General features: G+C 65.9%; 120 protein-coding genes, 3 tRNA genes, 1 pseudogene and 1 riboswitch (2 of these 125 running past the window's edge). Of the genes and pseudogenes, 60 read left to right on the forward strand and 64 right to left on the reverse strand.

The window, feature by feature from the left end; translation table 11 throughout:
- From IEV67_RS13420 to nrdH, 8 genes are all read right to left on the reverse strand, one after another.
- Positions 1-1,054: the 5' portion of a glycoside hydrolase family 3 protein gene (locus IEV67_RS13420; RefSeq protein WP_188437080.1), read on the reverse strand. Its footprint begins 1,268 nt before the window's first position; the window shows 1,054 of its 2,322 coding nt (coding positions 1-1,054); it begins with the start codon at positions 1,052-1,054; its stop codon lies off the left edge, out of view.
- A 125-nt stretch (positions 1,055-1,179) separates the two neighbouring features.
- Entirely contained in the window at positions 1,180-1,389 is a 210-nt protein-coding gene (locus tag IEV67_RS13425) for a hypothetical protein (protein WP_188437081.1), read from the reverse strand.
- A gap of 76 nt (positions 1,390-1,465) precedes the next feature.
- Positions 1,466-2,395: an aldo/keto reductase gene (locus IEV67_RS13430; protein ID WP_188437082.1), complete on the reverse strand. Its 930-nt coding sequence runs from the start codon at positions 2,393-2,395 to the stop codon at positions 1,466-1,468.
- Positions 2,396-2,426: 31 nt separating this feature from the next.
- Positions 2,427-2,870: a DoxX-related protein gene (locus tag IEV67_RS13435; RefSeq protein WP_229703121.1), complete on the reverse strand. Its 444-nt coding sequence runs from the start codon at positions 2,868-2,870 to the stop codon at positions 2,427-2,429.
- A gap of 12 nt (positions 2,871-2,882) precedes the next feature.
- Positions 2,883-3,863: a class 1b ribonucleoside-diphosphate reductase subunit beta gene (gene nrdF / locus IEV67_RS13440; RefSeq protein ID WP_188437083.1), complete on the reverse strand. Its 981-nt coding sequence runs from the start codon at positions 3,861-3,863 to the stop codon at positions 2,883-2,885.
- Between the two features lie 41 nt (positions 3,864-3,904).
- Positions 3,905-6,082 (reverse strand): class 1b ribonucleoside-diphosphate reductase subunit alpha, encoded by a 2,178-nt coding sequence (gene nrdE / locus IEV67_RS13445; RefSeq protein ID WP_268238590.1) that lies wholly within the window; start codon positions 6,080-6,082, stop codon positions 3,905-3,907.
- Positions 6,046-6,498 carry a class Ib ribonucleoside-diphosphate reductase assembly flavoprotein NrdI gene (gene nrdI, locus IEV67_RS13450; RefSeq protein ID WP_188437084.1) on the reverse strand — a complete coding sequence of 151 codons (453 nt, stop codon included), beginning with the start codon at positions 6,496-6,498 and terminating at the stop codon, positions 6,046-6,048. The genes nrdE and nrdI overlap by 37 nt, the downstream gene beginning before the upstream one ends.
- Before the next feature lie 37 nt (positions 6,499-6,535).
- Entirely contained in the window at positions 6,536-6,769 is a 234-nt protein-coding gene (nrdH, locus tag IEV67_RS13455) for a glutaredoxin-like protein NrdH (RefSeq protein ID WP_033106720.1), read from the reverse strand.
- Positions 6,770-7,134: 365 nt separating this feature from the next.
- Here nrdH and IEV67_RS13460 point away from each other — a divergent pair, with 365 nt between their 5' ends.
- From IEV67_RS13460 to IEV67_RS13475, 4 genes are read left to right on the forward strand one after another with little or no spacing between them, the layout of a single operon-like run.
- Positions 7,135-8,346, forward strand: coding sequence for an MFS transporter (locus IEV67_RS13460; protein ID WP_188437085.1), 1,212 nt, complete (start codon positions 7,135-7,137; stop codon positions 8,344-8,346).
- Positions 8,343-9,269, forward strand: a complete 927-nt coding sequence (locus IEV67_RS13465; RefSeq protein ID WP_188437086.1) for a sugar kinase — start codon at positions 8,343-8,345, stop codon at positions 9,267-9,269. The genes IEV67_RS13460 and IEV67_RS13465 overlap by 4 nt, the downstream gene beginning before the upstream one ends.
- 19 nt (positions 9,270-9,288) lie before the next feature.
- A complete protein-coding gene (locus IEV67_RS13470; RefSeq protein WP_188437087.1) occupies positions 9,289-10,047 on the forward strand; it encodes an alpha/beta fold hydrolase in 759 nt (252 codons plus the stop codon).
- Positions 10,044-11,201 carry an acyl-CoA dehydrogenase family protein gene (locus tag IEV67_RS13475; protein ID WP_188437088.1) on the forward strand — a complete coding sequence of 386 codons (1,158 nt, stop codon included), beginning with the start codon at positions 10,044-10,046 and terminating at the stop codon, positions 11,199-11,201. Before IEV67_RS13470 ends, IEV67_RS13475 begins: the two co-directional genes overlap by 4 nt.
- An 8-nt stretch (positions 11,202-11,209) precedes the next feature.
- Here IEV67_RS13475 and IEV67_RS13480 read toward each other — a convergent pair whose 3' ends face one another.
- Complete coding sequence (locus IEV67_RS13480; RefSeq protein ID WP_188437089.1) at positions 11,210-11,482, reverse strand: metal-sensitive transcriptional regulator; 273 nt, start codon at positions 11,480-11,482, stop codon at positions 11,210-11,212.
- Positions 11,483-11,539: 57 nt separating this feature from the next.
- Between IEV67_RS13480 and IEV67_RS13485 the strand changes: the two genes are divergently transcribed.
- Positions 11,540-12,817 (forward strand): DUF445 domain-containing protein, encoded by a 1,278-nt coding sequence (locus IEV67_RS13485; RefSeq protein WP_188437090.1) that lies wholly within the window; start codon positions 11,540-11,542, stop codon positions 12,815-12,817.
- Between the two features lie 11 nt (positions 12,818-12,828).
- Here IEV67_RS13485 and IEV67_RS13490 read toward each other — a convergent pair whose 3' ends face one another.
- From IEV67_RS13490 to hutH, 4 genes are read right to left on the reverse strand one after another with little or no spacing between them, the layout of a single operon-like run.
- The gene (locus tag IEV67_RS13490) at positions 12,829-13,734 is read right to left on the reverse strand and encodes an arginase family protein (protein ID WP_188437091.1); all 906 of its coding nucleotides are present in this window, start codon (positions 13,732-13,734) and stop codon (positions 12,829-12,831) included.
- Entirely contained in the window at positions 13,715-14,881 is a 1,167-nt protein-coding gene (gene hutI, locus IEV67_RS13495) for an imidazolonepropionase (protein ID WP_188437092.1), read from the reverse strand. The genes IEV67_RS13490 and hutI overlap by 20 nt, the downstream gene beginning before the upstream one ends.
- Complete coding sequence (gene hutU / locus IEV67_RS13500; RefSeq protein ID WP_188437093.1) at positions 14,878-16,518, reverse strand: urocanate hydratase; 1,641 nt, start codon at positions 16,516-16,518, stop codon at positions 14,878-14,880. Before hutU ends, hutI begins: the two co-directional genes overlap by 4 nt.
- Positions 16,511-18,046: a histidine ammonia-lyase gene (gene hutH, locus IEV67_RS13505; RefSeq protein ID WP_188437094.1), complete on the reverse strand. Its 1,536-nt coding sequence runs from the start codon at positions 18,044-18,046 to the stop codon at positions 16,511-16,513. Before hutH ends, hutU begins: the two co-directional genes overlap by 8 nt.
- A 79-nt stretch (positions 18,047-18,125) precedes the next feature.
- On the opposite strand from hutH, the gene IEV67_RS13510 reads away from it, so the two are divergent.
- Positions 18,126-18,869 (forward strand): IclR family transcriptional regulator, encoded by a 744-nt coding sequence (locus tag IEV67_RS13510; protein ID WP_268238592.1) that lies wholly within the window; start codon positions 18,126-18,128, stop codon positions 18,867-18,869.
- A gap of 80 nt (positions 18,870-18,949) precedes the next feature.
- Here the strand turns inward: IEV67_RS13510 and IEV67_RS19100 are convergent, their stop codons facing one another.
- Complete coding sequence (locus tag IEV67_RS19100; RefSeq protein WP_268238591.1) at positions 18,950-19,084, reverse strand: hypothetical protein; 135 nt, start codon at positions 19,082-19,084, stop codon at positions 18,950-18,952.
- Between the two features lie 144 nt (positions 19,085-19,228).
- Here IEV67_RS19100 and IEV67_RS13515 point away from each other — a divergent pair, with 144 nt between their 5' ends.
- A complete protein-coding gene (locus IEV67_RS13515) occupies positions 19,229-20,149 on the forward strand; it encodes an AEC family transporter (protein WP_188437096.1) in 921 nt (306 codons plus the stop codon).
- A gap of 54 nt (positions 20,150-20,203) precedes the next feature.
- A complete protein-coding gene (locus tag IEV67_RS13520; RefSeq protein ID WP_188437097.1) occupies positions 20,204-21,088 on the forward strand; it encodes a metallophosphoesterase in 885 nt (294 codons plus the stop codon).
- 73 nt (positions 21,089-21,161) lie between these two features.
- Here the strand turns inward: IEV67_RS13520 and IEV67_RS13525 are convergent.
- From IEV67_RS13525 to galU, 4 genes are all read right to left on the reverse strand, one after another.
- Positions 21,162-21,234: transfer RNA gene (locus IEV67_RS13525), tRNA-Ala, on the reverse strand.
- 54 nt (positions 21,235-21,288) lie between these two features.
- Complete coding sequence (locus IEV67_RS13530; protein WP_188437098.1) at positions 21,289-22,149, reverse strand: hypothetical protein; 861 nt, start codon at positions 22,147-22,149, stop codon at positions 21,289-21,291.
- A 75-nt stretch (positions 22,150-22,224) separates the two neighbouring features.
- Positions 22,225-22,854, reverse strand: a complete 630-nt coding sequence (locus IEV67_RS13535) for a GNAT family N-acetyltransferase (protein WP_188437099.1) — start codon at positions 22,852-22,854, stop codon at positions 22,225-22,227.
- Between the two features lie 23 nt (positions 22,855-22,877).
- The gene (galU, locus tag IEV67_RS13540) at positions 22,878-23,765 is read right to left on the reverse strand and encodes a UTP--glucose-1-phosphate uridylyltransferase GalU (RefSeq protein WP_188437100.1); all 888 of its coding nucleotides are present in this window, start codon (positions 23,763-23,765) and stop codon (positions 22,878-22,880) included.
- A gap of 50 nt (positions 23,766-23,815) precedes the next feature.
- Between galU and IEV67_RS13545 the strand changes: the two genes are divergently transcribed.
- The 3 genes from IEV67_RS13545 to mscL are packed head-to-tail and all read left to right on the forward strand — an operon-like array spanning position 23,816 to position 25,135.
- Complete coding sequence (locus IEV67_RS13545; RefSeq protein WP_188437101.1) at positions 23,816-24,412, forward strand: 5-formyltetrahydrofolate cyclo-ligase; 597 nt, start codon at positions 23,816-23,818, stop codon at positions 24,410-24,412.
- 15 nt (positions 24,413-24,427) lie between these two features.
- Complete coding sequence (locus IEV67_RS13550; RefSeq protein ID WP_188437102.1) at positions 24,428-24,700, forward strand: FmdB family zinc ribbon protein; 273 nt, start codon at positions 24,428-24,430, stop codon at positions 24,698-24,700.
- Positions 24,701-24,727: 27 nt separating this feature from the next.
- On the forward strand, positions 24,728-25,135 hold the full coding sequence (mscL, locus tag IEV67_RS13555; RefSeq protein ID WP_188437259.1) for a large conductance mechanosensitive channel protein MscL: 408 nt from the start codon (positions 24,728-24,730) through the stop codon (positions 25,133-25,135).
- A 78-nt stretch (positions 25,136-25,213) separates the two neighbouring features.
- Here the strand turns inward: mscL and IEV67_RS13560 are convergent, their stop codons facing one another.
- Positions 25,214-25,414 (reverse strand): hypothetical protein, encoded by a 201-nt coding sequence (locus IEV67_RS13560; RefSeq protein WP_188437103.1) that lies wholly within the window; start codon positions 25,412-25,414, stop codon positions 25,214-25,216.
- The gene (locus IEV67_RS13565; protein ID WP_188437260.1) at positions 25,407-29,069 is read right to left on the reverse strand and encodes an AAA family ATPase; all 3,663 of its coding nucleotides are present in this window, start codon (positions 29,067-29,069) and stop codon (positions 25,407-25,409) included. Before IEV67_RS13565 ends, IEV67_RS13560 begins: the two co-directional genes overlap by 8 nt.
- Positions 29,070-29,277: 208 nt before the next feature.
- Here IEV67_RS13565 and IEV67_RS13570 point away from each other — a divergent pair, with 208 nt between their 5' ends.
- Positions 29,278-29,787, forward strand: coding sequence for a methylated-DNA--[protein]-cysteine S-methyltransferase (locus IEV67_RS13570; RefSeq protein WP_188437104.1), 510 nt, complete (start codon positions 29,278-29,280; stop codon positions 29,785-29,787).
- A gap of 58 nt (positions 29,788-29,845) precedes the next feature.
- Here IEV67_RS13570 and IEV67_RS13575 read toward each other — a convergent pair whose 3' ends face one another.
- Both IEV67_RS13575 and IEV67_RS13580 read right to left on the reverse strand, forming a co-directional pair.
- On the reverse strand, positions 29,846-31,480 hold the full coding sequence (locus IEV67_RS13575) for a monocarboxylic acid transporter (RefSeq protein WP_188437105.1): 1,635 nt from the start codon (positions 31,478-31,480) through the stop codon (positions 29,846-29,848).
- Entirely contained in the window at positions 31,477-31,824 is a 348-nt protein-coding gene (locus IEV67_RS13580) for a DUF485 domain-containing protein (RefSeq protein WP_188437106.1), read from the reverse strand. The genes IEV67_RS13575 and IEV67_RS13580 overlap by 4 nt, the downstream gene beginning before the upstream one ends.
- Positions 31,825-31,934: 110 nt before the next feature.
- On the opposite strand from IEV67_RS13580, the gene IEV67_RS13585 reads away from it, so the two are divergent.
- The 3 genes from IEV67_RS13585 to IEV67_RS13595 all read left to right on the forward strand — a co-directional run bounded on the left by IEV67_RS13585 (position 31,935) and on the right by IEV67_RS13595 (position 33,614).
- A complete protein-coding gene (locus tag IEV67_RS13585; RefSeq protein WP_188437107.1) occupies positions 31,935-32,792 on the forward strand; it encodes a LuxR C-terminal-related transcriptional regulator in 858 nt (285 codons plus the stop codon).
- Positions 32,793-32,820: 28 nt separating this feature from the next.
- Positions 32,821-32,888, forward strand: a riboswitch (guanidine-III (ykkC-III) riboswitch).
- An 11-nt stretch (positions 32,889-32,899) separates the two neighbouring features.
- Positions 32,900-33,226 (forward strand): DMT family transporter, encoded by a 327-nt coding sequence (locus IEV67_RS13590; protein WP_033106675.1) that lies wholly within the window; start codon positions 32,900-32,902, stop codon positions 33,224-33,226.
- 46 nt (positions 33,227-33,272) lie between these two features.
- Positions 33,273-33,614 (forward strand): histone-like nucleoid-structuring protein Lsr2, encoded by a 342-nt coding sequence (locus IEV67_RS13595; protein ID WP_188437108.1) that lies wholly within the window; start codon positions 33,273-33,275, stop codon positions 33,612-33,614.
- Positions 33,615-33,624: 10 nt separating this feature from the next.
- Here IEV67_RS13595 and IEV67_RS13600 read toward each other — a convergent pair whose 3' ends face one another.
- Positions 33,625-34,212, reverse strand: a complete 588-nt coding sequence (locus IEV67_RS13600) for a MarR family winged helix-turn-helix transcriptional regulator (protein ID WP_188437109.1) — start codon at positions 34,210-34,212, stop codon at positions 33,625-33,627.
- 75 nt (positions 34,213-34,287) lie between these two features.
- On the opposite strand from IEV67_RS13600, the gene IEV67_RS13605 reads away from it, so the two are divergent.
- Positions 34,288-36,462 (forward strand): MMPL family transporter, encoded by a 2,175-nt coding sequence (locus IEV67_RS13605; RefSeq protein ID WP_188437110.1) that lies wholly within the window; start codon positions 34,288-34,290, stop codon positions 36,460-36,462.
- Between the two features lie 74 nt (positions 36,463-36,536).
- A complete protein-coding gene (locus IEV67_RS13610; protein ID WP_229703123.1) occupies positions 36,537-37,274 on the forward strand; it encodes a gamma-glutamyl-gamma-aminobutyrate hydrolase family protein in 738 nt (245 codons plus the stop codon).
- A gap of 11 nt (positions 37,275-37,285) precedes the next feature.
- Here IEV67_RS13610 and IEV67_RS13615 read toward each other — a convergent pair whose 3' ends face one another.
- Positions 37,286-37,666, reverse strand: coding sequence for a hypothetical protein (locus IEV67_RS13615; RefSeq protein WP_188437111.1), 381 nt, complete (start codon positions 37,664-37,666; stop codon positions 37,286-37,288).
- 113 nt (positions 37,667-37,779) lie between these two features.
- Between IEV67_RS13615 and IEV67_RS13620 the strand changes: the two genes are divergently transcribed.
- On the forward strand, positions 37,780-38,040 hold the full coding sequence (locus tag IEV67_RS13620; RefSeq protein ID WP_188437269.1) for a hypothetical protein: 261 nt from the start codon (positions 37,780-37,782) through the stop codon (positions 38,038-38,040).
- Between the two features lie 28 nt (positions 38,041-38,068).
- Here IEV67_RS13620 and IEV67_RS13625 read toward each other — a convergent pair.
- From IEV67_RS13625 to IEV67_RS13640, 4 genes are all read right to left on the reverse strand, one after another.
- Positions 38,069-38,140: transfer RNA gene (locus tag IEV67_RS13625), tRNA-Arg, on the reverse strand.
- Positions 38,141-38,179: 39 nt separating this feature from the next.
- Positions 38,180-38,677, reverse strand: coding sequence for an HNH endonuclease (locus IEV67_RS13630; protein WP_188437112.1), 498 nt, complete (start codon positions 38,675-38,677; stop codon positions 38,180-38,182).
- A 326-nt stretch (positions 38,678-39,003) separates the two neighbouring features.
- A complete protein-coding gene (locus IEV67_RS13635; RefSeq protein WP_229703125.1) occupies positions 39,004-39,750 on the reverse strand; it encodes a M23 family metallopeptidase in 747 nt (248 codons plus the stop codon).
- Positions 39,751-40,111: 361 nt separating this feature from the next.
- Entirely contained in the window at positions 40,112-40,813 is a 702-nt protein-coding gene (locus IEV67_RS13640) for an iron-dependent transcriptional repressor DtxR (RefSeq protein WP_188437114.1), read from the reverse strand.
- A 101-nt stretch (positions 40,814-40,914) separates the two neighbouring features.
- Between IEV67_RS13640 and serC the strand changes: the two genes are divergently transcribed.
- Positions 40,915-42,027 carry a phosphoserine transaminase gene (gene serC, locus IEV67_RS13645; protein WP_188437115.1) on the forward strand — a complete coding sequence of 371 codons (1,113 nt, stop codon included), beginning with the start codon at positions 40,915-40,917 and terminating at the stop codon, positions 42,025-42,027.
- 82 nt (positions 42,028-42,109) lie between these two features.
- Here the strand turns inward: serC and IEV67_RS13650 are convergent, their stop codons facing one another.
- Both IEV67_RS13650 and IEV67_RS13655 read right to left on the reverse strand, forming a co-directional pair.
- Positions 42,110-42,673: a DUF3027 domain-containing protein gene (locus tag IEV67_RS13650; protein ID WP_188437116.1), complete on the reverse strand. Its 564-nt coding sequence runs from the start codon at positions 42,671-42,673 to the stop codon at positions 42,110-42,112.
- Positions 42,666-43,046, reverse strand: a complete 381-nt coding sequence (locus IEV67_RS13655; RefSeq protein WP_188437117.1) for a cold-shock protein — start codon at positions 43,044-43,046, stop codon at positions 42,666-42,668. The genes IEV67_RS13650 and IEV67_RS13655 overlap by 8 nt, the downstream gene beginning before the upstream one ends.
- A 94-nt stretch (positions 43,047-43,140) precedes the next feature.
- On the opposite strand from IEV67_RS13655, the gene IEV67_RS13660 reads away from it, so the two are divergent.
- The 6 genes from IEV67_RS13660 (at position 43,141) to IEV67_RS13685 (ending at position 49,739) form a co-directional block, all read left to right on the forward strand.
- Positions 43,141-43,416: a multidrug ABC transporter ATPase gene (locus IEV67_RS13660; protein WP_188437118.1), complete on the forward strand. Its 276-nt coding sequence runs from the start codon at positions 43,141-43,143 to the stop codon at positions 43,414-43,416.
- A 2-nt stretch (positions 43,417-43,418) separates the two neighbouring features.
- Entirely contained in the window at positions 43,419-45,179 is a 1,761-nt protein-coding gene (locus tag IEV67_RS13665; protein ID WP_188437119.1) for a helicase-associated domain-containing protein, read from the forward strand.
- Positions 45,180-45,206: 27 nt separating this feature from the next.
- Positions 45,207-46,850, forward strand: coding sequence for a DNA repair helicase XPB (locus IEV67_RS13670; protein WP_188437120.1), 1,644 nt, complete (start codon positions 45,207-45,209; stop codon positions 46,848-46,850).
- 72 nt (positions 46,851-46,922) lie between these two features.
- Entirely contained in the window at positions 46,923-47,609 is a 687-nt protein-coding gene (locus IEV67_RS13675) for a response regulator transcription factor (protein ID WP_033106665.1), read from the forward strand.
- A gap of 18 nt (positions 47,610-47,627) precedes the next feature.
- Positions 47,628-49,340, forward strand: coding sequence for a sensor histidine kinase (locus IEV67_RS13680; protein WP_188437121.1), 1,713 nt, complete (start codon positions 47,628-47,630; stop codon positions 49,338-49,340).
- 111 nt (positions 49,341-49,451) lie between these two features.
- Positions 49,452-49,739: a WXG100 family type VII secretion target gene (locus tag IEV67_RS13685; protein WP_033106664.1), complete on the forward strand. Its 288-nt coding sequence runs from the start codon at positions 49,452-49,454 to the stop codon at positions 49,737-49,739.
- 79 nt (positions 49,740-49,818) lie between these two features.
- On the opposite strand, the gene groL is transcribed toward IEV67_RS13685, so the two are convergent.
- From groL to IEV67_RS13705, 4 genes are all read right to left on the reverse strand, one after another.
- The gene (gene groL / locus IEV67_RS13690) at positions 49,819-51,438 is read right to left on the reverse strand and encodes a chaperonin GroEL (protein WP_188437122.1); all 1,620 of its coding nucleotides are present in this window, start codon (positions 51,436-51,438) and stop codon (positions 49,819-49,821) included.
- Positions 51,439-51,548: 110 nt separating this feature from the next.
- Positions 51,549-52,124, reverse strand: a complete 576-nt coding sequence (locus IEV67_RS13695) for a LytR C-terminal domain-containing protein (RefSeq protein WP_229703126.1) — start codon at positions 52,122-52,124, stop codon at positions 51,549-51,551.
- 59 nt (positions 52,125-52,183) lie between these two features.
- Positions 52,184-52,441 (reverse strand): DUF3263 domain-containing protein, encoded by a 258-nt coding sequence (locus IEV67_RS13700; RefSeq protein WP_188437123.1) that lies wholly within the window; start codon positions 52,439-52,441, stop codon positions 52,184-52,186.
- 9 nt (positions 52,442-52,450) lie between these two features.
- Positions 52,451-53,443, reverse strand: coding sequence for a DUF2332 domain-containing protein (locus tag IEV67_RS13705; RefSeq protein WP_188437124.1), 993 nt, complete (start codon positions 53,441-53,443; stop codon positions 52,451-52,453).
- Between the two features lie 85 nt (positions 53,444-53,528).
- Between IEV67_RS13705 and msrB the strand changes: the two genes are divergently transcribed.
- Positions 53,529-53,939: a peptide-methionine (R)-S-oxide reductase MsrB gene (gene msrB, locus IEV67_RS13710; protein ID WP_188437125.1), complete on the forward strand. Its 411-nt coding sequence runs from the start codon at positions 53,529-53,531 to the stop codon at positions 53,937-53,939.
- On the forward strand, positions 53,936-54,496 hold the full coding sequence (locus tag IEV67_RS13715; RefSeq protein ID WP_188437126.1) for a nitroreductase family protein: 561 nt from the start codon (positions 53,936-53,938) through the stop codon (positions 54,494-54,496). Before msrB ends, IEV67_RS13715 begins: the two co-directional genes overlap by 4 nt.
- Here IEV67_RS13715 and IEV67_RS13720 read toward each other — a convergent pair whose 3' ends face one another.
- Positions 54,497-55,441, reverse strand: coding sequence for a DMT family transporter (locus IEV67_RS13720; protein ID WP_188437127.1), 945 nt, complete (start codon positions 55,439-55,441; stop codon positions 54,497-54,499).
- A gap of 63 nt (positions 55,442-55,504) precedes the next feature.
- On the opposite strand from IEV67_RS13720, the gene IEV67_RS13725 reads away from it, so the two are divergent.
- The gene (locus tag IEV67_RS13725) at positions 55,505-56,131 is read left to right on the forward strand and encodes an SOS response-associated peptidase family protein (protein WP_188437128.1); all 627 of its coding nucleotides are present in this window, start codon (positions 55,505-55,507) and stop codon (positions 56,129-56,131) included.
- 9 nt (positions 56,132-56,140) lie between these two features.
- Positions 56,141-57,409 (forward strand): cation:proton antiporter domain-containing protein, encoded by a 1,269-nt coding sequence (locus IEV67_RS13730; RefSeq protein ID WP_188437129.1) that lies wholly within the window; start codon positions 56,141-56,143, stop codon positions 57,407-57,409.
- Between the two features lie 12 nt (positions 57,410-57,421).
- On the opposite strand, the gene IEV67_RS19180 is transcribed toward IEV67_RS13730, so the two are convergent.
- Both IEV67_RS19180 and IEV67_RS19185 read right to left on the reverse strand, forming a co-directional pair.
- Positions 57,422-57,628: a tyrosine-protein phosphatase gene (locus tag IEV67_RS19180; protein WP_373284487.1), complete on the reverse strand. Its 207-nt coding sequence runs from the start codon at positions 57,626-57,628 to the stop codon at positions 57,422-57,424.
- A gap of 22 nt (positions 57,629-57,650) precedes the next feature.
- Positions 57,651-58,142: pseudogene (locus IEV67_RS19185) on the reverse strand (tyrosine-protein phosphatase); the annotation flags it as partial.
- A gap of 67 nt (positions 58,143-58,209) precedes the next feature.
- On the opposite strand from IEV67_RS19185, the gene IEV67_RS13740 reads away from it, so the two are divergent.
- Positions 58,210-58,515 (forward strand): hypothetical protein, encoded by a 306-nt coding sequence (locus IEV67_RS13740; RefSeq protein ID WP_188437131.1) that lies wholly within the window; start codon positions 58,210-58,212, stop codon positions 58,513-58,515.
- A 19-nt stretch (positions 58,516-58,534) separates the two neighbouring features.
- Here the strand turns inward: IEV67_RS13740 and IEV67_RS13745 are convergent.
- The 3 genes from IEV67_RS13745 to IEV67_RS13755 all read right to left on the reverse strand — a co-directional run bounded on the left by IEV67_RS13745 (position 58,535) and on the right by IEV67_RS13755 (position 60,550).
- A tRNA-Thr gene (locus IEV67_RS13745) sits at positions 58,535-58,610 on the reverse strand.
- Positions 58,611-58,686: 76 nt separating this feature from the next.
- Positions 58,687-59,850, reverse strand: a complete 1,164-nt coding sequence (locus IEV67_RS13750; RefSeq protein WP_188437132.1) for a site-specific integrase — start codon at positions 59,848-59,850, stop codon at positions 58,687-58,689.
- Entirely contained in the window at positions 59,822-60,550 is a 729-nt protein-coding gene (locus tag IEV67_RS13755; RefSeq protein WP_188437133.1) for a helix-turn-helix domain-containing protein, read from the reverse strand. Before IEV67_RS13755 ends, IEV67_RS13750 begins: the two co-directional genes overlap by 29 nt.
- A gap of 124 nt (positions 60,551-60,674) precedes the next feature.
- On the opposite strand from IEV67_RS13755, the gene IEV67_RS13760 reads away from it, so the two are divergent.
- The 6 genes from IEV67_RS13760 to IEV67_RS13785 all read left to right on the forward strand — a co-directional run bounded on the left by IEV67_RS13760 (position 60,675) and on the right by IEV67_RS13785 (position 63,527).
- Entirely contained in the window at positions 60,675-60,872 is a 198-nt protein-coding gene (locus IEV67_RS13760) for a helix-turn-helix transcriptional regulator (protein ID WP_188437134.1), read from the forward strand.
- Positions 60,869-61,162: a hypothetical protein gene (locus tag IEV67_RS13765; protein WP_188437135.1), complete on the forward strand. Its 294-nt coding sequence runs from the start codon at positions 60,869-60,871 to the stop codon at positions 61,160-61,162. The genes IEV67_RS13760 and IEV67_RS13765 overlap by 4 nt, the downstream gene beginning before the upstream one ends.
- Before the next feature lie 25 nt (positions 61,163-61,187).
- Positions 61,188-61,397, forward strand: coding sequence for a hypothetical protein (locus tag IEV67_RS13770; protein WP_188437136.1), 210 nt, complete (start codon positions 61,188-61,190; stop codon positions 61,395-61,397).
- Positions 61,398-61,447: 50 nt separating this feature from the next.
- Positions 61,448-61,852 (forward strand): hypothetical protein, encoded by a 405-nt coding sequence (locus tag IEV67_RS13775; RefSeq protein ID WP_188437137.1) that lies wholly within the window; start codon positions 61,448-61,450, stop codon positions 61,850-61,852.
- 191 nt (positions 61,853-62,043) lie between these two features.
- The gene (locus tag IEV67_RS13780; RefSeq protein WP_188437138.1) at positions 62,044-62,274 is read left to right on the forward strand and encodes a hypothetical protein; all 231 of its coding nucleotides are present in this window, start codon (positions 62,044-62,046) and stop codon (positions 62,272-62,274) included.
- Positions 62,271-63,527 (forward strand): AAA family ATPase, encoded by a 1,257-nt coding sequence (locus IEV67_RS13785; RefSeq protein WP_188437139.1) that lies wholly within the window; start codon positions 62,271-62,273, stop codon positions 63,525-63,527. The genes IEV67_RS13780 and IEV67_RS13785 overlap by 4 nt, the downstream gene beginning before the upstream one ends.
- A gap of 599 nt (positions 63,528-64,126) precedes the next feature.
- On the opposite strand, the gene IEV67_RS13790 is transcribed toward IEV67_RS13785, so the two are convergent.
- The gene (locus IEV67_RS13790; RefSeq protein WP_188437140.1) at positions 64,127-64,696 is read right to left on the reverse strand and encodes a hypothetical protein; all 570 of its coding nucleotides are present in this window, start codon (positions 64,694-64,696) and stop codon (positions 64,127-64,129) included.
- Positions 64,697-64,736: 40 nt separating this feature from the next.
- Here IEV67_RS13790 and IEV67_RS13795 point away from each other — a divergent pair, with 40 nt between their 5' ends.
- From IEV67_RS13795 to IEV67_RS19005, 7 genes are all read left to right on the forward strand, one after another.
- Positions 64,737-65,123, forward strand: coding sequence for a helix-turn-helix domain-containing protein (locus IEV67_RS13795; protein WP_188437141.1), 387 nt, complete (start codon positions 64,737-64,739; stop codon positions 65,121-65,123).
- A gap of 13 nt (positions 65,124-65,136) precedes the next feature.
- On the forward strand, positions 65,137-65,757 hold the full coding sequence (locus IEV67_RS13800; protein ID WP_188437142.1) for a hypothetical protein: 621 nt from the start codon (positions 65,137-65,139) through the stop codon (positions 65,755-65,757).
- Positions 65,758-66,034: 277 nt separating this feature from the next.
- Positions 66,035-66,508, forward strand: coding sequence for a hypothetical protein (locus IEV67_RS13805; RefSeq protein WP_188437143.1), 474 nt, complete (start codon positions 66,035-66,037; stop codon positions 66,506-66,508).
- Positions 66,508-69,258, forward strand: coding sequence for a phage tail tape measure protein (locus IEV67_RS13810; RefSeq protein WP_188437144.1), 2,751 nt, complete (start codon positions 66,508-66,510; stop codon positions 69,256-69,258). Before IEV67_RS13805 ends, IEV67_RS13810 begins: the two co-directional genes overlap by 1 nt.
- Before the next feature lie 182 nt (positions 69,259-69,440).
- Positions 69,441-71,087, forward strand: coding sequence for a right-handed parallel beta-helix repeat-containing protein (locus IEV67_RS13815; RefSeq protein WP_188437145.1), 1,647 nt, complete (start codon positions 69,441-69,443; stop codon positions 71,085-71,087).
- A 622-nt stretch (positions 71,088-71,709) separates the two neighbouring features.
- Positions 71,710-71,934, forward strand: a complete 225-nt coding sequence (locus IEV67_RS19190) for a helix-turn-helix domain-containing protein (protein WP_188437147.1) — start codon at positions 71,710-71,712, stop codon at positions 71,932-71,934.
- 53 nt (positions 71,935-71,987) lie between these two features.
- Entirely contained in the window at positions 71,988-72,443 is a 456-nt protein-coding gene (locus IEV67_RS19005) for a hypothetical protein (RefSeq protein ID WP_229703128.1), read from the forward strand.
- On the opposite strand, the gene IEV67_RS13835 is transcribed toward IEV67_RS19005, so the two are convergent.
- From IEV67_RS13835 to IEV67_RS13845, 3 genes are all read right to left on the reverse strand, one after another.
- Positions 72,437-73,312, reverse strand: a complete 876-nt coding sequence (locus IEV67_RS13835) for a hypothetical protein (RefSeq protein WP_188437148.1) — start codon at positions 73,310-73,312, stop codon at positions 72,437-72,439. The genes IEV67_RS19005 and IEV67_RS13835 overlap by 7 nt on opposite strands.
- 304 nt (positions 73,313-73,616) lie before the next feature.
- Complete coding sequence (locus IEV67_RS13840) at positions 73,617-74,495, reverse strand: Abi family protein (RefSeq protein ID WP_188437149.1); 879 nt, start codon at positions 74,493-74,495, stop codon at positions 73,617-73,619.
- A gap of 363 nt (positions 74,496-74,858) precedes the next feature.
- Positions 74,859-75,812, reverse strand: a complete 954-nt coding sequence (locus IEV67_RS13845) for a DsbA family protein (protein ID WP_188437150.1) — start codon at positions 75,810-75,812, stop codon at positions 74,859-74,861.
- Positions 75,813-76,028: 216 nt separating this feature from the next.
- On the opposite strand from IEV67_RS13845, the gene IEV67_RS13850 reads away from it, so the two are divergent.
- Positions 76,029-77,135: an ABC transporter ATP-binding protein gene (locus IEV67_RS13850; RefSeq protein WP_188437151.1), complete on the forward strand. Its 1,107-nt coding sequence runs from the start codon at positions 76,029-76,031 to the stop codon at positions 77,133-77,135.
- A 67-nt stretch (positions 77,136-77,202) separates the two neighbouring features.
- Positions 77,203-78,507, forward strand: coding sequence for a DUF4032 domain-containing protein (locus IEV67_RS13855; protein ID WP_188437152.1), 1,305 nt, complete (start codon positions 77,203-77,205; stop codon positions 78,505-78,507).
- A 3-nt stretch (positions 78,508-78,510) separates the two neighbouring features.
- Here the strand turns inward: IEV67_RS13855 and IEV67_RS13860 are convergent, their stop codons facing one another.
- From IEV67_RS13860 to IEV67_RS13880, 5 genes are read right to left on the reverse strand one after another with little or no spacing between them, the layout of a single operon-like run.
- Positions 78,511-79,149 (reverse strand): NAD(P)-dependent oxidoreductase, encoded by a 639-nt coding sequence (locus IEV67_RS13860; RefSeq protein WP_188437153.1) that lies wholly within the window; start codon positions 79,147-79,149, stop codon positions 78,511-78,513.
- Positions 79,150-79,159: 10 nt separating this feature from the next.
- Positions 79,160-80,170 (reverse strand): 23S rRNA (guanosine(2251)-2'-O)-methyltransferase RlmB, encoded by a 1,011-nt coding sequence (rlmB, locus tag IEV67_RS13865; protein WP_188437154.1) that lies wholly within the window; start codon positions 80,168-80,170, stop codon positions 79,160-79,162.
- On the reverse strand, positions 80,163-81,602 hold the full coding sequence (gene cysS / locus IEV67_RS13870) for a cysteine--tRNA ligase (RefSeq protein ID WP_188437155.1): 1,440 nt from the start codon (positions 81,600-81,602) through the stop codon (positions 80,163-80,165). The genes rlmB and cysS overlap by 8 nt, the downstream gene beginning before the upstream one ends.
- 9 nt (positions 81,603-81,611) lie before the next feature.
- A complete protein-coding gene (gene ispD / locus IEV67_RS13875) occupies positions 81,612-82,802 on the reverse strand; it encodes a 2-C-methyl-D-erythritol 4-phosphate cytidylyltransferase (RefSeq protein ID WP_188437156.1) in 1,191 nt (396 codons plus the stop codon).
- A gap of 35 nt (positions 82,803-82,837) precedes the next feature.
- On the reverse strand, positions 82,838-83,320 hold the full coding sequence (locus IEV67_RS13880) for a CarD family transcriptional regulator (protein WP_033106646.1): 483 nt from the start codon (positions 83,318-83,320) through the stop codon (positions 82,838-82,840).
- A gap of 134 nt (positions 83,321-83,454) precedes the next feature.
- Here IEV67_RS13880 and IEV67_RS13885 point away from each other — a divergent pair, with 134 nt between their 5' ends.
- Positions 83,455-83,934, forward strand: a complete 480-nt coding sequence (locus IEV67_RS13885; RefSeq protein WP_188437157.1) for a DNA modification methylase — start codon at positions 83,455-83,457, stop codon at positions 83,932-83,934.
- A gap of 74 nt (positions 83,935-84,008) precedes the next feature.
- Here IEV67_RS13885 and IEV67_RS13890 read toward each other — a convergent pair whose 3' ends face one another.
- Both IEV67_RS13890 and IEV67_RS13895 read right to left on the reverse strand, forming a co-directional pair.
- Complete coding sequence (locus IEV67_RS13890) at positions 84,009-84,692, reverse strand: response regulator (RefSeq protein ID WP_188437158.1); 684 nt, start codon at positions 84,690-84,692, stop codon at positions 84,009-84,011.
- Positions 84,689-85,906, reverse strand: a complete 1,218-nt coding sequence (locus IEV67_RS13895) for a sensor histidine kinase (protein ID WP_188437159.1) — start codon at positions 85,904-85,906, stop codon at positions 84,689-84,691. Before IEV67_RS13895 ends, IEV67_RS13890 begins: the two co-directional genes overlap by 4 nt.
- Positions 85,907-86,102: 196 nt before the next feature.
- Here IEV67_RS13895 and phoU point away from each other — a divergent pair, with 196 nt between their 5' ends.
- Positions 86,103-86,825 (forward strand): phosphate signaling complex protein PhoU, encoded by a 723-nt coding sequence (gene phoU / locus IEV67_RS13900; RefSeq protein WP_188437160.1) that lies wholly within the window; start codon positions 86,103-86,105, stop codon positions 86,823-86,825.
- Positions 86,826-86,891: 66 nt separating this feature from the next.
- Here the strand turns inward: phoU and IEV67_RS13905 are convergent, their stop codons facing one another.
- A complete protein-coding gene (locus tag IEV67_RS13905; protein WP_188437161.1) occupies positions 86,892-87,641 on the reverse strand; it encodes a phosphoglyceromutase in 750 nt (249 codons plus the stop codon).
- A gap of 35 nt (positions 87,642-87,676) precedes the next feature.
- On the opposite strand from IEV67_RS13905, the gene IEV67_RS13910 reads away from it, so the two are divergent.
- Positions 87,677-88,516, forward strand: a complete 840-nt coding sequence (locus tag IEV67_RS13910) for a class I SAM-dependent methyltransferase (RefSeq protein WP_188437162.1) — start codon at positions 87,677-87,679, stop codon at positions 88,514-88,516.
- Here the strand turns inward: IEV67_RS13910 and ygfZ are convergent.
- The 3 genes from ygfZ to IEV67_RS13925 all read right to left on the reverse strand — a co-directional run bounded on the left by ygfZ (position 88,495) and on the right by IEV67_RS13925 (position 90,706).
- Positions 88,495-89,619, reverse strand: a complete 1,125-nt coding sequence (gene ygfZ, locus IEV67_RS13915; protein WP_188437163.1) for a CAF17-like 4Fe-4S cluster assembly/insertion protein YgfZ — start codon at positions 89,617-89,619, stop codon at positions 88,495-88,497. The genes IEV67_RS13910 and ygfZ overlap by 22 nt on opposite strands.
- A 2-nt stretch (positions 89,620-89,621) precedes the next feature.
- Positions 89,622-90,224, reverse strand: coding sequence for a heme-binding beta-barrel domain-containing protein (locus IEV67_RS13920; protein ID WP_188437164.1), 603 nt, complete (start codon positions 90,222-90,224; stop codon positions 89,622-89,624).
- 191 nt (positions 90,225-90,415) lie between these two features.
- The gene (locus IEV67_RS13925) at positions 90,416-90,706 is read right to left on the reverse strand and encodes a hypothetical protein (RefSeq protein WP_188437165.1); all 291 of its coding nucleotides are present in this window, start codon (positions 90,704-90,706) and stop codon (positions 90,416-90,418) included.
- Positions 90,707-90,844: 138 nt separating this feature from the next.
- On the opposite strand from IEV67_RS13925, the gene IEV67_RS13930 reads away from it, so the two are divergent.
- The 8 genes from IEV67_RS13930 to IEV67_RS13965 all read left to right on the forward strand — a co-directional run bounded on the left by IEV67_RS13930 (position 90,845) and on the right by IEV67_RS13965 (position 100,148).
- A complete protein-coding gene (locus tag IEV67_RS13930; RefSeq protein WP_188437166.1) occupies positions 90,845-91,528 on the forward strand; it encodes a winged helix-turn-helix transcriptional regulator in 684 nt (227 codons plus the stop codon).
- Positions 91,529-91,595: 67 nt separating this feature from the next.
- On the forward strand, positions 91,596-93,761 hold the full coding sequence (locus IEV67_RS13935; protein ID WP_188437167.1) for an RNA degradosome polyphosphate kinase: 2,166 nt from the start codon (positions 91,596-91,598) through the stop codon (positions 93,759-93,761).
- On the forward strand, positions 93,758-94,729 hold the full coding sequence (locus tag IEV67_RS13940) for an NUDIX hydrolase (RefSeq protein ID WP_188437168.1): 972 nt from the start codon (positions 93,758-93,760) through the stop codon (positions 94,727-94,729). Before IEV67_RS13935 ends, IEV67_RS13940 begins: the two co-directional genes overlap by 4 nt.
- Positions 94,730-94,863: 134 nt before the next feature.
- The gene (gene pstS, locus IEV67_RS13945) at positions 94,864-95,967 is read left to right on the forward strand and encodes a phosphate ABC transporter substrate-binding protein PstS (RefSeq protein ID WP_188437169.1); all 1,104 of its coding nucleotides are present in this window, start codon (positions 94,864-94,866) and stop codon (positions 95,965-95,967) included.
- Between the two features lie 137 nt (positions 95,968-96,104).
- Positions 96,105-97,073, forward strand: a complete 969-nt coding sequence (gene pstC / locus IEV67_RS13950; RefSeq protein ID WP_188437170.1) for a phosphate ABC transporter permease subunit PstC — start codon at positions 96,105-96,107, stop codon at positions 97,071-97,073.
- Between the two features lies 1 nt (position 97,074).
- Complete coding sequence (gene pstA / locus IEV67_RS13955; protein ID WP_188437171.1) at positions 97,075-98,160, forward strand: phosphate ABC transporter permease PstA; 1,086 nt, start codon at positions 97,075-97,077, stop codon at positions 98,158-98,160.
- Between the two features lie 49 nt (positions 98,161-98,209).
- On the forward strand, positions 98,210-98,989 hold the full coding sequence (pstB, locus tag IEV67_RS13960) for a phosphate ABC transporter ATP-binding protein PstB (protein ID WP_188437172.1): 780 nt from the start codon (positions 98,210-98,212) through the stop codon (positions 98,987-98,989).
- A 214-nt stretch (positions 98,990-99,203) separates the two neighbouring features.
- On the forward strand, positions 99,204-100,148 hold the full coding sequence (locus IEV67_RS13965) for a type IV toxin-antitoxin system AbiEi family antitoxin domain-containing protein (RefSeq protein ID WP_188437173.1): 945 nt from the start codon (positions 99,204-99,206) through the stop codon (positions 100,146-100,148).
- Between the two features lie 104 nt (positions 100,149-100,252).
- Here the strand turns inward: IEV67_RS13965 and IEV67_RS13970 are convergent, their stop codons facing one another.
- From IEV67_RS13970 to sigK, 4 genes are all read right to left on the reverse strand, one after another.
- Positions 100,253-101,137: an aminodeoxychorismate lyase gene (locus IEV67_RS13970; protein WP_188437174.1), complete on the reverse strand. Its 885-nt coding sequence runs from the start codon at positions 101,135-101,137 to the stop codon at positions 100,253-100,255.
- Between the two features lie 178 nt (positions 101,138-101,315).
- A complete protein-coding gene (locus IEV67_RS13975; protein WP_188437175.1) occupies positions 101,316-101,945 on the reverse strand; it encodes a DNA-directed RNA polymerase subunit beta in 630 nt (209 codons plus the stop codon).
- 19 nt (positions 101,946-101,964) lie between these two features.
- Positions 101,965-102,723 carry an anti-sigma factor gene (locus tag IEV67_RS13980; protein ID WP_188437176.1) on the reverse strand — a complete coding sequence of 253 codons (759 nt, stop codon included), beginning with the start codon at positions 102,721-102,723 and terminating at the stop codon, positions 101,965-101,967.
- Positions 102,720-103,319, reverse strand: coding sequence for an ECF RNA polymerase sigma factor SigK (sigK, locus tag IEV67_RS13985; protein ID WP_188437177.1), 600 nt, complete (start codon positions 103,317-103,319; stop codon positions 102,720-102,722). The genes IEV67_RS13980 and sigK overlap by 4 nt, the downstream gene beginning before the upstream one ends.
- Before the next feature lie 159 nt (positions 103,320-103,478).
- Between sigK and IEV67_RS13990 the strand changes: the two genes are divergently transcribed.
- From IEV67_RS13990 to IEV67_RS14000, 3 genes are all read left to right on the forward strand, one after another.
- Positions 103,479-104,135, forward strand: coding sequence for a fasciclin domain-containing protein (locus IEV67_RS13990; RefSeq protein ID WP_188437178.1), 657 nt, complete (start codon positions 103,479-103,481; stop codon positions 104,133-104,135).
- 670 nt (positions 104,136-104,805) lie between these two features.
- Positions 104,806-105,114, forward strand: a complete 309-nt coding sequence (locus IEV67_RS13995) for a hypothetical protein (RefSeq protein ID WP_188437179.1) — start codon at positions 104,806-104,808, stop codon at positions 105,112-105,114.
- A 104-nt stretch (positions 105,115-105,218) separates the two neighbouring features.
- Positions 105,219-105,767, forward strand: a complete 549-nt coding sequence (locus tag IEV67_RS14000) for a type 1 glutamine amidotransferase domain-containing protein (protein WP_188437180.1) — start codon at positions 105,219-105,221, stop codon at positions 105,765-105,767.
- 9 nt (positions 105,768-105,776) lie between these two features.
- On the opposite strand, the gene IEV67_RS14005 is transcribed toward IEV67_RS14000, so the two are convergent.
- The 3 genes from IEV67_RS14005 to IEV67_RS14015 all read right to left on the reverse strand — a co-directional run bounded on the left by IEV67_RS14005 (position 105,777) and on the right by IEV67_RS14015 (position 107,742).
- Positions 105,777-106,295: a CGNR zinc finger domain-containing protein gene (locus IEV67_RS14005; RefSeq protein ID WP_188437181.1), complete on the reverse strand. Its 519-nt coding sequence runs from the start codon at positions 106,293-106,295 to the stop codon at positions 105,777-105,779.
- 200 nt (positions 106,296-106,495) lie between these two features.
- Positions 106,496-107,176: an IMPACT family protein gene (locus IEV67_RS14010; protein WP_229703130.1), complete on the reverse strand. Its 681-nt coding sequence runs from the start codon at positions 107,174-107,176 to the stop codon at positions 106,496-106,498.
- Positions 107,158-107,742: a PadR family transcriptional regulator gene (locus IEV67_RS14015; protein ID WP_188437182.1), complete on the reverse strand. Its 585-nt coding sequence runs from the start codon at positions 107,740-107,742 to the stop codon at positions 107,158-107,160. The genes IEV67_RS14010 and IEV67_RS14015 overlap by 19 nt, the downstream gene beginning before the upstream one ends.
- 81 nt (positions 107,743-107,823) lie before the next feature.
- On the opposite strand from IEV67_RS14015, the gene IEV67_RS14020 reads away from it, so the two are divergent.
- Positions 107,824-108,258, forward strand: coding sequence for an SgcJ/EcaC family oxidoreductase (locus IEV67_RS14020; protein WP_188437183.1), 435 nt, complete (start codon positions 107,824-107,826; stop codon positions 108,256-108,258).
- Between the two features lie 12 nt (positions 108,259-108,270).
- Here IEV67_RS14020 and IEV67_RS14025 read toward each other — a convergent pair whose 3' ends face one another.
- Entirely contained in the window at positions 108,271-108,804 is a 534-nt protein-coding gene (locus tag IEV67_RS14025; RefSeq protein ID WP_188437184.1) for a DUF1697 domain-containing protein, read from the reverse strand.
- Positions 108,801-109,394, reverse strand: the 3' portion of a protein-coding gene (locus IEV67_RS14030; RefSeq protein ID WP_188437185.1) for an isochorismatase family protein. It continues 6 nt past the right edge of the window; the window shows 594 of its 600 coding nt (coding positions 7-600); its start codon lies beyond the right edge, outside the window; the stop codon is at positions 108,801-108,803. Before IEV67_RS14030 ends, IEV67_RS14025 begins: the two co-directional genes overlap by 4 nt.

Genomic DNA, 109,394 nt, shown 5'->3' on the forward strand with positions numbered 1-109,394 from the left:
CGGGGTAGATCTGCGCCTTGCCGAACGAGTAGTGCGGGTCCAGGCCCAGCTCCTGCGGACCGCCACCGGGGAAGTGCTTCATCGTCAGTGCGACGTCGCTCGTGGGGCTCAGCGAGTTGCCGTGCTTGTCGACCTCGCCCTGCAGCGATTCGACGAGCTGCGTGGCGATGTTGGCACCGAGGTCGGCATCCTCCGTGAAGGTCTCGTGCGTGCGGTACCAGCGCGGCTCGGTCGACAGGTCTGCCATGTATCCGTACATGCCGCGGAGCCCTATTGAGGACCACTCGTCGCCCATGACCGTGGCGAACTCGTCGACGACGGACATGTCGCCGTCCGTGGCCTCACCGGTCTCGAGCGCCTGCTCGCCCAGAGCGGCGGCAGCGATCCCGGCTTCCTTGGGGAACGGCGAGAATGCGCCGGCTGCTTCGTTGATGCCTGCGCGTGCCTGCGGGTCGATGTGATTGCGCGCGTTGGACTTGTACAGCACGGGGATGCCGAGACGAGTCGCCTCGCTCTGCTCCTGCACCGCGTTCATGAATTCCGCGGCCTCGGCGGGGGTGACGGTCACATTCGTGGCGAAGCCGCCCTCGCCTTCCTCGCACGCCGCCCGCTCGCCGGCGTCGACGACGTTGCGGAAGATGAAGCGGTGCATCTGCTGCGTGCCGATGTAGTCGGCGGCCGTCTCGGGCACTGTGCCGAATTCGCCGGTGGCGACATCGCACGACGCGTTGAGGGTGTCGATGAGCATGAGGCCCGCCTTCTCCTCGAGCGTCATCTGGTCGATGAGGTCGGCCACCCGCTTGTCGGTGGATTTGCGCCAGTCCTCGTAGACGTCCAGCGAGCCGTTGGCGTTCAGGTCCTTGAAATACCGGCCCTTGACCTTGATGGTGTCCTTCGCCCGCGCGTCGAGCACCGGGGGCTTGCCGTGGTTTCCTTCATCTGAACCGGAGGCTGGTGTGGCGGCGCATCCGACGCCTGCCACAAGGATCATCGGTACCGCGAGGACGAGAGCCGTAAGGCCGCGTCGGCGGATTCCACGTGAAAAAGGTCTCATGAAGCAGTTCTCCTTCGAACAGGGGGTTCTCGGAGTTACGTCCGAGTGCACCCAGCTTCGAAGAGCTGCTCACTGGCGGCAAGCGATTGCCGTCAGTTGCACGTGCTGACGAGCTACGCGCGAACTCAGCTGGCCGAAGGGCCGCCATCCCAGTTGTCCGAGCGGCGCGTGGCGCCACTGCGGCCCGCGCGCATGATCCATGCCATCGACAGGCAGAAGGCGGCGAGTCCGGCGCAGAAGACGAGCGCCTGGAAGTCCGGAAGGCCGTGCGAGATGCCCATCAGCACGATGCCGCCCACGAAGAGGACCAAGTAGACGATGAAGCTGATGATCACGGCTGCCTCCTGTTGTGAATGCCGTGTCCAGCCTACCGCGCCGAGGCGACGGCACCGGATGCTGTCGCGATGAGCCCTACGGAACGATGTGTCCTGCGGCCCGGAACAGTTCGTACCATTCGGGGCGGGTGAGCGCGACGTCGGATCCGGCTGCCGCCGCCGCCAGGCGCTCCGGCGTCGTGGTGCCCATGACGACCTGCATGTTCGCGGGATGCCGCGTGATCCATGCGACCGCGATTCCGGTCGGCGTGACGCCGTGCAGATCGGCGAGCCGGTCGAGGACCTCGTTCAGCTCGGCGTAGTCGGGGTTCCCGACGAACGTGCCGGCGCCTGCGGCCGCCTGCATCGGTGACCACGCCTGGACGGTGATGCCGTTGATGCGGCAGTACTCCAGGATGCCGCCGCCGTCGCGGGTGATGGCTTGGTCGGTTCCGCCCATGTTCGCGGCGATGCCCTGCGCGATGATCGGCGCCTGGGTCAGCGAGAGCTGGAGCTGGTTCGCCACGATCGGCTGCTTCACCGCGGTGCGCAGCAGGTCGATCTGACGAGGCGTGTGGTTGGAGACGCCGAAGGCGCGAACCTTCCCTGACGCCTCGAGTTCGTCGAAGGCGCGAGCCACTTCCTCCGGTTCGACGAGGGCGTCGGGGCGATGCAGCAGGAGCACGTCGATCCGGTCGGTGTCGAGCGCACGCAGTGATCCGTCGACCTGGCGCAGGATGTGCTCGTAGGAGAAGTCGAACGTGCCGTCCTGCGGGACGATCCCGCACTTCGTCTGGATCGTGATCTCGTCGCGTGCTGCCGGAGACAGCGACAGCGCGTCGGCGAAGCGCTCCTCGCACGCGTGCATTCGACCGCCGTAGATGTCGGCATGGTCGAAGAAGTCGATCCCCACTTCACGGGCAGAGTCGTAGAGTTCGCGGATCTGCGCATCGTCCTTGTCCTTGATGCGCATCATCCCGGCGACGACGGCGGGAGCGGTGGACGTTGCGAACGGCACAGTCTTCATGTCGCCACAGTATCGCGCGGGTCTTCCGAAGTCAGCGGCGACGTGATCGCGAGCCGGTGCTCCACAACGCCCAGAGCACGAGGAGCGGCTGGAGGAACAGCCGGATGAGCCGACGCCGGTCGGTGTCGAGCATCGGCGCCGATCGTCCGGTGCGCCACTGGTGCACGTTGCCCGGGAACACGGCGACGAAGAACGCAGCGACCGCCCAGCCGACGCGCGTGCGCTCCTTGGGAAGTGCCACGAGCGCGGCAGCGAGCGCGAGCTCCACGACGCCCGATGCGACGACGATCGCGTCCTTGTCCAGGCGCAGCAGCCGCGTCGCCCAGTCGGGAACGGTGATGCGGAAGCCGCGCCTGCCCCAGGTCAGGTGACCGACGCCCGTCGCCGTGAGGGCGGCGGCGAGAGCCCATCGAGCTGCCGGACGCGCGCCCGAAGCCTTTCCCTGCTGCTTCGGGCGCAGCATCCGCCTGCTCATCGCGATGATCTCCTAGAAGTCCCAGTCCTCGTCTTCGGTGGCCTCGGCCTTGCCGATGACGTACGAAGATCCGGAGCCCGAGAAGAAGTCGTGGTTCTCGTCGGCGTTCGGCGAGAGCGCGGACAGGATCGCCGGGTTCACGTTCGTCACGGTGGACGGGAACATCGGCTCGTAGCCGAGGTTCATCAGCGCCTTGTTGGCGTTGTAGTGCAGGAACTTCTTGACGTCCTCGGTCAGGCCGACGCCGTCGTAGAGGTCCTGCGTGTACTGCACCTCGTTGTCGTAGAGTTCGAAGAGCAGGTTGAAGGTGTAGTCCTTCAGCTCGTCGCGACGCTCCTGGGTCTCCTTCTCGAGCCCCTTCTGGAACTTGTAACCGATGTAGTACCCGTGCACGGCCTCGTCGCGGATGATGAGGCGGATGAGGTCGGCCGTGTTCGTGAGCTTCGCCTTGGACGACCAGTAGATCGGCAGGTAGAAGCCCGAGTAGAACAGGAACGACTCGAGCAGAGTGGAGGCGACCTTGCGCTTGAGCGGGTCATCTCCCTGGTAGTAGTCCATGATGATCTGAGCCTTCTTCTGAAGGTTCACATTCTCCGTGGACCACCGGAACGCCTCATCGATCTCCTTCGTCGACGCGAGCGTCGAGAAGATCGAGGAGTAGCTCTTGGCGTGTACCGACTCCATGAACGCGATGTTGGTGTACACCGCCTCCTCGTGCGGAGTGATCGCATCAGGGATCAGCGACACGGCGCCGACCGTGCCCTGGATGGTGTCGAGCAGGGTGAGTCCGGTGAAGACGCGCATCGTGAGCAGCTGCTCTTCAGGCGTCAGCGTGTTCCATGACTGCACATCGTTCGACAGCGGCACCTTCTCAGGCAGCCAGAAGTTGTTCACCAGACGGTTCCAGACCTCGAGGTCCTTGTCGTCCTGGATGCGGTTCCAGTTGATCGCCTGCACGTGCTCGACCAGCTTGAGCTTCTCTGGGGGGGTCATCACATTTCTCTCTGTTCTAAAAATCCCTGATCAGCAGGTAATTACAACATGCAGCTGACGCACTCACTCATGTCAGTCCCCTCGAGCGCCATCTGGCGGAGGCGGATGTAGTAGATCGTCTTGATGCCCTTGCGCCATGCGTAGATCTGCGCCTTGTTGATGTCGCGCGTGGATGCTGTGTCCTTGAAGAACAGCGTCAGCGACAGGCCCTGGTCGACGTGCTGCGTGGCCGCGGCGTACGTGTCGATGACCTTCTCGTAGCCGATCTCGTATGCGTCCTGGTAGTACTCCAGGTTGTCGTTCGTCATGAACGGCGCGGGGTAGTAGACGCGGCCGAGCTTGCCTTCCTTGCGGATCTCGATCTTCGACGCGATCGGGTGGATCGAGCTCGTCGAGTTGTTGATGTAGGAGATCGAGCCGGTCGGCGGCACCGCCTGCAGGTTCTGGTTGTAGATGCCGTGCTTCTGGATGGATGCCTTCAGCTCGGCCCAGTCGTCCTGCGTCGGGATGTGCTTGCCCGCGAAGAGCTCCTTGACCTTCTCGGTCTCGGGCACCCACGCGCGGTCGGTGTACTTGTCGAAGAACTCCCCCGACGCGTAAGTCGAGTCTTCGAAGCCGTCGAAGGCGACGCCACGCTCGATGGACAGCAGGTTCGATGCCCGCAGCGCGTGGAACAGCACCGTGTAGAAGTAGATGTTCGTGAAGTCGATGCCCTCTTCAGAGCCGTAGTGCACGTGCTCGCGAGCGAGGTAGCCGTGCAGGTTCATCTGGCCGAGGCCGATGGCGTGCGAACGGTCGTTGCCGTCTTCGATCGAGCGCACCGAGGAGATGTGGCTCTGGTTGCTCACAGCGGTCAGGCCGCGGATCGCCGTCTCCACCGTGATGCCCAGGTCATCGGCATCCATCGCCAGAGCGATGTTCATCGAGCCGAGGTTGCACGAGATGTCCTTGCCGATCTGGTCGTACGACAGGTCGTCGTTGTACGTGGTCGGCGTGTTCACCTGCAGGATCTCGCTGCAGAGGTTCGACATGTTGATGCGGCCGTTGATCGGGTTCGCCTTGTTCACCGTGTCCTCGAACATGATGTACGGGTAGCCAGACTCGAACTGGATCTCGGCGATGGTCTGGAAGAACTCGCGCGCATTGATCTTGGTCTTCTTGATGCGCGGGTCATCAACCATCTCGCGGTACTTCTCGGTGACCGAGATGTCGCCGAACGGCACTCCGTAGACCTTCTCGACGTCGTACGGCGAGAAGAGGTACATGTCTTCGCCGTTCTTGGCGAGCTCGAACGTGATGTCGGGCACGACGACGCCCAGCGACAGCGTCTTGATGCGGATCTTCTCGTCGGCGTTCTCACGCTTCGTGTCGAGGAAGCGCATGATGTCGGGGTGGTGCGCGTTGAGGTAGACCGCGCCCGCACCCTGACGGGCACCCAGCTGGTTCGCGTAGCTGAAGCTGTCTTCGAGCAGCTTCATGACGGGGATGATGCCGCTGGACTGGTTCTCGATCTGCTTGATCGGCGCACCCGCCTCACGGATGTTCGACAGCAGCAGGGCCACGCCACCGCCGCGCTTGCTCAGCTGTAGCGAGGAGTTGATGCCGCGTGAGATCGACTCCATGTTGTCTTCGATGCGCAGCAGGAAGCAGCTGACGAGCTCGCCGCGCTGCGCCTTGCCCGCGTTGAGGAACGTGGGGGTCGCCGGCTGGAAACGGCCGGAGATGATCTCCTCGACGAGGTTGATCGCCACCTGCTCGTCGCCGTCGGCAAGGCCCAGGGCGGTCATCACGACGCGGTCCTCGAAGCGCTCGAGGTAGCGCTTGCCGTCGAAGGTCTTCAGCGTGTAGCTGGTGTAGTACTTGAACGCGCCGAGGAACGTCTCGAAACGGAACTTCTTGCCGTAGGCGAGGTCGTTGAGCTTCTGGACGAACTCATGCGAGTACTTCTCCAGCAGAGCGCCGTCGTAGTACTCCTTCTCGACGAGGTAGTCGAGACGCTCCTTGAGGGAGTGGAAGAACACCGTGTTCTGGTTCACGTGCTGCAGGAAGTACTCCCGCGCGGCACGCTTGTCGGCGTCGAACTGGATCTTGCCGTCGGCGTCGTAGAGATTCAGCATCGCATTGAGGGCGTGATAATCGAGGCCCTCGTATGCAGTGTTCGCCTTGAATGCGGCCTGCTCTGTCACCGAGTCGTGCTCTTCAACTGCGATACCCACCATCGTTCCAATCCGTCGCTCACGCGATCTACGTCGTCCTGCGTGCCGAATACTTCGAAGCGGTACAAGTGCGGCACATGACACTTGCGGCTGATGATGTCGCCGGCTGCCCCGAAGGAGTCGCCGAAGTTGGTGTTGCCTGCGGATATCACTCCGCGGATGTTCCGCCGGTTTCGCTCGTCGTTGAGGAACCGGATGACCTGCTTGGGTACGGCGCCCTTCTCTTCGCCCCGCCCCTGCCCTCCGCCATAGGTCGGAGTGACGAGGACGAAAGGCTCATCGACCGCGAGGTCGCCGTCACCGCGGTGCAGCGGAATGCGCTGCGCCGGCAGGCCGAGCTTCTCGATGAATCTGGCCGTGTTGCCCGAGGTGCTGGAGAAATAGACCAGGAGCGGCGCGGTCGTCGCGACTGCTGTCATGACTCACCCCTTTCGCTCCGGCGATCGGTCGAAGGTCCTACGCCAGTCGAGAGGCGAGGGCGTCGATCTTGTCGGGACGGAAGCCCGACCAGTGGTCCTCATCGGTGACGACGACGGGCGCCTGCATGTAGCCGAGCGCCTTGACCTGCTCGAGCGCCGAGGCGTCTTCGGAGAGGTCGTGGATCTCGTATTCGATGCCCTTGGCATCCAGAGCGCGATACGTCGCGTTGCACTGCACGCACGAAGGCTTGGTGTAGACCGTGATCGACATTTGTTTCCCCTCAGATCTGGATTTTCCGGCAGACCCCCCGCCGGGAGTTCAATACTACATATAGGTACGGACATTGAGGGCGACCACAAGGGCTAGTAGTTACATCCGTGTAGTTTTCCACCGCTCTCCACTGATACAACACAGGTTGTCCACCGTTTCATCCACAGATCGCGAACTCGTTTCGGAGGTCGCGAAGCGCATGATCTCGCGGTTCTCAGGTCGCCTTGGGAGATCCATCCACAGGTCGCACGCTACGCGGGGGTTCGGACATCCGATTTCCTGTGGAGAGAGCTCTTCGGCGTGTCGCGGCGTGTCGTGAACGCGCCCCTGCACAGCACCTCCCGCGACCCGGGTAGCGTTGTGCCGTGGCGGGATATCGGGACCTTCTTCGCACTCCAGGCGTGGGGCGCATGATCGCCGCTCAGCTAACGGCGCGCTTCCCCAGCGGCATGGCATCCTTGGCGATCCTCCTGCACGTCGAACAGCAGACCGGATCGTATGGCTCCGCCGGTCTCGTGCTGGCCGCGACCTCCGTGGGCCAAGCCGTCTCCGGCCCTGTCACGAGCCGTTGGATGGGCGTGTGGGGCATGCGCAGAGTGCTCACTCTGACCGCTGCGGTCTGCACCCTCGCCGTGCTCGCCCTCGGCCTGCTGCCTCTGAACCTCGCCGGCTACATGGCGTTCGGGCTCATCGCCGGCCTGTCGACGCCGCCCATCCAGTCGGCTGTGCGCACCATCTACCCGAAGCTGGTCAACTCGTCCCAGCTGACGCCGTTGTTCTCGCTCGACGCCTCGCTGCAGGAGATCATCTGGATCCTCGCGCCGGTCGTGATCACGCTCGTGTCAACGCAGGTCGGCACGACCGAGGGCCTCATCCTCGTGGCGATCGTCCTGGTGCTCGGGTGCGGGTGGTTCATCCTCAGCCCCGAGGTCGGCCGTGTGCGCATCCCCCGCAGCCGCCGGGCTCTCGGGCGCGTGCTCCTCAAGCCGCCGGTGGCGCTCGCGACAGCGATCGGGTTCCTCGTGATCGGCGCGTGTTCGGCAGTGGAGGTCGGAGTCGTCGCCACCTTCGAGCACGGCAGTCTCCAGGCCGGCGTCGTGCTCGGAATCTTCGCCTGCGGCAGCCTCGTCGGAGGGCTGTCCTTCGGTCACATCCCGATCGGCCCGTGGGCGATGGCGCGACGCCTCATCATCGTCACCGTCGGCCTCGCGCTCACCATGGTCATGCTCAACGCCTACTGGCTGGGCGGCGCGCTCTTCCTCGCCGGGCTCGGTATCGCGCCGGCTCTCGCCGTGCTCTTCGCCATCACCACCGCGAGCGTGAAGTTCAGCGAGACCGCCGAAGCATTCGGCTGGGCCGGCACCGGCCAGCTGATCGGCGCCGCCGCCGGCTCCGCCATCGCCGGTTTCCTCGTCGACGGCACCGGCGGCCCGCAGGGCGCGTACCTGGCCGCCGTCCTGTTCGCTATCGTCGGTGTGATGGTCTCCGTGATCTTCGTGCGGGCTCTGCCCGATCTGCGCGATCGCGATCCCAGTCCCTTCCCTGACACCGAACCAGTGGCGGTCACCCCTTCATGAGCACCCCTTCTCTTCCCGAAACGCGCACGCCAGGCACCGCCCCAGAGGTCGTGTGCATCGGCGAGACGATGGCACTGATCACGCCGACGGATGCTGCGCTCTCCGACGCGCACGAGGCCTCACTCGGCCTCGCCGGCGCGGAATCGAACGTCACCGCTGGGCTCGCCGCGGCAGGGCACCGCGCGGCATGGGCGTCGCGCCTCGGCGATGACCCGCTCGGGGTGCGCATCTCATCCGAGTTGACGCGACGCGGAGTCGAGCTGTGGGTCGAGCTCGACCGGGACGCCCCCACCGGGGTCATGTTCAAGGATCCGGGCGCCGAGGGATCCTCCGTCCACTACTACCGCCGCGGTTCGGCGGCCTCTCGCTTGGCGCCAGGGTACCTGTCCGTCGAACAGCTCACCGGGGTGAAGATCGTCCACACCACCGGCATCACTCCCGCACTCTCCCCTTCCGCCCGCGACATGGTCGACCGACTGTTCCAGGATGCGCGCTCAGCCGGTGCGCTGGTGTCATTCGATGTGAACGACCGTCGCGCGCTGTGGACGATGGAGGATGCCGCGACCACTCTCGCCCGCCTGGCGAACGCCGCCGACATCACGCTGGTCGGCCGCGACGAAGCCGAACGCATCTGGGGCACCTCGACGGCCGAGGAGATCCGCGCCTTCCTGCCGGACTGCGGCCTGCTCGTCGTGAAGGACGGCGATGTGGGCGCCACGGCATTCGACGGCGACGCCGAGCCCGTGTTCGTGCCCGCTCCTGTGGTCGAAGTCGTCGAGCCTGTGGGCGCCGGCGACGCCTTCGCGAGCGGGTTCCTCGCGGCGACGCTCGAGGGCAAGCCGCTCGCAGAGCGCCTGACAGCGGGCCACGTCGCCGCGGAGCGCGTACTCACGATCGCCGCGGACATGCCACCGTTCGACTGATCGCTCGTAGGCTGAGGGCATGCCAGCTCCGGTCCAGCTCCCCCGACTCTCCTGGGGGAATCCCGACGCCCAGCACACCGCCCTGCTCGTGCACGGACTCGGCTCCTCCGGCGCCCTCATGTGGCGGCTGGGCGATGCGCTCGCGAATGCCGGCTGGCATGCCGTCGCGATCGATCTGCGTGGCCACGGCGACGCACCCCGTGCCCTGGACTACACCGTGGGCGCCTATGCGGCGGACCTCGCCGCGCTCTCCCCCACTCGCGGCGGCGCATGGGACGCCGTCATCGGTCACTCGCTCGGCGGTGCGGCGAGCACCGTGGCCGCGGCATCCGATCCTCGCTGGACGCGCAGACTCGTCCTCATCGACCCGGCCATCCTCGTCGATGGCAAAGACGCATCGATCGTGCGTCGCAGTCAGGAGCGCGCGTTCGCCGACAACCGTATCGAGGTCGTGCAGGAAGAGCATCCGCACTGGCATCCGCAGGATCTCGAGTTGAAGATCGACGCAGTGGTGCGGGCGAGCAGATGGGCCGTCGAGCAGACCAGCGCGCAGAACCAGCCGTGGGATGTGCGAGCGGATGCTGCGCGCCTTGCCGCGCCGACGCACATCATCGGCGCCGACCCGGCGGTGTACAGCCTGTTCACCGGCGAGACCGCACAGACGGTACTCGCATCGAACGAGAACATCTCGATGTCGATCGTCTCGGGCGCCGGTCACTCCCCGCACCGCGACAAACCCGATGACATGATCCGCCAGCTGCTGGAGGCACTCGCATGATTTTCGACCTCACCGCGTTCCTGCCCGACGACCTGCTCGACCGCATTCGAGAGCGCGCGCCGATCCATGATCGGGAGAACACCTTCCCGCAGCAGGATCTGGAAGAGCTTCGGGATGCCGGATACCTGAAGATCCTCGTTCCGGCCGAGCGCGGCGGTGCGGGCCTTGGCCTCGAGCAGGCCGCGATCCTGCAGCAGCGGCTCGCCACCGCCTCACCCGCCACTGCCCTCGCGATCAACATGCACCTGGTGTGGACCGGCGTCGCCAAGGTCTTCAGCGACCGCGGCGTGCCCGGCATGGAGTTCGTGCAGGATGGCGCCGCCCGCGGCGAGATCTTCGCATTCGGTATCAGCGAGGGCGGCAACGACCTCGTGCTCTTCGGCAGTGATACGGCCGCGGTCCCGGCGGGCGACGGCGGCTACGCGTTCACCGGCACGAAGATCTTCACCTCGCTCGCTCCGGTGTGGACGAAGCTCGGCCTGCACGGCCTCGACACCACGAGCCCCGATGCACCCAAGCTCGTGTTCGCGTTCATCGACCGCACCGATGCCGTCACCACGAGCGACGACTGGGACACCCTCGGCATGCGCGCGACGCAGAGCCGCACCACCCGATTGAACGGCGCGGTGGCCGCACCCGAGCACGTGGTGCGCCGCATCGACCCCGGCCCAAGCCCCGACCCGATCATCTTCGGCATCTTCAGCGTCTTCGAGCTGCTGCTCGCCTCGGTGTACACGGGCATCGCCCGTCGCGCGCTGGATCTCGCGGTGGAGACCGTGCAGAAGCGGACGTCGAAGAAGACCGGGCTGACGTACAGCCAGGACCCTGACATCCGCTGGCGCGTCGCCGACATGAGCCTCGCGTATGACGCCCTGCCCCCGCAGATCGCCGCGCTCGCGCGCGACGTCGACGAGCAGGCCGACAATGGCGCACGCTGGTTCACGCTGCTGTCCGGCACCAAGCATCGTGCCGTCGTGATGGCGAAGCACGTCGTCGACGAGGCGATCCTCACCGCGGGCGGCGGATCGTACTTCTCGTCCAACGAGCTCTCACGTCTCTATCGCGACGTGCTCGCGGGCATGTTCCACCCCTCTGACCCGGAGTCGGCGCATTCGACCGCGGCGAGCGCATTGCTCGGACCGCTGGAGGGCTGACCCGAGGCCTACTTCCGGTCGAAGTCGAACGCCTTCAGCAACTCGTCGACCGCCTGCTCTCGCTGTTCGCCGCCCTCTTCGAACATGTGGGTCACGTGGGTGCGCAGATGGTTCTCGAGCAGCAGGCGGTTGAGGGACTCCAACGACTTCTGGATCGCGCGGGACTGCGTGATGATGTCCATGCAGTACTCCTCGTTCTCGATCATCCTGGCGACGCCTCGCAGCTGACCTTCGAGGATGCTGGTGCGGTGCAGCGCACGCTTCTTGATGTCTTCGATCACGGTTCGAGGGTACCCCGCTGCCGCGGACGACAGGCTGTGCATGCGAGGATGGCACACATGCCGCGCACCCCGATGGCCCTGCTCTCCCCCGCTGATCAGGAGCGCCTGCGGGCCCTCCGTCGAATGAAGGCGATCGCGATCGGCGCCTTGGTGTTCATGGCGGTGTTGTTCGTCATCGCGTTCTGGCTGGAGAGTCGGCAGCCATGGCTCTCCTATGTGCGCGCGGCCGCCGAGGGCGGCATGGTCGGCGCTCTCGCCGACTGGTTCGCCGTCACCGCGCTGTTCCGCCACCCGCTCGGCCTGCCGATTCCGCACACGGCGATCATCCCCAATCGCAAGGACGAGATCGGCCGCACACTCGGCGAGTTCGTCGAGACGAACTTCCTCGCCGCTGACGTCGTCCGCACGAAGCTCGCCTCGACCGCGATCGCCCGTCGCGCCGGCGAGTGGCTGCAACAGCCACCGCACGCCGAACGCGTCGCCGCGGAGGGCGCGACGATCGCCACGGCCGTGCTGAACGCACTCAGCGACGACGACGTGCGCGATCTCATCACCGATCTCGCCCGCGAGCACCTGGTGCAGCCGGAGTGGGGCCCCCCTGCGGGCGTGTGGCTGGAGAAGATCGTCGACGCGGACGCCCACCACGGTGCCGTCGATCTCGCCGCCGACAGCATCGCGACCTGGCTGGATTCGAACGCGGAGTCCTTCACCGGCCTGGTCTCCCGCCGGCTTCCTTCGTGGGTGCCGAGGCTCGCGCACCGCTTCGTCGACGACACCGTCTATCACGAGGCGGTCAAGTTCGTACATGCTGTTCAGGACGATCCGCGGCATCCGGCGCGACTCGCGATCGACGGCTATCTCGCCCGTCTCGCCGACAACCTGCAGAACGATCCGGCCACCCGCGCGAAGCTCGAGAACGCGAAGGCGTCGCTGTTCGACAGTCCGCGGGTCGGCGCACTCGCCGCCGAGGCGTGGAACACCGCGAAGGCGGGCCTGCTGACGGCGCTGGCCGATCCAGCGAGCGGGCTGCGCGTACGCGCCGCGCGGGCTGTGCAGGAGGTCGGCGAGCGGCTGACGACGGATGCTGCGCTGCAGACCCGCGTGGACACCTGGGTGTCCGAAGCCGCCGTTTTCCTCGTCGATCGCTACCGACACGACATCGCGTCGATCATCACCGACACGGTCGAACGCTGGGATCCGGCCGAGACCACCGAGAAGATCGAACTCATGGTCGGGCGCGACCTGCAGTACATCCGCCTGAACGGCACCGTGGTCGGCGCACTCGCCGGGCTCGCGATCTTCTCGATCGCCCACGCTGTGATCCCGGGAGTCTGAGCACCCCGGTCTCAGCGCGCGGCGAGACCCGCCAGCAGCTCCAGCACGCACAGGGCCGCGAGTCGCACAGTGCGACCATCCGCCGAATCGGACGTGGCATCGACCTCGGCGATGTCGGCGCTGACGACGCGGGGGTCGCCCATGAGGGCGCGCACCAGCGCTCGCAGCTCGTACGCCGCGAGACCTCCCGGCACGCTGGCGGGGCACCCCGGCACGACCGATCGATCTGCCGCATCGACGTCGACGTCGAGATGGATGCGCGCCGCAGCGTCCACCCCCGCGATCTCATGCGCTTCGCTCACGACATCGGCGATGCCACGACGGCGCAGCCCGTCGAGCGTGATGACGCGGATGCCCCAGTCGGCCGCACGGCGCGCATACGCCGGGGAATTCGCGTAGTCGGCGATTCCGATCTGCACGATCCGCGTAGGCTCGATGCGCTCGCTCTCCGGAGCGTCCTCGACCAGGCGGCGCACCGGCGAGCCGTTCGAGACGCCGTCGCGCAGGTCGAAATGCGCATCGATCGTGATGAGCCCGTTCGCACGCGCGCCGCGCGCGACAGGGTAGGTGAGGGAGTTGTCGCCGCCGAGTGCGATGACGAGGTCTGTGACTGCCGACAGCTCCTGCACGCGGTCGACAGTGCTCGCGATTCCGGCCTCGCCGTCCGGCTCGACGATGTCGCCGGCATCCACGATGCGCAGCGCGGCGTCGAGGTCGACGACCGGCGGTCCCATCAGGGTCGCGCTGTACCGCGGCAGGGCCTCGCGGATCGCGGCGGGTGTCGAGTGGGCGCCCGTCGGCGAGAGCGAGGTGCGCCATGTCGGAACACCCAGGATCGCAGCATCGGCCCGCTCTCCCGCCGTGGCCGCCGGCCAGCCGCCGGCCCGCGGCCAGAGATCATCGTGCGTGAGAGCCATGGGATACTCCGTCCTTCCACACTCGAGTGACCAGCGGAACTCCGGGACGATACGACAGGTGCACATGGCTCGGAGCATCGAGCAGCACGAGATCGGCGCGGGCGCCCGGCGCGATCATGCCGATGTCATCGCGGCGCAGCGCGCGTGCTCCCCCGGCGGTCGCCGCCCATAACGCCTCGACCGGCGTCATGCCCATGTCGCGCACGGCGATCGCGATGCAGAACGGCATGGACGAGGTGAAGCTCGAGCCGGGATTGGTGTCGCACGCGAGCGCGACCGTGACGCCGGCGTCGATGAGCCGTCGCGCATCGGGATAGGGCTGGCGGGTCGAGAACTCCACACCGGGCAGCAGCGTCAGCACCGTCTCCGACGCCGCGAGTGCCGCGACATCGTCATCGGTCAGATATGTTCCGTGATCGACGGACGCCGCGTCGAGTTCGACGGCGAGCCGCACTCCCCCGCCCGGGCGCAACTGGCTGGCGTGCACGCGAGGCATGAGCCCCCTGGCGATACCTGCTTCCAGCACCCTGCGGGACTGCTCGACCGTGAAGGCTCCCGTCTCACAGAACACATCGATCCATCGCGAGTACGGCGCGCAGGCATCCAGCATCGGCCCCGTGACGAGATCGACGTACTCATCGGGGCGCTCCGCATACTCCGCCGGAACCACATGCGCACCCAGGAATGTGACCTCGGTGGTGATCTCGGCGGCAAGCCGCACCAGCCGCTCCTCGTCGGCGACCGTCAGACCGTAGCCGCTCTTGATCTCCACCGTGGTCGTGCCCTGGGCGAGCATCTCGTCCATGAATCCGCGCAGGCGCCTGCGCAGTTCTTCGTCGGTCGCCGCGCGCGTGGCCGCAACAGTGGATCGGATGCCGCCCGCGGCATACTTCTGACCGGCCATCCGCGCCTCGAACTCGGCTGCGCGATCACCGGCGAACACGAGATGACTGTGACTGTCCACGAATCCGGGGATCACGGCGCGGCCGACCGCATCGACCACCTCGGCGCCGGGCACCGACGGGGCATCCGCAGCCGCCCCCACCCAGGCGATCCTCCCGTCATCGATCAGCACTGCGGCATCGTCCAGGATGCCGGCGCCGGTGTTCGTCGTCAGTTCGCCGATGTTCGTGATGAGGGTGTTCACAGCATCGGGACCTTCAGTCCGCGCTCCCGGGCGATGTCGCGAGCGTGCTCGTAGCCGGCGTCGACGTGACGCATGACGCCCGTGCCGGGGTCGTTGGTGAGCACCCGCTCGAGCCTCTCGGCGGCAAGCGCCGTGCCGTCTGCGACGCACACCTGACCGGCATGGATGCTGCGCCCGATGCCGACGCCACCGCCATGGTGCAGCGAGACCCAGGACGCACCGGATGCGGTGTTGAGCAGGGCGTTGAGCAACGGCCAGTCCGCGATGGCGTCCGAACCATCCTTCATGGCCTCGGTCTCCCGGTACGGCGAGGCGACCGAGCCCGAGTCGAGATGGTCGCGGCCGATCACGATCGGCGCCTTCAGCTCCCCGGATGCCACCATCTCGTTGAACTTCAGCCCCGCGAGGTGCCGCTCCTGGTAGCCCAGCCAGCAGATGCGCGCCGGCAGCCCCTCGAAGTGCACCTTGTCGCCTGCCTGCTGCAGCCAGCGGTGCAGCGCAGCGTCTTCAGGGAACAGCTCTGCGATCGCACGGTCTGTCTTGTAGATGTCCTCCGGGTCGCCGGACAGCGCCACCCAGCGGAAGGGCCCCCGCCCCTCCTCGAACTGCGGGCGGATGTACGCCGGGACGAAGCCGGGGAACTCGAAGGCCCGCTCGAATCCGCCCAGCTCCGCCTCCCGGCGGATGGAGTTGCCGTAGTCGAAGACCGCGGCGCCGGCATCCTGGAATCCCACCATCGCCGCGACGTGCTGCGCCATCGACGTGCGCGACCGGCGGGTGAACTCCTCCGGATCCCGCTCCGCCTCCGCCTTCCAATGCTCGACGGAGATGCCGATCGGCAGGTAGGCGAGCGGATCGTGCGCGCTGGTCTGATCAGTCACGATGTCGATCGGGACTCCTCGGCGCAGCAGTTCAGGAAAGACCTCGGCCGCGTTGCCGACGACTCCGACGGAAAGCGCCTCGCCGGCGTCCTTGGCGGCGAGGACGCGCGCCACCGCAGCGTCAAGATCGGCGGTGTACTCGTCAAGGTATCCGTGCTCCACGCGTCGGGCAAGGCGCGTCTCGTCCACGTCGACGATGAGCACGACGCCGTCGTTCATGGTGACGGCCAGAGGCTGCGCTCCCCCCATGCCCCCCGCGCCGGCGGTGAGCGTGAGGGTGCCGGCGAGCGATTCGCGCTCGAGCGAGCGCGCCACCGCCGCGAAGGTCTCGTAGGTGCCCTGCAGGATGCCCTGCGTGCCGATGTAGATCCACGACCCGGCGGTCATCTGCCCGTACATGGTGAGCCCCAGGGCCTCGAGCCGACGGAACTCCGGCCACGTCGCCCAGTCGCCGACGAGGTTCGAGTTCGCGATCAGAACGCGCGGCGCCCACTCATGGGTGCGGAAGACACCGACCGGCTTGCCGGACTGCACGAGCAGCGTCTCATCCGGCTCGAGCTCGTCGAGCGTGCGGACGATCGCGTCGTACGCCTCCCACGAGCGCGCAGCCCTGCCGGTGCCCCCGTACACGACGAGATCTTCCGGATGCTCTGCGACCTCTGGGTCGAGGTTGTTCATCAGCATCCGCTTGGCCGCCTCAGCGCCCCAGCTCTTCGCGGTGCGCTCTGCGCCTCTGGCTGCGTGGATCTCAGGCATGTGCGTTCTCCTTGGCTGTCCGGACGACGGCGCCCGATCGGACGAGTTCGGTGACGGCTTCGATCTCGGGCGAGAGGAAGCGATCGGGTCCTGGCCCCTCGGCCACGGTGCGCACGAGGTCTCGCACGGCGCCGGTCGCGGGGCCGGCCGAAAGCGGCGCCCGCAGGTCGAGGGCGCGAGCGCCCGTGAGCACCTCGATCGCAAGCACACGGGTCAGACCGTCGATCGCGCGCCGGAGCTTGCGGGCGGCCGCCCATCCCATCGACACGTGATCCTCCTGCATCGCGGATGACGGGATGGAATCGACGGATGCCGGAACCGCGAGGCGCTTCAGCTCGGAGACGATCCCCGCCGCTGCGTACTGCGCGATCATGAGCCCGGAATCGACCCCGACCTCGTGGGCGAGGAACGGCGGCAGGCCGCGACTGCGCGCCGGGTCGAGCGCGCGATCGGTGCGGCGCTCGGAGACGCTCGCCACATCGGCGGCGCTGATCGCGAGGAAGTCGAGGACGGCGGCGACCGGCGCCCCATGGAAGTTGCCGTTCGATTCGATCCGCCCATCGACCGTGATGACCGGATTGTCGATGACGCTGGCGAGCTCGCGCGAGGCGATGGTCGCGGCGTGCTCCATCGTGTCGCGGGCGGCGCCGTGCACCTGCGGCGAACAGCGCAGCGAGTAGGCGTCCTGCACGCGCCCATCCTCCGGCCCAGCGTGGCTGGCCACAATCGGCGAATCGGCGAGGAACGACCGCAGGTTCGCTGCCGACAGCGCCTGCCCGGTCTGCGGACGCAGCGCCATGAGGTCGGCGGCGAACACCGCATCCGTTCCGAACTGGCTCTCGATCGACATCGCCGCGGCGAGGTCGGCGGTCGTGAGCAGCATCTCGAGGTCGTGCAGCGCGAGCAGCAGCATCCCCAGCATCCCGTCGGTGCCGTTGATGAGGGCGAGACCCTCCTTCTCGACCAGCACGAGAGGGTCGATGCCTGCGGCGGCGAGAGCGTCGGATGCCGGGACAAGGGCACCGGATTCATCACGCACGTCCCCTTCACCGAGAGCTGCGAGCGCGATGTGCGCGAGTGGCGCGAGATCGCCGGAGCATCCCAGTGAGCCGTACTCGCGCACCACCGCGGTGACGCCGGCGTTCAGCATCGCCGCATAGGTCTCCGCCACGACGGGCCTGACACCCGTGCGACCGGACGCAAGCGTCTGCAGACGCAGCAGCTGCAGGGCGCGCACCACCTCCACCTCGACCTCGGCGCCGGTCCCTGCCGCGTGGGAGCGGATGAGGCTCGCCTGCAGCTGGTGGCGGCGCTCTGGTGCGATGAAGGTCGTGGCGAGCGCGCCGAAGCCGGTGGACACTCCGTAGTGAGGATGCGGATCCGCGGCGAGCGCATCGACCACACCGCGCGTCTCGGCGATCCGGTCGAGGGCCCCTTCATCGAGCGAGACACGGGCACCGTGACGGGCGACGGCGACGACGTCTGCGGGTGACAACGGCGCAGCACCGACGAGAACGGGTTCAGTCATGCCTTGATTCCACACCGGGTCGATGGCGCCGGACAGTGGTCCGTGGCATCCTGTGTCTGTGATCCCAGACACAAGGCGAATCGTGCAGGTACCGGCCGCCGACCATACGCTGCGCATCCTGCGTTACATGGCCGGGCGTCCGGCGCCCGTCGCGGCATCCGCGATCGCCCGAGAGCTGCAGCTTCCACGATCGACGATCCACCATCTGCTGAACACGCTCAGCGCGCACGGATTCGTGCTGCACCTGCGTGAGGAGCGTCGCTGGGCACTGGGGACCACGGCATCCGAACTCGCCGGGGGCTTCGCCCGTCAGCAGCCGCTCGCGCGGCTCGGACGCCCTCTGGTCGCGGCCCTCGCCGATCGTCTGGGCGAGAGCACTCATCTGGCGGTGCTGAGCGGCGCCGATGTCGTGTACATCGTCGAGGAGCGTGCGCCGAGGAGACCCGCTCTCGTGACGGACGTCGGTGTGCGCCTGCCCGCCCATCTCACGGCGACCGGTCGGGCGATGCTCGCCGCTCTCCCCCGCGAGCAGGTGCGCGCCCTGTATCCGGACGCCGCGGCGTTCTCGACCCGCGCCGGGGTGCCGATGCGGCCGGCAGGTCTGCGGGAAGAGCTGCGCAGCGTGCGGGCGGCGGGCTTCGCTTCGGAGCACGGCGAGGTGACGGCAGGGATCCGATCGGCCGGAGCAGCAGTGCTCGACGCCTCCGGCTGGCCGCTCGCCGCGGTCGCCGTGACGTGGGCCGATGGGTCGGGCCCTGACGAGACGGATGCCGCCACCGCAGTGCGCGAGACGGCGGCAGAACTCCAGCGCCGACTGCGCTGATCCACCGGACTCAAAGGTGGAGGGAGCCGCCGGGCCACCCGCCCGACGACCCCCTCCACAGGAACCGGTTCCTTCTCCGATCAGCCGTTCGCGCCCTTGCGGGGCTTGAGGAATGTGGCCGGCTCCTGCTTCGCGCGCTTCGCCGCTCGCTTCTCCTTCAGCGATGACTGCGCAGTCTTCTTTCCTGCTTTTGCGTTGGGTGTCTTTCCAGACATCGGGACTCGCTTCCCCTCTCGTTCGGCTGGCGGGTGTAACCCATGACCATAGCCGGTTCCACAGGGAAGTCAAATTACCCGGTGAGAAGGAAAAAACCGAAACCGGATCGCATCCGCCGATCGAGATCGCACTACGCTCGAAGGGTGCTCGATACTCTCACCGGATTCGTGGTCGTGGGACTCGCGATCGCCGTCGGGTACATCGTCGGACGCATCGATCTGCTGGGCGAGCACGCACGCCACGTGCTCGGTCGTCTGACGTTCTTCGTGCTCTCGCCGTTCCTGCTGTTCACCGTGCTGGCGCAGGCCGACGCCAAGGTGCTGTTCTCCTCACTGCTGCCGGTATCGGCCATCGCGGCGGTGCTCGTGATCGCGGTCTACGCGCTGGTCGCCAGACTGATCTGGAAGCGCGACGTCGGCGAGACCGTGATCGGCGCGCTCTCTGCCGGACAGGTCAACTCCAACAACATCGGCATCCCGCTTTCGCTCTACCTCCTGGGCAGCGCCGCCTATCCTGCGCCGGTGATCCTGATGCAGCTGCTGGTCTTCACGCCGGTCTCGCTCACGATCCTCGACGCCGTCACCAGCGGAAGGACCTCGGCATGGCGCACCTTCGTGCGCACGGCGACGAATCCGATCATCTTGGGCTCCGCCCTGGGCACGCTCGTCTCGGTGCTCGACATCGATCTGCCGCCGATCGTGATGGAGCCAGCCGTCCTCCTGGCGAACGCCTGCGTGCCGGTGCTGCTGATCAGCTACGGCATCTCGCTGCACGGTCAGCGGGTTCTCGGCACGTCGGGACACCGCCGCGACGTGCTGCTCGCCAGCGTGCTGAAGCTGCTCGTCATGCCTCTGCTCGCCTGGGTCGTCGCCCAGTTCGTGTTCGGACTGTCCGACCACGAGGTGCTGATCGTCGTCGTGCTCGCGGCGCTGCCGACCGCGCAGAACGTCTTCAACTATTCGCAGCGCTACGACATCGGTGAGTCGATCTCGCGCGACACGGTGTTCATCACGACGATCGGGTGCGTTCCGGTGCTGCTGGCTGCGACGTTGCTGTTGGGTTAGACCTCCCGGGTCAGAACTCTTGGGCTGAGAGCGCGAGCCTGCAAGAGTGTCAGCATGAGCGCACTCCGCATCCTGCATCTCAGTGACACGCACTTCTCCGGCGACGGCGGCCGCCACTACGGCGTGGTCGACACCGCCGAGCACCTGCGCCGCGCGCTCTCGCACGTGGCGCATCTCACGTTCGACCTGGTCGTCGTATCGGGCGATGTGAGTCAGGACGGCTCGGAGGCGTCGTATCGGCAGGTCAAGGATGCTGTCACGCCCTGGGCCTTCGCCCGGGGCGCCCGCGCGGTGTTCGCGATGGGCAATCACGATCAGCGTGACGCCTTTCGCGCCGTGCTGGGTGAAGGACAGCCGGATGCCGTCGAGCTGTCCCTGCCCGGAATCGATCTCGACCGCCCGGTGGCGTCGCTCGTCGAGCGGGACGGCTGGCGGGTCGTGGTGCTCGACAGCTCGGTGCCCGGTGCCGGCTATGGCAGCCTGGAGCCCGAACAGCTGTCATTCCTTCGGGAGGCGATCTCAGAGCCTGCCGCCCACGGAACGGTCGTGGTCGTCCACCACCCGCCGCTGCGCGCGCAGACGGCGCTACTGCAGGCGCTCGCTCTGGACGAGCACGATGCACATGAGCTCCTCGACATCGTCCGCGGCACTGACGTGCGTGTCATCCTCGGCGGTCACTATCACCTGCCTATCACCGAGATCGTCGGGGGTGTGCCTGTGACCGTGGCCCCCGGCGTGACGAACCTCTCGCGTGCGTTCGCCGACCCGGCGGAGGAGTCGGCGATCGACGGCTTCGGCGGGTCGGTCGTGACCATCGACGGCGACCGTGTGCGCGTCGTCCCGTTCGTCGAGCGTCTGACTCCGGACGATGTGGTCTTCCACTACGACGCCGACGTGGTGGCGCAGATCATTCAGGATTCCGGACCGCCGGCTGAGTGACCGGCGCCGCAGCCCCGGACGCAGAACAGGCCCCGCCGAAGCGGAGCCTGTTCTCTACTGTCTCAACACAGTGTGGACCTAAGGGGATTCGAACCCCTGACCTCCTCGATGCGAACGAGGCGCGCTACCAACTGCGCCATAGGCCCGTGAACCTCAGTTAGATTATCACGCTCGACCGGTTGACCGCGCCGCGACGACGCTCAGCCCGCGGCACGTCGTTCGAGAAGCTGCCGCACATGCTGCTCGATCTCCGCGTCGTCCACGAAACCCATCCGCGCGTACGGCGAGGACGCTTCCTTGGCGGCGGGCAGCGACACCGGAGCCGGCGCCGCCATCTCCTCCGCACGCTCACGAAGCGCGGCCACGCGCACGGCACGGCGCAGTGCCTGCTGGGCGTCGATCTCGGCCCTCGCGATCTGGGTGGCCGACCCGGCGACCGCTACCAGCGGTGTCGGCAGGGGCCTCGGCGTCCACGATGCTCGGCCCTGATCGTGCAGCGGCGGAGAGACACGAGCTGCGGCCGTGCTCTCGGTGACGACAGAGACGGGGCGACGAGCCGCACGTCGCGCGACGGATGCCATCTTCTGCAGCATCACCGCGGCCACCGATGAGAGGGCACCGCCGATCCAGGCGAGCAGCTGCGTGCCTCCGGTCAACAACTGCCACACGCCGAGCCCTGCGACGATGAGTCCGGCGATCAGGAGCACCGTCGCGACCACGCGCACCCGTCGACGGGCGCGCGCCTGTCGCACGACCGGATCGGCACGGGTCGCCGCGAGCTCCTCACGGAGCCGCACGAGTTCGACCGACTCCTTCTCCGACTGCAGGCGCTTCGCGAGCTTCTGCTGGGCGTGCGCGGTGCGGGCATTGAGTTCGAGGTGCACTTCGGCCGGCGTCTCACTGGTCTCGGCGAGCACGCGCAGAGCCTGGTTCAGCCGCACCGCGTTGCGTTCGGAGGTGTTGTACTGGTAGCGACCGCGCCACGAGGGCAGCAGGTAGAGCATCCAGAGCAGCACGGCGACGAGGACGATCACGCCCCCACTCAGCACCGGCCCATCCATAGGGTCAACGGTATGCGACCCGGTCGCTCCTGCCCCTCACTCCGGGCGCGTGTCGCGACCGGGCGAGGATGAATCTCAGATCGAGAGCCGGTCCGAAGGCGGAACCATCGCCGCTTCCTGAGGAGCCCGGCCGTTGATCCAGCGGGTGAGCACGCCCTCAGGGGCATCCTCGCGCGTGAGCGCGAAGGCGTAGTGGTCGCGCCAGTCGCCGTCGATGTGGATGTAGCGACGCCGCAGTCCCTCGTAGCGGAACCCGAGCTTCTGAACCACGCGCAGACTCGCCTCGTTCTCGGGGCGGATGCAGACCTCCATCCGGTGCAGGCCGAACTCTCGGAACGACGCATCGGTGGCGAGCGCCACAGCCGTCGGGGTGATGCCCTTGCCCGCGAACCGCTCGCTGACCCAGTAGCCGATCGTCGCCGAGCACAGCGACCCTCGTGCGACGCCCCAGATGTTCAACTGGCCCGCGATCTCTCCGTCGTGCTCCATGACGAACGGGTATCCCCCGCCGTCACGGTACTGCTGGAGCAGACGACGGATGCTGAGGCGCATGTCGAACGACGCCGACCCGTTCGGGATCGTCGCCTCCCAGCGCTGCAGCCACGAACGATTGTTCAGCAGCTCGTGCTGCAGCACGCGGGCATCGCGAGGGCGGACGAGCCTCAGCTCGACCGGACCGTGACGGTGCCCCGGCAGCAGATCCATGCGCATCCCCGCCCTCGAAACGCCTAGAGGCGCTCGCTGAATTCCTTCAACCACGGCCGCAGTTCGGCGCCGAGGTCGTCTCGGTCGGTCGCGAGCTGCACGATCGCCTTGATGTAGTCGACGCGATCACCGGTGTCGTAGCGCCGTCCACGGAAGACGACTCCGATCACACCGGGGCCGTCCGAATCCGCGGCGAGCTCCTGCAGCGCGTCGGTGAGCTGGATCTCTCCGCCCTTGCCCGGCTCGGTGCGCTCCAGGATCGGGAACACAGCGGCCGGCAGGATGTAGCGGCCGATGATGGCGAGGTTGGAGGGGGCATCTTCCGGAGCAGGCTTCTCGACGAGCCCGGTGACGCGCACGATGTCGGTCTCGTCGGTCTGCTCGACGGCTGCGGCGCCGTAGAGGTGGATGCTCGACGGGTCGACCTCCATCAGCGCGACGACGGTCGCGCCGGTGCGCTCGTTGATGTCGATCATGGTGGTCAGCAGCTCATCGCGCTCGTCGATGAGATCGTCGCCGAGCAGCACAGCGAACGAGCTGTCGCCGACGTGCGCCTTCGCGCGCAGAACCGCGTGCCCGAGCCCCTTGGGCTCGCCCTGGCGCAGATAGTGGATGTCGGCGAGGTCGCTCGACTTCATGACGCGCTCGAGGCGGGCCATGTCACCCTTCTCGGTGAGCTTCACCTCGAGCTCCGGCACGGAGTCGAAGTGATTGGAGATCATGTTCTTGTTACGGCCGATGATCACGAGGATGTCATCGATACCGGCGGCAGCGGCCTCTTCGACCACGTACTGGATCGCCGGCTTGTCCACCACCGGAAGCATTTCCTTCGGCATCGCCTTGGTCGCGGGCAGGAACCGCGTGCCGAGGCCAGCTGCCGGAATGACTGCCTTCATTTTCTGGTGTCCCATCAGGCCAGCTTAGCGGTGGCTCCTCACTCACCGACACGTAGACTCGAGACATGTCCACCGATGTCGAGCAGGAGAAGCGCGCCCTGCGCGCCGAGCTGCGCGAGCGGCGGCAACTGCTCTCAGACGCGCAGCGCGAGACCGCAGCATCCGGCATCCATGAACAGCTCGACGCGCTGATCGAGGCGCATTCCGCCGAATCGATCTCCTGCTTCCTGTCGGCCACGACAGAACCCGGTACTCGGGAGTTCGTCGCCGCAGCCGTGCAGCGCGGCATCCGCGTCCTCCTGCCGGTCACGCGCGCCGACGGCCTGCTGGACTGGGCGGTCGCCGACGACTCCGACGAAATCTCCGAAGGGCTCTTCGGACTACCCGAGCCGACCGGCGAGGTTCTCGGCCCCATCGCCGTGAACGACGTCGATCTCATGATCATCCCCGCCGCTGCCGTCGATTCCACCGGCATGCGGCTCGGCTGGGGCCGCGGTTACTTCGACAAGACCATCGGATCCATGGAGAAATGCCCTCCTGTGTACGCCGTGATCTATGATTCCGAGGTACTCGAATCCCTCCCGCGGGAGGTGCACGACCAGCCCGTCACCGGCATCGTGACCCCCACCCGCACACTCACCCTGTCGCCATCGCGACCCTGATCCACCCGAGACGATATGCCCACCTATGCCTATGCCTGCACATCGTGCGGCCACAAGTTCGACGCCGTCCAGAGCTTCTCGGACGACGCGCTCGCGATCTGCCCCGAATGCGGCGGAGCGCTGCGCAAGCAGTACGGATCGATCGGCGTGACGTTCAACGGCTCCGGCTTCTATCGCACCGACTCCCGGAGTGGCGGTGGCGAGAAGACGAATTCTTCGTCATCATCGAAGTCGGAGACGTCGACGAGTTCCACCCCGGCGCCCGCGGCGGCTCCAGCCTCGACCTGAGGTCTGCATCGACAGATGGGGGTTCCCGTGTTCCAGGGATTCAAAGAGTTCATCACCAAGGGCAATGTCATCGACCTTGCTGTCGCCGTCGTCATCGGCGGTGCGTTCACCGCCATCGTGACGGCCGTGGTGGACAGCATCATCACACCGCTCGTCGCACTGTTCTACCAGCCGGACGAATCGGGCAACATCGGACCGACGCTCACAGGCATCTACGGACAGTCGGTCACGTTCCCTCTGGGCAACCTGATCACGGCCATCATCAGCTTCCTCGCCGTCGCGCTCGTCGTGTACTTCGTCTTCGTCGTGCCGATGAACAAGTACAAGGAGCGTCAGGCGGCACGCAACCCCGCCGTCGAAGAGGAGACCCTGCCGACCGAGCAGGAGCTGCTCATCGAGATCCGCGATGCGCTCCGCAAGGATGCCGTGAGCTGACGCGATTCGCTCATCGAGGCCCTCATCTCCGTCGGGAGGTGGGGGCCTTCGCTGTTGTCCGTCAGCGGTGCGCGGCCGTCAGTAGTGCGGGGGGACGTCGTCCCGCAGGCGCGCGTCGTTGGGTCCGCGGTCGTCCACGGTCCGCTTCTCGCGGGCGGGATTCGTCACGACGTCCGGCGACGGGTCAGTGTCCGGGGCCGGAGTGAGTCGGGCGCGCCGACTGCCGGGCACCCGCACGATGCGCTGACGGGCGGGTTCGGGCGACTTCTCGTCAGGCATCGCCGGGAAGGTCGATCGGCTGCGTGTCGGTGTCGGAGCGCACGGCATCCTCGGCGATGCCGAGCACCGCCGCGATACGCGACGCCGCCGTCACAGGGTCGCTGTAGAGGTCGAACGCATGCACGCGCACGTAGTGCCATCCGAGCCGGCGCAGCACATGCGGGCGGAGGCGCAGCGTCTCGCGCAGCGACTCTCCGCGCGACTCGGGATCGGACTCGATGACGACGGCCTTGCCACCGTGCTGCGCGACCAGTGGCAGCAGACCGCGGTAGTCGACGTCGACCGAGGCACCGAGCCTGCGCAGTTCACGCGCGAGCGCCAGGGTGAGAGGGTCGGCGAGATCCTCGAGACGCGAATCGCGCCCTCGTGCGGCAAGGCCGCCGAGGATCGACATGAGCGTGGATGCGCCGTGCTCCAGGCGTCCGTCGTCGAACGATGAGGGTCGGATCGACGATACGAGCACCATCGACCGGCGAGCCCTGGTCATTCCGACGGTCAGCAGCCGCTCGCCGTCGGGTGTGGACAGATCGCCGAAGTCGCTGAGCACGCGGCCGTGCTTGGTCAGGCCGTAGCCGAGCGAGAAGATGACGCGGTCGCGGCTCTCCGCCACCGACTCCTCGAGGGTGAGGACGGCGAACGGCTCCGCCGTGTCACGACCGACGAAGTCGGCGACATCCGACCGCCCGGCGAACGCGCTCGTCACCGCCGCGCGGACGCGCTCGGAATGACGGGCACTCGCGGTGATGACCATGAGCGACTCGGACGGGCGATGCACGGCGTGCTCGACCACGAGCGTGACCACGCGGGCCACCTCGGCGTCGGGGCTCTCGACAGCGCCGGAGACCGGATCGGGCGCGCCGACACCGCCCTCGACGTAGTCGACGGTGAGGCTGCCGCGTCCGAGGTAGGAGCCGGCCCAGGGCAGCGAGATGATCTCGCCGCCGTAAAAGGCGTCATTGATGAGTTCCGCCAGGTCTTCTCCCCCGGCGCGATAGCTGCGGGTGAGCGTCATCACGGGGAGGAGCTCGGCAAGGCGCTCGAACACCGAGACGTCGTCGAACGACACCTCGGCCTCCCATTCGCGATCGGCGTCGACGGCGACCTCGAACGGGGTCGGGCGCTGCGTGACCGGGTCTCCGAATGCGATGACCTGGCGCGCCCTGCGGATCGCGGGCGCGGCCTCGGCGAGGTTGATGGCCGCAGCATCCACCAGCATCACGGCGTCGAACTCGACCGAGTCGGGGATCTCCGGCACCTGATACGGCGACGATATCCACGCGGGTGCGAGCACGTTCATGAGCGTCGGCGCGGCGCTGATGATCTCGGCGGTCGAGGGCACACCCTGGGTGAGCGCGCGCCGCAGGTGCTGGGATTCGGTCGGTTCGTCGACGATCGCGATGCGCCACTGATTCGCCAGCTGCCACGCCAGAAGCGGACCGGCCATCGATGCGTGCGCCTCATCGACGAGGCGGAAGTCGCGCTCCAGCCGGTCGACCACCGCGGTGTTGGCGCCGAGCAGGGCACGGTCGTCCTGCAGCGCACGCTCGAGCAGGGACTGCCACCAGGCGAACTCCAGCTCCTCCGCGACCTGGTCCTCGGCGACGTGACGCACGGAGAGCTCCGCGAGCAGCGGCTCGAGCCCCAGCGTCGCGAGAGTGTCACGGATCGTCGCGCGCTCGACCAGGTTGTCGAACACATCCGAGCGCGCTGCGAGACCGGCGAGGGTGCGCACGAGCCGCTCGACCGGAAGCGTCGCCAGCGGCTCGCGCCGCCCGAGGGCGACATCGAGCTCGGCGAGCTCAGCGCTCACCCGCTGCCAGGATCCGTACACGTCGGAGAGGCCGAGCGGGATCTCCGGAGCGACACCCGCGTCGACGAAACGCTGCCACTGCGTGCGCTGCTGCTGGATGCGCAGCAGCGCCTCGTGCATCTCGGTGATGTGCACGCCTGGACGCACGTACTCCTTGGCGAGGCGGCGCAGTCGACGTCGGTTCGCGCCCGACATGCCCGGCGAGTCGCGACGTGAGCCGTGAGCCTGGATGAGTTCGCCAAGTGGGCGTTCGAACACGGTCGGGCTGAAGCGATCGAGCGAGTCGCGGATGCCCTCGATCAGCCGCAGGTACTCCCCCAGCTCGTCGATCGTCGCGAACGGGCGCATGCGCGTCTGGGAGATGAGCTCGTAGCCGCGCTCGAGCAGGGCGGGAACGCTCGAGGCGTGCAGCCTGCCGGCGAGTTCGTGCGCGGAGCGCGCAGCCTCGGTACTGGTGAAGCTCACCCCGTACCAGGGCGAGTCGTTCGGACCGAAGCGGAACTCACCGAGGCGCGCCGCCTGCACGAGGGCTGCAGCCGCCGCGGTGCGGTCTCCGGCGAGGCGACGCAGCGTCTCAGTGCTCAGTCGCGCCGTCGTCGAAGGCGGTGTCGGCAGCGAAGCGAGCCTGGCGAGGTGGCGTGTGGCATCCAGCACCGACACGTCGAATCCGGCCACTGGGGCCGTGAGCGCCTTGCGGTAGTCGCGCAGCACGGTGCGCAGGCGCACCAGAGCATCGTCGACGTCGCTGACCTTGGGGGCGGTCGCCTTCTCGTTGCGCCCGATCGCACGGACCAGATCGCGTCGGATGCTCGCCGGCGACACGGCGAGACTGTCCAGCGCGATGCCCGCGAGCCTGTGACGCACCCCGTCGAGCGTCGAGCGTCGAGCGGATACGACGAGAACGCGCTTGCCTGCGCGCACCAGTTCACCGAGTGCGTTGATGACGGTCTGCGTTCCGCCGGTTCCCGGAAGCGTGGCGACCACGAGTGAGTGCCCGGCGGTGATGCGGGCGAGCACGGATTCCTGTTCGGCGTCGGCATCGAGCAGGAGGGTGTCCGAGGCAGGTGCGCGATCGTCCGCACTCGTGATGTGCGGTTGGGGGCGGGCCGCCGTGACCTGCTCACGGTCGGCGACGTGGCCGGCGAGCGCGTTGAGGAGCGTGTGGTCGAGGGTTCTGCCGTCGCGGGTCATCGCGGCGCCGACGTCGGCGAATGTCGACACGACCAGGCGCGGCAGGACGGTGAAGGTGTCGATGGACTGGGTCGCCGCGCGCAACCGGTCGATCACCGGCTGCGGCTTGAAGATGCCGCTGTCGTACGCGAGGGATGCCAGCGCATCGGCATCGATCGTGATGCCGAAGTGCTCGCGGGTGACGCGCACGAGCTCGGGGTTCACGATGAAGGCGCCCTGCAGCTTCAACTCGAAGTCGGTGTGGTGCCGACGGATGGCGAGCGGGCGCAGCAGAACGGGGGCGGCGAAGTCCGCCCCGCCGATGCGCCACCCGGCGAGTCCGACGGCAAGATGCACGGCCTCGATGCCGCGCACTGTGCGCAGTTCGGTGTGCTTCGCCGTGATGCGCTCTGCGGCGAGACGTGCGGTGCGCAGTCCCACCTCGTCACGGAACAGGTTCGAGAGCAGAGTGGATTTGCCGGTGATGAACTGCGGCAGGCTCCCTGGGTGAGCTCGGGAGATGTCGATGCCGCCCTCAACCGTGTCGCGGTAGGTGACCAGCGGCGATGGCCCACCGAGATCGGCGGCCTCGGCACGGAGTCTGGTGCGTTCGGCGTCGGCGATGTGTGCGACCGCGATTGCCGTCTGGTCGCCCTGCTGGTCGCCGAGAGTCATCGCGGCTTCCGCTGCCGCATCCGCGGCCTTCTCTTCACGTCGCCACACACAGGACAGACTAGGCTCCGAGCCTGCGCACTCCCGGTATCCCGGGCGGGTTTCACCGGATTGACCCACTTTTCCTGCACATCCGGGTCTGAATCGGCGCTTCTCCCCCACCAGCGGTATCGAACGCACGGACGTCAGCCGCGCACGTCAGGATGGGGTCATGACCTTCCGCTACGACTTCGCCCCCACTCCGTTCGGCGACGCACTCGTGGTCTTCTCCGACGAGGGGATCGTGCGCTTCGACCTTTCCGAGTCCTCCGATCCCACCGTTCCCTGGCTTCTGGAAGGCATCTCATCCAGACTCCAGGAGGTGCCGGTGCCCGACCCGGGCGCGGCCGATGAACTCGCGCATCTGCTCGACGACTACTTCGCAGGCGACCCCGTGCGCTTCGACGAGCACGTACGGCTCGACTGGCGCCTGATCGACGGATTCCATCGCACGGCGCTGCAGACGATCACATCGATCGAGTGGGGTCAGACGATGAGCTACGGCGAGGTCGCCGTGGTCGCAGGAAGCCCCGGCGCGGCGCGCGCGGTCGGCACCGCGTGCCGGCTGACGCCGTTCTCGATCATCGTGCCGGTGCACCGCGTCGTGCGCTCCGACGGCAGTCCGGGTCAGTACGGCGCTCATCCGGAGCACAAACGCTATCTGCTCGACCTGGAGCGATAGACGACAGGAACCCCCGAGGTGTGGGCCTTCGGGGGTTCCTGCTTCGACTGATCGTCCGTCAGTGCTCGGTCGCCTTCTCGGCGCCGAACCCGGTGAGCGAGCGGACATCCATCTCGGCCGCGAGCTGCGGCGATTCCGGTGTGCGGCTCGTGATCGTGCCGAGCCAGCCCAGGATGAATCCGAGCGGTATCGACACGATGCCGGGGTTGTTGAGCGGCCACAGCACGATGTCGATGCTGGGGATCATCGCGGTCTCCGATCCGGAGAACACCGGTGAGAACACGATCAGCAGGATCGCCGATCCGAGACCGCCGTACATGCTCCACACCGCGCCGCGCGTGTTGAAGCGCCGCCAGAACAGCGAGTACAGGATGGTCGGAAGGTTGGCGGATGCCGCGACCGCGAACGCCAGTGCGACGAGGAACGCAATGTTCTGCCCCTGCGCCCCGATGCCGCCGAGGATCGCGAGGATGCCGATCACGACCACGGTGCGCCTGGCGACCTTCACCTCCCCGTTCGGATCCGGATCAGCGGCCGTTCCGTCGGAGTTCTTGCGGTTCTTCTGGATGATGTTCGCGTAGATGTCGTGTGCGAACGAGGCCGCAGCCGTGATGGTGAGCCCCGCGACCACCGCGAGGATCGTCGCGAACGCGACCGCGGAGATGAAGCCCAGCAGGAGCGGACCCCCGAGATGCTGCGCCAGCAGCGGGGCGGCAGAGTTCACACCACCAGGGGCTGCCATGATGACCTCTGCTCCGACGAGGGCGCCGGCGCCGTAGCCGAGCACGAGAGTGAGCAGATAGAACCCGCCGATGAGCCAGATCGCCCAGACCACCGAACGTCGCGCCTCCTTCGCCGTCGGCACGGTGTAGAAGCGCATCAGCACGTGCGGCAGGCCAGCGGTACCGAGCACGAGCGCCATGCCGAGCGACAGGAAGTCCCACGGGTTCGCGCCGTACTGGAGTCCTGGCGCGAGCACCGCGTCACCTGCGGGCGACTTGGCGACGGCCGATTCCAGGAGCGTGTTGAGGCTGAATCCGTTCAGTGCGAGAACCCAGATCGTCATGGCCACGGCGCCGGCGATGAGCAGCACGGCCTTGACGATCTGCACCCAGGTGGTGCCCTTCATTCCGCCGATGAGAACGTAGACGATCATCAGCACACCGACGACGCCGATCACGATCGACTGGCCGATCCGTCCGTCGATGCCGAGCAGGAGCGAGACGAGCCCGCCGGCGCCGGCCATCTGAGCCAGCAGATAGAAGAAGCACACCGCCAGCGTCGTGATGGCTGCGGCCATGCGGACCGGCCGCTGCTTCAGGCGGAAGGAGAGCACATCAGCCATCGTGAACTTGCCGGTGTTGCGCATCAGCTCGGCGACGAGGAGCAGTGCGACCAGCCAGGCGACGAGGAAGCCGATCGAGTACAGGAATCCGTCGTAACCGTTCACCGCGATCGCACCGCAGATCCCGAGGAAGGATGCTGCTGACAGATAGTCGCCTGCGATGGCGAAGCCGTTCTGCGGCCCGGTGAAGGAGCGACCTGCCGCGTAATAGTCAGCTGCAGTCTTGTTGTTGCGGCTGGCGCGGATGACGATGAACAGGGTCACCGCGACGAAAGCCGCGAAGATGGCGATGTTGAGAATGGGATTGTTGTCAGCCGTCGCAGTGGCGGCCATCGGGATGACGTTCATGCGTCCGCCTGCGCCTTCTCGAGTTCTTCACGGATCTCCTGTGCTTTCGGATCCAGTTTCCGATTCGCGAACGAGACGTATCCCATCGTGATGGCGAAAGTCGTCACGAACTGGCCGAGCCCCAAGAGCAGACCGATCGTGATATCGCCCCACACGCGCTGACCCATGAATTCTGGCGCGAATGCCGCGAGCAGGACATAGGCGAAATACCAGATGAGAAAGAATGCAGCCATCGGGAAGATGAACGAACGCTGCGTCTTCTTGAGTTGCCGGAATCGCGGTGATTCTTCGACAGCGATGTAGTCGATTCCACCTGCCGATTCAGAATCGATTCGGTCGGTCATGGGGCCTCCTTGCCACATGTCGGGAACTCGCATGGTGGCACCGTGCGAGTGGTAGGGTCGACGCTACGAAACGGGGCACGGCGTCGTCACCCCCGAAAGTAGGTACCTTGGTGAGCACCACGATCACACTGGATGCGGAAACAGATCTCGTCGCTCATGCAGTGCGCGAGCTGTCCCGCCGCACCCGCTTCCCCGTCGCCTTCGGTGGACTCATCGAAGACGGCGTCGTGTCGGTGACCAGCATCGTCGGCAACCGCACCCACAGCCTCGAGGGACTCCGCGTGCGCCCTGAGCGCGGCCTCGGCGGGCGTGCCATGACGGAGTTGCGTCCCCGCATGACCAGCGACTACGGCGCCTCCAGGCAGATCACGCACGATTATGACGGCTTCGTCCTCGGAGAGGGGCTGCGAACTCTGCTCGCCATCCCGATCGTCGTGGGCGGCCGCTCTCGCGGCGTGCTCTACGCCGGGGCATGGCATGAGACCCCAGTGGGCGGAGTCAGCACGGCACCGGCGATGACCGTCGCCGATTCCGTCGCATCCGAACTCCGCATCCGCGACGAGGTGGAGCGCCGCATGCGCTCGTTCACGCCGCGTCCCCAGGGCTTCTCCCCCGCTCGGCTCGAAGAACTGCGTGAGAGCTTCGCAGACCTGCGCAGCGTGTCAGCCGATGTCACGGATGCGACGTTGAGAGAGCGGCTCGCCAGGCTGGAGAGCCGGCTGCTCGACGTCGTCGGTGGCGAGCAGGATGTCATGACCGGTCCGATCTCATCCGTTCACCTCTCTCCCCGCGAGACCGACGTGCTCGCGTGCGTGGCGCTGGGAGCGACCAACTCGGAGATCGCATCCCAGCTCGGGCTGCGCGAGGGCACGGTCAAGGCGTATCTCGGCACGGCGATGTCGAAGCTGGATGCCTCGACCCGCCACGCAGCCGTCGCTCGTGCGCGGCGGGCGGGATTGCTGCCCTGACATTGCCCAGGCTCGCCCGGTATTCTTGACGATGTCGCCTTCTGCGGCACCGGACGAGGTGAACCAGTACCCGGAACGCGAAAAGACTGGCTCCTAAGGAGCAGACCATGTCGTGGATCATTCTCATCGTCTCCGGAGTTCTCGAAGCGGTCTGGGCGACCGCATTGGGAAAGTCCGACGGGCTTTCAAAACTCTGGCCGAGCGTCGTGTTCTTCGTCGGCCTCGCCCTGTCGATGTTCGGCCTCGCGTGGGCGATGAAGGACATCTCCACGGGCACCGCATATGCGGTGTGGGTGGGAATCGGCGCCTCATTGACGGTGATCTACGCCATGATCACCGGAGATACGGATATCTCGTGGGTGCGAATCCTTCTTCTGCTCGGACTTGTCGGCTGCATCGTCGGTCTGAAACTCATCGACCCCGGTCATGAATAGCATCTGAATTGTTGTCGGTGCATTCTTTCGCGCGTATGCTGACGAAATGGCCCGACGTATTGTGCATCAGCTCGTAGACGACATCGATGGAACGGTTCTGGGAATCGGAGAGGGCGAAACCGTCCATTTCTCTCTCAACAGCACGGCATATGAGATCGATCTGACTTCGGAGAACGCCGACGCATTCCGTGCGGCTCTGGAGCCATATGTCTCGGCTGCCCGTCGTGCGTCGGCCTCCGCTTCGCGCGCAGGGTCATCACGCAAGCGCGCCGCAGGCTCCCCCGAGACTGCGGCGATCCGCGAATGGGCGAATGAGAACGGCTACACCGTCTCCGAGCGCGGCCGCATCCCCGGCACCATCGTGGACGCATATCGCGCCGCGCACTGACCTGCTCTGATCACTCTTCTTCGGAGATCGCCCACGGCACATCGCCGAGGGCGATCTCCGTCGTCATGTCCACGAGAAACCTTCGTACGATCTCGCGCTCATCGGACGACAGCCGCGCCGCCGCGATGAACCGGCGGGCATGCTGCCGGCCGACTGTCTCGATGGCCGACCTGCGCGTCTGCGGTGTGATCGCGATCGCGAGCGCGCGTCGATCCGACGGATGCGGTGACCGGGTGATGTGACCGCCGCGTTCGAGCCGGTCGAGCAGTTTGGTCGTCGATGCCGTCGAGATGCCGAGATGCGCCGCGATCGCACCGGGCGTGGCCGTGGCGCCGCTGTTCTCGAGCGCGATGAGGAAATGCAGTGCCCGCATATCCGTCTGATTGAGCTTCATGTATCGAAGCGACGCTTCTGACAGTTTCTGCTCGGCGTCGCGAAGCCCACCGAGTGCCTGCATGAGATCGCTGATCTCGCGGACGTCTTCGTCGGACATGCCCCTGCGGTCGACGAGCTCGCCGTCTGGATCGCTGACGTCGACGTGATAGATCGACGGTCCGAACGCGAATGGGCGCGGGGCGGATCCGTCGGACGAAGGCATGAGCACGATGATATCTCCTCGAATATCTTCATGCTAAGCTTTCTTCTCGCCAGGCTAGCTAAATCGAGGACGTTCATGACTGACGACAGCACACCGCCGAAACGCGTACGCACCCGCCGCCGCTCGTGGGCCCGCGTACTCATCCCCGTCGTGCTGATCCTCGCCTGGCTCATCGGCGCGGGACTCGGCGGGCCGCTGTTCGGCAAGGTCGACGAAGTCTCCTCCAACGATCAGACGAGCTACCTCCCCTCCTCTGCGGACGCCACCAAGGTGCAGGCGCTGCTCGGCGAGTTCAACGACGGGGATGCGATCCCTGCCATCGCGGTGTTCGTGGGGGCGGATGAGCTCACCGAGGCCGAACTCGAGACGATAACGGATGCCGTGGCCGATGCGCCGTCGCTCGAAGGCATCAGCGATGAGGTCTCCCCTGCGATCGCATCGGATGACGGCATGGCCGCTCAGGCGTTCATCCCCATCGAGAGCGATGCCGAACTCGCCGACACTGTCGAGGCGCTCGGCGCACAACTGCGCGCGGATGCGCCGGACGGCGTCACTGTCCACATCACCGGGCCGGCCGGTTTCAGCGCTGATCTGGTGGCCGGGTTCTCTGGTATCGACGGCCTGCTGCTCGGCGTCGCCCTTCTCGCCGTGTTCGTGATCCTGATCCTGGTGTACCGCTCGCTGCTGCTGCCGATCGTGGTGCTGTCGACGAGCCTGTTCGCGCTCTGCGTCGCGCTGCTGACCGTGTGGTGGCTGGCGAAGGCCGGGGTGCTGCTGCTCAGCGGGCAGACGCAGGGCATCCTGTTCATCCTCGTGATCGGAGCCGCCACCGACTACGCGCTGCTGTTCGTCGCGCGGTTCCGGGAAGAGCTGCGCGTCTCACACGACAAGGGCGCCGCGGTACTGGCCGCATGGAAGGGCGCCTTCGAGCCGATCCTCGCCTCAGGCGGAACCGTGATCGCGGGGCTCCTCTGCCTGCTTCTGAGCGATCTGAAGTCGAACAGCACGCTCGGCCCCGTCGCCGCGATCGGCATCTTCTTCGCGATGCTCTCCGCGCTGACGTTGCTCCCGTCGATGCTCCTCCTGTTCGGCCGGGCGGTGTTCTGGCCACGTCGCCCCGCGTTCGAGCCGGACGTCGTGGCGGCAGAGAACGGCATGCCGACGAAGGGCCTCTGGGCGAAGCTGGCCGCGCTCATCAAGAGGCGCCCCCGTCTGATCTGGATCGCGACCACACTCGTGCTCCTGGCGGGAGCTGCCGGCGTCACACAGCTCGATGCCGTCGGCGTTCCGCAGTCCGACCTCGTGATCGGCGCGTCCGAGGCGCGCGACGGGCAGGTCGCGCTCGGCGAGCACTTCCCCGGCGGCTCCGGAAGTCCCGCCTATGTGGTCGTCGACGAGGATTCTCTGCAGGACGTCGCCGACGTGCTGCTGGAGCACGACGGCGTGGATGCTGTCAGCGTCACCGCATCCGACTCCCCCAGCGGCACCGCGACCGTGACGGCCAACGGCATCTCCGCCGTTGGCCCGCCTGGCACTCCTGCGCCGGATCCCACGGTAGTCGACGGTGACGTCATGCTGCAGGCCACGCTGACGGATGCCGCGGACTCCTCTGCCGCAGCATCCACGGTTCGAGACATCCGCACCCAGCTCGCCGACCACGACGCCCTCGTGGGCGGTGTCACGGCGACCGCGGTGGACACGAATGATGCCTCGATCCATGACCGCAACCTGATCATCCCGGTGATCCTCGTCGTGATCATGCTGATCCTGATGCTGCTGCTGCGCTCGATCCTCGCGCCGGTGCTGCTGATCCTCACCACCGTGCTCTCCTTCGGCACGGCGATGGGTGTCTCCGCGCTCGTCTTCAACGGGATCTTCCACTTCCCCGGCGCGGATCCTGCGGTGCCGCTCTACGGCTTCGTGTTCCTGGTCGCGCTCGGCATCGACTACAACATCTTCCTCATGACCCGTGTGCGCGAGGAGTCGATCGCGCACGGTACCAGGCAGGGCGTGCTCCGAGGACTCGCGATCACCGGCGGCGTGATCACATCGGCGGGTCTGGTTCTCGCAGCGACCTTCGCGGCGCTCTCTGTGATCCCCATCCTCTTCCTCGTGCAGCTGGCGTTCATCGTCGCCTTCGGAGTGCTGCTCGACACGTTCATCGTGCGCTCCCTGCTGGTGCCCGCGCTGAGCTACGACATCGGCCGCAGGATCTGGTGGCCCTCGAAGCTGGGGCGCGGCGAGGACTGACAGCACGTCCCGAGGAAACACTTCGGCAACACGACCGACGCGGCTGCGCAAAGAAGAGCGCCCAGGATGAGGGTGTGTCCTCGTCCGCCCGCCGCGTCGCCGTTCTCCATCTTCGAACCAGACGACCGAGCAACGTGCGGTATCAGCACGAGCTCGACATGCTGAACGCCGCCACTGTGAGCACGATCGAGTCGCTCGGCTGGAGAGCTCAGGTGGTGGCCAGCGCGGAGAGCTCCGGGATCGAGAGCCTCACCGCCGCCCGAGAGGCCGACGTCGTCGTGCTCATGGGTGGTGAGGATGTCGACCCGCGCCTGTATGGCGACAGCGCCGCCTATCCGGGTTCCGGACACCACGAACCACGCGCAGACAGCACGCAGATCGCCGTCGTCCTGGAGGCGATGCAGCAGGGTAGGCCGCTTCTGGGGATCTGCCGCGGCATTCAATTGATCAACGTCGCACTCGGCGGCACGCTCGTGCAGCACCTGTCGAACAGCGCCGCCCACCGGGGAGCCCCTCAATCCGGCAATGCCTTCGTCACGAACCTCGTCGCCATCGAACCTGTCTCCGATCTCGATCGCGACGTGGATGCTGCTGATCCCGTCATGTGCACTCATCACCAGGCCGTCGATGTACTCGGCAACGGCCTCATGGTCGCGGCGCGCGCCGCGGATGGCGTGATCGAGGCGGTCGTGCACGAATCGGCTCCGATCACCGGCGTGCAGTGGCATCCGGAGCATCCGGAGTCGGCAGCCCGGCAACTACGCGCACTGCTGCTGCGACTCGAGCGGCAACTCACTGCCAGCCGCGTCTGAGCCCGCTCGGTTCAGACGAGCGCAGGCAGGAACGAGACGACGAACCCCACGGTGCCGGCGATCGTGAAGATGATGCCGAGCGTGAGCAGGAGCCGTCGTCCCATCGGCGGATGGACCCTGGCGTTCTCCGGGTTCCTCGTGCTGACGTAGCCGTTGTGCCAGTCGTCCGCGGTCAACTCGGATTCGCGCAACGGCCGCTCATGGAAGTCGCCGCGAGCGAACCAGCGCCCGATCGCGACGCCGTCACGCTCCACGATGGCGATGTCGACGCGCTCCCAATGTCCTTCGGCGAGCGCGACCATGCCTGCGAGGACGAGCAGAGGGATGCCGATGCCGAGCCCGATCCATGACATCGCCTCGCCCACCGCAGCGAGGGTGTCGATGATCTGCACGTGCTCATCGTATTGCGTATAACGCGCGGCATCGCTCCGGTCAACCGGGTCGTGTCGTGCGCTTCCTGGTTCTAGGGTGACTGGTTCAGATCGATCGAGAGGATGGACGACTGATGAGCGGCATCGAGGATCAGGGCCTGCGCCCGGAGAAGGTCGAACCGGCACCCGCCGACGAATCCGAGACCCCTTCGGCGAGCGAGCAGGAGAACGCGGACGAGCCGTCGACGCAGGACCTGAAGGAACCGAGCACGGAGAAGGAACCGGGCGAAGAGCCGAAGGCGCCTGAAAGGTCGGAACCGGAGCCCAGCCATGAAGCTGTCGGAATCGGCATCGTCGGTCGACCTCAGACCGAGATGGAGGAGGAGACCGACTGATTCCGTCGGCGACGACCACGAGACAAGGTGCCCCTGGAGGGACTCGAACCCCCAACCGTTTGCTTAGGACGCAACTGCTCTTCCATTGAGCTACAGAGGCTGGCCGGTCCAGTCTATCCGCCCCGACGGCAGGACGATGTCACGCCGCCAGTGCGAGATACGGCTCCCAGCAGGGATCGCTGCGCTCCGTGCCGCGGACCGTCCACGCCGTGCCGTGTGGTGGACGCGGGGTGAAGCGCAGCTCCCACCGCATCTCCTGCGGCGTGCGGTCGCTCTTGACGTTGTTGCAGCGCAGGCAGCAGGCGACGAGGTTCTCCCACGAGTCCGCTCCCCCGCGCGATCGGGGCAGCACGTGATCGATCGTCGATGCGGACTTGCCGCAGTATCCGCAACGGTGGTTGTCGCGGCGCAGCACTCCACGCCGAGTGACAGGTACGCGTCTGCTCATCGGCAGCCGCACGTATCTGCGGAGGATGATGACGGCCGGACGGTCGTAGGGCCCGCGTGCGCCCCAGACGGGATCGTCTTCCACCCGTTCGATCACGGTCGCCTTCTGATTCATCACGAGCACCAGGGCTCGTTTGAAGGACACCACCGCGAGCGGCTCGTACCCGGCATTCAGAACAAGTGTGCGCATCGTCATCCTCTCGATCCGCCGGGACGGCTTCCCGGCACTCTCGAATCACACGACGTCACTCGGACAGCAGAATCTACGCAGGGACGAAAAAAGGCGCCGTCTCAGAGACAGCGCCTTTCGCACACGACAACATCGGTGCATCCCTGCGGGCGATGCCGAAGGACGTAACGACCGAGCGCATCCATGGTGCGGATGCTCGGTATTCGTTCCATCGGCTTCTCCCGTCCGTGCGACGACGGGTACAGATTAGCCCATCGCACCGACGGATGAGGAAACGGAGAGTGAACGCTCAGACGTGTGTCGCGTGCGTGCGACGATCAACCGTGTCAGCCGGCGTTCGCGGCGAGCCATGCGTACGGCTCGAGGATGCTGCCGTTGACGTGCACCTCGAAGTGAAGGTGGTTCGCCGTGGAGCTGCCGGTGCTGCCGACTGCGCCGATGAGCTGCCCTGCAGCCACCGTCTGGCCTGCCTGCACCTGGCGGGATCCATACGTCATGTGACCGTAGGTCGTCGAGACGCTCTGTCCGCCGATGACATGGTCGATCGTGATTCCGACGCCGTACCCGTAGTAGCTCTCCGTCGAAATGCGAACGACACCCGCCGCCGCGGCGTAGATGGGCGTGCCTGCCGGTGCCAGCATGTCTGCACCGTCGTGGCCGCCACTGTCCGCGCCGACAGTCGTGCGCCCCTGCGTGTAGGAGCCGGCCGGAAGCGGGTAGCGGACCTCGCCGGATCCGGGAGAGACCAGCGCGTAGCTGCCGATGTCGATGCCGCCGCCGGATGAGGACGCTGCGGATGCGGACGCGGCCGTCGCGGCGGCTGCTGCGGCTGCCGCAGCAGCTTCTTCGGCCTTCTTCTTGTCGATCTCGTCCTGCGTGGTCGCACTGTACGTGGATCGGTTGAGCGGAGAGGCGGTGGCTTCGGATGCCACCACGAGGGACTGAGCGTCACCTGCCGCGACCTGCTGAAGCGTGGCGGCGGCGTCGACCGGCGTCGACGAGGCTGCGTACGCAGGCAATGCGACAGCGGCGACGAGCGCGCCGACGGCGCCGAAGATGGCGATCGACCTCATGGGCTTGATCATCTTGCGCGCGACGTCGCGGGGCGCTGCACTGCTGCTTCGCTTCAGAGACTTTTCAGATGTGTTCGCGGTCGGTTCGATATCTGCGGCCAAAAGGGAATCCTCCAGTGCCTCGACGCTTCGGGTGCGCTGGCTCGTCTGCACTCTGCTACTCGTGCCACTTGTCGGGTGACATTCTGTGCGGATTGTCCGCGGAGAGGACGAGCCGGTGAGGCGATCTTCGCGGGAATGCCGCCAGCGGGCTTCTTCACTGACGACCTGACCGAGGTTACCGGAAGATAACGATTCTGTCACCCTGAGACACTGGCAATCTCCCGAACGCGTCGTCCGAGCGGTGCGGTGCGAGCAGAGATCAGGCCGGATCGCCCACCAGGAAGATGTGCGACGCGAGCTCGACGGGCAGCTCGAGCCCCTCCTCCACGCCGTCCATCTGGATCAGCACATATCCCTCGTTGAAACGGTAGTTGCCTCGTGCACCCGGCACGACGCCGGCATCGCGCAGCTGCTCGAGCAGCTCGGGATCGACCTGGGCAGGCTCCGCCAGTCGGCGCACAGTGCCCTCGATCGGCTCGTTAGCCGCGTTGAGCTTCTTCACGAGGCCGATCACGCCCTCATCGAAGGTGCGCGCGGGAATGTCGCCCAGCTGATCGAGGCCGGGGATCGGATTGCCGTACGGCGACTCCGTCGGATGGCCCAGCAGCTCGACGAGGCGACGCTCCACCTGCTCGCTCATCACGTGCTCCCAGCGGCAGGCCTCTTCGTGCACGAAGGCCCAGTCCAGGCCGATCACGTCCGAGAGCAGACGCTCGGCCAGACGGTGCTTGCGCATCACATCGACCGCCTTGCGGCGACCCGCGTCAGTGAGCTCGAGCGTCCTGTCCTCCGAGACGACGACGAGGCCGTCGCGCTCCATCCGCCCGACCGTCTGAGAGACCGTCGGCCCTGAGTGCCCGAGGCGTTCGGAGATGCGCGCGCGCAGCGGCACGATGTTCTCCTCCTCGAGTTCGAGGATGGTGCGGAGATACATCTCCGTGGTGTCGATCAAGTCCGTCATTAGGCCCTCCGGGTCTTCTTAGGCAAGCCTACATTCTCCCGGGAGTGCGGGTACGGGTCACACGGGGAAATCGCTGCGCTCCGCGGCCCTAGAATCGACGCATGGCGATCGAGATTCCCCGTGACCTCCTGCCCGTAGACGGCCGCTTCGGCTGCGGTCCCTCGAAGGTGCGCGCAGCGCAGCTCGAGGCGCTGGTCACCTCGGGGGCGAGCATCCTCGGCACCTCGCACCGCCAGGCGCCCGTGAAGAACCTCGTCGGCAGCGTCCGAGAGCAGTTCGCGAGCCTGTTCCGCCTTCCGGACGGATACGAGATCCTGCTCGGCAACGGCGGATCGACCGCATTCTGGGATGCCGCTGCCTTCGGCCTCATCGAACGTCGAAGCCAGAACCTCACCTTCGGAGAGTTCGGCGGCAAGTTCGCCAAGGCCGCAGGCGCGCCGTGGCTCGAAGCTCCCGACGTACGCACCGCCGAGCCGGGCTCGCTCGTGGCCGCCGAAGCGGCCGAGGGCATCGACGTCTATGCGTGGCCGCACAACGAGACCTCGACCGGCGTCGCAGCTCCCGTCGAGCGCGTCGCGGCGGACGGCGCCCTCACCGTCATCGACGCGACCAGCGCCGCCGGCGGCATCGACATCGATGTGAGTCAGGCGGATGTCTACTACTTCGCACCGCAGAAGAACCTCGGCTCCGACGGTGGACTGTGGTTCGCCGCGGTGTCGCCCGCTGCCATCGAGCGGATCGAGCGGATCGCGGCATCCGATCGGTACATCCCCGAGTTCCTGAGTCTGAAGAACGCCGTCGACAACTCGCGTCTGAATCAGACGCTGAACACTCCGGCGATCACGACGCTGCACCTGCTCGACACCCAGCTGAAGTGGATCAATGAGAGCGGCGGCCTGGCCTGGGCCGGCGCCCGCACAGCCGAGTCCTCGCAGGCGCTCTACGACTGGGCCGAGGCTTCCGAGGTCGCGACGCCGTTCGTCTCCGACCCGGCGCACCGCTCCCCCGTCGTCGTCACGATCGATTTCGACGAGAGCATCGACGCGGCGGGCATCGCGAAGACCCTGCGCGCCAACGGCATCGTCGACACAGAGCCCTACCGCAAGCTCGGCCGCAATCAGCTGCGCGTGGCGACGTTCGTGTCGATCGAGCCCGACGATGTGCGCCAGCTCATCCGCTCGATCGACCACGTACTGGCGAACACCGGCGCCTGACGCGGGCAGGCGCTATCTTACATTTCGGCAGTCGCCGCATCGATCGATGTAGCGACTGCCGAAGCGTGTAGCGCGAAAGAGACTATTCCTCTTCGTCGTCCTCAGCGGAGTCGTCGAGCTCGTCGATGTCGACGCCGTCGAGGTCGCCGGCGTGCAGGGTGCGCGGCTCGGACGGGTCATCGTCCTCGTCGTCTTCATCATCCAAGTCATCGTCATCGTCATCGTCGATGTCCGCATCGAAGTCGTCGCCGCCGTCAGCGTCGGACCCCGAAATCACGGCATCCGCCGCCTCGCCTGCCTCCGCCGCGAGAGCCGCGGCCTGCTCGGCGAGTTCGACCTGGTGCGCACGGTAGTCCGCGAGACGTTCTGCCCACGGCACCCATTCCGGTGCCAGGAGCGCGCCGTCGGTCGGCATCAATTCCACCTCGAGCACGGTCGGCTCGGCGTCCTCGACACGGGCGACCGTGACGGTCCAATACCACCCCGGGTATCCCGGCAGCCGGTTCTCGAAACGCAACGACACCGAACCGTCGTCCTCGACGAGGTAGCCCGCTGCGGGGCCGACCGTCGAGGCGGGGGTGATCTCGTGCAGCGCCGCGAGCGCGAGATCGTGCGCGCCGATCAGACGTGCGTCGGCATCAGGCATCGAGATCCTCGGCAACCTTTCGCAGCATCGCCGCGATCTTGCGCCCGTGACCGGAAGAGGGATAGCGTCCGCGGCGGAGGTCCCCGCCGATGCTGTCGAGCAGCTTCACGAGGTCTTCGACGATGATCGCCATGTCGTCTGCAGGCTTGCGCTTCGCCTTCGAGAGGCTGACGGGAGCCTCGAGGACCCGCACCGAGAGGGCCTGGAGTCCGCGCTTGCCGTCGGCCACGCCGAACTCCACGCGGGCACCTTGCTTGACTGCCGCGCCTGCAGGCAGAGCGGAGGCGTGCAGGAAGACGTCCTGGCCATCATCGCTGGCGATGAAGCCGAACCCCTTCTCGTCGTCGTAGAACCTGACCTTGCCGGTGGGCATGGAGAACCTCGCTGTGTGATGGTGCCGGTGTGAAGGCGCGCGCATGCGCGCCCACCCCCAGCCTACCGGTGTTCAAGGGACTAAGCTGAGACGGATGAGCACGCAGAATTCCGGACCGGACGTTCCCGTCCGCCGCCTGGATCGCATCCTCGCCTTTACGGCATTGACGCTCGCCGCACTCTCGGTGATCTGCTTCTTCGCGATCATCATCGGCAGCGCATCCGGCATGACGCAGAAGTCCTTCTCCGATGGCATCTGGCCGCTCGTCATCGCGATCCCCCCGTACGGTCTGCCGCTCGCGTTCGCGATGATCATCGCGCTGCTGGTGATGAGCTTCGTGAGGAAGGGACGCGCAGCCAAGCGCTCCTGACGATGAGCACGCATGCCCGCCCGCTCGCTGTATGGCTGGCTGCTGCGAGCGACTCGCAGCTGGCCGCCCTCTTCGAGGCGCACGGCGTGCGCACGGATTCGTCCTGGTCCGACTTCTTCGATGCTGCGGAAGCGCTCCTCGAGCCGGCATCCATCGAGCGGATGCTGCCGCGCCTGACCCTGTCGGAGGCGACGGCGCTGCGCCGCGCCGTGGACAGCGCGGCCGGCGGCATCGGCGACCCGACCGATGCATCGACCGACGGATCGTCGGCGCTGATCGCACTCGCACTGCTGCGCCCCGACGGCATCCCTTCACCCCCTGTCGTCGACGCCGTCATGACCCGCGCTGTTCTGCCCGGGGTCACCGCCGTAGCCGCAGCGCCCGCGTCGGAGATCGCCGAGGCGCACGCCGCAGAGCGCGCCTTCACGAGTGTCGCGGCCCTCGCCGATCTGCTCATGATGGCGAGGGAGACGCCGCTGGCGCTTCTGACCAGCGGGAATCTGGCTGCCGGGGAGAAGCGGCGACTGGCGGATGCTGGGCTCCCCGTCGACATCATGGACGCGCTCATCGCGCTTGCCGGCGATGCGTCGCTCGTCACCACCACCCATCGCCAGCTCCGCACCACTTCTCTCGGCGACACCTGGCTGCGCCTGACGGCGTCCGAGAGATGGACCCGGCTCGCGGAGGCCTTCCGCCGCGCGCTCCCCCGCGGGCTGCACACGGCGTCGGGCGGGTGGCTCCCGGTACCGCTGTGGGAGCACCAGCATCCGTGGGATCCGTCGTGGCCGGAGCGCTGCGCCGCCATCCGCGACCGCGCGCGAATTCTCGGCCTGATCGCCGAGGGCGACAGCGAGCCGGCCTGGGCGGTGCCGATCCGCGAAGGACATGCGCCCGACGTCTCCGCTCTTCAGCGGCTCCTTCCGGCAGAGGTGGATCGGATCTTCCTCCAGAACGACCTCTCCGCAATAGCTCCCGGCCCGCTCGCGCCGGCTCTGGACGTCCGCCTGCGGGCGATCGCGGCCCGCGAGTCCGCGGCCCAGGCCTCGTCGTACCGATTCACCGCCGAGTCCGTCTCGCATGCCCTCGCATCAGGAGAGACGGCGTCGTCGATCCTCGATTTCCTCGCGCAGCTCTCGCTGACGGGGATTCCGCAGCCGTTGGAGTACCTCGTCACCCAGACGGCGCAGCGCCACGGCCTGGTGCGCGTGTTCGCCGAGGCGGGTTCCGGGCGCACCCGAGTGAGCAGTGCAGATGACACGCTGCTCGACGCGATGGGCGTCGATCAGTCGCTGCGTCCGCTCGGTCTGTCGCGGGATGCTGCCGGACTCACCTCGCGCGTCGGCCGCGACACCGTGTATTGGGCGCTGACGGATGCGCGCTACCCCGCGACCATCGTCGGCGCCGACGGGCAGCCAGAGGTCGTGGATCGCAATCCAGCGCCCGCGGCTGCGGAGGCGAGCGCCGCGTCCTACGAGGCCCTCATCGCACGTCTGCGCGCTCACCAGGGTCCTGACGCCGATGCGGCGTGGCTCGACCGCGAACTCGAAGCCGCCGTGCGCGCCAAGGCGGTGCTGCTGGTCGAGGTGGGCATGCCGGACGGGTCGACGCGCGAACTGCTGCTGGAGGCGAGCGGCTTGGGCGGCGGCCGTCTGCGCGGCCGCGATCGCGCAGCGGATGTGGAACGCACGCTTCCGGTCAGGAGCATCCGCTCCGCCCGGGTGTTCGACCCTTCGCTTCCCCCGCCCACGACGGCGAGCCCGTGACACCCGAGGGCGGTAGACTGGTCAGCTATGTCTGATGGCCCACTGATCGTCCAGAGCGACCGCACCGTCCTGCTCGAAGTCGCGCACGCGGACGCCGAGAGCGCCCGCCACGAACTGGCGATCTTCGCCGAACTGGAGCGTGCTCCAGAGCACATCCACACGTACCGGATCACCCGGCTCGGCCTGTGGAATGCACGTGCCGCAGGGCACACCGCCGAGGACATGCTGGAGACCCTCGAACGCTGGTCGCGTTTCCCCGTGCCGCCGTCGGTGTCGGTCGATCTTCGTGAGACCGTGAACCGATACGGCCGCCTGGTGATCGAGCGCGACGAGGATGGCGTGCTGATCCTCAGTTCGAGCGACCCTGCGGTGCTCGCCCAGGTGGCGAACAACAAGCGCATCCAGCCGCTGCTGATCGGGCATCCGGCTCCTGACCGCTACGCGGTCGATGCGTGGGCGCGCGGTCAGATCAAGCAGGAGCTGCTGAAGATCGGCTGGCCGGCCGAAGACCTCGCCGGGTACACGCCGGGAACGCCGCACGAGATCGATCTCGCCGAAGACGGCTGGCACGTGCGCCCCTATCAGCAGGATGCCGTGGACGCGTTCTCGAAGGACGGCTCCGGAGTGGTGGTGCTGCCCTGCGGTGCGGGAAAGACCATCGTCGGTGCCGGCGCCATGGCCGCGACGAAGACGACGACCCTCATTCTGGTCACCAACACGGTCTCGGCCCGGCAGTGGCGCGATGAGCTGCTCAAGCGCACCAGCCTCACCGCCGAGGAGATCGGCGAGTACTCAGGTCAGGTCAAGGAGGTCAAGCCGGTCACGATCGCGACCTACCAGATCCTCACCGCGAAGCGGAAGGGCGAGTATGCGCACCTCGCGCTGCTGGATGCTCTGGACTGGGGCCTCATCATCTACGACGAGGTGCACCTGCTGCCCGCTCCGGTCTTCAAGCTGACCGCAGATCTCCAGGCGCGCCGCCGCATCGGTCTCACGGCGACGCTCGTCCGCGAAGACGGCCGTGAGGGCGACGTGTTCAGCCTGATCGGCCCCAAGCGCTTCGACGCGCCGTGGAAGCAGATCGAAGCGCAGGGGTTCATCTCCCCCGCCGCCTGCTACGAGGTGCGCGTCGACCTGCCCGCCTACGACCGCCTCGAGTATGCGGCCGCGACGGACGACGAGCGCTATCGCCTCGCGGCATCCGCTCCGGCGAAGATCGATGCGGTCAAGGAGCTCATCGCGAAGCACCCAGGCGAGCGCATCCTCGTGATCGGCCAGTACCTCGATCAGCTAGAGACCCTTTCAGAGGCCCTGAACGCCCCGCAGATCACCGGCGCGACCCCTGTGGATGAGCGCGAAGAGCTGTACCAGCAGTTCCGCGAGGGCAAGATCGAGCTGCTCGTGGTGTCGAAGGTCGCGAACTTCTCGATCGACCTGCCGGAGGCATCCGTCGCGATCCAGGTGTCCGGTTCGTTCGGCTCCCGCCAGGAAGAGGCCCAGCGTCTCGGCCGGCTGCTGCGCCCGAAAGAATCCGGCCACACGGCCAGCTTCTACACGCTCATCGCCCGCGACACGGTCGACCAGGACTACGCGCAGAACCGCCAGCGCTTCCTCGCCGAGCAGGGCTACAGCTACACGATCCTCGACGCTGACGCCCTCGCATCGGTCTGATCCGCGGGGCGCCTGAGCGGCGCTCCGGCAAATGATCAGCCACTGCATGGGCATTGTCACCATAATGGGGACATGACTGATGCGCGCATCCTGGTCGTCGACGACGAGCCGAACATCCGCGACCTGCTCTCCACAGGTCTCAGCTTCGCCGGATTTCAGGTGAAGACGGTCGCCAACGGCGCCGCCACGATCTCCGCAGTGCTCGAGGAGGAACCCGACCTCATCATCCTCGATGTGATGCTGCCCGATATGAACGGGTTCAGTGTGACCAAGCGCCTCCGCGGCGCTGGTTTCACCGCACCGATTCTGTTCCTCACCGCAAAGGACGACACGCAGGACAAGATCGAGGGCCTCAACGCCGGGGGCGACGACTACGTCACCAAGCCGTTCGCGCTCGATGAGATCGTCGCCAGGGCCCAGGCCATCCTCCGCCGCACGATGCAGGCCGACGAGGAGTCGATCATCCGCGCGGGCGAACTGTCGATGGATCAGGACACGCACGACGTGTTCGTCGGCAAGGAGCCCATCGAACTCAGCCCGACCGAATTCAAGCTGCTGCGCTACCTCATGCTCAATCCCAACCGTGTGCTCTCGAAGGCGCAGATCCTCGACCATGTGTGGGAGTACGACTTCAACGGCGATGCCGGCATCGTCGAGAGCTACATCTCCTACCTGCGCCGCAAGATCGATCCGCACACCGAGGAATCGGTGATCCAGACCAAGCGCGGCTTCGGCTACATGCTGAAGGTGGGCAAGTAGCCCTCGAAAGGGACCCGCATGGGGCAGCAGCCTGACGCGGTCACCGGGTGGTGGCGGCGGATCAGCCTTCGCGCGAAGGTCACCGGCGTCACGGTCGCGGTGCTCGCGTTGGGGCTCGTCGTCGCCGGCATCGGCACGGTGCCGCTGCTGCGCAACTCCCTGATCAGCAATATCGACGCGCAGCTTCCGTCGCTCGTGACGAGCGACCTGGCCAGTCGCTGGTTCGACATGGAACTGGTCGACGGTGTCCTCGTCCTCTCCGATCTGGAGAACACGCCCCGCTCGTCGGAGTACTTCTTCGCGGTCTATGCCGCTGACGGCACCCTGCTGGAGGAGGCAGGCGGTCCCGTGGACGCGGTGCGGCCGGTCTTCCCGGAGACGATGACGATCGCCCAGGCCCATGCCAGGGAGGAGGAAGACGCCATCCCGCTGCAGGGCACGGACGGCAGCGCCTTCCACGGCTCGGTCGTGGTCAGCGACGGCCCCGGCGGCACCCTCTACGTCCAGTTCGTCGCGCTCCCGCTGGAAGAGGCCGACCACATCATCGCCACGTACTTCGGCGTGTACACCACGGTCGCCCTGGTGACGATCCTGATCGCCGCGCTCCTGATCCGCGGCCTCGTGACCCTCACGTTCCGCCGTCTCGGTCAGGTCGAGTCCACCGCGATGCTGATCGCGTCCGGCGACTTCAGCCAGCGGCTCACAGACCTGGAGCCGACGACCGAGGTCGGTCGTCTCAATTACGCGATCAACACGATGCTCGAGCGCATCGATCACTCCATCGCTGAACGGGACCGCACCGTGCAGCACATGCGACGCTTCATCGGCGACGCGAGCCATGAGTTGCGTACACCGCTGGTGAGCGTCCGCGGTTACGCGGAGCTGTATCGGATGGGCGCGATCCGCGGCGAGGAGGACACCGCGAGGGCGATGGAGCGCATCGAGAAGGAGGCGATCCGGATGGGTGTGCTCGTCGAAGATCTGCTCGCCCTCGCGCGCCTCGATGAGGAGCGCGAGCCCGAGATCGCGCCGCTCGACCTGCGTCCGGTCGCCAGAGACGCCGCGCTCGACGTGCGTGCGGCCGCTCCCGGTCGCACCGTCACCGTCGTGGACCGGACGGCGGATGCTGTCGCCGGTGCCCCGCAACTCCCGCACCCGACGCATCCCCAGACATCGAGCACACCGACCGGCAGGGTCCGCACCGGCGCTCTCGCCCGGCTTCGCCGCCGGCCCCGAGGCCCAGAGCCCGAACGACCGGAGATCGACTTCAGTGAAGTCGAGGATACCCCGGTGCGCACTCCTCCGATCATCCTCGGCGAGGAGAACAAGGTGCGTCAGGTCGTGGCGAACCTGCTCGGCAACGCCCGCAGATTCTCCAGGGACGACAGTGCGATCGAGATCGTCGTCGACTCCGATCGCGCTGCCGGCACCGGCAGCATCGCGGTCGTCGACCACGGCGACGGCATCCCGCCGCAGATCCGCGAGCAGATCTTCGAGCGCTTCTGGCGTGCAGACACCTCGCGGGCGCGCGAGACCGGAGGATCGGGTCTGGGGCTTGCGATCGTCGCCTCGATCGTGTCTGCACTGCATGGCAGCGTACGCGTCGACGAGACCCCTGGCGGCGGGGCGACCTTCACCGTGACGCTCCCGCTGGCGCCTGCACACGCGACGCCGGAGCATCTGCTGGAGGACACCCAGCCGCTGGAGCGTCTCGACCTCGACAGTCTCTGACTCCCACTGCACAGACCGGAGATCTGGGAGACCGTCCACCGATGCGGTGTTCTCGGTGTTCATCGGCGGCGTCGCGCTCGTATCGTCAGAGCTCCGATGAGAGGAGTTCCCATGTCCGTCTACACCGTCGACACCGAAGCGGTCTTCGCCGCCACAGGTGCCGCCCGAGCAACCATGGAACGGCTGCGTAGTGAATCACTCGCTCTGAAGGCGCAGCTGACCCAGCTGCAGTCGTCCTGGACCGGCACCGCGTCCGTCGCGTTCCAGGGGTGCAGCGATCAGTGGAGTGCCGCGCAGCTGCACGTCGAACAGGTGCTGGAGTCGATCAGCGGCGCACTGGGCTCCGCCGCCACGCAGTACTCGGACGCCGATCAGTATTCCGCGAGCCTGTTCCGCTGACCCCCAGCCTGTTCCGTCCCCCCGCGGAACGCAGAAACGCCCCGGCCGAGGCCGGGGCGTTTCTGTCAGTGCTCTGGACTCAGAAGTCCATGCCACCCGTCGGGTCGCCTGCCGGAGCGGCGGCCTTCTCGGGCTTGTCGGCGACGACGACCTCGGTCGTCAGGAAGAGACCGGCGATCGAGGCTGCGTTCTGCAGCGCCGAGCGCGTGACCTTCGCCGGGTCGATGATGCCGGCTGCGAACATCTCCACGTACTCACCAGTAGCGGCGTTGAGGCCGTGACCGCTGGGCAGTTCGGAGACCTTGTGAGCGACGACACCCGGCTCGAGACCGGCGTTGAGCGCGATCTGCTTGAGCGGCGCCGAGATAGCGACGCGAACGATGTTCGCACCGGTTGCCTCGTCACCCGACAGCGTGAGAGCGTCGAGCGCCTTGGTGCCGGCCTGGATGAGCGCGACGCCACCACCGGGGACGATGCCCTCTTCGACGGCTGCCTTCGCGTTGCGAACGGCATCCTCGATGCGGTGCTTGCGCTCCTTGAGCTCGACCTCGGTCGCTGCACCCGCCTTGATGACGGCGACGCCACCGGCGAGCTTGGCGAGACGCTCCTGGAGCTTCTCGCGGTCGTAGTCGCTGTCGGTGTTCTCGATCTCGCGGCGGATCTGGGTCACGCGACCCTCGATCTGCTCGGTCTCGCCAGCACCCTCGACGATGGTGGTCTCGTCCTTGGTGATGATGACCTTGCGCGCACGGCCCAGAAGGTCGAGCGTCGTGTTCTCGAGCTTGAGACCGACCTCTTCGGTGATGACCTGACCACCGGTGAGGATCGCGATGTCCTGCAGCTGAGCCTTGCGACGGTCGCCGAAGCCGGGGGCCTTGACGGCAGCCGACTTGAAGATGCCGCGGATCTTGTTCAGCACGAGAGTCGCAAGGGCTTCGCCCTCGACGTCCTCGGCGATGATGACGAGTTCCTTGCCATCCTGGATCACCTTGTCGACGACCGGGAGAAGATCCTTGATGTTCGAGATCTTCGAGTTCGCGATGAGGATGTAAGGCTCCTCGAACACGGCCTCCTGGCGGTCTGCATCCGTCACGAAGTACGGGTTCAGGTAGCCCTTGTCGAAGCGCATGCCCTCGGTTAGCTCGAGCTCGGTGCCGAAGGTCTGCGACTCCTCGACGGTGACGACGCCTTCCTTGCCGACCTTGTCGATGGCCTCGGCGATGAGCTCGCCGATCTCGGGGTCAGCGGCGGAGATGGATGCCGTGGCGGCGATCTGCTCCTTGGAGTCGATCTCCTTCGCGCTGGCGAGCAGCTCCTCGGTGATGGCCGCGACGGCCTTCTCGATGCCGCGCTTGAGCGAGATCGGGTCGGCGCCGGCTGCGACGTTGCGCAGGCCTTCGCGGACGAGAGCCTGAGCGAGGACGGTCGCGGTGGTGGTTCCGTCACCTGCGACGTCGTCGGTCTTCTTGGCGACCTCCTTGACGAGCTCCGCGCCGATCTTCTCGTACGGGTCGTCCAGCTCGATCTCCTTGGCGATCGACACACCGTCGTTCGTGATCGTGGGAGCGCCCCACTTCTTCTCGAGCACGACGTTGCGACCGCGCGGGCCGAGGGTCACCTTGACAGCGTCGGCGAGGATGTTCAAGCCACGCTCGAGGCCGCGTCGGGCCTCCTCATCGAAAGCGATGATCTTTGCCATGAGTTTTGTCGTCCCTCCTGGACGTAGACGTTCTGATTAGCACTCAGGGTATGCGAGTGCTAACGCCATTCTGGCACTCGACCCCATCGAGTGCAAGCCGCGGGCGACGTCTATTCGGCGGGAGGCTCTTCGGACTCGGGCGCGACTGTCGAACGATCGGTGCCGATGACGATCACGAGCTGCTTCTGCTCCGGGTCGTTCGGGTCCGCATAGAAATCGTCCTGCACGACCTCTGCCCCACCGATGACGTCCGCGAGACCGATCGCCGCCAGCTCATCCGCTTCGGAGACGTAGTAGACGGTCGTGTCCGCGAAGTCCTGCGAGCCGGCGGTGCCGTAACTCACCGAATCCGCGGGCCAGCCGTTGTTCACGATCGTCTCGCGCATCTGGACATCCAGCCCGTCCTCACCGGTGGCGTTGAGCACGAGCACGGAGTAGGTCGGGTCGATGATGCCTGTCTCCTCGGGCGTCGGAGCGATGGTCGGCTCCGCCGCGGGGAACAGGTTGATGCGTCCCATCAGCACGAGAGCGACGAAGATCCCGACGACGATGAGGATGAGCGCGGCGACGAACGACCACAGCAGCACGACCCAGCCGTTCATCCCAGGCGCTTCGGCGCGATGCGCTCCCACACGTCCCGAGGCATGGGCGACATCATCGAAACGGTCTCTGACGGATTTGGACACCCGTCGATGCTATCTGCCCGCTGCCGAGAATCCACTCACAGTCGGTGCGCGCCGAAGCCTCAGCCGGCGAATCCGCGCATCCTCGCCACCCGCTGGTCGGTCCTGTTCTCACGCAAGCGGCGCAGGCGACGGACCAGCAGCGGATCGTGCTCGAGCGCCTGCTCGGTGTCGATGAGTCGGCCGAGCAACTGGTAATAGCGCGCCGGACTCATGCCGAGCGAACTGCGGATCGCCTCTTCCTTGGCCCCGCCGTGCCGCGGCCAGCGCGCCTCGAGCGCGAGGATCGCGCGGTCGCGATCGGTGAGGTCTCCGAGCATGGGTCCAGGCTAGGCGCGAAGACCGCTCGTATCGGTACGCCACTCCCACCAGCGTCCCAATGGATCTGCAGCCGCACGCACATCGCCGTCGAGCGCGACGACGAAATCCGGCCACGTGCCGGCATCCACCGGCGGACGCCATGCGTCGTGCAGCGACGGAGCGTCGATCGTGATCCAGCGGGCGGGAAGCGCCTGCACCCTGGCGATGAGCGCCCGTCGCTCCGCCCACGGGATGTGCGCGAGCACACCGGGCGTCGTGATCACGAGCGTCGCATCTCGAGGTGCGGATGCGGCGACGGACTCGATGTTCGTGCCGGCATCGCCGCGCACGAGCACGGGCGGTTCGGCGGCGGCGATGTCGAGCGCGGCGGTGATGCGGTCCTCCCGCCCCGTCTCCCCCGGCCACACGAGACCCCGCAGCCACGCACGATCACGCGGATCGCGCGCGTCGAGCGGATCGAGGTCGATCCCCGCGCGCCAGACGATCTGCGGCATCCGGACCGGCGGCATGTCACCTCGGACCTCACTGACCAGCGTGACCTGCGAGGCCCCGTCGTCCGGGTCGAGTGCCGCGCGCACTTCACCTCGCGCGTCGACGAAACGGTAGGAATAGCGGTCGGGGTACAGGCAGAGACCGGCGGATGCTCCGATCTCCAACAGGGCGATGGGGCCGTCGATCTCGGAGAGCACCGGCAGCAGCGGAGCGAGCCGCAGCGGTTCGTTGGTCTGCACGCGGCGGGCCGCGCACTCGGCGACGATCTCGTCGGCGTGTGCGAGCAGGAAGGTGCGCCACCGATCGAAACCGGTGAGAGGGGCGCCCAGCATCCTGGTCACCGCGAAGACGAGCGGCGGCTGCCGGTGCGTCGCCGGAATGCGCGCGAGCACGGCTTGCGCAGCGGCGTCGCGTTCGATCCCGAGCGCCCAATCCGCGTAGATCGCCGAGCGTCCTGGCGCCTCGTCCCTGCCGAAACGTCCGAAGCGTTCGCGCACAGCATCCGTCATCTCCCCATTCTCATGCCGGGCATCGCGTAACCGCGACGCCACGGGTGCGCAGGAGAGGCAGAATGGAAGTGACTCAGGAGGCACGATGGACTACAGCGTGAAGAAGACCGAAGAAGAGTGGCGCGCAGAACTCGGCGACGAGCAGTACGCGGTGCTGCGTCAAGCTGCCACCGAACGTGCGTGGACAGGTGAACTGCTCGACGAGAAGCGCGGCGGGCTGTACACCTGCGGGGCGTGCGGCGTCGAACTGTTCAAGAGCGGCACCAAGTTCGATTCCGGGTGCGGATGGCCGAGCTTCTACGAGTCGATCCGACCTGAAGCCGTGCAGCTCATCGAGGACACCACCCTTGGCATGCAGCGCACAGAGGTGCGCTGCGCGAACTGCGGCTCGCACCTCGGCCACGTGTTCCCCGACGGGTTCGGCACTCCCACGGGTGACCGCTACTGCATGAACTCCCTCGCGCTGAACTTCACCCCGGGCGACGTCGAGGAGTGAGCGCGCTCGACGCCGTCAGGGCGCGGCATTCCTGGTCGAAGGTCACAGACGACGCTCCGACCCGTGAAGAACTTCTGACGCTGGTCACCGCCGCAGGTCGCGTGGCCGATCACTCGTCACTGCGTCCGTGGCGTCTGATCGAGATGCGGGGCGACGATCGCCTGATCCTCGGGAAGGCGATTGCCAAAGCCCAGGGCGATAAAGACCCCTCGTCCAAGCCGATGCGCGCGCCTCTGCTCATCGCGGTGGTCGCGAGTCTCCGCAAGAGCGGCAAAGTGCCGCGCTGGGAGCAGGAGGCAGTCGCCTCCGGCATCGCGCACACGTTGAGCCTGCTGCTCGACGAGGCCGGTTGGGGCGTCTTCTGGCGCACCGGCGAGTACACGCGTTCGAAGGCGGTCGCAAAGGCGCACGGACTGCACAAGGATGAAGAGCTCCTCGGCTGGCTGTACGTCGGCGGCAAGCCGGCGGGCAAGAAGCCGGGACGCCGCAAGAGCGTCGATGCCCGCGCGATGCTGACCCGGATGCCTGCGAAGACGAAGAAGAAGTCGACGAAGTAGTCAGCGCCGACGACGGCGCCAGGGCAGCGCCACCACGACGGATGCCACGGCGACGGCGACCATCACGGCGAGTTGCCAGTGCGCGGGGCCGGATGCCGGAGGCCAGAGCAGATCGATGACCACTGAGGCCGTCAGCTGCCCGAGCACGGAGCCGAGGCCGAGCAGCAGCACCCCGGTGTGCGCGACGATCGCCGCGCCCAGCAGGATGTAGGCGAAGCCCAGGAGCCCGCCGAGATACAGCCACGGTTCGACGGGGAGCGCCTCCGGCATCCCCCGCACCGCCACGCTGACCGAAGCCGCGACGATGAGCACCGCGGTACCCGCGACGAAGCTCATCAAGGTCGCCGTCATAGGAGAGCCCACGCGCTGCGCGAGGCGTCCGTTCGTGGCCGCCTGCCATGCGATGCCGACGCCGGCCGCGAACGGCAGCAGGAGAAGCCAGAGCGGCGTACTCGCGATGACGTCGCCGCTCAGCGAGACGCCCACCGCGGCGAGCGCGAAGGCACCGCCGAGAACGCGCCCGGGTGTCACCGCGACGACTCCGGCGGGCCCGAACCCGATCCTGTCGAGGACCAGCCCGTGCACCGTCTGCCCTGCGACGACGCCGACGGTGAAGAGCGAGACGCCGAGGACGCCTGCCGTGACGCCCTGTGTCGAGACGGTGAGCGCTCCGCAGGCGCCGCCGAGCAGCATCCAGTTCGGGATGGTGCGCGAGCGGATGCCGCGCCAGAGGCGTGCGGCGCCGGCATGCGCCGACGGCAGTGCGAGCGTGACGACGATGAGGACGACGAGTCCCACGCCGAAGGAGACGAGCCCTGCGACGATGCCGTCATCCAGGCGAACGCCGAGCACCCCGTTGATGCGCGCCTGGATCGCCGTCATGGCGCCGATCGCGACGGCACCGCCCAGTGCGAGGGGCGCGGGAAGACTTCGGGTCGCGGTCACCCGAGCACACTACCCGAGCGGTCGCCCCTGCTCGAAGTCGCCGGTCGGCGCTACTCTTGCGGCATGTGCGCGAGCTACGGACTGGATCCCCGATTCACTGATGCCGAGCTGCTTGCCGAAGCGGATGCCGATGTCATCGAGGGGCTCCGGAACTGGGCAGAGCAGAACGCGGGCGAGACCCTGCGCCCCACCGGCAAGAACCTGCGCAATCTGAATCCGCTGGTCGTTCCAGACGGCGACGCCGTGACGCTGGAGCCGGCGTGGTGGGGTTATCTCGTGAACGGCGAACCGGCGAAGTTCCCCTCGATCAACACCCGCTCCGAACGTTTGCAGGAGCGTCCGGGTGGACTCAAGACCCGCGCGATCGTGCCGTCGACCGGGTGGTTCGAGATGCAGAAGCCGGCCAGGCTCTGGCACGAGTTCGCCCTCGACAACCAGGCGCTGTTCGGCATGGCCGCCGTCACGCAGCGCGGACGCACCCCGGACGGAGAGTGGATCACGTGCTACTCGATCGTGATGGCTCCGGCCGCTGATCACCTGAAGGAGTTCCACGACCGGATGCCGGTTCTCATCCCGCCCGGAATGAGTCAGGAGTGGTTGACGGGCCCGCCCAGCCGAGAGCTGATCGACGAGGCGATCCTCGCCTCGGGTGAACTGGCCGAGCGCATCACCGTCTCGGCACGTCCTTAGGCGTCGGCCATGCCGCACCTCGTCCTGATCGGGCTCGCCGCGATCCTGCTCTGGTCGCTGATCGCGCACCGCTTCGAGCGCTGGGGCGTCGCCGGGCCGATCGGTTTGCTGCTGCTCGGAGCCGTGACCGTCGTCTGGGACGTCGACTCCTTCGGCTCCGCGATCGACTCCCCGATCTCGGAGAAGATCGTCGAGGTGATCCTCGCGATCCTGCTCTTCGCCGATGCCACCGAGGTCAAGGGCGGCATCTTCGGTCGCGAGGGAAGGGTGATCGCTCGCCTCGTGCTCATCGCGCTGCCGCTGTCGATCGTGCTGACGGTTGCGGCGGGCGTACTGCTGATCCCCGACACCGGTCTGCTCGTGCTTCTCGTCGTGGCGTGCGTGATCCTGCCGATCGATTTCGCGCCGGCCGCATCGCTGCTTCGCAATCGGCGGATCCCTGCGCGACTGCGCCAGATCCTGAATGTGGAGAGCGGCTACAACGACGGGCTGATCTCCCCCGTCTTCGGAATGTCGCTGGCGCTGGCCGTCATCTGGTCGACGATCGTGCACACGCCGGAATCCGACATCACCGAAGACGCTCTCGACGGCCCGGTGACTCAGTTCCTCGAGGCATTCGTCAACGCGGTGCCGGCGATCGCCGTCGTGATCGGCATCGCGCTGGGCACCGGAATCGGATACCTCGTGCGCATCGCGCGTGCACGCTTGATCGCGGATGCACTCGGCGCCCGCTACGTCATGCTGATCCTCCCGCTCATCGCCTACGGTGTGGCCAGCATCCCGGTGTTCAACGCGAACGGCTTCGTCGCTGCCTTCGTGGCCGGGATCGGATACCGGTTGACGCGTACAAGGGGTCATCGATCCGAAGGAATCGACCACAGCGAACTACTTCTCGTCGAGGAGGTGGGCGCGCTGGCGGCGAACTTCGTGTGGTTCGTGCTCGGCGGAGCCATGCTGCTGGTGGTCACCTCGGGGATCGACTGGTGGATGCTGCTGTTCGCCGTGCTCGCGCTGACTGTGCTGCGCGTCATCCCGGTGTATCTGTCGCTCATGCGCAGCTCTGTGGGCAGGCGCGACCGGCTTCTCATCGGCGCTCTCGGCCCGCGAGGCACAGCGTCGATCGTCTTCGGGCTGCTCGCCTACAACGCGCTCCCGGAGGACGAGGGCGTCATCGTGCTGACGATCATGGTCGCCACCGTGGTCGGCAGCATCCTGCTGCACGGGCTGGCCGCGCCGTTGCTCCTGAATCGGCGAAAGCTCGATGAGGAGATCGTCTGAGACCGCTTCGCGTCAGACGGTGCGGCGAAGCAGCGCCTCTCGCAGCTGATCGCGCACGGCATCGTCGACGCCCGCCCTCTGCAGGTAGGCCAGGGCCCCACCGTGTTCTCGGTCGAGCCAGTCGAACGTGCCGCTCAATACCGCGACCGGGGATCCCGTCAGCACCTCCATCAGGTTGTCCGTCATCGGCACGCGGAAGCGCCGGATCTTGCGCAGCATCCGCTCCGTCCCCCGACAGGTTCGCAGCGGTGGCCGAGTAGTCGGCGAGGATGATGTCGCGATCGATCTCGAGCGCCGAGAGGATGAGCGCCACGACGAGCCCGGTACGGTCCTTGCCTGCCGTGCAGTGCACGAGGACGGGCCCGTCGGCGGACGCGACTGCGCGGATGACGCGTCCGAGATCGCTCTGATGACGGCTGAGCACCGTCTCGTAGATCTCCTGCAGGGTGAGTGTGCGGGGATCGAATGCGCGCGGAGCACCATCGATCGGCACGGCCAGCCGTGTCGCACCCGTCCCACGGAGCCGGTCGCGCCCGCCGATGCGCCGGTCGAAGGTCGAACGAAGATCTATGACCCGCCGGATTCCGAACTCCCCCAGCTTCCTGCGTCCCTCGCGAGTGAGCCGGTGCAGCGCATCGGAGCGGTACAGCATCCCAGGTGCCAGCACGCCGGGCGCCACCTCGCGGAAGTTGTGCGTGCCCGCGAGATCGAGGCGGTTGACGGGCTCATCCATGCGGTCATGCTATCTGCGGCGCCGCGGCTGTGAGTTATCGTGAGGCTTCACACACGGAGGAGTTCCCATGTCATCTGAAGCGAGCGGTTCCCGTCCTCGTGCGCTGCGCGACGGCACCGTGGAGCCTCGCTTCGCCGCCCGCTACGCGACGATCGATGAGGTCGCAGAGCTGCTCGGAGTCACACCTGTGTCGCTTCGTCAGACGATGCGCCGCCGCGACTCAGGTGATGCGTCATCGGCCAGCGACGCGTTCATCGATCCGATCGGGAACGTCTCCGGCTACCTCTGGGATCGTGACGATCTCACGCCCGAGGCGATCGCGGCCTGGCACGATCGGCCGAGGCGCGGAAGGAAGCCGAACAGCGCGCGATAGGGCGCCGGGTCACAAGGAATGGAGCCGACTACGGGATTCGAACCCGTGACATCCTGTTTACAAGACAGGTGCTCTACCAGCTGAGCTAAGTCGGCGAACCGCGAAATTACGCGGATTCTCTGAAGTCTGACGGTATCAGGTGGTACCCAATCCCGCATAAACCCCGCACATTCAAACCTGCCGAACGTGCATAGCCAAGTCTAGAGCTTCTGCTGCCCTGCTACCGCCCACAGTCTTTGACATGTAGGTGCGCATCGTGACGTGCGGATCGGTGTGACCTAGGTACTCTGCGATGTCTCGCGCCGAGAGTCCCGCCTGATCCAACGCCGTCGCTACAGTCTTCCTGAAGCTGTGGAATGAGTACTCCCCCAGCTCGAGCCGCTCGCGTGCTTCCTGCCAATCCGCAGACGTGTTGTTCCGATCGCGCCGTTTGCCGAGCGGCGTCGGGAACAGCGGCCCCTCCCCCAGCGGACGCGCCGCAAGCATGACGGCAACACTGGACGGCACAGTGAGGCGCCTTACCCCGGCATCCGTCTTCGACTTCCGCACGGTCACCACCGCGCCGATCGTGGGAATGCCGGCCGGCGCAGTAATCCCCACGTCCGGTCCATCAAGGTCGATCGCTTCACTGATCCGTACGCCCGTACCTGCGATGAACTCAACCAGGTCAGCCATGTCCTGAATCCGCAATTGCTTGTCGCCGCTGACAGCCTCGAGAATGCCGGGGAGGTCGCCCAACGGGACCGGCTTCGCCCCAACACGCTTGCCCTCAATTGGTGCGAGATCACGCACCGGGTTACGCTCCATCGCGTCCGACCGCACCGCAAGCCCCATGATGCCCGACAGGACGGCCCGCGTGTTCTTCGCTGTACCAGTGCCGGATTCCTCAACGATGACGTCCAAGAGCCGCTGAAGCCGTTCTGCAGTCACCTCGGAGATAGCGAGATCCCCGATCCTCGGATTGATCACCCGCTCGATGAGGTCGCGGTAACCCTCGACCGTTCGCGGTGCCCGATTCGCCTTCGACGCTAGGAACCGGGCGCCCAGATCCTGCATCCGCGTCTCACGCTTCACCTCAGATCGGGTGCTCTCCTGAATAGACGTCAGCGCCTTCCTCAGAGCCGCTTCAGCCTTAGCGGCCGAGACATCGAACCGCTCGACCTGACGCAGCTTGCCGGATGGGAACCTGTAGCGCGTTCGAGCCCGCCAGTAGCCGTGCCTCTTCTCTGGCGTCTTGACGACCACGAGTCGTCGTCGCGATTCACCCTCGACATACTCGACCGCATCGACACTGATGCGCCCGTAACTACTGAGCGGGGTCCGGGGGCGGGGCATCGTAGGCCTCCTCTCCGCTCGCGATTCGGTACAAGAGATTGCCATACTCCGAGAGCGTCTCGAACGTGAGGTACTTCGGATTCAGTTGACGACACCACTTGATCACCGGGTCCGCCTCATCCACGGTCACCCCGCGCTCATCGAATCCTTTGAGGAAGTGTCTGCATTCGGTAAGTGCGACGATTGCCTGCCCCAGCAGAGCCTCGGGTGAATCTTGAACCGTCACGTTACCCGCATAGTCCGAGTGAAGGAACGCTGTCGCGAACGTTACGTTTCGGAATTCTGCCAGCGCTCGATCGAACGAAGCGAACTCATCCAGCGCGTGTACGACTCGCGCGGAAGTCTCACTGCTACTCGCAGGCGTTCCGCTCCCCACCGCTTCGTGCCATGCCGCGAGCGTGTCGACTTCACCGCGAAGGACATTCGCCATGTTGCCACCATCCAAGACCGGCACAAGCAGAGCGACGATCGGTACACCAAGCACCTTCGCGAACACCGCAAGCTCGGCAGCCGCTATGTTCTTCCTCTTGCCAGCGAACAGCGCTTGCATCGTGTTCGCCCGGAAAGATCCTGGAATCCCGACCATCCGGTCACACGCGTCCGCGAATTGATTGAGCGTCATGCCGGAGTGCTCCCGGATCGACGTTATGTTGCGGGCGATCGCCGCGGTGTAGCGCTTCTCCCAGTCGTCTTCTGTCATAGAAATCATCTTACCCCCTTCGATTATGAGTTTTTCGCCACAAAGTGGCCCCGAGTCGTGCTAAGGTGAGATTATCGCCAGCGACAACCGCTGATAGTGAGAAATTCTAACGATAGGAGATGGGATGACCGCTACCGCCGAACTACCAGACCTCGCCACACGGCCTCAGGTCGCCGAGTACACGCAGACCAGCATTCCAACGCTCTCGCGCTGGGCGGCGGAAGGCCGGGGTCCGCGCTGGGTCAAATTGGGCGCTGGCGCCGTCCGCTACCGGAAGGCCGATGTACTCGCCTGGCTCGACTCTCTCGCGGAGGCCGGGTGAGCATTCAGCTTCCAGCCGATCCGGTTGCTTCGGGCCCGGATCTCTCCCGCCTCTGGTACGCCGACCCGACAGGTCAGGCGGCGGTGCACAACATCATGGTCGCGTCTCGACCCGACGACTACGCACTTGTCGACGTCCGAGGAAACGTGTTGTTCCGCATCAAGCCGCATGTTCTCGCTGACGTGCTGCCGATGCTCAACTTCACCCACACACGACGCGGACGGGGAACCATCCGTGCTCACAAGAAAAATGCCCTGGCCGGTGCTGGAACACCAAGCCAGGGCGAGTAATCCCAACCTGAGAGAAGGAAAAACTATGCCAATTCAGACTATCGCACCGGCCACCGACACTCACGACGGGCCGACCATCACGGAAGCAGTGATCTTCGCCGGTCGCCTCGGCGTCGATCTGAGCGACTTCATGACAGCCTGCGTACGCCTGATCGGTGAGGCTCGCGACAGAACACCCCGCGAGCTTCGACGCGATCCGGAAGCAACGATCGAACTGATGGAGCGTGACGCGTGAGTGCCGTGTTGGAACGCGATCTTACGTTCGTCGTTGGCAGGACTAGATCCGTGCAGGACATTGATGAGCAGATCGAAGCACTTCAGGCGCGGCGTCAGAACGAACTCAACAACCTCGTTGATGACCTCGAGTTCATGGAAGTGCCCCTCAAGCGCGTCTCACTGATCTTCGGCGGAGGCAGCGACACACATCACGGCGATGTCGTCCACCTGATGCATCAGCGGCACGAAGGAGACCCCACCCGGTCCTCTTACTGGGTGCACCCGGCCGGCGAGTGCGCTGGGGACATGTGGTGTCGAGGAGGCAAGGACGGCGAGTACCGGGCCTCACGCGGCGCCGGACGCAGAGGGACAAGACTCGTCCACGCGCGCATCGGGACGTTCGTCTGCCTCTCTGCTGCACCCGATGGTCGAGAGCACGTATTTGCTGAGTTGAAAGCGGGACAGACACGGTAGGTGCTTCGAGGCCCGCACCCGATGGGGTCGGCCTCGAGCGTCTCCGCATTAGCGCGGAGGCGTCCCGCACGATCGACGCATGGTCGTGGCGGCTTGCTGACGGCTCACTAGGGCTCCATCAACTCCCCGATGCCCTGGCGACCCTGTTCACGATCGCATACGAGCAGGGGCGCGCATCTCGCGAGGACGAAGTGCGCGCCGCGAAGCTCGATGCCGACCGCCTCTGGTTGCGTTCTTTCGGACCGAAGGATCAGCAGGACTATCTGCTGTCTCGCCTCGATCGAGCCGCGGAGATTGTCGCGGATACCGGGAACATCGAGCACCACATGGACGAGGCGTGGCGGCTCTATGTCGCATCACTCGACAACATTCGTGAGCCCATCACGATTCACAAGACAACACAGATGAAGGAGGTCGCATGAATCAGCGGCAACTACTTCTCACACCAGCCAGCCACTTCAAGACTGAACGCCAACGGTGGCTCTCGCAAGATCGCGTCCCGCTTGGCACTCCCACACTGTTCGGTGGTCGCGGGGGTGAAGGCAAGTCCACGTTCGCGCTGCACGTTGGTGCACAGGCCACACGCGGCACCCTCGAGGGCGATATGAAAGGCACGCCGAAGAGCGTCCTGATCATCAGCCACGAGGACGACTGGGGCATGGTCATGAAGCCACGTCTGATCGCAGCCGGTGCTGACCTGGATCGTGTTTTTCAGGTCGCGGTCAGGTGGCAGGAGGACGAGATTACGGGAGAGTCCACGCCGACACTGCCATTGGATCTCACCATCATCCGCCAAGCGATCGAAGAGACCGACGCCGGGTTACTGATCATCGACCCGCTCGCATCGACCATGGGCGGCGACCACTACAAGGTGATCGATGTCCGACGTGCACTCGATCCGCTGGCGCAACTCGCCCAGGAAATGGGAATCGGCGTCATAGGAATCATGCACTTCAACAAAGGCGTCGGTAATGCATCCGACAAGTTGAGCGGCTCCCACGCCTTCCGTGACGCCGTGCGCTCCGTACTGCTGTTCGCCACGGACGAGGAAACCGGGCGCCGGATCGTGAGCGTTGATAAGTCGAACTACTCGAAAGCCAAGGGGCAGTCGTTCGCATTCAATCTCGTGTCAACACCCGTTGCTACGGACGACGGGGAGATTGCGGAACTCGCTCGCGTCGAAGAACTCGGAGAATCCGACATCAGCGTGAGCGACATCATCAACCGGATGCCGAGCGAAACCGAGGGCGACGGAGAAGACGCGGAATCGTGGCTCAAGTCATTCATGGCAGAAAGCGGCGGCACGGCGGCAGCCAAGCAGATCATGAATGCAGCGCTCGCGGACGGGTTCGCGAAAGCCACGATCCAGCGGGCAGGCAAGAAGCTCTGCGACAAAAGTTCGGGCGGATTTCAGGGGTCGTGGACGTGGACGCTGCGCCAAGGTTCTCATCAAGGTTCTCAAGGTTCTCACCTCTCAGAACGTGAGAACTATGAGAACGATGGTGAGAACTATGAGGCGTCATACCTCGAGAGCCGACCAGCGATCGTGGAACGTGCCGACATGCTCTGCGTTGTCTGTAGCGATCCGGTCGGGACGATCCATCTGGGCTACTGCGACAGCGGTGACCTCGCACACGCGAACGCCCGAGCAGACGCGGCCGCGGTGATCGCATGAGCGCTTGCCCAGACTGCAACGCCGAACTCCGGCTAGTCGAGATCCAGCCGCATGTACACGTCGCACAGATCTTCCATGACGACACATGCCCGATGCTCCGGGCCATGGAGAAGCGATGATCCATCAGCCCGTGAACATCGCGCCAGCTCAATGCCCGACCTGTGACGCGTGGGTTCGCTGGACAAGAACCGGCTCAGGCGCACACGTACGCCAGGAGCTACACGAAGACCGCTGCACCGTCCATCCGCGAATGCAACGAAACGACGCCGCACACGCGGCAGGAATGAGCACGTAACTGATGTCCATTCGTAGCTGCATGATCTGCGACCACCCCGACTGCGAGAACGTCTACGACGCCGGGGAACGCACACACCATCGTGACCTCACCGCACTGGCCCACTCGGAAGGTTGGTCATCCACCTTCGCGAACGGCGGCTGGACGAACACCTGCACAGATCACGAGGGGGCCGCGTGAGCGAACCCATTGCAGACACCGCAGAACGACGGAAGGAGAAACCATGAGCGGATCTAGTACGCAGAAGCGAAAGCCCATAAATTATCGGCTCATGACTGGATGGGTCCGGACGATGCCGATTGATCTAGCGCCCGAACAACGCATTGAGACGATCGAAAGCCTCAGGATCCAGAGCAACCTGCAGGTACAGCTGCTCCCTCTTGAGCGACTCAACTTTCTCGACGCCTGTATCAGCGGCGCGCGCAAGGATCGCCTTCTGCATGAGGGTAGTGAGCGGCTGTCCTATAGCGTCGCGGAAGTTGAAACCGAGGAGTTGCAGAACATTCGCGGTTTCGACGGACAGCAGCGGGCGAAGCGCGTTGGCGAGCTTTTCGAACTCCTCGGCTTTCTCCGAGCCCATCCCATCCGCAATCTTCTGAAGCGTCGGCACAACGGTGTCAGCGATGTATTGAAGGTCGCCAGGAGCCAGACGCTGCGACACCAACTCCGCCTGATAGGCCTGTGCGATCCGCGTGATCTCGTTCTTGTCGTCCACAAGTTCGGACACGAGCTGCTCGAGCCCGGAGATTATCTCCTCTTGCTTGCCCGACTTGCGGAGAGCGCGCACCTTATCTGTCACGAGTGCCGCCCCGTTACGGGCGGTTGCACCCGCGAGCTGCGCGCCGAGACTCACAAATTCCGGAGGCACGTCCATGTGATGAGTCCTTTCAATCGTTATGAGAGGAGTCAACACCATGACGCGGCGTGTCGAGAATGCAGTCATCCTGACCGGAGCAGACGCCGCACTGCTCTACACCTCCGCGCACCTCCGCGAACTGCGCATCGCCGCACGCGGAAAGTCCGACCGCCTGTACACCCTCCTCACCGACATCACCTCCGCAGCCTTCGCACACCATGCTTCCCTCGACGGAACAAAACCCCAGGACGTGACGGAAAAACACGAGACTGAAAGTGCAGGAATCGTAACAGTCCGACAAGTCGCAAGAGAGGCCGGGATCACACCAAGAGCAGTCCGAAACCACATAGGACTAGGACTACTCGAAGCAACACAACAAGGCCGCATCTGGATCATCACAGCCCACGCGGCAGAACAATACATCGCCGGCCGAAAGGCCGCGTAAGAGAGGAAACCCGATGGCACTCACTGAACTCGGACTGAAGATCGACACAATCCGTGACCGCATTCAACCCATAAGGAACACGCTCACCTCGGCTATCGAGAGCACCCGATCCAACGGGCGCATCACCCAGCCGACGAAACGCCAAGAGATTGCACAGCACTACCTCACCGCCAAGAAGAACCTCGAGCTGCTTCTCGAAGACGAACGCCGCGCCACACAGGCCAAACGTTCAGAACTCGAACGCGCCATCTTCGGGAGAAAGAACAACGGCGCCACCGAAATCATGGCGTACCGTGACGCACAGGAGCGTGCCCTTCAGTTCGGACCCGATGACGAGGAACAAGCATCAGAGCTGTTCCACATTGCAGAGATCAACGACGACGAATCTCTCGTGTCGGCGCTACTTGCACGATCGTTGCATTTCCAGTGGGAAGCGATCATCGCCAAGCACGCAGCCGCATACCCAGAACGACGCGAACACCTCACCGACCTCGCTGACATTGACCGCTGGACAACGCAGCACGAAGACGACGGGTTCAACGGCTACCAAGGTATCTACTCGATCCCAGTACCGAAGGAAGTCAGCGGGTTCATCAACGACGCAGGCATTCAGAAGATCGCCCAGGGCGACTAGCCAGGCCAGCCCGTCCGCATGACGAACCCCACGGACGGGTCACCCCGGCCCTCTGTCACATCGGTCTCCGGGTTTACGAACGATCTCTCCCCGACCTTTTTTTCCACGGGGACATGGCGGCAGTAGGGGTGGCTCCCACCCCTAAAGGGGGGTCATGCCGGTCGGTCTCCTGGGCGGCGACCTTTCTCTCCCCAGTGAAAAACCGAGTGCATTTTGGGGTTCTACGTGCCTCGCGGGCCACTCACCAATTCGAGTTTCAGACAGTGAAGGAAAGACTATGGCTATTGATATTGATGCGTTGATTGCAGAGCAGAAGAAGTACTTGGAGTCGATTGAGCCGGTTGATGTACCGGTGATGTTGGGTGGCGTGCTGGTGACGGTGCGTATCCCGTTCGTCATGCCGCCCGTTTTTACGGAGCTGACGGATAAGTACCCGGCTGTGCCTGGTGTGGCGGCTGACATGTCGTTGTGGTTCTCGCTGACGAACGTGACGCGGAACTATCCGGACATCTCGCTGATTGTTGGCGACGATGAGGACGACCTGCTGGTCGTGCGTGACAAGGCCGTGTTCTACAGGTGGACGGAGATCTACGATTCGCTGTCCGATGAGGACAAGTCGAACCTGCGGGCTGCGGTGTGGGGAATGCACATCTGGGAACCGGCGCAGAAGGCGAAGGCGGCTGCGAAGGCTCTGCCGAAGGATCTGCCGCTTAGTGATCTCGTTGACGCTGCTGTGGCGGGGGTGGTCTGATGGCTGAGCGTGTTACGCGAGTACGCCTTGAGGCGAACATTGCCGGTTTCGCGAAGGCAATGGAAGAGGCGGCGAAGAAAACTGCGGCGGTGGGTACGGAGGGTGAGAAGCTGGCGCAGCAGCGTGAAGCGTTCAACCAGCTCGGTACTGCGGGCCTGGCGATGGGCACTCTGCTTGCGACGGGTGTCGGGTTCGCTGTGAAGCGGTTCGCGGATTTCGATGCGGCGATGAGTTCTGTGCAGGCGGCAACGCATGAAACTGCGGGGAACATGGACCTGCTTCGCCAGGCCGCTCTGGATGCCGGTGAGTCCACCGTGTTCAGTGCGACGGAGGCTGCCGGGGCGATTGAGGAACTGGCGAAAGCGGGCGTCTCAACGGCTGACATTCTCGGGGGCGGTCTGGCTGGGTCTTTGGATCTTGCGGCTGCTGGTGAGCTTCAGGTGGCCGATGCGGCGGGTATCGCGGCGACGGCACTCAAGCAGTTCAACTTGCAGGGCGATGACATGTCACATGTCGCGGATCTTCTGGCTGCTGGTGCAGGTAAGGCGATGGGTGACGTGTCGGATCTGTCGCAGGCTCTCAATCAAGCGGGTCTGGTCGCGAACCAGACGGGCCTGAGCATCGAGGAGACAACAGCGGGACTGGCAGCGTTCGCTGAGCAGGGTCTGATCGGTTCTGATGCGGGTACGTCGTTCAAGTCGATGTTGCAGCGGATGGTTCCGACGTCGGGTGAGGCTGCGGCGAAAATGAAGGAACTGGGGATCTCGGCGTACGACGCGTCGGGGAACTTTGTGGGGCTGGCTGAGTTCGCCGGCAACCTTCAGGGCGCGTTGAGGGATCTGTCACCTGAGCAGCGCAATGCGGCAATGGCGACGATCTTCGGGTCGGATGCGGTGCGCGCGGCTGGGGTGATCTACCAGCAGGGCGAGGAGGGGATTCGGGACTGGATCTCGGCCGTCGATGACCAGGGGTACGCGTCGAAGACCGCATCCACACGGCTGGACAACCTCAAGGGCGACATCGAGGCACTGGGCGGTGCATTCGAGACAGCGCTGATAGATACGGGCGGTGCAGCGAATGACACGCTGCGGACCATGGCTCAGGCGCTCACAGGGCTGATCGGGATGTACAACGATCTTCCGGCGCCGGTTCAGGCTGGGATTCTCGCTGTGGGTGGCGCTACGGCTGCTGTGGCGCTCTCGGGCGGTACGGCGCTGGTCGCTATCCCGAAGTGGTTGCAGTTCAAGGCAACGGTGGAAGCGTCGAGCCTGTCGATGAAGGGCATTTCGCTGACGGCGGGGATTGCCGGTCTCGCACTGGGTGGACTGTTCGCGGTCGTGGGCACGCTTGCTGCGAAGCATCAGCAGGCTGAGCAAATGGCGCAGGCATACGCTGACGCACTCGAGAGTGGGGCGGATGCGGCTCGGAATGTCGCTGCGGATGCTGCTACGGCTGAGCAGTCGTTCCTGTGGCTCTCTCGTGGCTCTGCGGCTGATGCTGCGGAGAAGCTGGGTCTGAGTCTTGATCTTGTGGGTGATGCTGCGACGGGTAGCAGTGCCGCGCTCACGGAGGTCAATGCGGCCATTGAGAAGGCGTTTGGGCCGGCGAACACGAAGGCCGCTAAGGATCTCACTCAGCAGGAGAACGAAGCGGCTGCGGCGGCTCAGGAGCTCAAGGGCTTCATCAACGAGCAGACGGCCGCGTATGAGAACGGGACGAAGAAGCTCGAGCAGAAGAACGCGATGACGGCCGATTCTGTCGAGGCATCCGGTACGGCTGCTGAGTCGTACATTCAAGAAGCGGATGCGGTTGCTGATCTGAACTCGGAACTCACCGACCTGATCGACAGGATCAATGAGGCGAACGGGATCGCACAGGACGCGGTGACGACGAACGCGCGATACCAGGACGCTCTGGCTGGTCTGTCTGAGCAGGTTGAGAGCAACGGGACATCGCTGGATGAGAACACGGCTTCTGGTTCTGCGAATGCCGCGGCGATGGCTGACCTGGCCGGGGCTGCTCAGACTGCGGCTCAGGCGCAGCTTGAGCAGGATCTCGCCACGATGTCGGCTGACGAAGCGGCGATCAAGTATTCGGGCACTCTCGCAGCGCAGAAGCAGGCGTTCATCGATTCTGCGGTGTCTGCCGGCTACAACGCCGACGAGGTGAAAGCGCTCGCTGATCGCATCTTCCAGATGCCGACTGAGAAGGAGTTCGAGGCGATCGTAGACACCGCGACCGCGCAGGCAAACCTGGACAACTGGATCTACACGAACTCGGGTCGCCAGATACGCGTGCAGGTCATCGCGGATGGTGCGGCAATGCAGATGGGCTCGTACACGGTCGAACCGGGCATGGCGTCCGGTGGCCCCGTGTATGGGCCAGGACCGAAGGGCAAGGACTCCGAGCTGCGGATGCTGGCACCAGGTGAGCACGTCCTGACGGCTGCGGAGGTTGATGCGGCGGGCGGGCACGGGGCGATCCAGAAGTGGCGGTCGGAGATGATGTCTGGCAGCCCGTACGCCCTCAGATCGGAACCCGAGACTCGTTGGGCGGCAGCAGGACCGACGTACACGGCAGCAACACCCGCACCTCAGATCGTCTACGCCGGCATCCAGCCGGGAGACTCCCTCAGCCTGGTCGTAAACGGGCAGGAGTTCACCGCGTTCGTTGACACCCGCGCGGAAGGAAGGGTGCACGCGCACGACGAAGCCGCACAACGCACAACGCGTGGCGGCGTACGACCCTAACGAAAGAAGTGAAATGACTGAATCGACGTTCGAGCGAGACCCGAACTTTCCGCGGCTGATTGTGCCAACTCGAGATTCTGTGAGGTCCGCCCCGGGGCTGTACACAACTGTTGCGTTGACCGCACCCGAACCCGGGCTGTACGCGTTTGAGGACGCGGATCGAGACAACAATGGAGGAATCAATGACTAATCGTCTAGTAGCAGTAGATGATGCAGACTACCGTCTGCCCGAACCCGTGTTGGGCGCCCTTGCGTCCGACATGATTGACGAGGGTAACACGCTCGGCGCCCAGCTAAGCACCACGTTCGCGCGAGGCGTCAGCGTCGAATCGTTCGGCGCAAAGGGTGACGGGGTAACCGACGACACTGCGGCAGTACAAGCCGCTATAGACAGCGGCGAGTCGGTTTACTTCCCGCCTGGGACATACGTCGTTTCAGGGCTGACCGTCCGTTCGGGCATGCGGCTGTACGGTTCTTCGCGTTCATCGGACGTGACGGGCGCGGGGCGCTCCCGGCTCCGCACGCTCTCCGGAACCATGTTCCTCTCCCCGGCGTACACGTGGGGTGTCGTCTGTCAAGACCTCACGTTTGATTCATTCACTGGCGGGGGCCACATTTTCACGGGCAAGTATTCACAGAGCAAGTTCGACAGTTGTGCCTTCACTCAGTACAACGACGGATTTTCGGCCTTCGATATTGTCGGATGGATTGACGTTCTCTCGGTGAACTGCTCGTACACGCACACTCTCACGGCGACCGTTCCGACGTTCAAGGGTGTCACTTCTACGGGTGAACTGGCGCAGTCCACGTTCACTTCTTGTCGCTTCACGCACACCGGCAACTACGGGATCTGGCTTGAAGGGCAGAACGGCTCCATCCCTATCAGTTTTGCGATCCGCGACGTGAACTTCGAGATTCCTGTTGGCGGTGCGGTGAAACTGCTGTCGTGTCGGAACGTTGTGATCGAGAACTGTGGCCTTTGGGACTTCCATGATGGTGGGGCAACCCGCGACCTGGTATATATAGGCAAATCGGCTACGGTTGGCGCGGAGTCAAATTCGATCACCGTTGAGAACCTTATCCGTGACGCCTCAGACGCGCCAGAAGCAGGGGTGGTCGATATCCGTGTGGCACCAGCATCGGCCACCAACGTCAATGTCATTGAGTGCCGTCACCAAACCTCGGGACGGCTGGCTGTAGATATGGGCAGCGTTACGGGGCGCGTGACAGGTGGCAGGGTGACTGTCACTAACGGCGGTCTCACCACGAACAACGCGGCACCGTTTCCGGGGCGACGATTGGGGGCACGCCTGCCCCTGGCCTGCTATCCGGCCGCAATGACGTACGGCGTGTCGGCCGTGAGTATGCTTCCGGACGCATGGCGGTTCATGCCACTGACGTTGGACCGACCTATCGCGCTGTCTGGACTTGCGGTCATACTCGGGACGGCTGCGGCTTCCGGCACGGCGGCGATGAGGTTCGGCCTATGGTCGATTGACTCGACGGGTCGCCCGTCTACTTTGGTGATCGACTTTGGGGCGTTGGCAACACTGGACCTGACGGGTGCGACTGCGGAGCGAACGATGAGTTTCGCCACGCAGACCATTGCGGCCGGGGACTACTTCGTCGGCTGCGCATGGTCGGGCACGGCAACGACGCATCCATCTTTGGTCGGGTTCGCTGGCACGCACCCATCGATTTCGAGCAATGCGGCAAGCACAACAACGTCGGCATACACGCAGGCTGTTTCGGGTGCGACAACACCATCGGCGCCGTCGACAGCGTTGGCTCCTGCTGCTGGGATTGCAGTGTGGGGGATCAATGCCTAGTCACGGGTGTACTTGATCCATTCTCGGATCAAGTACACCCCGCAGGCGATCCTGATCCCCGGATATCAAAACCGGGGGACGTGCGTCGGAAACACTTTGGCGCGCTCAACCCGCGTGGCTGCTCGCGTCAATGAGTACGGTTTGCGCACGGGTGCTGCCGGGGCGGTTGCGAACACATCTGATGCGGGTTCGATGATCGTTCGCCCCGATGTTACCGGCTCGCGCGGTGGCAACGTGGCGCTCGGGTCTTTGATAGCGCAATTGGCCGCGAACTACATCGTGAAGGACAGCACGACCGCCTGACCGCGGTTGCTGTCCCGCTGGCGCCTAACGCCGCAAAGCCGCCGGACAGCAACTAGCTCCGCTACGCACGCCGAACGAAGGCGCCCCTATTCAACCTGTTACGGGTCGAGTGGGGGCGCTTTCGTCGTACCCTCCTGGCATCCCGTGAGCAGCGCCGCAGGCGTGGCCGGTCGCGGGCCGCGATCTGACTCTCGGAATCAACGATGCGAAGGTCGCGATCTATCTGGCGAACAAGGCGCGCTCGGTAACGCCGCTACTGATCCGGTCCTCGCGCAGTTCCCGAACTTGATATACGCCGCAATGGCTCTACTGTGTTCGCATGGAACCAACCACCGAGTCACCAATAGCGAAGTACCTGACAAGCACGGAGCTAGCGCGCGTGCTCCAATGTTCCGTTGACAAGGTATATCGCATGGCCCGCAACCGCGAGATCCCGTCTGTCCGCGTTGGTCGATCGTGGCGCTTCGACCTCGATGCGGTCAAGGACGAGTTGAGCAAGCCCGCCGATTCGTGGGCGCTACCAAGTCGGCAGAGGAGACTCTAGGTCGTCTCGAGAGATGACGGGCTCGACGCCGATTAGTTGTAGGAGCGGTGTACGTGCCAGCCGTCTTCGGCTTTGTACACGTCGAACACGAACGAGTCGCCGCCATCGTTGGTCCCTTGGAAACGCCACCCGTACAGCCCGTGGTGTGGCTCGAGTGGTGCTGTCCAGGAGGTGCCGGTGTGGGATCGAGTAAGAGGCTTGCAGCCCTGTATGACATGTACGCGGATGAGAAGGCGCTTGCACGGATCGCGAAGACTGCTGGGCCGTTGCAGACGCTCAGTTCGGAGGAGCTTGAGTTGGAGCGGATGCCGGTGACGGTCTATCCAAAACCGCAGGGTGTGAGGGCGTGGGTGAGGTTCGGGCCGCAACATGTCCGTGTGGGGGCGTTGCTTATGCGCACCACAGAGACGGCCGCGGGCATCGAGTTCACCCATCGGGGAGAAAACCTACCGGTGCTGGGTGTGGGGCAACGCGGTCACGATGGTCGCGGACGGTCGTATGACTACTGAGGCAACGGCTTCTCGATGATTTCGCGGATCTCTGCGGCGATCTGGTCGGATTTCTTGGACCGGATTCGGGAGAGTTGATCCAGCGCCGGCAACACGGCGAGAACTAGTTCGACATGTTGCTGCCGTAGCGCCAGGTAATTCTCCCTGAGACCCGGCTGATCCTGATCAATCCACTGCTTCAATATCTGTCGAGCATCTTTCCCGAGCTTCACCCAGCGCCGCGCCCTCAAGGCGTACCGGTCATCGTTGAGAGACGAGTCGAGGTACCAGGGTGGGCTCAGGTCGCTCGCGAGTTCCTGCTCTCGAATCTCCCGCTCGCGCTCGTCTATGTACTCGATGATCGGCTGTGGGTTACGTCGGCACAGTGCAATCGCGACTTGTTTCATGCTCGGCCACGGCAGATACGTAGCGTCGCTGTCCCGAATAGTCGCCGAATGTGAAACAAGCTCCGCCGCGGTCATCCCTGTCGCGTCTGCGAGGCCGTCCAGATCAAATACTTCGAGCGTCGCTCTGCCGCCATGTTGAGGGAAAGCAATCGACACCGATAGGACCTTCGTTATGGCGATTTCAGCAGCTTCAGTAAAAGCGTCATCCTCCGGCGCGTGAGAGTAGAGATCATCCCATCGGGTGTTCGTGGCGAAGTATTCCTCGCGGAGTCCCCACGGGACGCGACAACGCCCGATCGGCACCCACTCAGCCTTGCCCTTCATCTCACGGTCGAGATGTTGGACGCGAACGCGTTGGGCGTCCTCTGGAACAACCATCAGCGCTACCCGATACCACCTCTTCGTGGGCGGCTCGTAGTACAACCAATCGTCCCCCTCCTCGGCGGGGACCGGTTTGCGTTCGTAAACGAATCCACCGTCCATCACAGCACCCTACGACGGTCCCCGGCTACCCTCTACCGCTGTGACAAAAGCCGCGCTGAACGTGGTGCCCGTCTAGCCGCCGTGAAGCCCCGGCAGGTCGTCTACGCTCGCGGGCCGCTTGATGTCGGGATATGGCTCCACGCGAGCGCACAGAGGGCATTCCAGCCCCGTCTCACCATCACGCAGCAGAACGCCGCAGTCTGGGCAGGTCAGCGGGTCGGGTATGCCGTCCATCTAGATAGTCTGACACCCGACGAGTGATCAACGCGTAGATAGAGGTCGAAAAAGGCGGGACGATCTGTACCTACTTGGTACTTGGCGAGATTAGGCCGTCCCAGTAGATGCCGCTCCGTGGCACTAGGGTCGAAACCTCAGCAGAGAATCCGTTGTGCCCCCTGACTCGATTCACGAAATCGACCACCACAGAGATCACTCCCCAAGGCGTTTTGTCGTAGTTCATCCGAATCAGCGACTTCTCCACGAGAAACGGGAGGATCTTCGGGACGTCCTGTGCGATCGTTCGATTCCATATCCGCCCGTGATGCGCGCACACGTTGCGGAAGACTGAGACGGCACGAAGGTTCGTACTGAAGTCGTTCGACGAGGTGTAGCCGAAGCGCTTTGCGATGAAGTCGCGCTGAGCCTGGTCGGCCAAAAGCCCATACATCCGCGAGAGAACTCCGAAGGAGAGTGCCTCAGTGGCTACCCAGAGAGGCACCGCCGTTCCCTTATCTCTGTGGTGCCTCACGTGACGCTCTTTGGAGCGGTCAATGTCGCTGTGTATGTCCCTCAGTAGCGCGTTCGTGAGCGAGTTACCCTTCGCGTCGTAGGCTGCGTCGTACGTTTTCGGGTCCAGATACTCATCGCCGCTGCCGCCCGCTTTACAAAGCTTTGCGACGAGCACCGCCCGCGCAGCAACCTCGACTTCAGCGAGCCCCTCCATGAGGAGATTCCTCAAGGCTGCGTCGGAGTGATAGCAGTCCATGATCGACGCGATGTTTGCTCCCGGCTCGAAGCGGTTTACCCCCTGGGACGGCTGGACCTGGAAGTACCGCCAATAACCCGAGAGTCGAAAGTACCCAACGCTAGCTAGAGCGCGGTGAAGCGCAGGAGGAGTGTCCGCGAGCCCGAGGAGCGTGATCTTCGCGTGCTGATCGGCTATCGACAATGAGGGTTTGCCCATGGCTGGAAGCATAGGTGCAAAAAAAGGCCCCCCGGCGAGGTGTTGCGCGAGGCGCCACCTCCCGGAGGGAACTGTTACAGGTATCCTAACACGATCGCGCCCGTCGGCAGGGTCACGTCGTGGACTTCGAGTCACGACGCGTTGATAGCCATACCCCGCATTTACCCCGCACATTCTCCGATCAGCAACGATCGCGAGTGATACTTCGTGAGCAAATGGGAGTAAGGTGACGGGGAGATTTGATACCCCGCGATAACCCCTGATTTCGGCGTGAACCGAATTACAAGACAGGTGCTCTACCAGCTGAGCTAAGTCGGCGAACGTGTCCAGTTTAGCGAGAGTGGAGCACGTCTCTGAACCGGGCTACTCCGCCGGCGTCTCTGTCGTCGTCGGAGTGGGCGTCGGCGCCTGCGTCGCGTCGGTCTCGCTGGCGACGGTCAGGACGAACTGCGAGAACTCGGCAGGATCCTTCAGGGATCCGACATAGGCCTCGCCGTTCACGACGATCATCGGAGCGCTCGTGAGCACCAGGTCGTCGGAGCCGACCAGCGGGCCCTCGAGGGCGCGCGAGGTGGCGTCCTTCGCCCATGACGCGAAGTCTTCTTTCTCGATACACCTGCGAACGACCTTGGGATCGTCGACACCGACCGCCTGGGCGAGATCGGCGAGCTCGACGTTGGACCGGCCGTTGGTGTCGACCTCGGGCTGGTCGACCAGCAGTTCATGGTTGAACGCGTAGAACTGCGTCGGAGAATACGTGGACACGCACGCTGCCGCAGCAGCGGCACGCAGTGAGTACTTCGTGCCGTTGGAGCTCGCGGTGAGCATCGACACCGGGTGATACGTCACGGTGACGGCATCCTCATTGATCCAGCCGGCCAGCTGGCGCGCGTTGGCGCGCTCGAATTCCCCGGCTCCCGGCGAGAGGTAGTCGACGTAGATGTGCACATCTACGACAGCCGTCGACGCCGTCGGCTCCGGCGTCGGAGCAGGCGTCTCGGTCGCGCCGGACGCGGTCTCCTCCGGCGCCGGCGTCTCCGCCACTTCCTCGGCGCCGACGCTCGGAGCGGTGTTCACGGCGATGCCGTCGGAGTCCATACCGCTCGGGCTCATGGTCGGCTCCGAGACCGACGAGGTCACCGCCATCGCCACAGCGGTGCCGATGGCGCCGACTGCGACGACGGCGACGGCACCGACGATGATCCGTCGCATGATGCGCGCCCTGGACTGCTTGGCGTGCACCTGCTGGGCCTTTTCCCGAACCGCCTCACGGGAACTGCGAGGGGAGGGGACGTTCGGCGTTTCGTCGCTCGACATCGTTCCTCTTGAAAGTCATGGTGGGGACGGGCTCCCCGGTGTCCTCTTCACAAGCAGGACCACAATCGATGTTAACGAGTCAGGCTGGGAAATACCCAGGTGCGGCGGCTCCGTGCCATACTTGACTCGGCCCGATGGCGGGCCAGGGTGGCTCATACCCACCGCATCCATCACAACGGATCGTCCGGCACGTACCTGCCGGTGAAGGAGAAAACAATGGCATCTGTCACTTTCGACGCGGCTACGCGTCTGTACCCGGGCGGCACCCGCCCGGCAGTCGACAAGCTCGACCTCGAGGTCGCAGACGGCGAATTCCTCGTCCTCGTCGGCCCCTCCGGCTGCGGTAAGTCCACGTCCCTGCGCATGCTCGCCGGCCTCGAAGAGGTCAACGACGGACGCATCCTCATCGGCGATCGTGACGTCACCGACGTGCCGCCCAAGGACCGTGACATCGCCATGGTCTTCCAGAACTACGCGCTGTACCCGCACATGACGGTCGCCGAGAACATGGGCTTCGCCCTGAAGATCGCCGGCATCAACAAGGAAGAGCGCGCCGCCCGCGTGCTCGAGGCAGCCAAGCTCCTCGACCTCGAGGAGTACCTGACCCGCAAGCCGAAGGCGCTCTCCGGTGGTCAGCGTCAGCGCGTCGCCATGGGTCGCGCGATCGTCCGTCAGCCGCAGGTGTTCCTCATGGACGAGCCGCTGTCGAACCTCGACGCGAAGCTGCGCGTGCAGACGCGTACGCAGATCGCCTCGCTGCAGCGTCGCCTCGGCGTCACCACGGTCTACGTCACGCACGACCAGACCGAGGCGCTCACCATGGGCGACCGCATCGCGGTCCTCAAGGACGGTCTCCTGCAGCAGGTCGGCACCCCCCGCGACCTGTACGAGAAGCCGGAGAACGTGTTCGTCGCCGGCTTCATCGGCTCGCCTGCCATGAACCTCTTCTCTGCTGACCTTGCCGAGGGCGGCGTGCGCTTCGGCACCGAGGTCGTCGGGCTCGACCGCGACACCGTCGGCCGCGCGAACGGCAGCCAGGTCACGGTCGGCGTCCGCCCAGAGGACATCGTCGTCGGCCCCGCCGACGGCAAGGGACTCTCGGTCACGGTCGACCTCGTCGAGGAGCTCGGTGCTGACGGCTACCTCTACGGCCACACCGACATCAACGGCAAGCGCACCGACCTGGTCGCTCGCGTCGACGGCCGCAGCCACCCGAACGCCGGCGAGACGGTCACGCTCGCGGCATCCGTCGGGCACGTTCACGCGTTCGACATCGAGTCCGGCCTGCGTCTGAACGACAAGCCGGTCGTCTCGGCCTCGTAAGTTCCATCGCACACGGCGCGGGCTGACCTTCGGGTCACCCGCGCCGTGTCGTTTCCCCTGGAGTCACATGCAGGACGCACTGCGCATCACCGCCAGCAAGGTCAACCCTGAGCTGCTGTCTCTGCCGTGGTCGACTCCGCTCGCGAAATGGCCGTCCGAGCGCATCGTCTCGCTGCCAAAGGGACTCTCCCGGCATCTGGTGCGCTTCGCCGATCTGTCCGGCCGTGTCGTCGCCGTCAAGGAGACCACCGCCGAGATGGCGCAGCGCGAGTACGACATGCTCGGCAATCTCGCGAGGCTCGACGTGCCATGCGTGGATCGCGTCGCCGTGATCGCCGGACGCTCGGATGCCGCGGGCACCCCGCTCCCGGCCGTACTGGTGACATCGCATCTGCGCTTCTCGATGCCGTACCGGGCGCTGTTCACTCGCGTTCTGCGTCCAGACACCGCTACCCGGCTCGTCGATGCCCTGGCGCTGCTGCTCGTCCGGGTGCACAATGTCGGCTTCTACTGGGGTGACGTCTCCCTATCGAACACTCTCTTCCGTCGCGACGCCGGCGCCTTCGCCGCCTATCTGGTCGATGCCGAGACCGGCGAACTGCACGAAGAGGGCCTCACAGAAGGACAGCGCCTCTACGACCTCGACCTCGCCCGCACGAACATCGCCGGCGAGATCATGGACCTCGCCGCCGGCGGGCGCCTGGAGCATGGGGTGGATGCTGTCGCCATCGCCGACGGCATCGTGTCGTCGTATCACTCGCTGTGGGCGGCGCTGACCGCCGAGGAGTCGTTCTCGGCGAACGAGACCTGGCGCATCACGGAGCGCGTCGAGCAGTTGAATGCGCTCGGCTTCGACATCGATGAGATGTCGATGACGACCACCGGAGATGGAACCGTCGTCGAGATCCAGCCGAAGGTCGTGGATGCCGGTCATCACCAGCGCCGTCTCATCCGGCTCACCGGGCTCGATGTCGAAGAGAACCAGGCGCGTCGGCTGTTGAACGACCTCGATGAGTTCCGCGCACGCTCCAAGAAGGAGTGGGCGGACGAGGAGATGTACGCGCACGAGTGGCTCACCCGGGTGTTCGAGCCCGTCGTGCGGGCGATCCCCTACGAGCTGCGCGCCAAGCTGGAGCCGGCAGAGGTCTTCCACCAGGTCCTCGAGCACCGCTGGTATCTCTCGCAGGCGAACGGCCGCTCGGTGCCGCTGGCAGAGGTCCTCACCTCGTACATCAACGATGTGCTGCGGCACCGCCGCGACGAGGCCACCATCATGGGCCCGCCGACCGAGACCATGTCGCTGCCGGTGATGACCGGCGCCGTGTCGGTCGCCGACGACACCGGTGAGGTCGACTGGCGTGACCTCGTCTAGCGGTCAGTAGCCGACGGCGAAGTTCTCGCGGTGATGCTTCGGGTTCTCGATCTCGTCGACGAAGGCGACGCCGAGATCACGTCCCGAGATGAACGATTCGCCCGCGGCATCCGTCAGCATGACCGGCCCGCCGTCGCGGTACGTCCCGGTGCGCTCGCCCGGCGCCCAGTTGCCGAATCCGCCGGCCGGGTGCACGAAGAACCAGTCCTTGTCCTCCGGCGAATTCTGGAGGTCCTCCAGCACGCCGACGGCCTCCATGGCTTCGGCTTTGAACTCTTCAGGGAAACCCGCATCCACGAGCCGCGGGCCGTCCGGTGCGACCAGGCTTCCGCCCGCTCCCCCGACGACACCGAGACGCACGCCATCGGGCAGCGCCGCGAACAGCTCGGCGGTCGCCGGACGGACCTTGCCGACCATGTCCCCACGCGGCGAAAGCGCCTGGATGACGACGTCGACCTCTTCGATCTGAGTCAGCAGGCCTGGCACGTCGAGGATGTTCCCCTCGACGTACACGGCGCCTTCCACCCGCTCGGTCGGCACGGAACGCGCCACCGAGACGACAGAGTGTCCGCGTGACACGGCCTCTGCGACGATGTTCGAGCCGGCGTACCCGGTTCCTCCGATGACGGCGATGCGCACCATGATTTCCCGGCTACTTTCCGGCGAGCTGCGCGCGCACCGTCGACACCTGATACAGCGCGACGGATGCCGCGATGCCGGCGTTCAGCGATTCGGTGGCCCCCGAGATCGGGATCGACACGATCTGGTCGCAGTTCTCGGTGACGAGACGCGAGAGCCCCTTGCCCTCCGACCCGACGACGATCACCACTGGGCGATCGGCGAGTGCGAGGTCGGGCAGTGACACATCGCCACCGCCGTCGAGGCCGATCACGAACACGCCCTGCTTCTTGAATTCCTTGAGCTGCGTGGTCAGGTTCGTCGCCATCGCCACGGGGATGCGTGCAGCGGCACCGGCGCTCGTCTTCCAGGCTGCGGAGTTCACACCGGCCGAGCGACGCTGCGGCAGGATGATGCCGTGCCCGCCGAAGGCGGCCGTCGAGCGGATGATCGCACCGAGGTTGCGCGGATCGGTGATGCCGTCGAGCGCGACGAACAGCGGCAGCTCACCGCGACCGATGACCTGCTCGAGCAGATCCTGTGGGTGCGCGTACTCATAAGGAGGCACCTTGAGCGCGACGCCCTGGTGCACACCGTCGAAACCGGCCATGCGGTCGAGTTCCTGCCGCGTGACCTCCATCACGGGAATCCCTCGATGCGTGGCGATCGACAGCATCTCCTTCACGCGGTCGTCCATCTCGACGCGCTGCGCGATGTAGAACGCTGTCGCGGGGATCTTGGCCCGCAACGCCTCCAGCACGGAGTTGCGTCCCGTGACGTTCTCGGTCTCGTCGCCGGCCTTCGCCTTGGACGAGCGGTTCTGGTTACTCGCGTTGTTCGGACGCCCACCGGGCCTGCCCTTGCCGCCGGAGGCCGCAAAGCGTTCGGCGGCAGCCTTGCGCTTGCCCGCGGGGTGCCAGGCTCGATCCTCCGCCTTCGGGGTCGGCCCGCGGCCCTCGAGCGATTTCCGCCCGAGTCCGCCGGTGCCCTTGAGAGGGCCCTTCTTCTTGCCGTTGTTTGCGCCGGGGCGCTGTGGCTTAACCATCAATACTCCAATGAGTTCCGTCTGCTGTGTCTTCAAGAGCGATGCCGGCCGCCGCGATCGCGTCGCGGATGCGGTCGGCCGTCGCCCAGTCCTTGTCGGCCCGTGCTTGGGCGCGTTGCGTGATCATGGTCTGCACGAGCGCGTCGAGAGCGGATGCCTCGGCGCCGGTCCCACCTGCTGCCAGAGGCGCCTCATCCAGGCCGAGCACGCCGATCATCGCGCGCACCTCGTACCACGCCCGTTCAGCGGCCGCGTCGTCGCCGTCGTCGAGAGCCTGGTTCCCCCGCCGCACACGATCGTGCACCACCGCGAGCGCCTGCGGCACGCCGAGGTCGTCGTCCATGGACGACGCGAACTCTTCGGGGATCAGCGGGATGTACTCCACGGCCTCGTCGTCCGAGTCGCGCCCACGACGCCGTGTCCCGTTCCGTTCGACTGCGCGCCCCGCCCGCTCGACGAACGAGTGTATGCGCCCCAGTGCGGCATCTGCCTCGGTCCACGACGACTCGGTCAGATCGAGGCTCGATCGGTAGTGCGCGGCGGCGAGCGCGTAGCGCACGACGAGTGGGTCGTGCGCGGCGAGCACGTCGGCGGCGAGTGTGAAGTTGCCGAGCGACTTAGACATCTTCTGCCCGTCGACGGTCACCAGGCCGTTGTGCACCCAGTACCGCGCGAACCCCTCGCCCGCCGCCGTCGATTGCGCGAGCTCGTTCTCATGGTGCGGGAAGCGCAGGTCGAGCCCGCCGCCGTGGATGTCGAATTCCGATCCGAGGTAGCGCCTGGCCATGGCAGAGCACTCGATATGCCAGCCGGGTCGGCCGGCGCCCCACGGCGATGCCCAGATCGCGTCGGCGGGCTCATCGGGCTTGGAGCCCTTCCACAGGGCGAAGTCCTGGGGGTTGCGCTTACCGCGGGGATCCGCATCTTCCGCGGCTTCCATCGCGTCGACTGACTGATGCGTGAGCGCACCGTACTCCGGCCACGACCGCACGTCGAAGTACACGTCGCCCGAACCGTCCGGCGCGGGGTACGCGTGCCCGCGCTCGATCAGAGTCTGGATGAGCTCCTGCATCTGCGGAATGGATGCCGTCGCACGCGGCTCATACGTCGGAGCGAGGATGCCGACGCCGGCATACGCCGCCGTGAACTGCTGTTCCATCCGGTACGCCAGCGCCCACCACGGCTCCGCATCCGTCGCATTGAGAAGGACTTTGTCGTCGATGTCGGTGACGTTGCGCACAAACGTCACCCGACTGAAGCGATGTGTGAGCCAACGACGCAGGAGGTCGAAGCTCAGGGCCGCACGGACGTGACCGATGTGGGGGCCGGACTGCACCGTGGGTCCGCATACGTACATCGTGACGTTCTCGGAGTCGAGAGGCACGAAGTCGCGCAGCTGCTGTGCGCGTGTGTCGTAGAGGCGGAGAGTCACTGCACCAGACTACCCGGGGTATATGAGCGCGACCGCTGTGACGGCGATGCCCTCACCGCGGCCCGTGAATCCGAGACCGTCCGTCGTCGTCGCGGTCACGGCGACCGATGCTCCACCGAGGGCTGCGGACAGCGTTCGCTCGGCCTCCGCGCGTCGAGCGGCGAATCGCGGACGGTTGCCCTGGAACTGCACCGAGACGTTGCCGATCGTGAAACCCGCCTCGGACACGAGTTGTGCCGTGCGTGCGAGGAAGACATCGGCGTGTGCGCCGGCGTACTCGGGATGCGAGGTGCCGAAGTGCTCGCCGATGTCACCGAGCCCGGCAGCGCCGAGCAGGGCGTCGACCACGGCGTGCGCGACCGCATCGCCGTCGGAATGCCCCGACAGCGGCTGCTCGCCCGGCCATTCGAGCCCCGCCAGCCAGAGGTGCCCCTCACCGCCGAACGCGTGCACGTCGGTGCCGACGCCGATGCGGGGAGAAGATGTGCCGGCCGGCTCCGCCCGCACATTGAGGATCTGTCGTGCTCGCGCCAGATCGCCCGGCGTCGTGATCTTGAATGCGCGCTCCGAACCGGCGATGTGTCGCACGGGATGCCCCGCGGCTGCGAACAGCGCAGCGTCGTCGGTGTACTCGACGCCTGACGCTGACGCGGCGGCGTACGCCGCTTCGAGAAGCCCTCGAGGGAAACCCTGCGGGGTCTGGGCAGCGGCCAGCTCTGAACGATCCACCGCAGCGACGACATCACCCGCATCCACGCGCTTGAGCGTGTCGATGACGGCGATCGCCGGGATCACTCCGGCGTCGATGGTCACCGCCGCGGCGACGGCGTCGATCTGGGCCGGTGGTGTCAGGGCGCGCGCGGCGTCGTGGACGAGCACCGTGGTGATATCGCCCCAGAGTGCTGCAAGACCCGCGGCGACGGACTGCTGCCTCGTCTCGCCACCCGTCACGACACGACCGAGGTCGTGCCGGTCCCCTGCGGCGGCGAGCAGTTCGGTCTCGGCATCGCCCTCGTGCCCTGAGGGCGCGACGACGATCACCTGCGCGGCCTCGGCCGCGAACACGCCGTCGAGCGCGTGTCGAAGCACCGAGTGCTCGTCGATGCCGACGAACGCCTTGGGCGCCACGGCGCCCAGACGTGTTCCGGAACCCGCCGCGACGACGATGATCGCCGTCGTGGGCACAGGGATGAGAGTCACACGCTCACACTAGCGAGGCCCGCGGGCCTCGGCCATCAAGACGCGAGGACCTCGTCGAGAAGCGCCCCGGCCTTGTCCTCGTCGCACTTCTCGGCGAGCGCGAGCTCGGAGATGAGGATCTGACGGGCCTTCGCGAGCATGCGCTTCTCTCCCGCGGACAGACCGCGGTCCTGATCGCGACGCCACAGGTCGCGCACGACCTCGCTCACCTTGATCACATCGCCGGAGGCGAGCTTCTCGAGGTTCGCCTTGTAACGACGTGACCAGTTCGTGGGCTCTTCCGTGAACGGAGCGCGCAGCACCTCGAACACGTGGTCGAGGCCCTCCTGACCGATGACGTCGCGGACGCCGACGAGGTCGACGTTCTCTGCAGGAACCTCGATGATGAGGTCACCCTGGGTGACGTTCAACTTCAGGTACTTCTTCGTCTCGCCCTTGATGACGCGATCCTTGACCTCGATGATCGTCGCGGCCCCATGGTGCGGATAGACGACCGTCTCGCCAACTTCAAAAAGCATAAAATCGTGTCCTTTCGGCAACCTCCAGAATACCACAGGCGACATGCACTAAGGTTTGCTCCGCACGGCCGCATGGGCACCCCTCGCGTACCCATAGAATGGATGCGGATATCCCAAATCTCCCAGGAGGACTCGTGAAATCGCGCCTTGTAGCGTCTGCCGCCATCAGCGCCCTTGTTCTGCTCGGCGCCACGGGATGCACGTTCATCACCCCGCAGTCGACCGAGATCAAATACTCGGCGTCCGACGGCGTGAACATCGCCGACTCCGACGGCCCTCTCGAGATTCGCAACGCGATGGTCATCGCGACTGACGACGGCGCCACGGGCAACCTCATCGCCGCGATCGTGAACCCGACCGACAAGCCGGCGACACTCACCGTCGAGATCGAGGGCCTCGATCCCCTCACCCTTCGGGTGGGAGCCGGTGACTCTCTGAGTCTCGGCGCGAACGCCGAGCCGCTGCGCATCGACGACCTCGACACGATGCCCGGCGCCACGATCAAGATCTACTTCCAATCGGGCGACGCCACCGGCACAGCCGCCGACGTGCCCGTCCTCGACGGGGCCCTCTCGTACTACGCCGACCTGGTCCCGCAGGAGGACGACGCCTGATCGAGCGCTCCCACACCCCTCACGCAGAGAGGCCGGCACCCACGGGGTGACCGGCCTCTCTGCGTCTGCGGCTATCAGCCCTCGAAGCGGTAACCGAGTCCGCGCACGGTGACGAGCATGACCGGCTCGCCCGGGTTCTCCTCGATGCGGGAGCGGATGCGTTTGATGTGCACGTCGAGCGTCTTGGTGTCGCCGAAGTAATCGCTGCCCCACACCCGATCGATCAGCTGACCGCGAGTCAGCACTCGACCGGAGTTGCGCATCAGCACCTCGAGCAGCTCGAATTCCTTCAGCGGCATGTTGATCTCCTCACCGGAGACCGTGACGGTGTGCCGATCGATGTCGAGCGTGACGCGCCCGCCGTCGAGCACTCGCTCATCGAGATCGCTGTCGGCCTGCACCACCCGGCGCAGCACCGCGCGCATGCGTGCGAGCAGCTCGCGGGACGAATATGGCTTGGTGATGTAGTCATCCGCGCCGAGCTCGAGCCCGACGACGATGTCCACCTCCGAGTCCTTCGCCGTGAGCATGATGATCGGCACCGCCGAGGTCGAGCGGATCTGCCGGCACACCTCGGTGCCCGGCATACCGGGAAGCATGAGGTCGAGAAGGACGATGTCGGCTCCGCGCTCTCTGAACGCCGTCAGCGCACCCGGTCCGTCCTCCGCGATCTCCACCTCGTAGCCTTCACGGCGCAGCAGATAGGCAAGGGGGTCGGCGAGATCGGGTTCGTCCTCGACGAGAAGAATTCGGGTCATACGGTCTCTCCGTTTCGGGCGCGCACTGCCGCGGCCTTGGCCGCCTTCTTGGCGCGCTTCTTGGTCTTGCGGTCTGTCGTCTCCGGCATCGGGGCGTCGATCCGAGGCAGCACCATGGTGAAGGTCGATCCGCGACTCGGCCTCGACCACACCCGCACCTCACCGCCGTGACGCTGCGTGGCGTGTTTCACGATCGAGAGTCCGAGCCCCGTGCCGCCGGTGCGCCGCGAGCGAGCCTCGTCAGCGCGGTAGAAGCGCTCGAAGATGCGCTCCCGGTCCGACTCCGAGATGCCGATGCCCTGATCGGAGACGGCGATCTCCACAGTCTCCCCCTCGATCTTGACGCCGACGCCGACGCGCGAGCCCGTCGGCGAGTACAGGATCGCGTTGGCGACGAGGTTACCGACCGCCTCGATCAGGATCTGCAGATCGCCGCGGACGAACACTCCCCTGTCGCCTCCGCGCATGAGCTCCACGCCGGCGGAATCGGCCTGCACGGCGTGAGCCTCGATGGAAGCGGCGACGACCTCGTCGATGGCCACGGGACCGAAGTCGTTGGCGCCGTCGGCGGTCTGAAGACGCGAGAGACTCATGATTCGGCCGGTGAGTTGTCCGAGCCTTGCCGCCTCTGCAGAGATGCGTGACGCGAAGATCCGCACCTGCGCCGGATCGTCCGCGGCGGACTCGATGGCCTCGGCGAGCAGACTCACCGCCCCGACAGGGGTCTTCAGCTCATGGCTGGTGTTGGCGACGAAGTCACGGCGCATCTGGTCAAGGCGCTCCTGCTCCGTCACATCGCGGATGATCAGCAGCGTGAGGCGCGCGGCCAGCTCGCTCGCCCTCGCCGACACCAGTCGCGGATCAAGGCTGACGCCGGGGCGCGTGATGCGCATCGTCTCGGTGGAGGACGCACCTATCGAACGGACCGTGCGCACGAGTTCCCGCAGCTCCGGGTTGTCGAGCGTCGCACCGACCTCGATGCCGAAGCGCGCAGCGGCGTGGGATATGGCCAGCACGAGTCCGGATGAGTCGATCACGCACGCCGCATCGTCCATGCTCTCGAGAACGTCGACCGTGCCCTGCGGAACCCTGGTGGATGATTCCTCCACCACCTTGGCGCGAGCGCGGTACGCCCAGAACACGAGCGCGGCCAGCCCTATTCCGATCGCCAGCCCGACGGCGAGGGCGAGCAGCGCGATCTGCGGCGTGGTCATGTCACCAGCGTAGAGTGCGTTCACCTCGGCTCTGGCGGGTTTCCGCGCCATCTCGGACGCAGGCGAACTAGTATTCACGTGCTGGGCACCGTTCGTTAACCTTCGACGAACACAATCAGCAAGGGCGTGCGCACACAGCAGCGCCCGTCATCAGCCGGCCAGACCGCCCGAGCTCCGAACGAAAGGTTGCGCGCTCATGCGTGAACTCTTCCATCAGTCCCTCGAGGATGTGCAGTCTCGTCTCGTGGAGATCGCCGACCTCGTCACGGTCTCCATCGACAAGGCGACCCGGGCCTTCGCGACCGGTGACGTCGCACTCGCGGAGGAGGTCATCGCAGACGACGCGAAGATCGACGATCTCGCGGTGAAGCTCGACGAGCAGGCCATCGAGATCCTCGCCCGTCAGCAGCCCGTCGCACGCGACCTGCGCATCGTCGTCTTCGCGCTCCGAGTGAGCGCATCCCTCGAGCGCATGGGCGACATGTCGGAGCACATCGCTCAGCTCGCGCGCCTGCGCTTCCCCGAGCGCGCCATCCCGAAGGGGCTGAAGAGCACGTTCACCCGGATGGGTGAGCTCGACGTCGAGATCGCACGCACCCTCAGCGAGCTCCTGCGCACCCAGGATCTGCGCTTCGCCGACACGATCCGCAACTCCGATGACGACGTGGACGAGCTCCACGCCAAGGTCTTCGAGAAGGTGCTCAGCGACAATTGGAAGGGCGAGGCCGGCGCAACCGTCGATGCCACTCTCGCGAGCCGCTACCACGAGCGCTTCGCGGACCACGCCGTCGCCATCGCGAAGAAGGTCGTGTATCTCGCCACCGGCGACTGGGCTGTCGACGAGGAGGACATCGCCCTCGCAGCAGCAGAAGCGCACGCGAACGAAGCCAAGGACCCCGACGGCAAGGGCCTTGCCTGATCGTTCACGACCCCTGCATACGAAGACCCCCTGCCGTCGGCAGGGGGTCTTCGTCGTGAGGCGAGGTTACTTCTTGCCCTGGGACGCGACGGCGGCAGCTCCCGCTGCGGCGGCCTCGGGGTCGAGGTAGCGACCGGGGCCGGTGGGCACGTTGTTCTCGTCCAGCTCGTACACCAGCGGGATGCCGGTGGGGATGTTCAGCTCGGCGATCGCATCATCGCTGATGCCGTCGAGGTGCTTGACCAGACCGCGCAGCGAGTTTCCGTGCGCCGTGACCAGGACCGTCTTGCCCGCTTCGAGGTCGGGGACGATCGCGCTCTCCCAGTAGGGCAGCAGGCGATCGATGACGATCTTGAGCGATTCGGTCCGAGGGACCTCTCCGTCGATGTCGGCGTAGCGGGCGTCGTGGACCTGGCTGAACTCGCTCTCGTCGTCGAGCAGGGGCGGCGGCACGTCGAACGAACGACGCCACAACTGGAACTGCTCCGGACCGAACTCCTCCAGCGTCTGCGCCTTGTCCTTGCCCTGCAGCGCGCCGTAGTGGCGCTCGTTGAGGCGCCAGGAGCGGGTCACCGGGATCCAGAGCCGGTCGGCGGCGTCCAGCGCGATGTCGGCGGTCTGGATCGCGCGGCTGAGCAGTGAGGTGTGCAGCACGTCGGGCAGCAGACCGGACTCTGCGAGCAGCTCACCGCCGCGACGGGCCTCGTTCTTGCCCTGCTCGGTGAGGCGGACATCCACCCAACCGGTGAAGAGGTTCAGTTCGTTCCACTCGCTCTGGCCGTGGCGGAGCAGGATGAGGGTGCGCGTCGCAGTCATGCGTCCCAGTCTATGAGGTCTGGGACAATGGATGCATGGCGCCATCTCCCCTCGGCCGCCCCACCCGGGGCACCACGGGGACCAACCGACTGCGCAGGAACGACCGCTGGATCGCGGCGAGCGCAGCGTTGCGAACCGCCGCCGACCCCCTGGTCATCGACCTCGGCTACGGGGCGAGTGGTGTGACGGCGTTCGAACTGGCCACCAGACTCGCTCGCGTGCGCCCCGACGTGGAGGTGATCGGCTTCGAGCTCGACGCCGACCGCGTCGCCACCGCCCGCGCGCAACTCGAGGAAGTGCGCGCAGGGCGCACCTCCTTCGCCCGCGATCTCGCCGTCTCCTTCGCGCGCGGCGGGTTCGAGGTGCCGCTGGGCGCAGGGCGCAGGCCCGCCGTGATCAGGGCGATGAACGTGCTGCGTCAGTACGACGAAGCCGATGTCCCCGCCGCATGGGCGTCGATGGCTGCACGGCTCGCGCCGCACGGCGTGCTCTTCGAGGGAACCTGCGACGAGATCGGCCGCATCGCGAGCTGGGTCGACGTCTCGTCCGCCGGACGACCGCTGCAGTTCACGATCTCCCTGCGCCTGGCGGAGCTCGAACGCCCCAGCATCGTCGCGGAGCGGCTGCCCAAGGCGCTGATTCATCGCAACGTGCCCGGCGAGCGCATCCACAGTCTGCTGGTCGAGCTCGATCGCGAATGGGAGTATGCGGCGCCGCTGTCCACGTTCGGCGCCACGCAGCGTTTCGTCGCCGCGGTCGGCGCCCTCAAGGCGCACGGGTGGCCGGTGGTCGGCGACCGCAGGCGCTGGCGGCTCGGCGAGCTCACTGTGCCGTGGGATGCTGTGGCACCCGCTCAGGCGTTGCGAGGATCCTGACCGGCAGGGCGGCGGGAGAGCCGCGTCAGTCGGGGGATGTCGGCAGTGGCGCCGGCGTCGGCCGGAACGATCACCTGCTGTGAGGCCGCGATGTCGGCGCCGCCGGCCTTCACGATCAGGTCGCCGATCGGTGCCCTCCGGGACAGGATCGCGAGGGCGATCGGGCCGTCCTCATGATGCCGCGCCACGGACGTGATGTGACCGACCTCGTCTTCGGCGGCGAACACAGCGTCACCCGGTGAGGGAAGGACGTCATCGCTGCCATCGAGCTGCAGGGCTGCGAGGCGGCGTGGAGGATGCCCGAGGTTGTGCACCTTCGCCACGGTCTCCTGGCCGCGATAGCATCCCTTGCTCAGGTGCACCGCACTGCGGATCCAGTCGGATTCGTGCGGCAGCGAGCGCTCATCGACCTCGCTCGTCCACCGGGGACGCCAGGCGGCGACGCGCAGCGCCTCGGTCGCGAGGGTGCCGGCGACGCCCACCACGGCTTCGCCGATCAGACCGACGACGGATGCCGCGGCATCCGCATCGACGATCGCCACCCGCCACTCGTACGAGGCGGACGGATGCTGTTCGGTCGTCGCGTACTGGTGACCACCCGGTTGCACCGCCGCCCACGGGTCGGCCCATACGAGAGGGACACCGTTCGGGCTGAGCGCAAGCCCACGCACGACGGCCTCGGCGTCGCCGCCTGCGAAGAAGCCGATCAGACCGAGCTCACGCCGAACCGCGACGGTCACGCGGGAGCGGAACACCATGCGCTGCAACCAGACCGCGAGCGACTCGGCATCCGCAGCATCCGCGATCAGCCAGACCGACGAACCGTCCTCCAGGACGCCGGCGGCGTGCTCGACGCGCCCCTGCGGATCGAGGATCAGCAGTTCGGTACTGTCACCGGCGCCGAGTCCCGTGACCGACTGCGAAGTGATGGAGTCCAGCCAGCTCAGGCGGTCGACGCCTGCGACCTCGATGACCACGCGATCGCCGAGAGGTGCCACTGCGGTGCCGGCGACGAGACGTCGCTGCTCGCGGATCGGATCCCCGAAATGGAGAACGACTTCATCTTCTGACACGGCGCCGGGCAGGGCGGAGAAGGCGCTCATCGTCAGACCTTCGCCAGGCGAGCCGACGCGTGCGAGGCGAGCTCGGTTCCGAGCGCTGCGATGTCCCATGCCCACAGCAGATGGCCATCGACCAGGCCGTACATGCGACTCGCCGCGCCGTACTCCTTGCCGCCGGCGCCGCGCACGATCGCGTCTGTCGCGATGTCGATGCGGGGGCCGTTGATCTCGCCCAGATACAGCTCGAGCGTGCCATCCGAGTGCGCGAGGGACACCTCGATCGGAAACCCGCCTGACACCGCTCGCAACTGCTCGACGTCGTCCACGGTGCGCGCGGGTGCGCTCTCGACGGGCGGCAGCAGGGCCGGCCCAGGATCCGCGGCAGTGGCGGGCCGGGAGAGACGCCAGAACCCGGACTCTGCGACCAGCGCGACCGACGACTCGCCCTCAGCGGCCGCCGTCCATCCTGTGGCCGAATAGTTCAGGTACCCGGCGCCGTCGTGGCTGAAGCTGACGCGATGCGTGAACTCGCCCTCGAAGCGGTGGCCGTCGGCGGTGTACTCGATGACACCAGTGCCCTCCCAGACGCCGATGAGCCAACTCAGCGGGGCAAGATCTGCCGGCAGGTCAGTGGGAAGCTCGAGCATTGCGCTCTCCGATCAGCACGTGTCTCGGATCAGCGCTGGCCGCGGAACAGGTTCCACAGCACGGTGCCGGCCACGAAGGCGATCGCGAGACTCGCAAGGCCCAGCAGACCGATGAAGAAGAGTTCGAGTGCGACGAGATCCATGGCTCCCACTCTACCCCTGGGGCGGATGCACGGCGGCGAGCGCGCGCGTCACGCGGGGACGAGAGCCGCCAGGGCGAATCCGGCGGAGACGACTCCGAGCAGAAGCAGGGCACCGGTCACGCTGGCCGCGGTGCGGAGGATGAACCCCTTCGTCTGGCCGTACCAGAGCTGCAGGGCGAAGGAGAGCAGCACCGCTCCGCCGAAGCCGACGATCAGCCATTGCACTCGCCACTCGGCGGGCACGAAGATGCCGATCGCGATCGCCGCGAGAAGCGCAGCGCCCCATACGATGACGACGCCACCGAAGGGGCTGCGCGGCGCGAGAGCAGGTTCGGACATGTCTCCATTGTCACCCATCAGGCGGCTGATCCGCGGTTGCGCGTCACGACCATCTGCGTCGCTGGGTATCATTGGCGCACGGCGTCGTACTCGATCGCCGTTCAGGGCGACGGTACCCGCAGCCCGGAAGGAAAGTGCGTGGCCCTGCTCCTTGTTCTGACCTCAGCTCCCGCTTCGGAGCGAGTGCTGCCCGCCCTGGAACTGCTGAGCCACCGTGTGCGGCAGATCCCCGCGGAGCCGGCGCAGCTCGTCAGCGCCCCCGAGAGCGACATCGTCATCGTCGACGGGCGCCACGACCTCTCCGCGGCCAAGTCGCTGTGCAAGCTGCTGCGCACGACGGGCCAGGACGCGCCGCTTCTGCTCGTCGTCACCGAGGGCGGGATGAGCGCCGTCTCAGGTGACTGGGGCATCGACGACGTACTGCTGACCGACGCCGGACCTGCGGAGACGGATGCCCGCATCCGCCTGGCGATCGCGCGCGGCGAGGCCACGGCCGAGCCCTCCCGAGTCCAGGCATCCGGTGTGACCATCGACGAGCAGTCGTATTCGGCCAAGCTGCACGGCAGGTCGCTGGATCTCACGTACAAGGAGTTCCAGCTGCTGCATTTCCTCGCCACGCATCCCTCACGCGTGTTCACCCGCGAGCAGCTGCTCAGCGAGGTGTGGGGGTATGACTACTTCGGAGGCACGCGGACGGTCGACGTGCATGTTCGGCGCCTGCGCGCCAAGCTCGGCGACCAGGAGCAGATCATCGGCACGGTTCGCAACGTCGGCTACCGCTTCAACGTCTACGACGAGGACCAGCTCGCCGCGGCACGATGACGCGGCGCGGTGACATGATGCCAACTCGTTCACGCGCGTGTCATCTGGCGGTGCCAAGATGTACTCCATGATCGATTCCGCGCTCGCTGACGCCGGGCTGGGTGATGCCGAGGACGATGACTTCGATGCCATCGAGTCCCCGGACTCCCTGCTGCCTGACCATCGCTACCACGATAGGGAGGTCAGCTGGCTCGCGTTCAACCAGCGAGTGCTGGAACTCGCCGAAGACGCGACGCTCCCCGAGCTGGAGCGCGCGAACTTCCTGGCGATCTTCGCGAGCAACCTCGACGAGTTCTTCATGGTGCGCGTCGCCGGCCTCAAGCGCCGCATCGTCACCGGTCTCGCCGTGCCGACGAACGTCGGCCGCTCCCCCGCGGATGTGCTCGCCGACATCTCCCGCGAAGCGCACGCCCTGCAGCTGCGCCACGCCGCCGCGTGGACCGAGTCGGTACGCCCTGCGCTGGCGGATGCCGGGATCGAGATCACCGAGTGGGACATGCTCACCGACGCCGAACGCGCCGCACTCACCGAGTACTTCCAGCTGCATGTCTTCCCGGTGCTCATGCCCCTCGCGGTCGACCCCGCTCATCCCTTCCCTTACATCTCCGGTCTGTCTCTGAACCTCGCGATCCGCATCCGCAATGCGCGCACCGGTCGGCAGGAGTTCGCGCGCCTCAAGGTGCCGCCCATGCTCCCGCGTCTCGTCGAGGTGCCTGGCAACAGCGAGATCGCACGCTACCTCCCGCTGGAAGACCTCATCTCCAACCACCTCGGCGACCTCTTCCCCGGCATGGAGGTGCTCGATCACCACGCGTTCCGCCTCACCCGCAATGAAGACGTGGAGATCGAGGAGGACGAGAGCGAGAACCTCATCCAGGCGCTCGAGGCGGAACTGCTCCGGCGCCGGTTCGGGCCGCCGATCCGCCTCGAGATCGCCGACGACATGGATGATCTGACCCTCGATCTGCTGATCAAGGAGCTCGACATCACCGACCAGGAGGTCTATCGGCTGCCGAGCCCACTTGATCTCCGCGGACTCTTTTCGCTGTCCCGCGTCAACCGACCCGACCTGCGATACCCGCCGCATCTGCCCACGACCGCGGTCCCGTTCCAGCCGACGGGCTCGAACAGCCGTGCCGACATCTTCAGGGCCATCCGCAAGAGCGACGTTCTGGTGCACCACCCGTACGAGTCGTTCGCGACCAGCGTGCAGGCGTTCCTCGAGCAGGCAGCCCGCGACCCCGACGTACTCGCGATCAAGCAGACGCTGTACCGCACCTCCGGTGACAGCCCCATCGTGCAGGCGCTGATCGACGCGGCAGAGTCCGGCAAGCAGGTGCTCGCCCTGGTCGAGGTGAAGGCACGCTTCGACGAGGCGAACAACATCGTCTGGGCCCGCAAGCTCGAAAAAGCCGGCGTGCACGTCGTGTACGGCCTGGTCGGTCTCAAGACGCACTGCAAGCTCGCGCTGGTCATCCGCGAGGAAGACGGCAAGCTGCAGCACTATTCGCACGTCGGCACCGGCAACTACAACCCGAAGACCAGCCGCATCTACGAGGACTTCGGACTCTTCACCGCCGATGCGCAGGTCGGCAAGGACCTCACCCGTCTCTTCAACGAGCTCAGCGGCTACGCGATCGAGAAGAAGTTCAAGCGCCTGCTCGTCGCTCCCCTGCACCTGCGCAAGGGTCTTCTGCGTCAGATCGACAACGAGCGCAAGAACGCCGAGGCCGGCAAGGCCGCCCACATCCGCATCAAGGTGAACTCGATGGTCGATGAGGAGATCATCGATGCGCTGTACCGGGCGAGCGGGGCCGGGGTGAAGGTCGACATCTGGGTGCGCGGCATCTGCAGCATCAAGGTCGACCTGCCAGGAATCAGCGACAACATCACAGTGCGCAGCATCCTGGGGCGCTACCTGGAGCACTCCCGGATCTTCGCATTCGACAACGACGGCGACCCGCAGGTGCACATCGGCAGCGCCGACATGATGCATCGCAACCTCGATCGCCGCGTCGAGGCGCTCGTCCGTGTCACGGACCCCGCTCACATCAGCGAGCTGCTGTCGTTCTTCGACCTCGCGCTGGATGACGGGACCATCTCGTGGCATCTCGGCGAGGACGGCGTGTGGACACGTCACTCTGTGAACGCGGATGGGGAGTCGCTCGTCGATCTGCAGGACAAGACGATGAGCCAGATCCGACGCCGCCGGCGTACGCGGACGGTGCGATGACCCTTCATCAGGACGCGACCGAGGTGGTGCGCGATGACAAGGCCGTGTACGCCGCGGGCGCGGTGGTGTGGCGTCTTGTCGATGCCAAGCTCTGCATCCTGCTCATCCATCGCACGAAGTATCGCGATGTGACGCTGCCGAAGGGCAAGGTCGATCCGGGTGAGATGCTCGCGCAGACGGCCGTGCGCGAGGTTCATGAAGAGACCGGCATCCGGGTGGCTCTCGGCGTTCCCGTAGGAGTCAGCCGCTACTTCATGCGCCCCAAGCGGCAGAAGGTCGTGCACTACTGGGCGGCAGAGGCCACCGAGGAGGCCATCCGCAATTCGACGTTCGTCCCCAACCACGAGATCGCTGCGATCGAATGGGTGAGTTTGAAGAAGGCGCGCAAGAACCTGAGCTACCCGGTCGATCTGGAGATCCTCGACGAGTTCGAGCGGCTCGTCGACGACGGCGTGCTGCACACTTTCCCGATCATCGCGTTGCGCCATGCGAAGGCCGTCTCGCGCTCGGACTGGGACGGCTCCGACGCGTCGCGCATCCTGACCGACCGCGGGAGGAAGCAGGCCAAGGCGATCGTCGCCCCGCTGCGGGCCTTCGGTGTGCGAAAGATCATCACCAGCGATGCCGAGCGCTGCGTGCAGACGGTCACTCCCCTCGCGAAGGCACTGGATCGCAAACCCGTCGAAACGGAACTGATCAGCCAGGATGCATGGGAAGAGGGTCGATCCGACCTTCGCGCGGTGATCGGCAAGCGCGTGCGCGCCCGCAAGCCGGCGGTCCTCTGCAGTCATGGCCCGGTCCTGCCCGGTCTGCTCAGTGAGCTGGCTCTGGCCACCGGCACCCTGCACGGCTCGTACCTCGGCAGCGCCTCCGCGCTCGAGGTCGCCGCCTTCTCGGTCGCGCATCTGTCGGCGACCAACCCCGGTTCGGGGATCATCTCGATCGAGACGCACGTTCCGAAGCCCTGATCCTCGCCACCCCAAGGGGTTGCCAGTCGTTCACCTCCCGTTTACCCGTGCGGGAGAGTCTCGTTAACCGCCGCCCATAGCGTCACTGTGTGCCCTGCACCGGGCCTCAACCATCCACGATCGAAGGATCCACAGTGAAGATCTCCCGAATCGCTCGTATCGGCGCCGTTGGCGCCGTCGCCGCTCTCGCTCTCGCCGGTTGTGCCGCGAACGAAGGCGGAACCCCCGAGGGCTCTGGCGAGCCGTCGACCTCGACTCTCTCCGGCTCGGTGGAAGCCACCGGCGCCTCCTCTCAGGAAGCAGCCCAGCAGGCCTGGGTCGCCGCGTTCCAGACCGCCAACCCCGACACCACGATCAATTACACCGCCACGGGTTCCGGCACCGGCCGCGAGAACTTCCTCGCCGGCTCGTCCAACTTCATCGGCTCCGACCGTGCGTTCAACGCCGAGGAGATCGCCGCAGGCGGCTTCGGCTCGTGCACCTCGGACGAGATCGTCGAGATCCCGGTCTACATCTCCCCCGTCGCCGTCGCGTTCAACCTCGAGGGCGTCGACACGCTGAACCTCGACGGCGCGACGATCGCTGGCATCTTCGCCGGCACCATCACCAACTGGAACGACGCGGCCATCGCCGACCAGAACCCGGATGCGACACTCCCCGACCAGGCGATCGTCCCGGTGCACCGCGCCGACGCGTCCGGCACGCAGGAGACCTTCACCGCCTACCTCGAGGCCGTCGCTCCCGATGTGTGGACGAACGAGGCCAGCGACGAGTGGCCGCTGTCGACCGGTGAGGCTGCCGACGGCACCTCCGGTGTCGTGAGCGCGATCACGAACGGCGTCGGCTACATCGGCTTCGCCGACGCGTCGCAGACTTCAGACCTCGGTCAGGTCGCTGTCGAGGTCGAGGGCGAGTACGTCCCCTACTCGGCCGAGGCAGCCTCCGCACTGGTCGCCGCTTCGCCGCTCGAGGAGGGCCGTTCGGCTCACGACCTCGCGTTCGCGGTCGACCCGGCTGCAGCTCCCGCCGGCTCGTACCCGATCGCCCTGGTGTCGTACCTCATCGGGTGCGTCGACTACGAAGACGCCGAGGTCGCCGCGCTCGTCAAGGGGTACTTCCAGTACGTCGCGTCGGCCGAGGGCCAGGATGTCGCCGCAGAGGCTGCTGGAAACGCCCCGATCTCGGACGATCTGCGCGAGAAGGTCAACGCCGCGATCGACGCGATCGTCACTGAGTAACACGGCCCCCTCAGCCATAAGCTGAGAACCGTGCAGAAGCCCCCGCGGCACTGGTCGAATCGATCGCACCAGCGCCGCGGGGGCACACGCATGAACACACCCCGCACATCCCTCCGAACACCCGTGGAGCCACTCAGATGACCACCACCACGACGGAAACCGAGAGCACCCGTTCGCCCGTGTCACCGAAGGCCGTGCTTCGCCCTGGAGATCGCATCTTCTCCGGCACCGCTCTCAGTGCCGGCATCATCATCCTCATCACGCTGGCCGCCGTCGCCGTCTTCCTGATCGTGCAGGCCATTCCGGCCTTCGCCCCCGACACGTCCGACAACCACATCCTCGAGGGACAGTCGTTCATCACGTGGGTGTGGCCGTTCGTCTTCGGAACGCTGTGGTCGAGCCTGATCGCCCTGGTCATCGCCGCCCCGATCGCGATCGGCATCGCGCTGTTCATCTCGCACTACGCACCTCGCAGGCTCGCCGGCCTGCTGGGCTACATCATCGACCTGCTCGCGGCCGTCCCCTCGGTCGTCTTCGGGCTCTGGGGCGCCCTCACGTTCGCTCCGATGCTCGTGCCGTTCTACAAGTGGCTCAACACGAATCTCGGTTGGATCCCGATCTTCGGCGGTACGCCGTCCGGCACGGGCAAGACGATCCTGACGGCATCCCTCGTCCTCGCCGTCATGATCCTGCCGATCATGACGGCGATCTGCCGTGAGATCTTCCTGCAGACGCCCAAGTTGCACGAAGAGGCGGCGCTCGCTCTCGGGGCGACCCGCTGGGAGATGGTGCGGATGGCTGTGCTCCCCTTCGCTCGAAGCGGCATCGTCTCGGGCGCGATGCTCGGTCTCGGACGCGCACTCGGCGAGACTATGGCTGTGACGCTCGTGCTCTCGCCGCTCGGCATCGTCACCTTCAACCTGCTCAACCCGGAGAACCCGACGACGATCCCCGCGATCATCGCGCTGCGGTTCCCCGAGGCCCACGATTCGGGCGTCAACACCCTCATCGCGGCCGGTCTGATCCTCTTCATCGTGACCTTCGCGGTCAACTTCATCGCACGCTGGATCGTGTCGCGCCGTGCCGAGTTCTCGGGAGCCAACTGACATGACCGCTATCGCCGTCGCGCCCACCACGCACACGACCAGCGCTGGACATCTGCCCAAGTGGGCCCCGTGGGCCCTTCTCGCGGTCTGCTTCGTGATCGCGGGCACGATCTTCGCATTCGCCAACAGCGGCGGAGACCCAGCCGACTTCAACATCGCCCTGACCCTCGTCGTCGGGATGATCCTCTACATGGGGCTCATCTTCGTCGTCTCCACGGTGGCCGAGAGTCGACGCCACGCGACAGACCGGCTGATGACGGCTCTCGTCTCGGCAGCGTTCGTCGTGGCGCTCCTCCCTCTCGTCTCGCTTCTCTACACGGTCGTCATCAACGGTCTTGCCCGCTTCGACGGCGAGTTCTTCAGCTTCTCGATGCGCAACATCGTCGGCGACGGCGGCGGCGCCATCCACGCCGTCTGGGGCACGCTGCTCATCACTCTCGGCGCAACGATCATCTCCGTGCCGATCGGCCTGATGACATCGATCTACCTGGTCGAGTACGGCCAGGGCAAGAAGCTCGCACGGGGAATCACGTTCCTCGTGGACGTCATGACCGGCATCCCGTCGATCGTCGCCGGTCTGTTCATCTACTCTGTGTTCGCGCTCATCATGGGGCCGGGCACGCGCATCGGCATCATGGGTTCGATGGCGCTCTCGGTGCTCATGATCCCCGTCGTCGTGCGCGGTTCGGAAGAGCTCCTGCGCATCGTGCCGAACGAACTCCGCGAGGCCGCGTACGCACTCGGCGTTCCGAAGTGGCTGACGATCATCAAGGTCGTGATGCCCACGGCCATCGCCGGCATCGTGACCAGCATCATGCTCGCGATCGCGCGCGTCATCGGCGAGACCGCGCCACTGCTGCTCACGGTCGGCATCGTGCAGGGCATGAACCTCAACATGTTCAGCGGACAGATGTCGACGCTGCCGGTGTTCTCCTACATGCAGGCCAAGTACCCCGGTCTTCCGGCGGATGCCTACATCGACCGTGCGTGGGCCGCCGCCCTCACACTCATCCTGATCGTCATGGTCCTCAACCTGGCCGGTCGACTCATCGCCAAGATATTCGCCCCCAAGCTGGCCGGCCGCTGAGCCGTCCCCCTTTCCCGACAGAAGCTTTCCCGACCGAAGGATCTCTCAGGTGTCCAAGAGCATCGAAGTAAACGACCTCAACGTCTTCTACGGCGACTTCCTCGCCGTCGAGGGTGTCAGCATCGACATCAAGCCCAACACCGTGACAGCCTTCATCGGCCCGTCCGGCTGCGGCAAGTCGACCTTCCTGCGCACCTTGAACCGCATGCACGAGGTCATCCCCCGTGCTCGTGTCGAGGGCGAAGTGCTGATCGACGGCAAGAACCTCTACGGCGCGAACGTCGACCCTGTGCTCGTGCGCCGTCAGGTCGGCATGGTGTTCCAGCGTCCGAATCCGTTCCCGACGATGTCGATCAAGGAGAACGTGCTCGCCGGCGTCAAGCTCAACAACACGCGTATGGCGAAGAGCGACCAGGATGCTCTCGTCGAGCAGTCGCTGCGTGGCGCCAACCTCTGGAACGAGGTCAAGGACCGCCTCGAAAAGCCTGGTTCCGGGCTCTCGGGTGGCCAGCAGCAGCGTCTGTGCATCGCTCGCGCTATCGCCGTCTCACCCGACGTGATCCTCATGGACGAGCCCTGCTCCGCGCTCGACCCGATCTCGACCTTCGCGATCGAGGAGCTCATCGCCGAGATCAAGACCCAGTACACGGTCGTCATCGTGACGCACAACATGCAGCAGGCATCCCGCGTCTCCGACAAGACCGCGTTCTTCAACATCGCGGGCACCGGCAAGCCGGGCAAGCTCATCGAGTACGACGAAACGGCCACCATCTTCACCACGCCGTCCGTGCAGGCCACTGAGGACTACGTCTCGGGCCGCTTCGGGTAAATTCCGGCTCCATCCCGGCAACGTCCGGTGCCGGATCTCGGACGAGCCCGCCCTATTGCGGCGTGCCCGGAACATTCCTGCGCGCGGCACGCCGGGCGCGTCTGAGATCCGGTGCTGCCGACTCTGCCTGCACTGATGTGCGATCCGACTGAGCTTCCCACCGTTCGCGGAGTTCCGGCATTCACGAGCCGGCTGCGGCGTGAATGCTCGGACGATGAGTTTCGTCCTCGCGACCACTGTGCTCGCAACAATCGGCCCGATCGCGCATGCGAACGAACTGCTCTCCAGAGGGGTGACCAAACGAGAGATCGCCCGCGCTCTCACCGCGGGCGAGATAGTTCGGGTGCGCCGAGGCGTGTATGCAGAGGTGGGAACATCCGATGACCTCATTCACGCGGCTGAGCACGGTGGTGTGCCGTCATGCACAGTCGCCGGGCGGATGCTCGGGATATGGATCCTCGATGAGGACGAGATGTCGGATGTCGCGACGCAGTTCGCTCCGGCGCCGCACGTGTGGATGGGACACGCTGGAGCGCGTCACGAGTGCGGGCGACCGCACTGCAGGGGAACGCCGCGCACACACTGGGATGATGGCGTGGCGCGGCTGGGCGACCTGCCACCGGTTCACAACGTGTTGCTGCAGATCGCGGTGTGCAAAGGAGAAGAAGTGTTCTTCGTTGCGCTGGAGTCAGCACTGCGAAAGAGCCTGCTGTCACCGGGTGGGCTGAGATGGCTTGGTGAACGCGTCCCGGAAGGCTTGCGCTGGCTCATCGCGTTCGCACGAACGGATGCCGACAGCGGGCTGGAGTCCCTCGTCCGCCTTCGCCTGCACCGCCTCGGGATCACGGCACGAACTCAGGTGCGAATCGCTGGCGTTGGGGAAGTGGACTTCCTCATCGGTGACCGTCTGATCATAGAAGCGGATGGAAAGTCGAACCACGATGACGGATCCACCACCGATCTCAAAGCCCGAGGTTCACTGCGCCATAAGGATCTGCTTCGTGACGCGAGGGCAGCCGCACTCGGATACGAGACGCTGCGATTCGACTACGCCATGATTGTGCACGACTGGCCAACGGTGGCGGCCGCGATCCTCGCCAAGCTCGCAGCGGGCGCCCACCTGCATCACTTATCGCATCGGCTCGTGCCTCATCTCTGACGGGGTCGGTCCGTGACGGCGCGCCCGAGCGCCGACGGACCGCGGCGCGCCGTGTCCGTCTGAAATCCAGCACAAGTGGGTGGCGTCGCTGGAACGTGCACGGATCAGTCGCGGGGCGACAGGAGGTACTGATTGAGTTCGGCCGTCAGGGTGCGGTCGACGGGTATCGGGACACCGTCGATGGCGGTGATGGGGACGGCCAGTCGGACGCTGGAGACCAGCCACGCGGCATCCGGCTTCGAAAGATCCGTCGCCGGGATGCGGTCGTACCCGGCGTCGAAGCCGCGACCCGCCAGGTGCTCGTACACGCTCAGCTGAGTCGTGCCGTGCAGGATGCCACCGGTGGGCGCCGGAGTGGTGAATCGATCGCCGAAGCGGAGGATGAGTGATGCCGTGGGCGCCTCGAGCACGAAGCCGTCGCTGGAGAGGAAGATCGCATCATCCGCTCCCCTGCGATGCGCCTCGCGCAGCGCCGCCATGTTCACGGCGTACGACAGCGTCTTCGCCCCGAGCAGCAGCCAAGGAGCCTGCTCCGCGGCATCCAGGCCGTACCCGCGATCGAGAGTGACGACCTTGATGCCGGCCTCACGGACAGTCGCGAAATCGGATGCAGGCGCAGCCGTCACCCAGGCGGTCGGGGTGGGTCCGTGCTCGACGCCGCGGCTGAGGATCAGCTTGATCACGGCCTCCCCGGCAGGGCACTGCGAGGCAGCAACCGCGACAGCCTGACGCCACTGCTCGTGGTGAGGCACCGGAAGATCGCACAGCCGCGCTGAGTTCGCCAGCCGCTCGAGGTGTGGGAGGACCTCCTGCGCATGTCCATCGACCACGCCGATCGACTCGAACACGCCGTCGCCGCGCTGGGTGCTGAGCTCCCCCACGCTGAGCGCAGGGGCCGCGGCATCCACGACCGTGAATGTGTCGGCGTAGTCGGCGCGCTCCTCGGAGGCACCTATGGGATCGATGATCAGAGCGAAGCGCCGGGTCATACAGCGACTCTACGACTACGGCACCGAAGGGAATACCAGCGACGTGCGGACGTTACAATGGAGTGGCCGGGCCGCATAACCCCGGGCTCCAAATTCTGCCGCTGCGAGCGGCCTTCCGCCGAGAGGCGTTCTTGCGGCCCGGTCTTTCTGTGTCCTGGACGGATCTGCCCAGTGCGCGTCAGTTCAGTCCGCCACTGCGCCAGAGTCCGGCCGCGGCACTCAGGTCGCCCGCGTACATGTGAAGCCGTCGGGCACGGGCGGTGAGTTCAGTCGCGCGCTCCGGCTCGGTCGCCTCGTAGTCGTCAGCGGTGTGGGTCGCCCCTGAAACCTGAACACGGCAGAATGCGGCCGCACGCTCGAGCGCGACCGAGAAATCGCCGCGGAACACACCCCGAAGGATCGTGTCGATCAGCGCCACGATCTCCTCCGGGTTCGCCGGCACCGGCGCGCCCGCGACGACAGCATCCACCGAGCCGAGTTCGACGCGGCCCCGTTCGTAGAGCAGCGCAGAGGTCTGCGGATCACTGTGGATGGCCAACTGCAGCAGGTACAGGCGCCAGAGTGCCCCGGGAAGTGAGACGGCGGGGGCCGTCGCCCACAATTCGGCGATGTCGTCGATGCCGTGTTCGGCCGTGAACGCGATCAGGCGTTCTGCGCTCTCCCCGCTCTCGTCTTCGCGAGCGCGGGTCAGCAGAGCGGATGCCGTGGCGTGAGCGATCCTCGTCGCCTCCGCGGAATCAGAGGAACCGACGAGATTGTCGAAGGACGCCGACGGGCGGCGGACGGGACGGTGGAACTGCTCGGGCATCCGTCCAGGGTACTCGCGCTCAGGCGGTCGGGATCGCGATGATCGGATCGCTCGTCGGCTGCCCGGTGGGTGATCCGCCTGCGGGCTCCACCGTCACGGCGATCACGTCGCCTTCGTGCATTGCCCCTTCGAGCAGCGCGGTGGCGTCACCGGCATCCGCTTCGAAGAGACCGGCGGGCACCGGTTCATCGCCGCGCACGAACCACAGCTCATAGGTCTGATCGTCGCTGAGCGGCTCGAGACCGTCTGCGACGAGAACCGCGCTGCCCACTGATGTCGACCAGTGCGCGGTGGCGACTGCGCCGGATTCCAATTCCACGGAGGCCTTCTGCGCGTCCGTTGCCGACTGGATCTCGTTCAGGGCGACGACGGATGCCGGTGTCGTCAGCTGCGACGTGAGGGCGACGATTCCGAAACCCAGACCGGCGAGAAGCACCAGGCATGCGGCGAGCGCGAAGATGGTGCGTCCCCAGCGACGGGGCGGGCGCAGCAAGGGATCTTCGACCTCGTGTACCTGGTCGGCGGCTGCCGGCGTCGCGGCGTCATCGCCCTGCGGCATCGTGGCGATCTGAGCGAGCAGGGCAGCACGTATGCCGGCCGGCGGCGCGGCCGTCGATGAGGCATCGGCGAGCAGGTGCGCGGTCTCGACATCGTCGTCCGCGATCGCCTGCCACTGCGGGTGGTCGGCGAGGGCGTGCGCATAGCGCTGCTCATCGGCATCCGAGAGAGCGTGGAGGGCGTGCCCTGCAGCCAGCTCGGCGAATTCCTTCTCGTTCATGCGTTCACCCCCATCTCGCTTCGCAGACGTGAGAGTCCGTCTCTCATCCTCGTCTTGATCGTTCCCAGCGGCGCTCCGATCAGCACCGAGATCTCGCTCTGGCTGTACCCGCCGTAGTACGAGAGGACCAGGGCCTCCCGCTGCGGTTCGGGGAGCGTCGCCAGGGCTGCGACGACCTTGCCTCCTTCGATGCTCAATTCGACCTGCTCGGCGACGCTGTCATGCGCGACACCGAGATCTCGCGTTCCTACCCGCATGTCACGGTCTGCGCTCGACTGTGACGCACGCACCCGGTCGACCGCCCTGCGGTGAGCGATCGTGAGAACCCACGTCCTGCCCTGTCCCTTGTTCGGAGCGAACCGTGCAGCGGATTGCCACACCTCGAGAAAGACCTCTTGGAGCACCTCTTCGCTCTGCGATCGATTGACCAGCACGCGGAGGATCAGTCCGAAGACCCGGGAGGAGAGCAGATCGTACAGATCGGCGAAGGCTCTCTGGTCTCCGTCGGCGACACGGACGAGGAGGTCGGCGGCGAGATCTCCCGCCGAGCCGTCCTCCGGCATATCCACGCCGTCAATGACCATCCACATAAGCATGCCGTATCTGCCTGGTCCCGTGCCGTTCCCTCGCCCATCGGCGCACCATCCGATATCGAACAGAAAGATTTATCCATCCGATCCCATCCGATCTCGGAGGGGCTCCGAAGAATCCTCGACACCGCGGGAATGCCGCGGTTCCGATTTCCGGAGGTAGACATGTTCAGCACCAAGAAGAAGATCACCGCAGCTCTGTCGCTCGGCTTCGCCAGCGTTCTCGTGCTGTCGGGTTGTTCGATGAGTTCGGACACGGCCGAAGAGCCGGCCGACTCCACCGCACCAGAGACGTCGCAGGAGACGCCCGAGGCGATGGATCCCGCAGGCGACCTCGTCGGTCCCGGTTGCGAGGCGTACGCCGAGGCGGTGCCGGACGGCGGCGGCTCGATCGAGGGAATGTCGAAGGACCCCGTGGCGGTCGCAGCATCCAACAACCCGCTCCTGAAGACCCTCGTCGCAGCTGTGAGCGGACAGCTCAACCCGGACGTCGACCTCGTCGACACTCTCAACGGCGATGAGTTCACCGTCTTCGCGCCGGTCGATGAGGCATTCGCGATGATCGACCCCGCCACCATCGAGGCACTGAAGACGGATTCGGCGACGCTGTCGTCGATCCTCACCTACCACGTGGTTCCCGGCCAGATCGCGCCCGAGGACATCGCAGGTATGCACCCGACCGTGCAGGGTGCCGACCTCGAGGTCACCGGCAGCGGCGACGAGCTGATGGTCAATGACGCGAACGTGATCTGCGGTGGAGTTCAGACCGCGAACGCGACCGTGTACCTGATCGACTCGGTCCTCATGCCGCCGGCTGAGTAAGTAGAAGTTCCGACCTTTGGGTAGGTCGGAATGGGGGGCGACGCGGTCGCCGGCGAAGCTGTGTCGCCGGCGGCCGCGTTGTGTCGTCGGCGGGAGCTCACGACGGAATCGGTGCGGATTCAAGCAGCCTCCGACGCCCGCTAGACTGGAGATACGGGCCTCTAGCTCAGTTGGCAGAGCATCGGACTTCAACATAATAGGAGCGCCTCGAGGGAAACCTCGGGGATGACACCACTCAAAGTCGGGGAACCCTTCCTGGGAGACCAGTTGGCAATCCCGAGCCAAGCCGGACGCAAGCCCGGAAGGTGTAGAGACTGGACGGGTGGCACCTAAAGCGAAAGCCAGGGTGAAGGGACAGTCCAGACCACGAACGTCCGACGGACGGCGGCGAAAGTCGAAGTGGTATGTTAATCCGCGGGTCATGGGTTCGAGCCCCATGGGGCCCACCGTATCCAACGTCTGACCTGGGCGTTATCGTGACCGCATGAAGATGTGCGGCACGTGTCAGATGGTCAAGCCGCTGTGCGAGTTCAATCGGAAGTCCTCTCGCGCAGACGGCCGCCAAGAAGTCTGTCGCGAATGCAATCGGGCATCATCGCGGAAGTACTACCGACAGCATCGGGCACACCACAAATCAGTGATTCGGGCGCGGACGATCGCGCAGCGATCTGTGAGCATCGCATTCATCACGAAGTATCTGAACGACCACCCTTGTGTCGACTGCGGAGTTTCAGACCTCCGCGTACTCGACTTCGATCACCGACCGGGCGGCAACAAGCGCGACGGCGTGATGCAACTCGTTCGGAACGGGTTCGGTCTGTCAATCATCGAAGACGAGATCAGCAAATGTGATGTGCGCTGCCGTAACTGCCACGCCATCGTGACCTACGAGCGCATGGGGAACAACTGGCGTTCGACGGCGGCGGGTAGAAGTGTGCCGCCGCCTGGCTGCGATACGACGGTTCTTCACGACCTCTAGCACTGCTCACCCTCATCGACCACCCCCTTCAGGGCATCCGTCCTCGGCGAGAGAGTCGAAGCGTCCCATCCGGGGCACTCCACTCACCGCGAAAGGAATCAATGATGGCCAAGCTCACCGACAAGCGCGTCGCCTTCCTGGCGACGAACGGATTCGAGGACAGCGAGCTCACCAGCCCCTGGGATGCCGTGACCGGTGACGGTGCGACCGCGACGATGGTCGCACCCGACGGTTCGGAGATCACCGGCAAGAACGGACATGTCCAGACGGTCGATCTCGCCGCTTCGGATGCTTCCGCCGATGACTTCGACGCACTCGTCCTCCCGGGCGGTGTCGTGAACGCCGATCATCTGCGCCTGGACAAGCCCTCGATCGCACTCGCACGCTCGTTCTTCGAACAGCACAAGCCCGTCGGCGTGATCTGCCACGGCTCCTGGATCCTCATCGAGGCCGATGTCGTCAGCGGCCGCACGCTCACCAGCTATCCGAGTCTCGCCACCGATCTTCGCAACGCCGGAGCCACTTGGGTCGATGAGGAGGTCGTCGTCGATCAGGGTCTGGTGTCGAGCCGGACGCCCGATGACCTTCCCGCGTTCAACGCCAAGGTGATCGAGGAGATCGCCGAGGGGCCGCACTCGGGTCAGACGGCCTGAGCGTGCTCCTCACGCGGCGCGTGAGCGGTGGCGCCTGACCGCGGCGCGATTCGCGCACCGAACGGAGCAGTAGCGCTGGCGTCCGTTGCGGGTCACGTCGACCACGACATTCGTGCACGGCTCGGCTTCGCATCGACGCAGTCTGCTCATGCCGCGCGTGACCAGATGCAGCGAGGTGCCGACGCCTATCACGGCGCGCAGCACGAACGGCAGCGCGTCGTTGCTGTCGCGGTAATGCAGATGCCATCCTTCGCCGTTGTGATCGACCAGGCGCGGGTAGGCCGCTGCTGATGCCATCTGCAGGTTGAGCATCGCAGCGCGGTCTTCATCGCGATCGCTGTCGACGATGCGCAGCCAGTCATCGACCACGACTCGGCACGCCGCGTGGTCATCCGCGCCATGAGCGAAGTCCATCGTCATCCCCGCCTCGCGGGTGCGCTCGACGATCCCTGCGCGATCTGTCGGCCAGTCATTGGCGAGGGATGCCGCCAGCAGCACCGCGTACTCGCCGTAAGGGTTGAGATGCATAACAGCATTACATCACGCTGGAAGCATGACCTCCACGACAACAGCATCCATCCCGCTGAGCGCCGCGACGCACGAGCACGGCTGGAGCATCGAATCTCGCCATATGACGAGCGAGGGACACGTGCTGTACGTGCGCTGTGCGGAATGCGGCGCACGGCGCATCGACGTGCAGCACGCGCCCGACCAGCCCCCACAGGCGCTCAGCCGCGAGGCGCCGGCCTTGGCACTCCCACAAGCCTCTCGGCGCCGGTGACGACGGCCTGCACGGCACCGCTGGACGCGGTCGCCAGCTCGGCCGACAACGCCGCGATCTCGGATGGTGGAGCCCACACCTCGAAGGCGGCCTTCGCTTCGTACACGGGGTCGGCGAGCAGCGCGCCATGACCACGCACCCACTCACGCAGCAGGTTGTCGTAGCGCCCGGCATCCGCATGATCTACCGCGACCGTCACGCAGGCGAGAACACGTCGATCGACCGTGGTCGCGAGATCGAGCGCTTCTGACACGGCGGAGGAGTACGCGCGCACCAGTCCCCCGGCACCGAGCTTGATCCCACCGAAGTGGCGCGTCACCACGGCCACGACGTCGGTGAGTTCGCGACGCAGCAGAACCTCGAGCATCGGCACGCCAGCGGTGCCGGATGGCTCGCCGTCATCCGAAGAGCGTGCCCGATCGCCCAGATCACCCGTGATCTGCGCCGAGCAGTTGTGCCCGGCATCCCACGCGCGACGTTTCACATCGGCGATGACGGCATCCGCCTCCTCCGGCGACGCGACCGGCACGACATGCGCGATGAAACGAGACTTCTTGATCACCAGTTCATGGTCGACGGGTGCAGCGATCGTGGCCGGGTAGCGCCTGGTCACCGCTCCGGCACCCACGCCAGACTCCCGCTCTCCAGTCGCTCGGCGACCGCGATGAACCAGTCGCGCTCCGCGCGTTGCTGACTCCGTTCGAACTCGGCCTCGATCAGGAGGATCTCCGGGACATCGGATGCGGCATCGAGATCCGAGCCGATCGACGCGATCCGTGCGTCGAGCGCCGCGATGCGCGCACGCAGCGCGAGGATCGCTTCGCCCTTGCCGAGGATGCCGACATACGAGAGCGCCGCGATCGTCACGGTCCGATCCGATTGCGGAGAAGACAGCAGCGCCGCGACGCGGTGCCGAACCTCGGCGCGGCCGGCATCCGTGAGCGCGAACACCGTGCGCTCGGGCCGCCCGCCCGCCTGCTCGGATCCGATCGGCTCGATCAGATGCGCACGCTCGAGTCGCTGGACGGCATGGTAGATGCTGCGCGGAGCACCGGTGACGAAGTCCTTGCGGGTCTCCACGACGAATCGGTGGATGTCGTAGGGATGACGCGGTCCGACGGTGAGCAGGGCGAGCACCGTGAGGGCCGCGAGATCGCGGTCGGTCCGGCCCGGCTGCCGCTTCGCGTCGTTCACGCGACCGAGTCTACGAGCTTGACAGGCATTAGTGCATCTTGCACTATTATTATGGCAACTTGCACTAAGAGAGGAAGAGCCATGGAAACTGTGAAGACTCCGCCCGCGATCGCAGAGACGTTGGAGCGGATGCGCCGGGCATGGGACGCCGGAGATGCGACCGCGTTCGCGCAGGAGTTCACTGAAGACGCGACGTACGTGATCTTCGCCGGCATCGTCAGCCGCGGGCGCGACGAGATCCGCGCCGATCATGTGCCGGTGCTCGAGAAGTGGCAGCGCGGCACGCGGATGTCGATGAACGTGCTCGACGTGCGCGTCTACGGCGGCGACGTCGCCGTGGTGCTCACGGACGGCGGCATAGGCAAGGGCTCACACATCCGCCACGACAAGGTGCAGACCTACACGCTCGTCCGCGAGGGGGACCGCTGGCTGTGCGCCGCCTTTCAGAACACCAAGCGCAACCGCCTGTTCGCCGCGATCAACGCACGGGCGAAGAAGCAGCCGGCCGCGGCCTGACGCGCGCCGTCCTCAGGCCGTGAGCGCGGCGAGCTTCCTGGTGGTGCGCAGGTTGCGTGCTGTGCCTGCGACGCCGAGGGCCCTGTCCAGCACGGACTTCGTGAGCTTCGTCGCCTGGACCCCTTGCTCGCTGTAGGCGATCCACAGGTCTCGGCCGACGAGTGCGACCCGCTCCCCCGGCATGAGTCGCTGTTCGAGCGCCACGACGGCATCCGATGACGGCTCACCCTCCAGGAACATCGCGTGCACGAGCTTCTCGATGCCGTCATGGAAGGGCTGCGCTTCGAGCGACGCAGTGAGCTCACCATGGGTGCGCGTGATCACAGGAGTGTCGACACCGAACTCCGTCGAGATCACCTCGCGGACGCGAGCGCAGGATGCCACGGCATCCGCGAGTTCGTCACAGACGATGTTGCCGCTGGCGATGTAGGTGGAGACGCCGACGAGATCGGTCTCGGATGCAAGGACCTCACGCAGTCGCACCATCGGCACGAGATTGCGACCGCTGACATTGACAGCACGCAGCAGCAGGACGCTGCGACTCACGCGCCGGATTCCTCAGCCGCCTGCGAGCTCTCGATCAGCTCGGCCCCCGCATGCGCCATCTCGGCGAGTGCCGTCTCGCTGGATTCTGCGCCGACGCCCGCGACGAGATCGGTCAGCACGCGGATGTGGATCCCGTGCGCGGTCGCGTCGAGAACGGACGCGCGCACGCAGTGGTCCGTCGCCAGTCCCACGACGTCTGCCGTGAGCACGCCTCGCGCACTCAGCACCTCGGCGATCGTGGTGCCATCCTGCGTGACACCTTCGAACATCGAGTAGGCGGGCTTGCCCTGCCCCTTGTGCACGTGGTGCGTCACGGCATCCGCAGTGAAGAGCTCGTCGTACTCCGCACCGGGCGTTCCGGCGACGCAGTGCTCGGGCCAGGTGTCGAGGAAATCAGGGTCATCCGCGAAATGTCCGCCGTTGTCGCTGTCCGCATCGTGCCAGTCGCGCGATGCGGCGACCACGTCGTAGTCACCGGCGCGAGCTGCGAGGAATGCGGACACTCCGGCTGCCACGGCATCGCCACCCGCGATCGCGAGCGCACCGCCCTCGGTGAAATCGTTCTGCACGTCGATGATGAGAAGCGCCTT

Origin of the sequence: Microbacterium murale (assembly GCF_014635185.1) — a bacterium.
GTDB classification, from domain to species: domain Bacteria; phylum Actinomycetota; class Actinomycetes; order Actinomycetales; family Microbacteriaceae; genus Microbacterium; species Microbacterium murale.

Excerpts from the sequence above, each read along its gene's own strand:
- IEV67_RS13535 (WP_188437099.1), bottom strand. The coding sequence starts at position 22,854 with ATGGATCTGCTGCCGGGGCACCGTCACGGTCCGGTCGAGCTGAGGCTC.
- IEV67_RS13630 (WP_188437112.1), bottom strand. The coding sequence starts at position 38,677 with ATGCGCACACTTGTTCTGAATGCCGGGTACGAGCCGCTCGCGGTGGTG.
- IEV67_RS13815 (WP_188437145.1), top strand. The coding sequence starts at position 69,441 with ATGACTAATCGTCTAGTAGCAGTAGATGATGCAGACTACCGTCTGCCC.
- IEV67_RS13635 (WP_229703125.1), bottom strand. The coding sequence starts at position 39,750 with ATGAGGTCGATCGCCATCTTCGGCGCCGTCGGCGCGCTCGTCGCCGCT.
- IEV67_RS13595 (WP_188437108.1), top strand. The coding sequence starts at position 33,273 with ATGGCCCGACGTATTGTGCATCAGCTCGTAGACGACATCGATGGAACG.
- IEV67_RS13975 (WP_188437175.1), bottom strand. The coding sequence starts at position 101,945 with ATGCCCGAGCAGTTCCACCGTCCCGTCCGCCGCCCGTCGGCGTCCTTC.
- ygfZ (WP_188437163.1), bottom strand. The coding sequence starts at position 89,619 with ATGAGCGCCTTCTCCGCCCTGCCCGGCGCCGTGTCAGAAGATGAAGTC.
- IEV67_RS13750 (WP_188437132.1), bottom strand. The coding sequence starts at position 59,850 with ATGCCCCGCCCCCGGACCCCGCTCAGTAGTTACGGGCGCATCAGTGTC.
- IEV67_RS13965 (WP_188437173.1), top strand. The coding sequence starts at position 99,204 with ATGAGTTTCGTCCTCGCGACCACTGTGCTCGCAACAATCGGCCCGATC.
- IEV67_RS13550 (WP_188437102.1), top strand. The coding sequence starts at position 24,428 with ATGCCCACCTATGCCTATGCCTGCACATCGTGCGGCCACAAGTTCGAC.
- IEV67_RS13520 (WP_188437097.1), top strand. The coding sequence starts at position 20,204 with ATGAGCGCACTCCGCATCCTGCATCTCAGTGACACGCACTTCTCCGGC.
- hutH (WP_188437094.1), bottom strand. The coding sequence starts at position 18,046 with ATGACTGAACCCGTTCTCGTCGGTGCTGCGCCGTTGTCACCCGCAGAC.
- IEV67_RS19180 (WP_373284487.1), bottom strand. The coding sequence starts at position 57,628 with ATGCTGCGCAAGATCCGGCGCTTCCGCGTGCCGATGACGGACAACCTG.
- IEV67_RS13810 (WP_188437144.1), top strand. The coding sequence starts at position 66,508 with ATGGCTGAGCGTGTTACGCGAGTACGCCTTGAGGCGAACATTGCCGGT.
- IEV67_RS13730 (WP_188437129.1), top strand. The coding sequence starts at position 56,141 with ATGCCGCACCTCGTCCTGATCGGGCTCGCCGCGATCCTGCTCTGGTCG.
- IEV67_RS14020 (WP_188437183.1), top strand. The coding sequence starts at position 107,824 with ATGGAAACTGTGAAGACTCCGCCCGCGATCGCAGAGACGTTGGAGCGG.
- IEV67_RS13475 (WP_188437088.1), top strand. The coding sequence starts at position 10,044 with ATGATTTTCGACCTCACCGCGTTCCTGCCCGACGACCTGCTCGACCGC.
- IEV67_RS13910 (WP_188437162.1), top strand. The coding sequence starts at position 87,677 with ATGGCGCCATCTCCCCTCGGCCGCCCCACCCGGGGCACCACGGGGACC.
- IEV67_RS13835 (WP_188437148.1), bottom strand. The coding sequence starts at position 73,312 with ATGGACGGTGGATTCGTTTACGAACGCAAACCGGTCCCCGCCGAGGAG.
- IEV67_RS13800 (WP_188437142.1), top strand. The coding sequence starts at position 65,137 with ATGGCACTCACTGAACTCGGACTGAAGATCGACACAATCCGTGACCGC.
- IEV67_RS13650 (WP_188437116.1), bottom strand. The coding sequence starts at position 42,673 with ATGCCTGATGCCGACGCACGTCTGATCGGCGCGCACGATCTCGCGCTC.
- IEV67_RS13700 (WP_188437123.1), bottom strand. The coding sequence starts at position 52,441 with ATGCTCGGAGACCTCACCGATCGCGACCGCGCGATCCTCGCGCTCGAG.
- IEV67_RS13940 (WP_188437168.1), top strand. The coding sequence starts at position 93,758 with ATGACCCTTCATCAGGACGCGACCGAGGTGGTGCGCGATGACAAGGCC.
- IEV67_RS13705 (WP_188437124.1), bottom strand. The coding sequence starts at position 53,443 with ATGACGGATGCTGTGCGCGAACGCTTCGGACGTTTCGGCAGGGACGAG.
- nrdI (WP_188437084.1), bottom strand. The coding sequence starts at position 6,498 with ATGACAGCAGTCGCGACGACCGCGCCGCTCCTGGTCTATTTCTCCAGC.
- IEV67_RS13855 (WP_188437152.1), top strand. The coding sequence starts at position 77,203 with ATGCAGGACGCACTGCGCATCACCGCCAGCAAGGTCAACCCTGAGCTG.
- nrdH (WP_033106720.1), bottom strand. The coding sequence starts at position 6,769 with ATGTCGATCACGGTCTACACCAAGCCTTCGTGCGTGCAGTGCAACGCG.
- IEV67_RS13640 (WP_188437114.1), bottom strand. The coding sequence starts at position 40,813 with ATGACGGACTTGATCGACACCACGGAGATGTATCTCCGCACCATCCTC.
- IEV67_RS13620 (WP_188437269.1), top strand. The coding sequence starts at position 37,780 with ATGAGCGGCATCGAGGATCAGGGCCTGCGCCCGGAGAAGGTCGAACCG.
- IEV67_RS13925 (WP_188437165.1), bottom strand. The coding sequence starts at position 90,706 with ATGTCCGAACCTGCTCTCGCGCCGCGCAGCCCCTTCGGTGGCGTCGTC.
- IEV67_RS13465 (WP_188437086.1), top strand. The coding sequence starts at position 8,343 with ATGAGCACCCCTTCTCTTCCCGAAACGCGCACGCCAGGCACCGCCCCA.
- nrdE (WP_268238590.1), bottom strand. The coding sequence starts at position 6,082 with ATGGTGGGTATCGCAGTTGAAGAGCACGACTCGGTGACAGAGCAGGCC.
- IEV67_RS13490 (WP_188437091.1), bottom strand. The coding sequence starts at position 13,734 with ATGGCTCTCACGCACGATGATCTCTGGCCGCGGGCCGGCGGCTGGCCG.
- IEV67_RS13795 (WP_188437141.1), top strand. The coding sequence starts at position 64,737 with ATGACGCGGCGTGTCGAGAATGCAGTCATCCTGACCGGAGCAGACGCC.
- IEV67_RS13785 (WP_188437139.1), top strand. The coding sequence starts at position 62,271 with ATGAATCAGCGGCAACTACTTCTCACACCAGCCAGCCACTTCAAGACT.
- IEV67_RS19100 (WP_268238591.1), bottom strand. The coding sequence starts at position 19,084 with ATGTCTGGAAAGACACCCAACGCAAAAGCAGGAAAGAAGACTGCGCAG.
- IEV67_RS13890 (WP_188437158.1), bottom strand. The coding sequence starts at position 84,692 with ATGACCCGAATTCTTCTCGTCGAGGACGAACCCGATCTCGCCGACCCC.
- hutU (WP_188437093.1), bottom strand. The coding sequence starts at position 16,518 with ATGCCTGAGATCCACGCAGCCAGAGGCGCAGAGCGCACCGCGAAGAGC.
- IEV67_RS13430 (WP_188437082.1), bottom strand. The coding sequence starts at position 2,395 with ATGAAGACTGTGCCGTTCGCAACGTCCACCGCTCCCGCCGTCGTCGCC.
- IEV67_RS13660 (WP_188437118.1), top strand. The coding sequence starts at position 43,141 with ATGAGCACGCAGAATTCCGGACCGGACGTTCCCGTCCGCCGCCTGGAT.
- IEV67_RS13590 (WP_033106675.1), top strand. The coding sequence starts at position 32,900 with ATGTCGTGGATCATTCTCATCGTCTCCGGAGTTCTCGAAGCGGTCTGG.
- IEV67_RS13860 (WP_188437153.1), bottom strand. The coding sequence starts at position 79,149 with ATGGTGCGCATCGCCGTCATCGGAGGAACCGGGTACGCCGGCTCGAAC.
- IEV67_RS13600 (WP_188437109.1), bottom strand. The coding sequence starts at position 34,212 with ATGCCTTCGTCCGACGGATCCGCCCCGCGCCCATTCGCGTTCGGACCG.
- pstC (WP_188437170.1), top strand. The coding sequence starts at position 96,105 with ATGACCACCACCACGACGGAAACCGAGAGCACCCGTTCGCCCGTGTCA.
- IEV67_RS13980 (WP_188437176.1), bottom strand. The coding sequence starts at position 102,723 with ATGAACGAGAAGGAATTCGCCGAGCTGGCTGCAGGGCACGCCCTCCAC.
- IEV67_RS13570 (WP_188437104.1), top strand. The coding sequence starts at position 29,278 with ATGACCTTCCGCTACGACTTCGCCCCCACTCCGTTCGGCGACGCACTC.
- IEV67_RS13935 (WP_188437167.1), top strand. The coding sequence starts at position 91,596 with ATGATCGATTCCGCGCTCGCTGACGCCGGGCTGGGTGATGCCGAGGAC.
- IEV67_RS13770 (WP_188437136.1), top strand. The coding sequence starts at position 61,188 with ATGCCAATTCAGACTATCGCACCGGCCACCGACACTCACGACGGGCCG.
- IEV67_RS13845 (WP_188437150.1), bottom strand. The coding sequence starts at position 75,812 with ATGTCGAGCGACGAAACGCCGAACGTCCCCTCCCCTCGCAGTTCCCGT.
- phoU (WP_188437160.1), top strand. The coding sequence starts at position 86,103 with ATGCGTGAACTCTTCCATCAGTCCCTCGAGGATGTGCAGTCTCGTCTC.
- IEV67_RS13545 (WP_188437101.1), top strand. The coding sequence starts at position 23,816 with ATGTCCACCGATGTCGAGCAGGAGAAGCGCGCCCTGCGCGCCGAGCTG.
- IEV67_RS13760 (WP_188437134.1), top strand. The coding sequence starts at position 60,675 with ATGACCGCTACCGCCGAACTACCAGACCTCGCCACACGGCCTCAGGTC.
- IEV67_RS13990 (WP_188437178.1), top strand. The coding sequence starts at position 103,479 with ATGTTCAGCACCAAGAAGAAGATCACCGCAGCTCTGTCGCTCGGCTTC.
- IEV67_RS13665 (WP_188437119.1), top strand. The coding sequence starts at position 43,419 with ATGAGCACGCATGCCCGCCCGCTCGCTGTATGGCTGGCTGCTGCGAGC.
- galU (WP_188437100.1), bottom strand. The coding sequence starts at position 23,765 with ATGGGACACCAGAAAATGAAGGCAGTCATTCCGGCAGCTGGCCTCGGC.
- IEV67_RS13920 (WP_188437164.1), bottom strand. The coding sequence starts at position 90,224 with ATGCTCGAGCTTCCCACTGACCTGCCGGCAGATCTTGCCCCGCTGAGT.
- IEV67_RS13725 (WP_188437128.1), top strand. The coding sequence starts at position 55,505 with ATGTGCGCGAGCTACGGACTGGATCCCCGATTCACTGATGCCGAGCTG.
- IEV67_RS13840 (WP_188437149.1), bottom strand. The coding sequence starts at position 74,495 with ATGGGCAAACCCTCATTGTCGATAGCCGATCAGCACGCGAAGATCACG.
- IEV67_RS13560 (WP_188437103.1), bottom strand. The coding sequence starts at position 25,414 with ATGCCTGACGAGAAGTCGCCCGAACCCGCCCGTCAGCGCATCGTGCGG.
- IEV67_RS13575 (WP_188437105.1), bottom strand. The coding sequence starts at position 31,480 with ATGAACGTCATCCCGATGGCCGCCACTGCGACGGCTGACAACAATCCC.
- groL (WP_188437122.1), bottom strand. The coding sequence starts at position 51,438 with ATGGCAAAGATCATCGCTTTCGATGAGGAGGCCCGACGCGGCCTCGAG.
- msrB (WP_188437125.1), top strand. The coding sequence starts at position 53,529 with ATGGACTACAGCGTGAAGAAGACCGAAGAAGAGTGGCGCGCAGAACTC.
- IEV67_RS13605 (WP_188437110.1), top strand. The coding sequence starts at position 34,288 with ATGACTGACGACAGCACACCGCCGAAACGCGTACGCACCCGCCGCCGC.
- IEV67_RS13655 (WP_188437117.1), bottom strand. The coding sequence starts at position 43,046 with ATGCCCACCGGCAAGGTCAGGTTCTACGACGACGAGAAGGGGTTCGGC.
- nrdF (WP_188437083.1), bottom strand. The coding sequence starts at position 3,863 with ATGACCCCCCCAGAGAAGCTCAAGCTGGTCGAGCACGTGCAGGCGATC.
- IEV67_RS13880 (WP_033106646.1), bottom strand. The coding sequence starts at position 83,320 with ATGCTTTTTGAAGTTGGCGAGACGGTCGTCTATCCGCACCATGGGGCC.
- IEV67_RS13675 (WP_033106665.1), top strand. The coding sequence starts at position 46,923 with ATGACTGATGCGCGCATCCTGGTCGTCGACGACGAGCCGAACATCCGC.
- sigK (WP_188437177.1), bottom strand. The coding sequence starts at position 103,319 with ATGCTTATGTGGATGGTCATTGACGGCGTGGATATGCCGGAGGACGGC.
- IEV67_RS13790 (WP_188437140.1), bottom strand. The coding sequence starts at position 64,696 with ATGGACGTGCCTCCGGAATTTGTGAGTCTCGGCGCGCAGCTCGCGGGT.
- IEV67_RS13905 (WP_188437161.1), bottom strand. The coding sequence starts at position 87,641 with ATGACTGCGACGCGCACCCTCATCCTGCTCCGCCACGGCCAGAGCGAG.
- IEV67_RS13580 (WP_188437106.1), bottom strand. The coding sequence starts at position 31,824 with ATGACCGACCGAATCGATTCTGAATCGGCAGGTGGAATCGACTACATC.
- IEV67_RS13565 (WP_188437260.1), bottom strand. The coding sequence starts at position 29,069 with ATGACTCTCGGCGACCAGCAGGGCGACCAGACGGCAATCGCGGTCGCA.
- IEV67_RS13680 (WP_188437121.1), top strand. The coding sequence starts at position 47,628 with ATGGGGCAGCAGCCTGACGCGGTCACCGGGTGGTGGCGGCGGATCAGC.
- IEV67_RS19190 (WP_188437147.1), top strand. The coding sequence starts at position 71,710 with ATGGAACCAACCACCGAGTCACCAATAGCGAAGTACCTGACAAGCACG.
- serC (WP_188437115.1), top strand. The coding sequence starts at position 40,915 with ATGGCGATCGAGATTCCCCGTGACCTCCTGCCCGTAGACGGCCGCTTC.
- IEV67_RS13755 (WP_188437133.1), bottom strand. The coding sequence starts at position 60,550 with ATGACAGAAGACGACTGGGAGAAGCGCTACACCGCGGCGATCGCCCGC.
- IEV67_RS13470 (WP_188437087.1), top strand. The coding sequence starts at position 9,289 with ATGCCAGCTCCGGTCCAGCTCCCCCGACTCTCCTGGGGGAATCCCGAC.
- IEV67_RS13670 (WP_188437120.1), top strand. The coding sequence starts at position 45,207 with ATGTCTGATGGCCCACTGATCGTCCAGAGCGACCGCACCGTCCTGCTC.
- IEV67_RS13530 (WP_188437098.1), bottom strand. The coding sequence starts at position 22,149 with ATGGATGGGCCGGTGCTGAGTGGGGGCGTGATCGTCCTCGTCGCCGTG.
- IEV67_RS13970 (WP_188437174.1), bottom strand. The coding sequence starts at position 101,137 with ATGACCCGGCGCTTCGCTCTGATCATCGATCCCATAGGTGCCTCCGAG.
- IEV67_RS13805 (WP_188437143.1), top strand. The coding sequence starts at position 66,035 with ATGGCTATTGATATTGATGCGTTGATTGCAGAGCAGAAGAAGTACTTG.
- pstA (WP_188437171.1), top strand. The coding sequence starts at position 97,075 with ATGACCGCTATCGCCGTCGCGCCCACCACGCACACGACCAGCGCTGGA.
- IEV67_RS13435 (WP_229703121.1), bottom strand. The coding sequence starts at position 2,870 with ATGAGCAGGCGGATGCTGCGCCCGAAGCAGCAGGGAAAGGCTTCGGGC.
- IEV67_RS13895 (WP_188437159.1), bottom strand. The coding sequence starts at position 85,906 with ATGACCACGCCGCAGATCGCGCTGCTCGCCCTCGCCGTCGGGCTGGCG.
- IEV67_RS13685 (WP_033106664.1), top strand. The coding sequence starts at position 49,452 with ATGTCCGTCTACACCGTCGACACCGAAGCGGTCTTCGCCGCCACAGGT.
- IEV67_RS13485 (WP_188437090.1), top strand. The coding sequence starts at position 11,540 with ATGCCGCGCACCCCGATGGCCCTGCTCTCCCCCGCTGATCAGGAGCGC.
- IEV67_RS14005 (WP_188437181.1), bottom strand. The coding sequence starts at position 106,295 with ATGCATCTCAACCCTTACGGCGAGTACGCGGTGCTGCTGGCGGCATCC.
- IEV67_RS13740 (WP_188437131.1), top strand. The coding sequence starts at position 58,210 with ATGTCATCTGAAGCGAGCGGTTCCCGTCCTCGTGCGCTGCGCGACGGC.
- IEV67_RS13850 (WP_188437151.1), top strand. The coding sequence starts at position 76,029 with ATGGCATCTGTCACTTTCGACGCGGCTACGCGTCTGTACCCGGGCGGC.
- rlmB (WP_188437154.1), bottom strand. The coding sequence starts at position 80,170 with ATGGTTAAGCCACAGCGCCCCGGCGCAAACAACGGCAAGAAGAAGGGC.
- IEV67_RS14000 (WP_188437180.1), top strand. The coding sequence starts at position 105,219 with ATGGCCAAGCTCACCGACAAGCGCGTCGCCTTCCTGGCGACGAACGGA.